Below are 112052 nucleotides of genomic sequence, written 5' to 3' on the forward strand. Positions count from 1 at the left end.
ACCCGCCGGACTGGAAGGGGCTTTATCGGCGGATTTCGCCCCGCCTGATACCGGCTTTTTCGCGGTCGTTTTTTTTGCCGGAGCTTTCTTCGCAGATTTATCTTCGGAGGACGAATCCTCAATCAGTTTAAATAACGCGATCAGTTCATCGTCAGTCAAATCGCGCCATTCTCCCGGCGGCACGCCTTTCAGGCTGATGTTCATAATACGAACACGTTCCAGCTTGGTAACCTCGTAGCCAAAGTGCTCGGCCATACGGCGAATCTGACGGTTTAGTCCCTGTACCAGTGTGATGCGAAAGACAAACGGAGCTTCTTTCTTCACTTTACATTTTTTGGTGACCGTACCGAGCATCGGCACGCCTGCGCCCAGACCGCGAATAAACTCTTCGGTAACCGGTTTGTTGACGGTCACGATGTACTCTTTTTCGTGGTCGTTACCGGCCCGGAGGATCTTATTGACCAGATCGCCGTGGTTGGTCAGTAAGATCAATCCCTGAGAGTCTTTGTCCAGGCGGCCAATAGGGAAGACGCGCTTGCTGTGGTTAACGAAATCAACGATGTTGTCGCGCTCTCCATCTTCCGTAGTGCTAACGATACCGACAGGCTTGTTCAGTGCAATCAGCACCAGATCGTCTTCGTTACGCGGTTCAATAAGCTGACCGTTCACTTTCACCACATCGCCGGCAAAGACCTGATCGCCCACCGAGGCACGCTTGCCGTTAATAAAAACATTTCCCTGTTCGATGTAACGATCGGCATCGCGGCGAGAACAGATACCGCTCTCGCCAATGTATTTGTTAAGACGAATGGATGAGTTAGTCAGCATAGTTCCCCCGTAAAAAAGCGGACTATACCTTACCCGCGTGAGGTTGCGAAGCCCGGACGGGGCAGATATTGCCCCGAACGAGAATTACTGCGCGCCAGCGACCTGGCCTGCCTGCATGGTCTGTTGCACCGATTTCTCGCCTGCCGTCACTGTCAGCGCACCATTAGCAGACGATTTCAGTGATTGTGCCGCCGACAGACTGCCCTGTAATTTCAGCTGGAGATTGCCGTTACCCTGCAGTGGCACCTGTGGCCAGCCCCAGTCATGTAACACATTCACGGGCACCTGACGGCCACTCAGGGTCAACGATAGCGTACGTTGCGGTTGCTGGCTGACCGTGGCCAGGCCCTCCAGCATACCTTCATGGCTGAAAGCACTCATCTCCGTCACGTTGATGCTATTATCCCCGGCGTTGAGCGCCAGCGAGGGATGGCGCAGGTCGACACGGTTAAACGTGGCTTCGGCGGCATTGACGCTCAGATCGCCTGACCAGATTCCCCACTGATGTTGACGAGCCATCAGCAGATGGTTGCCCGTACCGTCCAGTGACGTCATCTGGAACGGGAAGTCCGGATTGATATCGATAATCAGGTTGCGGTTAGCGCTGAATTTGGTCACCTCAACGCTCGCAAGCCAGGAGGGCAGAGGTTGCATCCAGTGATCACGCCAGTTCAGCGGCAGGGTATATTCCAGCCCGGCGATGACCAGCTCATCCAGCGTCAGTTTTTTGTCGCTGCGCGTCCAGTTTCCCTGCGCCCGCACCAGGCCGTTGACCCAGCGAGAGCTGAACTGCGTGAGCGCCACGCCCTGCGCGGTGAAGTCCATATTGGCAATCGGATCGTTCAACTGCATGCTGCCATTCACAAAACTGCTGGCATTCATCGACAGTGAGCCGTTATCACTTTCCCAGTCGCCGTGACTGACGCTCAGATCTTTTAGGGTCAGGTCGAGATCGGTGACAGCCCAGTCTTGCCCTTCAAGGCGCGCATCGGTCACGTCAACACGGTCAAAATGCACCGCCGGCAGTGTGCGCAGGGGCTGCATGAAATCGCTAAGGTTTTTATTACTCTGAAGACGGATGCTGTTCAGACGTAGATTGGATACCTGCCAGACGCCTTTCACATCGCGCTGCGCGCTGGCGGTGACGGATCCCAGTGCCACATCGGCGCCAAGATTACTGAAGATAAGCTGTTGTCCTTTCAGACTGCCCTGAATCAACACGTTGGCGGCGGGAATGCCCTGCAACGTTAGCGAACCAGCACTCATCTGGAAGCTGGCCTCGTTGCCGAGCACCTTACCGGCTTCCGGTTTCCACGGCATCACACCGCCGTCAACCCGTTGTGCCTGTAACGGCCATTCACCCTGGTTACGGTTTAACGCCATCTGGCTCAGTTGCAGGCGGTCAGCTTGTAATGAAAGCGGCGCGCTCTTTTCGCTGAGGTTGAGTGTTCCCTGCTCAAGACGAATGCTGGCGAAATGGAGTGGGTTACTGAACTGGATAAGCCCAAGCCCGAGATTGACGCGTTTAGCCACCAGTGTTGCGGGCTGGCCTTTACGGCCGAAGGAGACATTGTTTAACAGCAGATGGCTGGGATCGGAAAAGTCATGCTCCATCTTACTGAGCGATAGCTGATAGTCACTGTCGGCACTGACCTGACGGCCAATCCAGCCTGCGCCCCACTGGGTTTGCAACAGCACATAGACGGTGACTATCACCAGCAGCAGCAGGAGCAGCAGGGTGAGTAATACTTTGCCGAAGAACTTCATCACATCCATCCCTATGAATTCTGGTAATGGATTGTTATGCCTGATTTATCGCCGTATCTCAACCTGTCCCGGCTTCGGGCGGAATTAAACCGCCCGGATCCGGGACAGAGAAAGGTTTATTTTTCCTGCGGGAAAACCAGATTCAGAATGATGGCAGTGATACCGCCTGCGGCAATACCGGAAGAGAGCAGCGTTTTCAGCCAGTCAGGGGCAAATTGTAAAATCAGCGGCTGCTGAGAAACGCCCAGACCGACAGCTAACGACAGCGCGATAATCATAATTGCACGGCGGTTCAGCGGCTCGCGTGACACAATGCGCACGCCTGAAGCGGCAATGGTCCCGAACATCACGATGGTGGCACCGCCGAGGACGGGCTCAGGAATATGCTGCACAAAGCCACTGACCGCCGGGAACAGACCGAGTACGATCAGCATTAACGACACGACAAAGCCGACATAGCGGCTGGCCACGCCAGTTAACTGGATCACGCCGTTATTCTGCCCGAAGCACGAATTGGGGAAGGTATTAAACAATGCCGAAACAAACGAGTTAAGGCCGTTGGCCAACACGCCGCCTTTCAGACGCTTCATATACAGCGGGCCGCTGACCGGTTGTTCGGAGACATCAGAAGTGGCGGTGATATCACCGATGGTTTCCAGCGAAGTCACCATAAATACCAGCATCAGTGGGATCAGCAAGTTCCAGTCGATGCCCAACCCATAATAAAACGGAGTAGGAATGGCGATCAGCGCGGTATTTGCCGGGGTCGTGTTTTCCGGCAGCATGCCCATCGCCCAGGCCAGCAGATAACCGACTGCCATCGCAATCACCAGCGATGCGACGCGCAGATAAGCGTTACGCTGGCGATTCAGCAGAATAATCACCGCCAGCACAGCACCTGCCAGCAGCAGATTTTTCGGTGCGCCAAAGGTGTGATCGTTCATCGCGGCAAACCCCCCACCGATGGAGGTCAGACCGACCTGGATCAACGACAGGCCGATAATCATCACGACAATACCGGAAACCAGCGGAGTAATAACACGACGCGCCAGATGCAGTACGCGTGACAGTGCCATCTCGGTGCAGGAGGCCAGCATCAGCGTGCCGAACAGGGCGGCCATCATCGTTGGGACGTCAGTGCCGCCGTTTTTCAATGCCAGACCACCCATAATCAGTGGTGTAACAAAGTTGAAGCTGGTGCCCTGAATCGACAACAGACCGGAACCCACCGGTCCCCAGGTTTTGATTTGCAGGATGGATGCCACGCCGGAAGCAAAGAGGGACATACTGATAATATGTTGCGTATCTTGCGCAGGCAGGCCAAGTGCCTGGCAAATCAGCAGTGCCGGCGTAATCACGGCAACAAACATCGCCAGCAGATGCTGACAGGCTGCAAACAGGGTTTGCGGTAACGGCGGACGATCTTCAAGGCGGTAAATCAGTTCGCTTTTGCCGGTAGCAACAGGGCTACGGTCGGCGGCAGCATCTTGGGTTTCAACGGACATCTTCAGGCTTCCCGGGGCAATAAAGTGGCGATTTTAATCTTCTTTTGCGTAAAAGCAATCGTTTGCCAACGCAGCGATCAGGTATCGAAAACATTCATGATCAGGCGTTGGTATAGCGTTCGGTTTCCGGTAGCCAGCGTTCAATCAGGGCGACCGCCTGCTCCGGATAGTGCTGGTGAATATGGCGTGCCACGCGCTGTACCTCGGGGATCATCGCCTGGTCACGCAGCAGGTCGGCCACTTTAAACTCGGCGTTACCGGTTTGACGCGTCCCGAGGAGCTCACCGGGGCCGCGAATTTCGAGATCGCACTGGGCAATGACAAACCCATCGTTGCTGTCGCGTAACACCTGTAAGCGCTTTTGAGCGGTTTTACTTAATGGGGCTTTGTACAGCAGTACACAATGAGAGGCGACAGCACCACGGCCTACGCGCCCGCGTAACTGGTGAAGCTGTGCAAGACCCAGGCGTTCAGGATTTTCAATAATCATCAGGCTGGCATTGGGAACGTCCACCCCAACCTCAATCACGGTAGTCGCAATCAGCAGGTGGATCTCACCCTGTTTAAACGCCAGCATGACGGCCTGTTTGTCCTGTGACTTCATACGGCCATGCACCAGCCCGATGTTCAGCTCAGGTAAGGCCAGCTTCAGTTCTTCCCAGGTGGCCTCGGCCGCCTGCGCTTCCAGCAACTCAGATTCTTCAATCAGCGTACAGACCCAGTAGGCCTGGCGACCTTCGCTGCCGCAGGCGCCTTTCACTCGCGCAATGATATCGGCACGGCGCGTGTCCGGGATGGCGACCGTTGTCACCGGCGTTCTGCCTGGCGGCAGTTCGTCAATGGTAGAGGTATCCAGATCGGCATAGGCGGTCATCGCCAGCGTTCGGGGGATGGGGGTGGCTGTCATGATCAACTGATGCGGATGGAAGCCCTGCTCCTCACCTTTTTCCCACAGCGCCAGACGCTGGTGGACGCCAAAGCGATGTTGTTCATCGATAATCACCAGCGCAAGGCCGTTAAACTGTACCTGTTCCTGGAAGATGGCGTGGGTACCGACAACCATTGACACCTGACCGCTGGCAATGGCTTCCTGTTGTGCGATGCGCGCCTTACCTTTCTGCTTTCCTGCCAGCCAACCCACTTCCAGCCCCAGTGGCGCAAACCACTGACGGAAATTATTCGCGTGCTGTTCGGCTAATAGCTCGGTCGGTGCCATCAGCGCCACCTGCTTGCCGTAAGCAATCACATTCAACGCAGCCAGTGCGGCGACCAGCGTTTTACCTGAGCCAACATCGCCCTGTACCAGGCGCATCATTGGATAATCGTGGGCAAGGTCAGTTTCGATCTCGCGTACCACCCGTGCCTGTGCATTGGTGGGTTTGAAAGGCAGCGCCGCCAGCAGTTTTTCACTCAGATTGTGGCGGGTTTCCATCGGCAGCGCATGATAACGCTGCGCTCCGGCACGCACCGCCAGCATGCTGAGGTTATGCGCCAGCAGTTCTTCCATAATCAAACGTCGCTGGGCCGGATGGGTACCGCTGTCGAGATCGGTCAGCGCCATATCGGGCGGCGGACGGTGCAGGGTACGTAACGCATTGGGCAGGCTGATTAACCCCCGGCTCAGTTCTGGCGGCAGCAGCTCAGCAATCGCACAGGTGTCCAGCAGAGTTAATGCCTGATCGGTCAGGTTACGTAGCGTTGCCTGCCGTATACCTTCGGTGGTGGAGTAAACCGGTGTCAGCGTTTCCTGAAGCTCAGTGACACTCTGATCGCCCTGCACCTTATATTCGGGATGGATGATTTCGGCGCCGCGTTGACCCCGTTTGATCTCACCGTAAGCGGTGACGCGCCGTCCGGTCGCGAGGCTGTTTTTCATTCCTGCATTGAAGTTAAAAAAGCGCAGGGTAAGCACACCACTGCCATCGCTGATCTGACAGGTCAGCATTCGACGGCGGCCAAATGAGATATCGCTATGCAGGACTTCACCTTCGACCGTGGCATAAATCCCCGGCAGCAGGTCGTTAATCGCATACAGTTGGGTGCGATCTTCATAGCGCATTGGCAGGTGTAACAGCAAGTCCTGCACGGTCAGCAGGCCCAGTTTGGCCAGTTTCGCCGTCTGGCTGGCACCCACGCCTGATAGCGTGTTAAGCGGCACTGCATCCAGCAGGCGGCCCTGCATTATTTACGCGCCCGGGACTGCATGGTAGCCCACCATTCCGGGTCGGCAACGACCTCACCCCGATCGTTGATTTCCGGATAGGGCAGCCCTTTATGCTTTGCCACGCGGGCCAGCACCGGATAGCCACCTTCAAACAGCAGCCGCTGCTGTTCACTGAATTCCAGCGTGCTCTCTGCGCGCAGATACATCCCGGCGTTTTGCCGCTGGCGCTGGGCTTCATAGAGGATCAATGCAGAGGCAACGGACACATTCAGTGACTGCACCATCCCAATCATCGGAATGATGATGTCCTGATCGGCGAGATCGAGTGCTTCCTGAGTGATGCCTGTTTTTTCCTGACCCATCAGAATGCAGGTCGGGCGGGTATAGTCGATTTCACGAAAATCGACGGCTTTATCGGAAAGGTTGGTTGCCAGAATCTGCATGTTCTGGTCTTTCAGATGGGTGACGGCGTCGGCGATGGTGCGGTGGGTTTTAACCTGCACCCAGCTGTTGCTCCCCGCGGCGGAAGAGACCATGGTGCGCATACGGCTACCCGGCCACACCGCGTGGACTTCATGTACGCCAACGGCATCAGCAGTACGGATTACCGCCGAAACGTTATGAGGTTTATGCACCTGCTCCATACACACTGTCAGATCGTGCTGACGGGCGGCAAGCATTGCGCGGATGCGGGCATAACGTTGAGCATTCATGCGAAGTAGACTCCCTAAAAATAAGTCATTCCGTCAGACCGGCGATCGGGGAGCAGGAAAAGACGGAGGTTTGCTCCGTCATTCCCTTAATTGCGGTTGCGGTGCACCTTGATCACATCCGGCATCACGCGAATTTTACGCATGATATTCGCCAGATGAACACGATCGCGCGCCGTCAGACGGATAAAGGCGCTGTACACACGACCATCTTTCTCTTCGGTGTTCAGGCTCTGAATATTGGAAGCGGCGGTATTGATCGCCGCAGTCAGATTGGCCAGTGCGCCCTGGTGGTTAAACATATCCACTTTAATTTCAGCCACAAACTCCTGCTCGGTGACCTTGTCCCACTCGACCGCCATGTATTTTTCGGGCTCTTTCTGATAGCCACGGATATTACGGCAGGATTCATGGTGCACGACCAAACCTTTGCCTGGACTGACGTGAGCAACAATCGGGTCGCCGGGGATCGGACGGCAGCACTTGGCAAACGTGATCAAAACACCGTCAGCCCCTTTGATCGGCAGCTTGCTACGCGTACCGCTGGTTGTTGATGTGCTGGTGGCCGGAGCATTTTGGTCGCTCTGTTGCAGGTTTTTCGCCACGACCACACTCATTGCGTTACCCAGACCGATTTCAGCCAGCAGGTCGTCAAGTGACGCCATCTTCATGCGCTCCAGCTCATGCTGGACGTTAGCTTCAGGGATCTCTGCCAGTTTACGGCTGCCACCCAGCGCATGATTAAGCAGACGACGGCCGAGGCTGACGGAGTCATCACGCTTAAGGTTTTTCAGCAACTGACGGATTTTGGCGCGTGCTTTGGAGCTGACGACAAAGTTCAGCCAGGCGGCGTTCGGACGGGCGCCTGGTGCAGTAATGATTTCCACGGTCTGGCCGCTGGTCAGCGACTGCGACAGGGGGTAAGGCTGGCGGTCTACGCGTGCACCGACGCAGGCATGGCCAATGTCGGTGTGAACGGCGTAGGCAAAGTCAACCGGTGTGGCACCCGCCGGCAATTCGACAATACGCCCTTCTGGGGTGAAAACGTAAATCTCATCCGGGAACAGATCGGATTTCACGCTCTCGATAAATTCAAAGGAGCTACCGGCACTTTGTTGCAGTTCCAGCAGGCTCTGCAACCAACGCTGTGCGCGGATTTGTGCGGTAGTGCTGCTTTCGCCCTGTTCTTTATAAGCCCAGTGCGCCGCGACCCCCATCTCTGCCATCTGATCCATATCTTCAGTACGGATCTGCACTTCAACCGGGACGCCGTGAGGACCGATCATTGAGGTGTGCAGGGATTGATAGCCGTTGGCTTTAGGAATGGCGATGTAGTCTTTTACCCGGCCTGGGCGCGGTTTATATAAACTGTGCATCTGGCCCAGCACGCGGTAGCAGGTATCCACATCACGCACGATCACCCGGAAAGCGTAGATATCCATAATCGAATGGAACCGTTGCTCTTTCAGGTGCATTTTGCAGTAGATAGAATAGAGATGCTTTTCGCGACCGCTGACGCGGCGGGTAATTCCCGCTTCTTCGAGGCGGCCGTCAATTTCAGAGAGGATTTTCTGAATCATCTCTTTACGGTTGCCACGTGCGGCTTTCACCACCTCTTTAATCACGCGATAGCGGTTCGGATACAGGGCTTCGAAGCCCAGTTCTTCCAGCTCGGTTTTCAGGTGGTGTATACCCAGGCGGTGTGCCAGTGGGCTATAAATTTCGAGTGTTTCTTGCGCAATACGGCGTTTTTTATCCGGACGCAGCGCACCCAGGGTGCGCATATTATGCGTGCGGTCGGCCAGCTTGATCAAAATGACGCGGATATCTTGCACCATCGCCATGATCATCTTGCGGAAGTTTTCAGCCTGCGCTTCTTTTTTGTCGCGGAACTTCAGTTTATCGAGCTTAGAAACCCCTTCTACCAGTTCAGCAACGGTCTGACCGAACAGCTGTTCCATATCCTGGTAAGTGGCGGGGGTGTCTTCGATAACATCGTGCAGAAGTGCGGCCATCAGTGTTTCATGGTCGAGCTTCATTTCAGCGAGGATGCAGGCTACGGCGACCGGGTGGGTGATATAAGGCTCACCGCTGGAGCGTGTCTGTCCCTCGTGAGCATCACGTGCGACAAGATAAGCTTGCTTGAGGCGCTTAATTTGCTCCTCAGGCAAGTATTTTTCAATCAGCTGATTGAGGCTTTCAAACAGATACAAGGCGGGCCTTCAAAGCGAATTAACGACGACCTTCAGCGATAGCGGTAACAGCCTGCAATTCAGCGGCTTCCTGCTCTTGCTGCTCCTGGCGATCGCGAACGTCGAGGATCTGATTCGTGATCAGGCCTTCTTCGATTTCGCGCAGCGCGATAACGGTAGATTTGTCGTTCTCTTCAGGAACCAGTGGGTCTTTACCACCAATCTGCATCTGACGTGCGCGACGTGCTGCTACCAGAACCAGGTCAAAACGGTTACCAATTTTTTCTACTGCGTCCTGTACGGTTACGCGTGCCATAAGTGTGATACTCCACGGGTGGTGACGAAATGACTGGGCATCATACTGAGTTGTCCTCAGTCTGCCAATAGTTTGCTGATTAAAGCATCATGACGGGCTTTTTGACGAGCCATACGCAGACGCTCTGCACGAATAATGTTTTTCAAATCGGACAAGGCCAGATCGAAATCATCATTCACGATCAGGTAATCGTACTCTGCGTAATGGCTCATTTCGGCAACAGCCTGCGCCATACGCTTGGTAATCACTTCTTCGCTGTCCTGGCCGCGGCCACGCAGGCGGCGGTCCAGTTCGTCTTTCGACGGTGGCAGCACAAAAATGCTGCGGGCTGCCGGCATTTTCTCGCGAATCTGTTTTGCACCCTGCCAGTCAATATCAAGAAACACATCAACGCCAGTCGACAACACTTGTTCAATCGCTTTACGCGATGTTCCATAGTAATTGCCGAACACTTCAGCATGTTCGAGGAACGCATCTTCGCTGATCATGGTGCGGAATTCGTCGTGATTGACGAAGTAATAGTGCTCACCGTGATTTTCACCCGGCCGTACCCCACGTGTGGTGTGGGAAACAGATACCTGAGTATCGTACAGCGGTTGCGTTTTCAACAACGCCTGAATCAGACTGGATTTACCCGCGCCGCTGGGGGCGGAAACAATAAAAAGTGTACCTTGAGCCATGATTATTCTTGATATGCCAATAAAGCGGAGTCTACTTCCTGCACAGTATACACAGGTGCAGCGCGTGATGCAGCGTTTAGGCCCTGTAATACGCCTTTTTCTGTCGAAATGGACAATGTTTCTCAAGTTTTTTGTCGTGTGATGTGCCCTGCAGCAGAAACCCCTGAAGCCAGCTTCCATCATTCTGCTTTCCCCCTCGCCAGTTCCCCTTTGCTGCGTTTTACTGCCGGGTATTCATTGAATGCGCAGGAGAAGCAGGGATGCACTATCTCATTTTACTGGTCTGGCTTTTTAGCCTCGGGGTTTCGGCAATGTGTCCGGTTTGGGCGCCCACACGCGCTGAGGAGGAGATCGCGGGTCTTGAAGCCCAACTCATTCAGTGGGATGACCTCTACCATCGTCAGGGGAAAAGCGTGGTGACCGATGAGCACTATGATGCTCTGCGCAGTAAGTTACAGCAGTGGCAACGTTGTTTTCATCCCACTCTCGAGCCTCACCCGCCAGTGCTGAAGACCGATGGCAAGGTGTCACATCCTGTCGCCCATGTCGGGGTCCGAAAACTGTCCCGTAAGGATGATGTAGCCCACTGGATGATGAACAGGCGAGAGCTCTGGGTACAACCGAAGATTGATGGAGTGGCTGTTACGCTGATCTATCGTCAGGGAAAACTGGTAAAGATGATCAGTCGTGGTAACGGCCTGTCAGGCGAAGACTGGACGACAAAAGCTGCGTTGATTAGCGATATTCCCCTTACGATTCCGTTGTTGTCCAGGCAGCAGATTTTTCAGGGCGAATTGTATCTCAAGATGACCGATCACCAGCAGGCTACTGATGGGGGAAAAAATGCCCGTTCAATTGTTGCCGGTGCATTAATGGCGAAAACACCTGCCGAAGTGCTGCCGCATATCGGTCTGTTTGTCTGGGCATGGCCAGACGGACCGGAAAACTTAACACAGCGCCTGTTGGCTCTGCGTCAGGCGGGTTTTCCCGATGTCAGTGAATGGACGCACAGAGTGACTGGCGCAGACGAAGTCGAAAGCTGGCGTGAGCGCTGGTTCCATCAGCCGTTGTCCTTTGTTACCGATGGTGTTGTGGTACATAGCCTCCCATCGGAACAGGGATGGAACTGGATCCCTGGCCAGGGGAACTGGGCGGTGGCCTGGAAATATCCCCCACCGCAAGCGACCAGCGAAGTCCGTTCCGTGGCGTTTTCTGTTGGCCGTACGGGAAAAACGAATGTGGTGCTTATTCTGCAACCAGTACAGCTGGATGACAAACGCATCAGTCGGGTGAATGTTGGCTCAGTGTCACGCTGGCGGAAATGGAATGTGATCGCCGGAGACCACGTCAGTATTGATCTTGCGGGTCAGGGGATCCCGCGTCTGAATGAGGTACTGTGGCGGGTGGCGCAGCGAGATTATCCTCAGTTTCCCGATGCGGCATCTTTCAGTCATCTTAGTTGCCTTCATCTGACACCAGAATGTCGGCAGCAGTTCCTGGCACGGCTGGAGTGGCTGAGCAGTAAGTCTGCGCTTAACCTGACGGGTATGGGGCGCCAGAACTGGCAGCAGTTGCTTCAGTCGGGCTATCTGACACACTTGTTTTCATGGCTGGCACTGTCGCAGGAACAGTTAAAGGTTGTTCCTGGAATCGGAGAGGCGAGATCACATCTTTTCTGGCAGCAATTTCGCTTAAGTCGACAGCGGCCTTTCAAGCGTTGGGTCAGGGCATTAGGTGTTCCGATCCCTGAGAAGGCCATGAATGCACTGGTGGATGATAGCTGGTCGCAGCTATTGTCACGCACGGTAGAGGAGTGGCAGACGTTACCCGGTATTGGTGACGGGCTGGCGCAAAAGATTATCAATTTCCTGCAACATCAGGAGGTGCGGCAGCTTATCCATTGGTTGGAGGAGCCGGCCGCCCTGGCTGTATCATCAGATTAATGGTCATCGTGCGGGTAATTGAATACAGGCAAGCCCAGTTTGAAACGAAGCGCCAACAAACGAGCGATGAATCCGGCTAGCAGCGTAATGATAATGACAGTTTCCGTGGGCAGCGCGGTTTTTAGCAAAAGAATATAGACCCAGCCCGAGGCGAAGGCGATGCCAGCATAAAGCTCTTTCTGGAAAACCAGGGGGATCTGGTTGCAGAACATATCGCGGAGAACACCGCCAAACACACCCGTCACAACTGCGCTGATGGCTGCAATAATTCCAGCGTGCCCCATATCCAGCGCTACCTGCGCACCAATGATGGAAAAGACCACCAGGCCTAATGCATCAAGGACAAGAAAAACCTTACGAAGGTGGGGCATGAGGGGGGCTGCCAGCGTAGTGATGACGGCGGCGGCAGCAACAATCATGATGTATTCAGGATGTTTCACCCAACCGAGTGGGTAATGTCCTAGCAGCATATCGCGGACTGAACCCCCGCCAATCGCGGTGACAGACGCGATGATGATCACACCGAACATATCCATCTTGCGACGGCCAGCCGCCAGTGCGCCTGTCATGGCTTCCGCTGTAATACCGATGATATAAAGGACCGTGAGTAACATTGCCATCTCCTTAAAACCTGGCGGCAATCCTAAGGGGTTAGCGTCAAAACGGCGACTGAAATTTTCACAGGGGAAGCCTTGTCGTATGAGGCGGCTCAACGGGGGGCCACTAACGATGAATGCCGTAGCAAAACAATAAATGCGTGGAGATGAAATAGGAATGAGTGTAAATGGATGTTTTCAGAATGGAGTCTGTCTGATTTTATTGATTATTATTGTTTGATAAATAAGTCTCTCTGTGTTTGGTTTTACAGTTATATTTTATGATTTTTTTGTTCTAAAGTGTTCAGATTTTATTTATAAATATCCAGCTGGTTATAATTATCATCATTAATTTATGTTTTTTTTATTACAGGTAAGTCAATGCTTTGCTTTTATATGGTGCAAATTGCTTGCCATTCCGTACTGAGCGCATTTAAGATGTTTTGTGAAATTGTTAATGAACGGAATGTTTATTCAGGGCTGTGATGATAATCTACATGGAGGGAGTATGTCTAACCGGCACACAATAGCAATCTCTGATGACCACCCACATATCATATATTCGATAAAGATGCTGTTCGAAAATAGCGATTTGTTCGTTGTTTCAAACGAAACAATATGTGGGAAAAACTTATTGTCAGGTCTGGCTTCTAAACAAACGGACATAGTTATTACTGATTTTTCATTGAGTTCAGACCGTTCGACGATGGATGGGTTTGCCAAGCTTCGTGCTCTAAAAGGGCGGTTTCCTGATGTGAAGGTTGTCCTGCTTACCTCACAAAGTAATACAGCCATTCTGAGAAGTGCATGCGATTATGGCGTTAAGTCAATCGTTAGTAAATCTGACCCTGTAGAGGAAACGGTAATGGCTTGCCAACACGTCATGACCCAGCAAGGGTATTTCTTCTCTTCATCATGTAGCCATGTTAAGAATTATCTAGTAAAAGGAAAGGAAAAAGGAAGCCCTCTTACTCCTAAAGAGTTAGAGGTGATTAGACTATTCTCTTCTGGATACACGTTGTCAGAAATTGCAGTGCGCCAAAACAGAACCATCAGCACAATTTCCACTCAAAAGTATAATGCGATGCGTAGGCTGGGTGTCTCCTCTAACATTGAGCTGATACGCTATGCATACGCAAAAGGGTTAATCTAGTTTTTTGGTATCGTAAGGTAAAAATAGTATTTAGTTGGAAGGTTATTTCCATTTTTTCAGTTGTAGCGATTATTTCTAATGCGGTTGTTCTTATTTTTGGTAGCGACACCAAGACGAAAATGCCCCAGGTGATTAACTGTCATCACGAGGGGCATCATTGGGGCAGTATTACCCATGTGGGGCAAGTGGTATCTGTCGGACATTCAGTCCTTCTGTTCTGCAAGAGAACAGCACGCTCGAATCGTGAGAGACCAGGGCAAAGCCTGGTCTCTCGATGTGGGAAGCGTTATTTCCCGTCAGCAGCCTGTCTGACGACTTACAATTTTTCCCAGGCTTTTTTCAGTCCGGTTTCTTCATCGGGGTCGGCTCCCTGTGCCGAGGTTGCTTCTTCTTCCGTCAGCGATTCGCTATCAAAAGAGGGCATCGTTTCCTCAATCATCTGTTCATCAAATGCCGGATTCAGTGCCGGAGAAAGCGGAGAACTCATCAGGCTGTCTGGCATCGCAATATGTGGAACGGGCGCATCCTCAACAAATTGTGCCTCGTCTTCCTTCACTGTTCTGCTCAGGCCGACAATGATCAGGCCACACAGCGCAAAGAAGGCATAAAGCGTATTGCCCCCCAGAGGCTCCATTAGCAGGCCTACGACCAGTGGACCAATACTGGCGCCGACACCAAAGGCCATCAGCAGGCACGCTGCCAGTGAGACGCGTCTTTCCGGCTCAACCAGGTCATTCGCCAGAGCGACAGCCAGAGGATATAGCGAAAACTGCAGCATACTGACGATAAAACCCAGCCCCAGCAGCAGCGAGAAACTGATGTGTGGCAGGACTGCCAGGGGTAGCGCTGCAACAATCAGCACAATGGCATTTAGTCGCATCAGCAGGGTGCGGTTATAGCGATCAGACAACCAGCTGAGAGGAAACTGTGCGACCAGCCCGGCAAAAATAGCGATGGCCATAAACAGACCGGTTTGGCCTGTTGTCAGATCTTGCTGACTGGCATAAACCGGTGCCAGTCCATAAAAAGAGCCGACCAGCATGCCAATAGCGAGGGTGGTTGCGAGTACTTTAGGGATAGCACCGATAAAATACCGCAACTCCATCGGGGCTGGGGAAAGCTGGCGGGCGTGTGTCCGCGTGGTCAAGGCAATTGGCACCAGACAGAGTGAGAAACAGAGGGCGATTAACAGCAACGTGCTCAGACCCAGATCGGTTTGCAGCATCAGCACCACCTGCCCGAGCGACATGCCGAGGTAGGTCGCCACCATATAGCAGCCAAAGACTTTGCCACGCTGTTCAGATTCTGACTGGTCGTTAAGCCAGCTTTCCAGCACCATATATTGGCACATCATGCACAGACCGATGATCAACCGCAGCCCGACCCAGACCGGGATAAACCCGGTTAGCCCGTGGCACAGCACGGCCGCGGTAATAATACCGGCGCAGGAAACATAGGTACGAATATGGCCGACGCGGGCGATGAGAAAATGACCCACTTTGCCGCCGATCACCAGGCCGATGTAGTTCGCTGCAATAATGGCCCCGATCAGACCGCCGGAGACATGGGCCGATGTCAGACGCAGGGAAACATAGGTCGTCAGCAACCCGGAACCGAGCAGCATTAACAGCGTAGTGGTATAAAGCGGGAAAAACACGCCTAACGTCTTGTTCACTCTGCCTCCTGGGGAATATTGAACCGGTCCGTTGAGCGCCGTACGCCCCTAACACCGTGCGGGTGCCTTGTGATACTAGCAGTTTCAATCCTGAGGGCAAATCGGGCGGGTGAGGAAAGGGAACCAGTAGCGCAGAGGCTACTGGCTGGGATCAGTTCTTTTTCACAAACTCAGACTTCAATTTCATCGGGCCAAAGCCATCGATTTTGCAGTCAATATTGTGGTCACCTTCTACCAGGCGAATGCTTTTTACTTTGGTGCCAATCTTCAGCGGTGTTGAACTGCCTTTGACTTTAAGGTCTTTAATCACCGTGACGCTATCGCCATCTGCCAGCAGGTTGCCGTTGGCATCTTTAACAATCAGGGTGTCATCAGTCGCGGCGTCAGCGCCATCAGCCCACACGTGGCCACATTCCGGGCAGTTGAGCATCACGCCATCTTGCCAGCTATATTCTGAGTGACATTTTGGGCAAGGAGGTAACGTTTCCATGATAATCCTTAAGTAAATCCATAATAAAGTAAGGGGATAGTTTACCTTGTCGGAGACGTTCTTCCTATTGCTGTTTGGCCGAGGATTTTGATACCTGCACAGTATCTCGCAGAGAACGCAGCGGCTGCTGACCTGATACTCGATGCGTCAGATATTGTGGTTCTGAATAATATTCACTGTAAAATCGCTATGAAAGGAATCAATGTTTAACTTTAATCGCTGTCTAAAGGCCAGATGGATATAGTGATCATCGGGGAAATAAGTCTGCACAGCGAACAGGATTTCAGTTTTCACTGGATCTATCGTGAGCCGCTGTTGCTGGCGGCGGGAAAACAGCATAAAAAAGCCCTGTAAACAGGGCTTTTTTACACAGTGAGCATCGCATTACTCGATGTTCTGAATCTGTTCTCTCATCTGCTCAATCAGCACTTTCAGCTCAATGGCAGAAGCGGTGATATCAGCATTAATGGATTTTGATCCCAGTGTGTTCGACTCACGGTTGAACTCCTGCATCATAAAGTCGAGGCGGCGGCCGACCGCTTCCTTCTTCTTCAGGATGTTATAGGTTTCTTTCACATGGGCTTCCAGACGGTCCAGCTCTTCCGCGACGTCCACACGCTGCGCCAGCATTACCAGCTCTTGCTCCAGGCGATTATTTTCCAGCTGTACCTGCGCCTCTTCCAGGCGGGTAACCAGTCGTTCACGTTGCCATTTGAGTACTTCTGGCATATGCGTACGGACTTTGATCACTTCCGCGCTCACCCCTTCCAGACGCTGTTCAATCAGCGCTTTCAGAGCCGTGCCTTCGCTTTCACGCGCAATAATAAATTCGTCGATGGCAGCATCCAGCGCCTTCAGCAACTGGGCAGAAATCGCATCCAGATCCTGCTCTTCGGCTGACATCACGCCAGGCCAGCGCAGGATATCGACCGGATTGATTTCACCCTCGTCGCTCTGCATTTTGACCCAGTTGGCAGCCTGCACCAGCTGGATGGCCAGTTTTTCATTCAGTACCAGCGAACTTTGGGCACGCGGGTCAGCGTCGAAACGCAGGTTAACTTCGATTTTCCCACGGGTTAGACGATTACGAATGCGTTCACGAATTACCGGTTCCAGGCCACGAAACTGCTCTGGCAGACGAATATAGGTTTCAAGATAGCGCTGGTTGACGGAACGCAGCTCCCAGGCTGCGCTGCCCCATTCGCCTTTCGTTTCGCGTCGGGCATAAGCTGTCATGCTGCGGATCATTTTGCGTACCGTTATTAGGAAAAGATGCAGCGATTATAGCGATGCTGACGATGCCTTAACAGGCATTCGGTCAAATGGCCGTGTTTTGGCTGACGTTTTGTTGCCAGAAGCTTAAGATGCCGAAATAAGAAACATCACTCACTTCAGGAGCCACTATGATGCCGCGCGTATTCACATTTTCCCTTCTGGTACTGGCGCTGTCAGGCTGCACGACACCGTCACGGCCAGCCAGCCAGATGACCGCCCCGATCTGTACCGTGGGCGACGCCCTGACGCAAACTACCCTCTACTTCGGTCTGAATCGCCCGCAGGGTGCCGTTATCACCGAGGCAGAATGGCAGACGTTTGTTGATTCAGAAGTCACACCTCGCTTCAAAGCAGGGTTGACGGTCTTTGCGGCAAAAGGGCAGTGGCTGGGAAATGATGGAAAACTGGCGCGGGAAAACAGCAAGGCGCTGCTGCTGATCCATGCTCCGGATAAAGCCAGTGAACAGGGGATTGAGGCACTGCGTGCTATTTATAAACAGCGCTTTGCCCAAGATTCAGTGATGCGGGTGGATGCGGCGGCCTGTGTGGCGTTCTGACCTGTCTTTTAATCAAGAACACCCGGCGCGAATGCGCCGGGTGTAGAGATTACAGCACCAACCCGGCAAAGGCTGCAGAGAGCAAGCTGACCAGCGTGGAGCCGTAAATCAGCTTCAGGCCGTAGCGTGAAACCACATTCCCCTGTTGCTCATTCAACCCTTTTATCGCCCCGGCGACGATGCCGATAGAGGCAAAGTTCGCGAAGGAGACCAGGAACACCGACAGAATACCCAGTCCGCGCGGCGACAATTCTGCGGCGATTTTCTTCAGCTCAATCATGGCCACAAACTCGTTCGTTACCAGCTTTGTCGCCATAATACTGGCAGCCGGCAGAGCATCTGCGGTCGGGATGCCAATCAGCCACGCAAATGGCCAGAACACATAGCCAAGGATCTGCTGGAAGCTAATGCCGAAAACGGCTGAGAAAACGGCATTCACCGCTGCAATTAAGGCGATAAAGCCAATCAGCATGGCCAGAATTATCATCGCCACTTTAAAGCCAGCCAGAATGTATTCACCCAGCATTTCAAAGAAGCTCTGATCTTCGTGCAGCTTTTCCAGACGAATCTCCGGCTCATCGCCCACCGGTGTCGGGTTGATAATCGACAGGATGATAAAGGTACTGAACATGTTAAGGATCAGCGCCGCCACAACATAGCGTGGCTCAATCATCGACATATAGGCGCCAACAATCGACAGCGACACGGTGGACATCGCGGCCGCTGCCATTGAGTAGAGGCGACGTGGTGAAATCTCTGCCAGGATACCTTTATAGGCGATAAAGTTTTCCGACTGGCCGAGGATCAGCGTGCTGACGGCATTAAATGACTCCAGCTTACCCATACCGTTAACTTTAGAGAGAACGGTGCCAACGCCCCTGATCAACAGCGGCAGAATTTTAAGGTGCTGCAAAATCCCGATCAGGGCAGAGATAAAGACAATTGGGCAGAGCACGCCGAGGAAGATAAACGCCAGCCCCTGTGAACTCATCCCGCCGAAGACAAAATCGGTTCCCTGCGCTGCGTATTTCAGCAGAACCTCAAAGAAGCCTGAAAAGACGGTAACAACGGTCAGCCCACCAGAAGCGTGCAGGAAGAACCAGGCGAGGGCAGCTTCAATGACAACCAGTTGCAACAGCACGCGTGGGCGAATTTTTTTCCGGTCATTACTGAACAGTAACGCCAGGCAGCAGATAATGGCCAGGGCCAGAATAAAATGAAAAACAGAGGTCATACGCAGGTCCGGCATGAGGAATGATTGATGATGAGAGGCATTTAGCCATATTTCAGTTTGATTTACATCCAGCCGGGCGCTATCTGGCTGTTTTAGCGTTTAAATAGTCGTTATTTTCATAACAAACTGCGTTCAGTTTCGCCTGCGATAGGCAATCCATGGCGAAATCCGTATAATGCGCAGCCAATTATGTTTAGCTAGCCGGAGAGAAATTATGCGTCCATCAGGCCGTAGCGCACAACAGGTGCGCCCCGTCACCCTGACCCGTCATTACACCAAACATGCAGAAGGCTCTGTGCTGGTTGAATTCGGTGATACCAAAGTTCTGTGTACCGCCACCATTGATGAAGGCGTACCACGTTTTCTGAAAGGTCAGGGCCAGGGTTGGGTCACCGCCGAATACGGCATGCTGCCACGTGCCACCCACAGCCGTAATGCGCGTGAAGCGGCTAAAGGGAAGCAGGGCGGTCGTACCCTGGAAATCCAGCGTTTAATCGCCCGCTCGCTGCGTGCGGCAATTGATCTGAAGGCGCTGGGTGAATTCACCATTACCCTGGACTGTGACGTGTTACAGGCCGACGGTGGCACCCGTACTGCCTCCATCACCGGAGCTTGCGTGGCACTGGCTGATGCGCTGAACCATCTCGTCTCTATCGGTAAGCTGAAGACTAACCCGATGAAAGGCATGGTCGCCGCGATCTCTGTTGGCATCGTCAAGGGCGAAGCGCTGTGCGATCTGGAGTACGTTGAGGACTCTGCCGCCGAAACCGACATGAATGTGGTGATGACGGAAGACGGTCGCATGATTGAAGTGCAGGGCACCGCAGAAGGTGAACCGTTCACTCATGACGAACTGCTGAAGCTGTTGGAGCTGGCACGAGGCGGTATCGATACTCTGGTTGCAGCGCAAAAAGCGGCGCTGGCCAACTGATTTTTTCAGGCGACGATGAAGTCGCCTTTTTTATGCCCCCTATTTGAGGAAAACGACATGAAAGCCTGGCAGCGCCAATTTATCGAATTCGCCATCAACAAGCAGGTGCTGAAGTTTGGTGAGTTCACGCTGAAATCAGGGCGCAAAAGCCCTTATTTCTTTAACGCCGGTCTGTTCAATACCGGGCGTGATCTTGCCCTGCTGGGCCGTTTCTATGCCCAGGCACTGGTGGATTCGGGTATCGATTTCGATCTGGTCTTTGGCCCAGCCTATAAAGGCATCCCGATTGCGACCACGACGGTGGTAGCTCTGGCCGATCATCACGACCGTGATGTTCCTTACTGTTTTAACCGCAAAGAAGCCAAAACCCATGGCGAAGGTGGCACGCTGGTGGGCAGCCCGTTGCAGGGTAAAATCATGCTGGTGGATGATGTGATCACTGCAGGCACGGCTATTCGCGAATCGATGGAAATTATCGCGGCGCATCAGGCGACGCTGGCTGGCGTATTGATTTCCCTCGACCGTCAGGAACGCGGACGTGGCGAAATCTCAGCGATTCAGGAAGTGGAACGTGATTATGGATGTCAGGTGATTTCGATCATCACGCTAAAAGAACTGATTGCTTACTTGGAAGAACAGCCAGAAATGGCCGATCATCTGATTGCTGTACGTGCTTATCGCAGCGAGTTTGGTATCTGACAGGATGTCGTTGTGCGGGCCGACCCTCTTTCTGGTCGACCCGCAACATTACACGAGTTGTGCGGCCAGTAGTGGCCAGCGTACGTCGAAGTCGACGGTAGGGCGATAGCGGAATTCGGAACGAACAAACCGTGACAGCAATCCCTCGCAAAATGCCAGTAGCTGGCTGGCCAGCAGCGTTTCATCGGTAATAAACCCTTCACCTTCACGCATTTTCTTCTCACGCATCACCTGGCGCAGCTGCACCTCAATACGTTCAAAAAGCTGGTTTATACGCCCCTGTAAGCGATCCTGTTCGAACATCAGCGCATGGCCGGTCAGAATGCGCGTTAAACCCGGATTACGCTCACCAAAGCCCAGAATTAACTGAGTGATCATACGTAGGCGCGGAAGCGTCTCTTTTTCATCTTTCAGAATCAGATTGATGCGCGTAATCAGGCTGTCTTCAATAAATTCGATCAGGCTGTCAAACATCTTGGTTTTGCTGGGAAAATGCCGGTAAAGCGCTGCTTCAGAAACCCCTACATTCGCCGCCAGTTTGGCGGTGGTGATGCGCTGGCTGCCATCACCAGACTCCAGCATTTGCGCCAGCGCCTGTAGAATTTCTTCGCGGCGATTCCTTTTCGCACTCTTCTTTTCTACCATGTCTTAAAAGACCCCTGAAAACATCACCATAAAACGGGCAAAGGCCCACACAACGTCCGTGAACGCGTGGTCACGGCGAGTCAATTCAGATTATCGTTGTGCGGCCCGTGGAGAATTACTGGCGACCAGAATGGCCGAAACCACCTTCACCACGCACGCTGGTGTCAAAGTCGTTGACCAGATTGAACTCGGCCTGGACGACAGGCACGAAAACCATCTGCGCAATACGTTCGCCGGGTTCGATAGTAAAGGAGTCTTGCCCACGGTTCCAGACGGAAACCATCAGTTGACCCTGATAATCGGAATCGATCAAACCGACCAGGTTACCCAGAACGACGCCATGCTTATGCCCCAGCCCGGAACGCGGCAGGATCACGGCAGCCAGCTGTGGGTCAGCAATATGAATCGCTAAACCCGTTGGCACCAGCGTTGTTACACCAGGCTCAAGCACAAAGGCTTCATCCAGGCAGGCACGCAAATCAAGCCCGGCAGAACCTGACGTGGCGTAGGTTGGCAGGGGGAAGTCGGTGCCGACTCGCGCATCAAGAATCTTAACGTCGATTTTTTTCATCATAAAGGCTGACAATCTCGTCTAATAGCTGTTGGCCAAGGAGTGTCTTATCGCAGAGCGGTAAGGCTTTATCTCCCTCCTGCCAAAAAAGGTGAAGAGCATTGGTATCACTGTTGAAACCCTGCCCGGTTTTGGCTACATCATTGGCGCAGATCAAGTCCAGATTCTTGCGCGTCCGTTTTTGTTGTGCGTATTCTTCCACATTCTGGGTTTCAGCGGCAAATCCTACAACATACGGTCTGTCGTGCGGCATCGCTGCAACACCTGCCACAATATCGGGATTTTTTATCATTCGCAGGGTGATTTCTTCGCCCTGTTTTTTGATTTTTTCTTCCGCCACTGCCGCCGCCCTGTAGTCGGCTACTGCCGCACAACCAATAAAGATCTGTTGAGCGGCTGCCTGCGCCATCACTGCCTGCTGCATGTCCAGCGCCGAAGTGACATCAATACGATTAACGCCTGCCGGTGTCGGCAACGTAACCGGGCCCGCCACCAGCGTGACGCTGGCACCGCGTTGCGCCGCCGCCGCCGCAATAGCAAACCCCATCTTTCCTGAGCTGTGATTGCTGATAAAACGCACCGGATCGAGTGCTTCCCGGGTCGGGCCGGCGGTGATCATAATATTGAGATGTTGCAGATCGTTGACGGGAGCAGCCCAGTTTATCGCCAGGTCAACAATTGCCAGCGGGTCGAGCATACGCCCTGGGCCGATATCGCCACAGGCCTGGCTGCCGCTGTCAGGGCCCCAAACCAGCACTCCGCGTTGTGCCAGCAGTTGTACATTATGCTGGGTAGGCAGTGCGCGGTACATCTGCTGGTTCATTGCCGGGACAATTGCCACCGGTGCTGCCGTTGCGAGGCAAAGGGTCGTCACCAGGTCGTTCGCCATACCCGCGGCAACACGAGCGATCAGGTCCGCAGTTGCAGGGGCAAGGATGACCAGATCTGCCCATTTCCCCAATTCAATATGACCCATAGCGGCCTCAGCAGCCGGGTCGAGTAAATCGTCGGAAACCGGATAGCCAGATACAGCCTGCAAACTGAGTGGGGTGATAAAGGCTTTCGCTGCGTGAGTCATGACGACACGTACTTCTGCGCCACGGTCGCGTAACCTGCGTACCAGTTCAGGGGTTTTATAGGCAGCGATACCCCCACTGACGCCAAGAACAATACGTTTTCCGGTTAATCCCATCATGTTGCTGTTCGCCTTCTGTTTAGCCTGCCCGGTGCTCTCGCGCCGTAATCTGATTATTTTATCACACTCCGGCGGGCGGGTTAGCACCACACATTTTTTGCGAGCTGGCGCGTAAAGTCAGCACATCGCAATAGGAAACTACTGTATATAATGCCATGCTTTTTTATCTTCAGGAAGGAGAAACGGCAGATGGATGAGAACTGGATGGGGTTACCCCCGCGTGAAAAATTGTTGAAATGTGGCGCACAAACGCTGAGTGATGTTGAACTGCTGGCTATTTTCCTGCGCATCGGAACGCGTGGGGTCCACGTAATGACGCTGGCGCAGCGGTTGCTTGACGTATTTGGCTCGTTACACCAATTGATGACGGCACCCGCCGAAGATTTTCAGGCGATTCACGGTATCGGCATGGCAAAATATGCGCAACTCAATGCGGTGGCCGAACTCGCCCGGCGCTGCTTTACCTGCCAGCAGGCATTGGAAAACCGTGTTGTCAGCAGTGCTGAACAGATGCTGGATTTTCTTAACAGCTCACTGGCGCACCGGGAAAGGGAGATTTTCCAGGTGGTCTTTTTTGATAATCAGCATCGGGTCATTCATACCAGTGAAATGTTCAGTGGCACGCTCAACAGCGTTGAAGTGCACCCCCGTGAGATTATACGCGAAGCGCTAAAACGCAATGCAGCGGCGGTCATTCTGGCGCATAATCACCCATCCGGGCTGGCAGAACCCAGCCGCGCCGATCGTGATATAACGCAGCAAATTGTGCGTGCCTGTACCCTGATGAATATCCGGGTACTTGACCATATGGTGATCGGGCGGGGTGAGTATGTGTCTTTTGCTGAGCGGGGATGGCTATAATGAGTGGGCTGTTATTTAACCGTTTTACGATTTAGTTCAGGAATTACAGTGCATAAACCGGATGCTTCCTGTACAAAAAAGACAAATGTACGCGATCCTTAGGGATCTTTATCTGTTCGGGACTTGAGCGGTCGCGCTTCAGGGCGTATACTACGCCACCTTTGAGAATCTCGGGTTTGGCGTTTGAGCCTACTCAGCGGGTTCACATAGAACTCGCCTGGATGGGCTATAAGCCTGACGAGGCGGCCAGAACCTTATTTTTAAAGCTCGAGCTGATTTGATTTTTGGAGAATAGACATGTCACGAGTCTGCCAAGTAACTGGCAAGCGTCCGGTAACGGGTAACAACCGTTCCCACGCAATGAACGCGACGAAACGCCGTTTCCTGCCGAACCTGCACTCTCATCGTTTTTGGATTGAGAGCGAAAAGCGCTTCGTTACACTGCGCGTATCTGCCAATGGCATGCGCGTAATTGATAAAAAGGGTATTGATACGGTCTTGGCCGATCTCCGTGCCCGCGGTGAGAAGTACTAAGGTAAGGAACTGAAACATGGCTAAAGGTATTCGTGAGAAGATCAAGCTGGTTTCTTCTGCTGGTACAGGTCACTTCTATACCACCACGAAGAACAAACGTACTAAGCCGGAAAAATTGGAACTGAAGAAATTCGATCCAGTTGTCCGCCAGCACGTGATCTATAAAGAAGCTAAGATTAAGTAATTAATCTCAGTGGATGAAAAACCCGGCCCCGGCCGGGTTTTTTTGTTTCTGGGGTTTTCTGTATAGTACGCTGCAGTGTGAAAAATTGGCCAGGCGCTACGGAGGCGAGGCAATGCCAGAGTTACCAGAGGTCGAAACCAGTCGACGCGGGATCGAGCCACATCTTGTTGGAGCAACGATTCTGCATGCAGTGGTGCGTAATGCACGCCTTCGCTGGCCTGTTTCGCAAGAAATCCATGCTCTGAGTGACCAGCCCGTTCTGAGCGTCCAGCGCCGTGCTAAATATCTGCTGCTGGAACTGCCCACAGGCTGGATCATTGTGCATCTTGGAATGTCGGGCAGCCTGCGCGTATTGCCGGAAGACCTGCCTGCGGCAAAGCACGATCATGTTGATCTTGTCATGAGCAACGGTAAGGTTCTGCGTTATACCGATCCACGCCGCTTTGGTGCCTGGTTGTGGTGTCCTGACCTTGCCGCCAGCTCTGTGCTGTCGCATCTGGGGCCAGAGCCGCTTAGCGAGGATTTTTCAGCCGCATATCTGTTTGAAAAATCACGGGGTAAGCGTACAGCGGTCAAACCCTGGCTGATGGATAACAAAGTGGTGGTGGGCGTGGGAAATATCTACGCAAGTGAATCGCTGTTTGTGGCGGGGATCTTACCCGATCGTCCTGCAATGGACTTAACTGAAGCCGACACCGGGCTGCTGGTTGCCACCATCAAAGCGGTCCTGCTGCGTTCTATTGAGCAAGGTGGTACTACCTTACGCGACTTTCTACAAAGTGACGGTAAGCCCGGGTATTTTGCGCAGGAACTGCAGGTTTATGGCCGTGCGGGTGAACCTTGCCGACAGTGCGGCATGCCAATCGAGAGCAGTAAGCACGGGCAGCGCAGCACCTTTTTCTGCCGTCACTGCCAGCAGTAAGCCGCTCTTGCTCAGAGTTTCGCTTTCAGTGCCTCATACACCGGGGCAGGCAGGAACGCCTGGACTTCCCCTCCGTGGCGCGCCACCTCTTTCATCAGGGATGAAGAGATAAAGGACCAGGCTTCGGAAGGCATCAAAAATACGCTTTCCAGCGTGGGCATCAGGTGACGGTTCATATGCGCCAGTTGCAGTTCGTATTCAAAATCAGACACCGCCCGCAGGCCACGTACCAGCACATTGGCCTGCTGCGCTTTGGCAAAGTTAGCCATCAAGTCACTGAATCCCACCACTTCAACATTCGGCAGATGTGCCACCACTTCGCTTGCCAGCGCGACGCGTTCCTCCAGTGAGAACATAGGCTTCTTACTCGGGCTTGCCGCCACCGCCAGTATGATGTGATCAAACATCAGCGCGGCGCGGGTCACGATATCGAGGTGCCCGTTGGTCATTGGATCAAAGGTACCGGGGTAGATGGCTTTGGTGCTCATAGTCTGCCGTTCCTGGATGCGTGATTAAGAGCCCAGAGGGCCGTGTATTTATTGAAAGTATATTGTGCATTGACCACGGCCAGCAGCCAGCCCTGTTTACCATCAAGAAAACCCGCACGCAGTACCAGTGTCTTCAGAAAAGCGCCGATGGTATGGCCAAAAATAGCCGCGATACCGCAGCGTTTGCCTTGCTGATGGCGTTGTTTCGCCCAGGCTTCCGCATAGGCGAATTGTTTCCACTGGAATGCAGAGAAGTCCCGACAGGTCAGATGCAGCAGATCGCCGCGTAACGGTGTGGCTTTCGTTTGCGCCGTTTCCAGCGATTCATGTACCTGGTTATCGTTGTATTGATATTGACGGGGGTACAGGCGGGTGACTCGGTCAGGATACCAACCACTGTGACGCATAAAACGCCCCAGGAACAGGTTGCGCCGTGCAATGCTGTACACTGTGGAAGATGGCGGCTGTTCCAGCACCTTTTCAATGGTTTGTTTTAGTTCAGGAGTGACGCGCTCATCGCTGTCGATCATCAAAATCATCGGATGGCTGGCATAGCTCTGTGCCAGCTGGCGCTGTTTACCATATCCATGCCACTCCTCAGAGTGAAAGACCTTTGCGCCATGGCGGTTCGCAATGTCCGGGGTACCATCGCTGCTACCTGAGTCGAGCAGGATGATCTCATCTGCCCAACTGATTGACTCAAGACATTCTGGCAGCAGGTCTGCCGCATCTTTGGCAATAATCACTACCGACAGTGTCTGGCGTGAACGCATTTAATGATTCCGCTGTGGCAGATGAGGTTCAAGTAAATGTAGCAGACGTTGTAATGCACCCTGATTCTGGTGGAGCACATCAACGGCATGACGGCCGTAGTAAAGGCGGTAATCTTCATCCGTCAGCAGGGTACCAATCTCTTTATCCAGCGAGTCGGCATCGGTCACGGTGATCATGCCATCGGCCTGCTGCAGGCGTGCACAGATATCTTTAAAGTTAAAGATATGTGGCCCCATCAACACCGGAATGGCATGCGCAGCCGGTTCCAGCGGATTGTGGCCACCACGCTCAACCAGACTGCCACCGACAAAGGCGAGGTCGGCAATACCGTACAAAAGCATCAGTTCGCCCATCGTATCGCCAATGACGACCTGAGTACTGCCAGAGGGGATTTCACCGCTGCTGCGTAAGGTATAGCTGAACCCGGCTTTTTGGGTCAGTGCGCGTGCGGTATCGAAACGTTCCGGATGGCGTGGCACCAAAATCAGCAGCAGATTGGGGAAGCGTTCCAGTAGCTTACGATGCGCTTCCAGAATGATGCTCTCTTCGCCTTCATGGGTACTGGTCGCAATCCAGACCGGACGACGTGGTGCCCACTGACGGCGCAAGGTGATGGCACGTGCTGCCAACTCTGGTGTGACAGAAATATCAAATTTCAGGCTACCGGTAACCGAAAGCTGTGAGCGCTTGACGCCCAGACCGATAAAACGCTCGCCATCTTCCTGATTCTGCGCGGCAATCAGTGTGATGCGTTGTAGCAGGCGTTTCATGAATTTGCCGATCTTTGCATAACCCTTTGCTGAACGTTCCGACAGGCGCGCATTGGCGATGACCAGAGGGATTTTACGGGCATGCAGTTGAGTGATCATATTGGGCCATAGTTCGGTTTCCATAATGATCACCAGTCGCGGCCGAACGGTATCGAAGAAGCGATTCATTGCGCCTGGCAGGTCGTAGGGCAGGTAAACGTGATGAACATCTTTGCCAAATGCCGAGCTGGCGCGCTCCGATCCCGTCGGGGTCATGGTGGTGACGACAATCGGCAGGTCGGGATAGCGATGGCGCAACGCACGAACCAGAGGGATCGCCGCCAGTGTCTCACCGACCGATACGGAGTGCAGCAGAATACCCTCTGGCTTCACTTTCCCCGTGCAAAATCCATAACGTTCAGCCCAGCGTTTACGGTAGGCAGGAGCCTTTCGACCACGTAGCCAGAGGCGCAGCCAGATGAGAGGCTGAATGAGATACAGCAAGGCGGTATAAATGGTAATCATCACATTGTTTTCAGTTGAACAGAGACATATGCCCAGGGATAGCCGAAAAAAGAGAAACAATGCGGCATGTTAGCAGATAAGTGAGGCCTGCTCACACTACTTCATTGTAGGGAGCCTGCTGTCGTTAGCAGGCTTAACTTTTACGGAGGTTTTTGCGCCATAGCAGCAGGCGAGTCAGCCACAGGAGCAGTTGGTACCACTGCTTAATACCGCGTGCATTGCGTAGCATGCGGAGATGAGTCTGTGTACGCCAGATGTCGGCAATCATTGCCTGTTTTGCGGCCTGGTTTGGTTCACGCCGGATGGCATGACAAACACTTAGCGCTTCCCGGGTTATCTGCCAATGTAGAGGCCGATAAATTTTGACTTTGTCCTGATAGCGCTGATTAATTTTTTCCAGCAGATGGCAAATTTTCAAATAATGGCGTTGGTATATGACACCGGCTCTGCCAGTACGTCGGCGGTTGCTGACCGATTGCTGATGAATCAGATATCGGTACAGTGTCTTCTCGGTATAGCGCACGCGGCTTGCGTTCAACATAAATTCAGTCGTCCAGGGAATATCCTGGTGATGCAGTCCGGGGACAAACTGCAATCCGATTTGCCTGATTAATGATGATCGGTATATCCCTAGCCATACCACGTGAAGATAGCGGCGGGTTTTTAAAGCCCGGTTTAGCCACTCGCCACCATCCATGACATGGGTTGAGCGCCGCCGGTTCAGTGGGATAACGACCCGGCCTGTATCGGTAGGCGAGCTGACACGACAGGCATTGCACTGCACGGCATCAAGATCGTCAGAGAGTGCCAGCCTCATCAGGGTGCTGTAAAGTTCAGGGTCAAGAATATCGTCAGCGTCGGGAAAGGTGACATATTTTCCCTTCGCTATTTGCAACCCGGCGTTGCGAGCTCGTGAAACGCCGCCATTAGCTTGATGTATGACGTAGATATTCTCTGCTTGCATGGCATAAGCCTGTGCGCGAGCTCCTGAACCATCGGTCGAGCCATCATTCACCAAAATAATTTCCAGATCCTGCAATGTTTGCCCGAGCAATGAGGTCATAAAGGGATCAAATAACGGCCCCGCATTGTAGAGGGGAATAACAACGCTCAGCAATGGAGCGGTAGGCATAAGCAGAGTCCTTTCATTATAAAAACCTCATTCCGCTGAAATTTCAATTAGTTAGTAAATGCTAAATGATTTAGTGGATTTTTTTTAGCTTTAAGTGTGCAATTCATCACGTAATGTTGTCAGAGCAGGTCAGGGAGTCGTGGTTTCATCGGCAAAAGGTAGCCGACCCCACAGGTAAGGATGTGGGAGGAGATCGTTTCTAACGGAAGAGGAAGGGTTTCAGGCGAGTGACGTCCTGCAGGACAGAACTCCATAGACTTATGCACACAGTTTGTTAGCAGGTTGGTAATGAAGAATATTTTAATTATACGCCGTGACAATATTGGCGATCTGGTTTGTACCACCCCTTTGATTGAAGGGGTTAAAACGGCATATCCTGATGCGAATGTTTATTTGCTAATCAACACTGTCAGCCATGATGTGGTCAAAAACAATCCTTACATTAAGCATGTTTTTATTTACCGCAAGGCGAAACACAGAACTCAAAATGAGACGAAATTCGGTATTTATGTCGATCGGATAAAAATAATCTTACAGCTTCGCCGTATTTCGTTTGATGCGGTCATCCTGGCAAACCCAAGACCTTGTAAATACAGTCTGAGAATGGCAAAAATGATCGGGGCTAAAAATATCATTGGTGCGGCGAGCGGCGACCGTTCTATTACCATTCCCTTTAGTCGAGGAGACTTTCGTGGTAAGCATCAGGTTGAGCGTACCTTCAGTTATTTATCGGCCATAACCGACAAGCCAATCACTCTCCCTCCCGTTCGTATCTGGGTGACAGAGCAGGAGCGCAAACATGCCGCAGAGCGTCTGTATAATCTGCAGGCAGATAACGCCATCGGGCTGGCCGTGCATATCAGTAGCCGCAGTGAAAAACGCCGCTGGCCGCTTGAGCGCTATGTTGCCATTATTCAGCGATATTTACAGGAATATCAAGGAAGTGTACTGATTTTCTGGTCACCGCAGGGAACGCTGGCACCCGATGATATTGGCGATCGGCATCGCGCCGAACAGGTGAAAGCCGCCTGTAACAGTGACAGAGTCTCTCTGTTTCCTACAGGATCAATACGGGAACTGGTAGCTGCTTATGAACGATGCGAACATATTCTGTGCAGCGATGGCGGGCAGATGCATCTGGCGTCAGCCATGAACAAAAAACAGGTGGTTTTTTTTGGCGATACCAGCGTGGAGGAGTGGCATCCATGGTCGGGTGAATATAAAATTCTGCAAACGGAATCGGGTGATTGTATTGATGTTCCCGTCGAGGAAGTTTGGAAAAATATTCAGGCGCAGCATTAAAAAGACCGCGCACTGAATTAATCTATCATGCGAACGATGCTTATTATCTTTGTAATGATAAGTATCGGTCAATAATAATGTCGTAACTGAATTTATGGTACATTTCTTCACATACAAGTGGGGGGGAATCCCATGCCTGACGCATTTTTTCTGCCAGAGAAGCGCTGGTTAACTCTGCCAGGAACGGTTGAAGCTCCCCTGTCATAATTTCAGATGCTCCCCCCGGGCAGGCGGTACTGACCACTGGCGTGTGGCAGATCAGAGCTTCAATAAGCACAGAAGGTAAGCCTTCGCTGTCGGAACTCAGAGCAACCATTTTGGCTCCTTTGATCACCGGGAGAGGATTTTTGATAAACCCGGCGAAAATCACTTTATCCTGTAAGTTTAGCGTCAGAACCTTATGCTGAATGATGCGAGTAACGGCCTCTTCTCCTTGCCCCACAATCACCAGCTTGCAGGGTAAATTGGCAAGCGAGAAGGCTTCTAATAAGCGGTCATGGCGTTTCACCTCATGAAAACGGCCAACATGCGCAATATAGTTTTCCCGGGCGTAAGGATTACTCTGCGCTGCGCGGGCGGTGATGTCCCCCAGATGGAACGGATTGTAAATCGTCATGACGGTCTGTGGCTTCAGGCCCACATTGCGGAGTAAATCCTCCCCTACAGCCTCTGACACGGAGATAATATTGCGGTTTTTATAAACTTTTTTTATTTTTCTGGCTTTCAGCCAGCGGCTGAAACCGGTTTTATTGCCCAGGTACGATCGGGAGAACATGCCATGAACACAGAACCACAGATTGCAAGTGCTGAGTAAGCTGGAACGCACCACAATACGATCGGTCTTGTGCAGGCTGCTGACAACTAGTGTGGGTTTACCGTACTGGCGGAAAAGTTCAGGCAATAACCGATCCACAGATGCCGCGCGCCTTTTCAGTTCACACAGTTTCCTGAATGGTCCTTTGCCGCCATTATCATGGTCGACGACATAATTTATTTCGTCGGGTATCTCATAATCAAGACGGTCACTTAATGACAGTAACGTCACCGTATGACCGCGCTCCGCGATCCCTTTTGCCAGAGTGAGAGTCACATTCTCTGCACCGCCGCCGGGCAGCCCATCGATGATAAACAAAATATGGCTTTTCATTGAGCTAATACTCTTTGATAAAGGTCGATCAGTTGTGACGAAAGGCTTGTAGGGGTACAGGGCATGATCTTTTCACGCGCTGCGCGGCCCATGGGGGATTCCAGCGCCTCGCGGGGCAGTTGCTGAACCGCCGCCGTTAATGCCGGTACATCCAGGGCATCAGCCACAAAGCCATTAACCCCTTCCGCAATGAACTCAGCGCCCCCACATGTGACACTGGTGATCACCGGCAGACCACATGCCATCGCTTCAAGAATAACATTAGGGAAAGGGTCATACAGTGTGGGTAATAGCAGGGCATCCGCTGCCTGATAGAAAGGCAAAGTGTTTTTTTGTACACCCATAAAGCGAACACGCGACAAGCAGCCTAATGAGCTGGCCAGCGCCCGGTATGCTTTCTCATTTTTATCCCGACCAATCACAATCAGATAGCTTTCAGTGGGAGCAATCGCCCGTATTGCAGCTTCCAGTCCTTTTCTTTCAAAACCCGAGCCGACAAAAATCAGACAATGTGCCTGAAGGGGGAGTTGATATTGCTCACGTAATTGGCGCTTCAGTGCAATATCCGTGGGGCAGTATGCATCGTGGTCTATGGCGTTATAGATGACGGAAATTTTTTCGGGTGCAACATGAAATTGCTCAATGATTTCTCGTTTTATCATCTCTGCATTGCAGATAACGGCTTTTAATTCGGGCGCTGAGTACATGTCTGACTCTGCCTGCATCACATAACGGTGATAAGGATTGAGAAACAGCAGCGGGTGGCGCCACGAGGGAAGTATTCGGGCCCGTTGATGCAGCCAGTTGCGATGCACGCCATCCCCTGCACGATAGATATCGCACCCGGCTATACGTTCATGGCTTTGCACCAGATCGAACTTTTCACTTAACCATACTGTTCGGGCCGCTTTCGCAAAGCCTCGTTCACGACTGATTCTCCCCAGTTTCAGGGGATTGCATAAATGGATATGCCAGTCAGGATTATTCTCACCCTGCCATTCACGGGTGATTACATTCAATTCTAGATTCTGCTTTTCAAGTGCGAGTAGTGCACGCGAGATAAAGCGTTCGGCACCGCCATCCGGACGATATTTTTGGCGTACCAGGGCCAGACGAAACGGTTTCATATTAGCAATTCCCTTATTGCATTGAGCACTACTTCGACGGGGATTAAATCAAGGTAGCGTTCATCAGTTTTGGTATCGATATCATCCGGGTCCGGCAGCGGGCCATAGTCGCCTGCCCAGAGTGTTTTTCCCTGCGCCTGCCACGGATGCCAGAGTGTCAGTTTGCTGGGGCCGAAGAGGGCAACGCAGGGTGTGTTGAGTGCGGCCGCCATATGCATGGGAACGGAGTCTACCCCGAGGAAAAGCTGCGCGTGGTCAATCAGCGCGGCTAACTGGCGCAGAGTAAGCTGCCCGGCCAGAGAAATCACCCGTTCTTCAGGGCTGCTTGCCAGGATAGTGGCGACCATTTCCTGCTCTCGCTTGTCCGGGCCTGATGTGATCACCAGCGTGTAGCCATCGGCCTGCAATGCGCTTATCGTGGCGGCCATGTTGGCCTCTGTCCAGCATTTGAAAAACCATCGTGAGGTGGGCTGAACCACAATAAATTTACCCTGGACTGCCTGCTGACGTAATAAGCCTTCAACCTTTTGCCAGTCACCGGCGTTATAGCTCATGATGACCTGCGAGGACGCGACAAGATCGCCCAGCGGTGCCAGCAGCGAAAGATTCTGTTCGACGGTATGCAACTGCTCATGTCCGGCAATGGAGACGAGCCGGGTATGGCAAAAACGCCATAGCGCACCACGGCGTTTGGGAAAGTCGAAGCCAAGCCTGATTTTTGCACTGGTCCAGCGAGCGGCAAGGGCGCTGCGCCACTGATCTGCCAGATTGATAACCACGTCATATTGGCGGTCGCGAAGCTGCTGCAAAAGCTGCCATTCATGTTTGATATGCACCGCTGCGCCCAGTTTCTTCCACTGCCGGTCGATGGTGATCAGCCGGGAAATGGCTGGGTTGGCTGAAAGCATCTCTTTGGTTTCCTGGTATAGCAGTACATCAACGTCTGCCTGCGGCCAGTTTTGCTTAAGCGTATTGATAACCGGAGTGGTCAGAAGCATATCGCCATGATGGCGCAATTTTATCACCAAAATGCGTTTTGGCAGAGGAACAAGAGCTGAATTCATGATGCTTTGCTTTCCGGGAAACGGGAGGTGAATTCTAAAGGAGCAAGGCCGGTGTGGCTAGCGTTGCTCCGTTTTCTCTGCGCAGGCGTGCTGAAGGTACATTGACTGCAAAGTCATTTGCTCTGATGAAACGGGCTGCGTAACATAAGGTTAAAAGCTTAATTCAGGTTCCCCATTCATGGCTAAACCGGCGTTTATTATTACTATTGATACCGAGGGCGATAATCTGTGGGAAAATCACGATCGCATCTCGACCCAAAATACCCATTATCTACCGCGATTTCAGGCGCTGTGCGAAAAGTATGCCTTCAAGCCGGTATATCTTACTAACTATGAGATGGCGGTAGACCCTGACTATGTTGCCTTTGCGCGCGATGTCATTGCGCGTGGGGTCGGCGAAATTGGTATGCATCTTCACGCATGGAACAGTCCACCGGTTGAATCTCTGACGGACAACGACTGGCGACATAAGCCGTATTTGATTGAATACCCTGCCGGGCAGGTCCGCAGCAAAGTGGAGTTTATGACCCGTCTGCTGGAGGATACGTTCCAGACGAAGATGCTGAGTCATCGCGCCGGGCGCTGGGCCTTTAACGAATACTATGCCGCCCTGTTGATAGAGTATGGCTACGTGGTCGATTGCTCGGTAACGCCAAAAGTTAACTGGCAGTTTTCCCCGGGTAATCCGCAGGGAAATGGCGGCACAAATTACCGTGATTTTCCTTCCCATGCTTACTTTATTGATGAGAAAAACATCGCTCGTGCGGGGCAGTCGCCCCTGTTAGAAGTGCCGATGACCATTCAGTACAAACACTCTGGGTTGATGAATTCGCTAAAAAGCGGGTATGACCGCCTGCGCGGTAAGCAGCGTTCGCCCTCGGTACACTGGTTACGTCCTTCTGGCGGCAATGTTGAGATGATGAAGCGAGTTGCTCAGCAGTCGATGGGTGAGGGGCATGACTATGTGGAATTCATGCTGCACTCGTCCGAATTTATGCCTGGAGGCAGTCCGACATTTGCCACTGAAGAGCATATTGAACACCTGTATCAGGATCTGGAACAGCTGTTTAGCTGGCTGGCAGAACGTACGGTTGGAAAAACACTTGCAGAGTATTACCGGGATAAGACAGGCACAAAATGAGAGAGTCTAAAAAAGTAAAAATCGGCCTGTGTCATTTTATTCTTGGGCTGTTTAGCCGACAATCGCGCGCCAGTGAAGAGAAGCGTCAGGCTCTGGCCAGCGAACCGTTTACGCGTATTCTGGTCTATTCGACCACGGCGCTGGGGGATTATATGTTTAACTCCCCGGCGTTACGTGCCATTCGCTTACGCTATCCGACCGCCCACATTACGCTGGTCTCACACCCTAAATACGCCAGCTTGCTTACCCGGCGGGATTATTATGATGATGTGCTGTTCTGGAATAATAAAGTTAACAGTCTCAGGGCGTTACTGAAGCAGACAAAGCCGCTCCAGCCTCAGTTAGCAGTCCTGTTACATTCCCATATGCCTTACGACATCATGAGTGCAGCGCTATCTGGCTGTCAGTTTATTGTCCGAGATAATTATGCCAAGCCAGTGGGAAAGATGGCCCATTGGTTGGTGTATGGGCTGGACCATTATGATGACCATGTGATTGCCCGAAAAATGAAGTTGGTTTCGGCCCTAGGTTGTGCAACAGATAATGTCGATATGGCCTTACCCTGTGAGTACGTGCTGGCGGAGAAGCCCGCAGGAACACGGCGCATCGGTTTTCAACTGGGGGCATCAACGCGTATTCGCTGCTGGCCGCCGGAATATTATGCACAGCTGGCTAGCCGAATGGTCGCCAGCGATGCGAACCTCGACATTGTCCTGATAGGATCGACTGAAGAAACCCATCTTGCCGAGAGTTTGCTGGCTCAGGTCGACCCGGCTGTTGCTAAGAGGATTACCAGCTACGTCGGTAAAACGACGCTGCCGCAGCTTTTGGGGGTGATTGGCTCAATGGATCTTTTGGTTACCGGGGATACCGGGCCTTTCCATCTGGCGATTGCTTTGAAAGTCGCCACATTAAGCCTGTTTGCTACAGAAGACCCCCGCCGCAGCGGTCCCTATCAGGATCGTCAGATTCATCGGCAAATTTATCGACCGCTTACAGACCCCAGAGTTACCGATAGACATGAGCCGCTGCGGGCGGTTTCAACCGACGAGGTGTTTGCGCAGGTGAGCGAAATGCTGAATAGCTAAAGAGCAGGGCCAGCATGGGGCTACGGCTGGCATTCTGTTTACGGTTGAAAACCGGTCGGGTTTTTTTCCTGCCAGTTCCAAGTATCGCGCATCATCTGATCAAGTCCGCGCTGGGCTGTCCAGCCAAGCTTATCTTTGGCTAATTGCACATCGGCCCAGCACTCAGCAATATCCCCTGCGCGACGAGGCATAATCTGATAGGGCACTTGTCGTCCCGATACTTTCTCGAACGCTTTGAGCATCTGTAATACGGAATAGCCCACTCCCGTGCCTAAATTATAGGTCGTCACGCCCTGCTGCTGGTGGATATGCTCCAGTGCTTTCAGATGGCCTTCGGCCAGATCCATCACATGAATGTAGTCACGCACGCCAGTACCATCGACGGTGGGGTAGTCATCACCAAAAATCGCCAGCTGGTGTAATTTCCCACAGGCAACCTGTGAAATATAGGGCATCAGATTGTTAGGAATGCCATTAGGATCTTCACCTATCAACCCGGACTCATGCGCACCGACAGGATTAAAATACCGCAGGATGATGATAGAAAATTCAGGACAGGCTGTGCCGAAGTCACGCAGTACTTGTTCAACCATCAGCTTGGATGTTCCGTAGGGATTGGTGGTGCCTCCGGTGCGAGATTCTTCGCGAAGTGGTATCTCTTCCGGTGCACCATAGACTGTCGCGGAGGAGCTAAAAATAAAGTTTCTCACCCGTGCGGTACGCATTTCATCCAGCAGTACCAGCGTGCCGCTGACATTGTTTTGATAGTATTCCAGCGGCTTTCTCACCGACTCACCCACGGATTTGAGCCCGGCAAAATGGATAACGGTTGAAACGGCGTGCTGTGCAAAAATGTTTTTCAGGCAATCACGGTCGTTAATATCACCCTGATAAAATGTGACCCGCTGGCCGGTAAGCTGTGCCACACGCTCTAATGCGATGGGTGAAGCATTGACCAGGTTATCCAGAACCACCACCTTCTGGTGGTGCTTGAGCAGTGTCAGTACGGTATGTGAGCCGATGTATCCAGCGCCGCCAGTAACCAGAATTGCCATGCGTAAGTCCTCAGGGTTTTTAGTGTGTGGCTGAATCAGTTGTACTCGCCACGGGATGCTTCTTTGCTTCAGAACAGAGATAGAAAGGCATAAGTAGCACTAAAATCGTGACATACCGGTGATCGATTAACAATGTATCCGTACTACCATAAATCACGGTCGGGACAATCAATAACAGTGTTGTGCTGTAAGTACCGGTGAATCTGCGTGATGCCACGGCAGTACCAATGTAAAAGGCCAGTAGCGTAATCAAACCTAGCCATCCCCTTAAGGTGATAGCTTCAAGTAAATCATTGTGATAGTGGTTTTTAATCGATCGGATAGCTTCAGGATTGCCATTTTCATGCTTGAGAATGTACTGACGCGCCAGAGTGTCACGTCGGTCGGCGCTCTCCCCTAAAGGGCTGTTGCCGGTCGCGAAAAAACCGGCTTTCCACATGCTAAAACGTGCACCGAGCGAGGTGTTATCGTTATTATTCTTATATGCCTCATATTCAGTGGCCGAGTCCGCAATTCTGTCTATGGCTTTATTGATTTTAGGCAGGCTGAAAACGGCAGCGATAATCAGGATGGCTAACAGCATTGCACTGTTTCGTTTGGTAAAAAATTTTTCTTTATAGAGCAGGGCTAAGACCAGCAAAGGATACGTCAGCAGTACCGAGCGTGTTTGCGTCAACACCAGCATGTAGCAGGTGATGGCGATAATCCCAATGACTGAAAATGGCTTCATCCAGCCACGGATTTTTAAGACACCAAACGTGGTCGCCAGGGAAAGCACAATGAATACGTAGGCTGTCATTGTTGCTACAGTATTAATTTCTAATCGGGCATAGGGGGAGCTTATTTTTATAGCAAGAATGGTTGTATAGATAAAGCCAACAGTGACCCAGAAATAAGCACCAACCCACCCTTTACTGGAAATTTTATCTCGATGGAGAATAAGGTAAAATGTCGTAATGCTTCCCACAAATAATCGCTTTGCCGTCTCAGCATAATTTTCATCGATCCTGAAAAAGGTCACCGAAGGGTAAAGCCATGTTGAAAGCGCGAGTGAAAGGCTCAGTAACAGCGTCAGTAGTACAACGGTGAAACCGGCATTCCATTTAACGGGTGTTCTTTTAATAACTAAGTCGATTAATGCGATAAAAGCAGCAAGGTACAGCGCATTTCGGCAAATTGTTGATGCTGCAAGTGTTGCTGAAAGTGAAATACAACTGAGCCATAAAACTAGAATTGTTGTTTTGGATGAATTCATTTAATTTTTTTCTGATAAGATAGGTGGTTATTTATTTTTTTCGAAAGGTTGACAGGCTCGGCAATATTTTTATTGTGATTGTGAATTTTTTCCAGGTAATAAGAATATTCTGCAGTATTAATGTTTTTTTCAATAACATCAGCACAAATGATGGGATCAACCATCTTTGGACTGACCAAGGTATCGGTAACCGGATCATAGCTAAAGTAAGGTTTTTCAACCATATATCCAGATTTTGATTCATATTCTTCTGGTGCCATGGTTGGGGTGATACCGATTCCGGTAATCCCATTTTCAATCACTTCGCACTGACCATCGATAAGAGAGTAAATACAAGGAACCCCGTGATTGATGGCATCAGCACATGATAAGCCGTACGACTCTGATATTGACATACTCATATAAAAGTCAATAGATGTATAAAAATCTGTAAGACTTTGCTGGAAGCCCATGAAATCAACATAGGGCTCGATATTCAGTTTTTTTACTAAGGCTTTGAGGGCTTCTTCATTCGTGCCTTTGCCCGCAATCTTCAGTCGAGCGTTGATCCCTCTTTGACGTAGCTCTGCCACGGCCATAATGGAAACACCAATCCCCTTAAGAGAAACTAGGCGTGAGGCGATACCCAGCGTTACCCCTGTGCGGGAAGGGGGCTTTTTATCCGGCGATGGGGTAAATACGGCTTTGGTGAGCAAGTTGGGTATGATCTCAACCGGGGCCTTCAATGCGAAGCGCTGCTGCATGATGCGTTGAGATGCCTGACTAACGGCGATGGCACCGTCAATACTGCTAAAGAAAGTCATAATTTCGTCGTTGTTTGCGTATCGCCAGGATGCGCCATGATCGTAGTAAAACGATTTATAGTTGGCTGATTTCTTGAAACGACGTGGTACAAGGTCCCAAAAAACAACGACGTCAGGCTGTTGTCTGGCAATTTTCAGAGGCAGGATGCGCTTACGCAAAAACGAAGGGTATTTCAGGGAAAGCCCGCTGAAAATGCGGTTCACAAAGACGATATCTCTGCTTTTCAGCTCTTTGCTAATTTCATCAGCCACATGCTGGCTGATGCACAGGATGCAGTCCTCACCCTGTGTTTTACTGCGCATATATTCGATGAAGACTTTTTCAGCCCCGCCCATCTTTTCCAGATTAATAACATGGACGCGTTTCATAACTTATTTTCCTGCATCAGAGAAAAAACCTCATGAGATGAGATAGATGCCATCGAGTTATCGGCAGATTTTTTGGAGATCTGATTCTTCCCATATCCGCCAATCAACCCCGGATCGGTCGGGCCGTAAAGAGTAATGTTCGGACGGTCGAGCGCGGCAGTTAAGTGACTTAACCCGGTATCCACCGACACCACGGCACGAGCGCCGGCAAGCGTGCGGGCGACCTGTTCCAGCGTCAGCTTTGGCAGCACCTCGACAAAATCGAAGCCCTCTGCCAGCCGCAACGCGCGCTGATGCTCATGCTCTGCACCCCAGGGTAATTTAATCGTTAAACCTGAAGGCTGCATTAACTCGATCAGTTCGCGCCAGTGCGCTTCCGGCCAGTGCTTATTGTCGCGCGTGGTGGCGTGCAAAAACACCAGATACTGATTCGCATCGGAGGGGAGTGCCTGAGTAAAGTGCTGGGCGATAGCGTAATCGCCGATGGTTGTCGGGAGCGCATACCCCAGGCTTTTCGCAAACAGCTCGCGGGTGCGCTGAACGGCGTGCTGCTGTTTGCTGATTTCATGGCGTTTGTCATACCACCAACTGGCAAACGGCTCACGCGCGCTGCGGCTGTCCTGCCCATGTTTAACACCTTTCGCCAGACGTGTTACCAGCGCTGCGCTCTTAATCAGCCCTTGTGCATCAATGATCGCATCGTATTCGCGCGACTGAAGTGCACGTTTAAACACCACGCGTTCTTCGCGCGCCTGGCTGCCAAACCAGTGTTTGCGCCAGCGGCGGATGGCCACCGGTAATACCCGATCCACGGCCGGGTGCCAGGAAGGGATCTGAGCAAAACCCTCTTCCACTACCCAGTCAAAGCGAATCTCAGGGATAGCGCGCATGGCATCAGTCAGAGCAGGTAATGCGTGCAGTACATCCCCCATTGAGGATGTTTTAATAATCAAAACCCGCATTCAGACTCCATGCCGTGGGCAAAGCGTTGCCAGCTCAGTCATGACCCGCTCTGGCGTAATATCAATCAGGCTTTGGTGGTAACCTTCATCGGCATCACCTTTGCGAACTTTATGGTAACCCGTAATTAAACGGATCACGCGGGCTTTGCGGGACAGTGGTGGGGTAAAGTCCGGGCTGCTTGGCCCGTAGAGGGCGACCAGCGGGCGATCCAGAGCGGCAGCAATGTGCATCAGGCCTGAATCGTTACTGACCACGGCATCACAGGCCGCCAGCAAAATGACGGCTTGTTCCAGCTGGGTTTCTCCGGCCAGGTTACGGCAGTGCTGGCGTGCATCTTCTGCCAGAGCCGCCAGAATCTGCTGCCCGGTTTCATTGTCTTTGGCGGAACCAAACAGGACCACCTGGTAGCCCTGGTCGATCAGGCGTTGTGCCAGGGTAGCGTAGTGGTAATGTGGCCAGCGCTTAGCAGGGCCAAATTCCGCGCCAGGGCAGAACCCAATCATTGGGCGCCCGGAAGCAAGACCAAAGGCGCTGACGGTCGCGTGTTTTTCCGCTTCCTGTACCGCTAACTGCGGCCATAACAGTGGCTGTGGCAGATCGTCGGCGTGGTGGATACGTGCTTTATCGTACGCCAGCGCCACATAGCGCTGGACCATCAGTGGGAATGCGGTTTTATCCAGTCGACGCAGATCGTTCAGCAGCCCGTAACGCATCTCACCGCGCCAGCCTGTGCGGCGTGGGATAGCGGCAAAAAACGGAACGAGAGCGGATTTAAACGAGTTAGGCAGCACAAAGGCGCGGTCATAGCCGCTTGCCTTCAGCATTTTTCCCAGGCGGCGGCGTTCGGCTATCTCCAGAGCACCGTGGCCCAGTGGCATCGCCAGCGCCTCATTCACTTCCGGCATCCGTGACAATAACGGACGGCACCATGCAGGTGCCATCACATCAATAACGGCATCGGGGTGCTCGGCTTTGAGGCTGCGATAGAGACTTTGCGACATCATCATATCGCCGACCCACGATGGGCCGATAACCAGAATTTTCATTCCCGAACAGTGCCTCTTACGCTTTACGATTCAGCCAGGCCATATACTCTGCCACACCTTCAGCAACCGTTTTGAAAGGCTTGTCATATCCGGCGGCACGCAGCTTGGTCTGGTCTGCCAGGGTGAATGCCTGGTAGCGGCCTTTCAGTTTTTCCGGGAACGGGATGTACTCAACTTCACCGTCTTTGTGATATTTCAGCGCCGCATCAGCGACTTCCTGGAATGATTCGGCACGGCCAGTACCGCAATTGAAGATGCCGGACACGGCATTTTCCCAGAACCACAAGTTAACCGAGGCGACGTCTTCTACATAAATGAAGTCACGCTTGAAGCTATCGCTGCCCTCAAACAGTTTCGGGTTTTCACCGTTGTTCAACTGGGTGTTGAGGTGGAAAGCTACGCTTGCCATGCTGCCTTTATGCCCTTCGCGTGGACCATAGACGTTGAAATAGCGGAAACCACAGACCTGAGACTGTGCTTCAGGCAGGATCTCGCGCACGTAGTGGTCGAACAGCATTTTGGAGTAGCCGTAAACGTTCAGTGGTTCTTCGAACTGACGTTCTTCAATAAAATCGCTATTACGGCCGCCGTAGGTGGCAGCAGAAGAGGCGTACAGGAAGGGAACCTGATGTTCCAGACACCAGTGCAGCAGCTCTTTGGAGTATTGATAGTTATTATCCATCATGTACTTGCCATCCCACTCAGTTGTGGAAGAGCATGCGCCTTCATGGAATACCGCTTCAACATCACCGAAATCTTCATCCGCCAGGATGGAGATCAAGAAGTCTTCTTTGTCCATATAGTCGGCAATGTTCAGATCGGCCAGGTTGGCGAATTTGGTGCCGTCTTTCAGATTGTCTACCACCAGAATATCGGTGTGACCCTTATCATTCAGTGCCTTGATGATGTTGCTGCCAATCATTCCAGCGCCGCCAGTGACGATAATCATGAGCTTTAACCCTAAATGGTGGGGTGGAACAGGGGGTTCCACTCGCTAATGGCCCATATCATAACATCTCATCGCGAAGTCGACAGCCAGAGGCGGGGGGGGAGAGGGCGTGTCGGGGGTGTTTTCCGTGATTTATGTGGCAAAAAGCAGATTATTCCGCGTATATGAACAGCCATGTGCTTCACTTTCAGTTATCTGTATCGCAAAAAATCTAACTGGGAGGATAAAGGTGAATCAGAAATTCTATCAGCAGATTAATGAGCAGCTTATCAGCGCTGAAAGTGAGGGACTGTTTAAACGGGAGCGGCAAATCGTCAGCGCGCAGCAGGCGGCCATTATGCTGGCTGATGGCAGTGAAGTGCTGAACTTTTGCGCCAATAACTACCTGGGGCTGGCGAATCATCCCGCTCTGATTGCTGCCGCAAAAGCAGGTATGGACAGTCATGGGTTCGGTATGGCCTCCGTGCGCTTTATTTGTGGCACCCAGGACAGCCACCGGCAGCTGGAAGGGGCGCTCGCAGAGTTTCTCGGGATGGATGATGCCATTCTCTACTCTTCCTGCTTTGATGCCAACGGCGGTCTGTTTGAAACGCTGTTGGGGCCTGAAGATGCGGTGATTTCTGATGCGTTAAATCATGCCTCGATTATTGACGGTATTCGCCTGTGTAAAGCCCGGCGTTACCGTTATGCCAATAATGATATGACTGAACTGGCAGCCTGTTTGGAGCAGGCCCGTTCTGAAGGTGCCCGCCATATTCTGATCGCCACCGATGGTGTGTTTTCTATGGATGGGGTGATCGCAAACCTGGCAGGTATTTGCGATTTGGCAGATCGTTATCAGGCGCTGGTGATGGTTGATGACTCTCATGCTGTCGGATTTGTCGGGCACCTTGGACGAGGAAGTCATGAACACTGTGGCGTGATGGGGCGGGTTGATATTATTACCGGCACGTTAGGCAAAGCACTGGGTGGGGCTTCCGGTGGGTATACCGCCGCGAAAAAAGAGGTGGTTGAATGGCTGCGGCAGCGCTCGCGGCCTTATCTGTTTTCAAACTCACTGGCACCGTCCATTGTGGCGGCTTCCCGGCAGGTACTGACGATGCTGGCTGACGGACAGGGACTGCGTCAGCGGTTGTGGGAAAACGTCAGCTATTTTCGTACAGCTTTGAGCGCAGCAGGTTTTACGCTGGCCGGGGCCGACCACGCGATTATTCCGGTGATGCTGGGCGATGCGCGGCTGGCACAGACGTTTGCCGCCCGATTACAGCAGGAGGGGATTTATGTCACGGGTTTCTGTTATCCCGTTGTGCCTAAAGGTCAGGCACGCATTCGCACGCAAATCTCTGCGGCTCATACCCCGGCTCAGTTAGAACGTGCGGTCGCAGCCTTCCGCCGGGTGGGCCAGGAACTGCGTGTGATCCCCCAGGGAGAAACACCATGAAAGCATTAGCAAAACTGCACCCCCGGCCCGGCATCTGGATGATCGACGATGCGCCAATCCCGGAACCCGGCCATAACGATGTGCTGATCAAAATCCGCAAAACGGCGATCTGTGGCACCGATGTCCATATTTACAACTGGGATGCGTGGTCGCAAAAAACCATCCCGGTACCGATGATCACCGGCCATGAGTACGTGGGAGATGTGGTGGCCATTGGGCAGGAAGTCGCAGGTTTTAGCATCGGCGATCGTGTCTCCGGCGAGGGGCACATCACCTGCGGGCATTGCCGTAACTGCCGGGGTGGACGTACGCATCTGTGTCGGAATGCCGTAGGCGTGGGTGTTAACCGTCAGGGATGTTTTGCCGAGTATCTGGTGATCCCGGCGGTCAATGCGTTCAAAATTCCCGATAATATCTCTGATGATATGGCCGCTATTTTTGACCCCTTTGGCAATGCTGTGCACACCGCACTGTCATTCGATCTGGTTGGTGAGGATGTGCTGATTACCGGTGCTGGACCGATTGGCATCATGGCTGCGGCTATCTGCCGTCATGTTGGGGCGCGTTATGTGGTGATCACTGATGTGAATGAGTACCGTCTGGCACTGGCGCGTCAGATGGGAGTTACGCGAGCGGTGAATGTCAGCGAGGAAAACCTGTCGCAGGTGATGAATGATCTGGGGATGACGGAAGGATTCGATGTTGGCCTGGAAATGTCCGGTGTTCCTGCGGCGTTCAGTTCCATGCTGGAGGTGATGAATCACGGTGGGCGTATTGCCATGTTGGGTATTCCGCCGTCGTCAATGTCTATTGACTGGAATCAGGTGATTTTCAAGGGGCTGTTTATCAAAGGGATCTATGGGCGGGAGATGTTTGAAACCTGGTACAAAATGGCGGCATTGCTACAGTCTGGCCTGGACCTGACACCCGTGATCACCCACCACTATCCTGTTGAAGACTTTCAGCAGGGATTTGATGAGATGCGTAGTGGGCACTCCGGAAAGGTGATCCTGAACTGGTCGTAACTATTTTGGTGCGGGCAGACCTCAACAGAAGGTCTGCCCCTGTATGTGACTCCAGACTTATCTACTGAACTTCACTGACAGTTTATTCTTCAAATCCTGCAATAACGGACTGTTGCTGATGCTTTCGCTCACGACTTCCAGCGCCCGCGTTGCCGGTACTGGCACCACTTTCACACGACAAATATCCCCAGGGTGGAATGGGTTACGTGGCATGGATGGCTGAGATTTGCTGTCTGGTGGCAATGGCTTATTGTTCACGCGCTGCGGTTCGTTAAGCAACTGGCTCGGGCGCACCAGGGTGATATCAGCGGGCAAAGTGGGCAGCATCTGCTGTAATACCCTGACGGTTGCCGGATGGGGATGGCCAATCGCAATCGCTGAGCCATCACGCTGGGCCAGCCGCACTGCGCGGGTAAACTGTTTACGAATATCAGCTTCATTCTGGGTATCGTCCAAAAATACCCGGCGCTTGATCACTTTCACGCTGGTACCCGCTGCGGCGCGGGTCGACTGACTGTTACCGATGGTCATGCTGTCAAGGAAGTAGAAATTATAGTGATCGAGCACCTGCATCACTTTTTGCATCCCTGGCAGGCTGGAGGTCATCGCGCTGCCCATATGGTTGTTGAGACCAACGGCAAACGGGACATCCGCAGCGGCTTCACGGATAATGCGTGCGATCTCTTCCGCCGACATATCCGGACGCAGCGTATCTTTTTCCAGCGGCTGTTTACTGAGAGGGGCCATCGGCAGGTGGATCAGTACCTCGTGGCCACGCTGGTGGGCTTTAGTGGCCATTTCGCGTGCATGGGGAGCATTAGGCAGCACGGCGACTGAAATAGCCGCAGGCATCTGCAATACCTGATTTTCCTGAGCCGGCCGATAGCCAAAGTCATCAATGACAATCGAAAGCTTACCGGCGTAGACCGGACTGGATAACAGCAGTGCGACCAGCAGGCCGCTGAGTTTTCGAGGTTGAAACAAAACTATCTTCCTAACCACGGTTGTGGATTGACTGCTCGTCCCTGACGGCGGATTTCAAAATAGAGCGACGGCGTACCGCGGCCACCGCTGGTGCCGACCAGCGCGATAGGCTGACCTGCACGCACCTGGGTTCCGACGGTGACCAGCGCACTCTGATTGTAGCCATATAAACTCATGTCGCCTTTACCGTGCTCAACCACGACCACCAGGCCGTAGCCCTGAAGCCAGTCAGCCATTAATACACGGCCATCGGCAATCGCTTTGACTTCGGTGCCTTCAGGCGCATCAATCACCAGTCCTTTCCAGCGCAACTCACCCTGCAGCTGTTCGCCAAACCGGTGTTCAATATTGCCCCGTACCGGCCAAACGGCCCGCCCTGCGGGCTGACCCAGACCGCCAGTGCGCGACATCAGTGAGCGTTCACTGTCGGTCGGTTTGTAGGTGCTGCCTTTGCTTTTCGCCTGTGCTTCTCGCTGACGAACTTTTTCTGCCTCACGGGCTTCACGCTCTGCCCGGGCTTTGGCTTCCTGCTCGGCTTTGGCGATTTTGTCGCGCAGGCGGCTTTCGTTCTGCCGTAACTCAACGAGCTGTGCCTGATCTTTCTCCAGCGAAGATTCCAGCGTTGTCAGGGTTTTCTTGCGCGCCTGGCGAGCGCCTTCAAGCTTTTGCTGCTGGCTTTGTTGCTGGTCTAACAGTGATTTTTGCTGAGCTTGTTTATCGATCAGGCTGGTTTTTTGCGCCGACAGGTCGTTGCGGGTCTGCTTCAGCGCTTCGATTGATTTTTGCCGGGCGTCGTTGAGATAACCAAAGTAGGCCAGCATACGTTCACTGCGCTGGCTCTCTTCGCCACTCAGAACAAGCTGTAATCCGTTATGCTGCCCCTGACGAAATGCCGCATCCAGCTGTTGCGCAAGGATCGCTTCCTGCTGCTTTTGCTGTTGCTGAAGTTTGCTAATCGAGGCGGTGAGGTTGGTGATGTCTTTATTGAGCGTGGTCAGGCTGCCCTGCGTTTCACGCAGTTGACGGCTGGCCTGTGCAATAATTTTTTCCTGACTTTGTAGCTGGTCGAGCAACTGATTTCGTTGCTGTTTCTGCAACTGCACGCTTTTCTCTTTAGCGGCAATATCTTGTTGAATGGTTTGCAGTTGTGATTTGTTATCTTCGGCGGCCAGCGCGGAAAAAGAGAACAACAATGCGCCGGTGCAAAGCGCACTGACGGTCAGGGCGGACAAGCTTGCGCGTAACGGCTGAACAACAGCCGATGAATGACGCGGGGTCCTTGGATGTAACACTGTCGCTTTTTCCCTCATATCCGTGGATTATTCCACGATGAACAGCAGCTTACCAGCCATCTCTGAGTGGTTTTCTATTTCTGTCAGTAACAGGCCCGACCTTCTGCCTGTGGGAATAATTGCCCAGAAGCGGCTGAAACGAGCGCATAACGCAGCGCGACAGAAATCCCCATTGCGCAACATTTCACCGCTTAACTTCGCCGCAGTGTCATCACAGGATAGCCGTTTTCACTTAAGGCAACTTTTTTTTGTAAACTGGCGCAGAAATCATAACTCTGAAGGCCTTCTCGACTGTACATGACACTCCTGGCAGGTATACTCAGAAGCCTTATTTTTAGCTTATTAACCCTTTCGGGAGTTGTTACCCCTCATGCAAGATATTATGCAGTTCGCAGGCAATCACACAATTTTAGGTCTGGCGTGGGTTGTTTTGCTGGTTCTGGTGATCGTGACCACCGTTAAGGGCATGTTCTCCAAAGTAAAAGTGATTAGTCGTGGTGAAGCAACCCGTTTAATTAACAAAGAAGAAGCCGTGGTAGTGGACGTGCGTGGGCGCGATGATTACCGCAAGGGCCATATTTCTAACGCGATGAATGTACTGGCTGCAGATATTAAAAAAAGCAGCTTCGGCGAGCTTGAAAAATATAAAGCACAGCCAGTGATCGTCGTGTGTGCAACCGGGACTTCTGCATCTGAATCAGCCACCAAGCTGAATGCAGCAGGCTTCGAGCGGGTCTACGTGCTGAAAGATGGCGTGTCCGGCTGGAGTGGCGATAACCTGCCGCTGGTTCGCGGTAAATAAACTACAGGAGTTCTGGCATGACAAACGTTGAGATCTACACCAAAGCAACCTGTCCTTTCTGCCATCGTGCTAAAGCACTGCTGAGTCAGAAAGGGGTGACTTTTAAGGAAATCCCAATTGATGGGGATGCTTCCCTGCGTGAAGAAATGATAAAACGTAGCGGCCGGACGACTGTTCCACAGATTTTTATTGGTGCACAGCACATCGGCGGCTGCGACGATCTCTTTGCACTTGAAAGTCGTGACGGCCTTAGCCCGTTGTTAAAATAAGGAAAGGCTGCGCATTATGGCGCATATTGCCTGACTATTGCTGCAGCACAGTAACGGATTATTAACCTATAGGATTACGTACCATGTCAGAACAGAACAACACCGAGATGTCTTTCCAGATCCAACGTATCTACACTAAAGATATCTCTTTTGAAGCGCCAAACGCACCGCAGGTTTTCCAGAAAGAATGGGAACCGGAAGTTAAACTGGATCTCGACACTGCCTCCAGCCAACTGGCTGACGATGTGTATGAAGTCGTGCTGCGCGTGACGGTTACCGCAACTGTTGGCGAAGATTCCGCGTTCCTGTGCGAAGTACAGCAGGCAGGTATCTTCTCTATCGGTGGTATCGAAGGAAACCAGATGGCACATTGCCTGGGTGCATACTGCCCGAACATTCTGTTCCCGTATGCGCGTGAGTGCATCACCAGCCTGGTATCACGTGGCACCTTCCCGCAGCTGAATCTTGCTCCGGTTAACTTTGACGCGCTGTTTATGAACTACCTGCAGCAGTCAGAAGGTGCAGCGCCTCAGCAGGATGCTTAATGGATAGCCCTCATGCATCCATGAGCGTAATCGGTGCCGGCTCGTACGGCACCGCTTTGGCGATTACGATGGCCCGTAACGGCCACGAAGTGGTGTTGTGGGGCCATAATCCCCAGCATCAGGCGCAGTTGCAGGCTGACCGTTGTAATACCGCTTTCCTTCCTGATGTTCCTTTCCCGGATACCCTTCGCCTCGAAACCGACCTTGCCGCAGCAATATCCGCCAGCCGCGATCTGTTGGTAGTGGTTCCCAGCCATGTGTTTGGCGATGTGCTCAAGCAGATCAAGCCACACCTGCGTGCGGATTCTCGCCTGGTCTGGGCGACGAAAGGTCTGGAGAAAGAAACCGGGCGGTTGCTGCAAGATGTGGCGCGTGAGATCCTGGGCGATACCATTCCACTGGCTGTCATTTCAGGCCCGACTTTCGCCAAAGAGCTGGCAGCAGGTCTGCCTACGGCGATTGCACTGGCGGCAACAGACGTCGTGTTTGCTGATGATTTGCAGCAGCTATTGCACTGTGGCAAAAGCTTCCGCGTATATAATAATCCTGATTTTATCGGCGTGCAGCTGGGCGGAGCCGTGAAAAACGTCATCGCTATCGGTGCTGGCATGTCGGACGGTATTGGTTTTGGTGCCAATGCGCGTACCGCGTTGATTACCCGAGGCCTTGCTGAAATGAGCCGCCTGGGTGCTGCACTGGGTGCCGATCCCACCACCTTTATGGGCATGGCCGGGCTGGGCGATCTGGTGCTGACTTGTACCGATAACCAGTCGCGTAACCGTCGTTTTGGCATGATGCTGGGGCAGGGTGCTGATGTTGAAGGTGCACAGCAAACTATCGGCCAGGTCGTGGAAGGTTTCCGCAATACCAAAGAAGTGAAGGCGTTGGCCGCGCGTTATGGCGTGGAGATGCCGATCACCGAGCAAATTTATCAGGTGCTCTATTGCGGAAAAGATGCGCGCGAGGCAGCATTAAATCTGCTCGGCCGCACAAGGAAGGACGAAAACAGCGGGAGCTGAACTGAGCGTGTTGTAGCCTGTGGCGTCTGACCGGACGCCATTTTTAATGGGGAGAGAGCCATGCCGTGTGTAGAGCCTGAACTGATCTGGGATAACATTAAAACGGAAGCGCGTGCGCTGGCCGACTGTGAACCAATGCTGGCCAGTTTTTACCACGCCACTCTACTCAAACATGACGATCTGGGTAGCGCTCTGAGCTATATGCTGGCCAATAAGCTGGCAAACCCAATCATGCCAGCGATCGCCATCCGTGAAGTCATTCAGGATGCCTATCGTCAGGACCCCTCGATGATCATCTCTGCTGCCTGTGACATTCAGGCGGTACGTCAGCGCGACCCGGCGATCGACAAGTACTCGACGCCGCTTTTGTACCTGAAAGGCTTCCATGCGTTGCAGGCTTATCGTATTGGCCACTGGTTATGGAACGAAGGTCGTCGTGCACTGGCGGTTTACCTGCAAAACGAGGTGTCTGTTTCTTTTGCTGTCGATATTCATCCGGCAGCGAAAATTGGCCGTGGCATCATGCTCGACCACGCCACCGGGATCGTTGTCGGTGAGACGGCAGTCATTGAAGATGACGTATCGATCCTGCAGTCAGTCACCCTGGGCGGTACTGGCAAAACCAGTGGTGATCGTCATCCTAAGATCCGCGAAGGCGTGATGATCGGTGCGGGTGCCAAGATCCTCGGCAATATTGAAGTCGGGCGTGGAGCAAAAATTGGGGCGGGTTCTGTGGTGTTACAGCCCGTACCGCCGCATACCACTGCCGCTGGCGTGCCGGCACGTATTGTCGGCAAGCCGGGCAGCGATAAGCCGTCGATGGATATGGATCAGCATTTCAATGGCATGGTGCCAGGCTTCGAATTCGGCGACGGGATCTGACAGCGGGTCGGGCATGCCCGACCCCTACGTACAGCCATCACATTTCGCATGCCTCGCCCGGCTTAATTCCTCAGCAGTGCCCCTGCGTAATCCAGCTGCCGCCACGCTTCATACACGACTACTGACACTGCGTTCGAGAGATTCATGCTGCGGCTATCCGGCATCATTGGGATGCGGATTTTTTGCTGCGCAGGAAGTGCATCGAGAATGGTCGCGGGCAGGCCACGTGTTTCAGGTCCAAACAGCAGGTAATCCCCCGCCTGATAGCTGACAGCGCTGTGGGCAGGTGTTCCCTTGGTCGTTAGGGCAAACATGCGCTGTGGGGCTTCTGAGGCCGCAAATGCCGCATAGCTCTCATGATGGGTAATGGCGGTGAACTCATGATAATCCAGCCCGGCACGGCGTAGCCGTTTGTCATCCCAGGCGAAACCGAGCGGACCGATTAAGTGCAGTTTAAAGCCCGTATTGGCGCACAAACGAATGATATTGCCGGTGTTCGGCGGAATTTCGGGTTCAAATAAAACGATATTTAGCATGTTACGGCCCTCAGGAACGAGGGCCGAAGGATAGCAAATTATTCACGCTGAGTGGTATACAGCGGTAGCCAGAGTGTCAGACGCAATCCACCCAACGGGCTGTCGTCAGCTTTGACCCAGCCGCGATGCTGCTGAATAGCATTATCAACAATGGCCAGGCCCAAACCTGTGCCGCCGGATTCACGATCGCGTGCTTCATCAGTTCGATAGAACGGACGGAAAATCTGTTCGCGATCTTCCTGGCTGACACCAGGCCCATCATCATCCACATGCACGGTGATACCCTGTTTATCCACGGCAAAACTGACGGAAATCTTGCTGTGTGAATAGCGAAGCGCGTTGCGAACGATATTTTCCAACGCACTTTCGAGCGCGCTGGGATTCCCGTACAGAGGCCACGGACCGGGTGGATAAGGCACCTCCAGTGTTTTCCCCATCTGTTCCGCTTCGAAGCGTGCATCTTCCAGAACATCGGACCATAAGTGGTTAGCCTTAATGGCTTCACTGACCAGCGCATTGGTATGCTGAGTGCGTGATAACACCAACAGATCGTTGATCATGCCATCCAGACGCTGTGCCTCCATCTCAATCCGTCCCAGCTCTTTGCCTTCACCATGACGACGGCGCATCAACGCGGTCGCCAGCTGCAAGCGTGTCAACGGGGTGCGTAATTCGTGAGAGATATCGGACAGCAGCCGCTGCTGAGAGTTCATCATACGTTCCAGCGCACTGACCATCTGATTAAAACTGGCACCCGCGGCCAGAAACTCTTGCGGTCCGGATTCCAGTTCAGGCCGCTGACGCAGATTGCCCGCCGCAACATCATCGGCAGCATGTTTAAGCTTACGTGCGGGTTTCGCCAGGCTCCATGCCAGCCACAACAGCAGCGGTGAACTGATCAGCATCGTGACAATCAGCAGTAACAGCGGGCGGTCAAACAGCAGATTAATAAAATCGAGCTGCGAACTGCCTGCCGGACGGATCAGATACAGCTGATAGTTATCTTCTCCGTCGCGTATGGAAAATGGCCCGACCATCTCAAGTCGGCCATATTTTTTCTTCTGCGGATGATCGGCATTATCGGACTGGCCGATAAAGTTACGGATCACTTGCATTTCGTTATGCTGAGCGCCAATCACACGCCCTTCGCTGGTGACCAGCAGCAGGCGTTGACCGGGCGGAGCCCATTTATCGATGGCGCGGAATAGTCTGCGCCACCACATTAAGTCATTGGGCGGATCCTGACTCAGCTCCGCTTCAACGTGCTGCTCAATCATAATCCCCTGCCGTTGCTCATTATCCAGCAGCGGCGTCATCTGACGGGAATCGAGCTTGGGCAGCATTAACACCAGCATCAATACCAGTGCCAGAGTCAGCCAAAAAATGGCAAAGATGCGGGTGGTCAGGCTGGATATCATGTAGCAGACACCATCAGATATCCCCGGCCACGCAGCGTTTTAAACCACGGATGGCCGTCTCTGCGCTCCGGCAGCTTACGCCGCAGGTTAGAGATATGCATATCAATTGCCCGGTCAAACGGTGTCAGTCGCTTGCCGAGAACTTCCTGGCTGAGATGTTCACGGGATACGACCTGGCCCAAATGCTGTGCCAGCAGGTAGAGCAACGTGAATTCCGTTCCTGTTAAATCCAGCGTGACCTCATCGAAACTGGCTTCCTGACGACCCGGGTTCAGGCGCAGTAAATCCACTTCCAGCGTGGGTGAGCTGTTGTCGTGCTGTTGCTGCTGTTCACTCCAGTTAGAACGACGCAAAATGGCACGAATACGGGCAACCAGTTCGCGGTCGTTAAACGGTTTCGGCAGATAGTCATCTGCGCCCAGTTCGAGACCAAGGACACGGTCCAGTTCACTACCACGTGCGGTTAACATAATGACCGGCGTCTGGTGCTGCTGACGCAGTTCTTTCAGGGTATCGATACCGTTTTTCTTCGGCATCATCACATCAAGTAATAATAGATCGACAGTGCTGTCCAGTAGCGCCAGTGCCTGTTCGCCGTCACCGGCCACCAGGACATTGAATCCTTCCATTTCAAGCAATTCTTTCAGTAGCGAAGTCAATTCGCGGTCATCGTCAACCAACAGGATCTTATTCATTTTTTATTGCCCTCCGCAGGCAAAATACCGTGAACGAATGCGCTCAATCCATGACTTTACGTAGTTTTACACCCCCTGACGCATGTTTGCAGCAGGCACCGTAGACTCATTCTCGTTGAATCGAAATACGGAAACAAACCTGGGAGTAAACGATGCGCAAAGTTACCGCCGTCGTTGTTGTTCCGGCGCTGATGTTCACTCTCTCCGCCGCATGGGCTGACAACGTCGCGACGACTGACGAGATGCATCAGGATGACGGAGCAAACCGTACACTGAGGCAGGTTCCGCAGAGTCATATGTTTGATGGCATCAACCTCACTGAACAGCAGCGTCAGCAGCTACGAGATCTGATGCAGCAGGCACGACACGATCGTTCTCCTATAAGTATTAACGATTTAGAGCGACTGCACGAACTGATTATTGCAGATAAATTTGATGAAGCGGCCTACAAGGCTCAGGCGGAAAAAATTTCACAGGCAGAGGTAGCGCGCCAAATCGAGATGGCTCGGGTTCGCAACCAGATGTATCACCTGTTAACGCCTCAGCAGCAGGACGTTTTAGAACAGAAACATCAGCAGCGCTTTGATGAAATGCGCCGGCTAACGAACATGCAGCAGGCTTCACCGCTGCAGGCAGCAAGCAGTACCGGCAGTACCCAGTAACATAGTATCCCTGTTTTTCCTTGCCATAGACGTATCCCTGTCTTCCCCCCTCATGAAGAGGGGGTTTTTTTTCAGTGACTTACGTCACTATCCTTTCTGATTCAGCTACTTATAAAAGTTTAAAGCAGTTAGAACCAGTTGCAACCATCTGGAATGTGGTCGCGATGTGGTCACTCCTGGCATCACGAAATGACCTCACCCTCAAAACTCTATTAATAAAATGGCACTGCTGCTTAGTACGCCTTTTCAATGCCGCCGCGCAATGGGTTTAACGTCACCGCGTGCTGAAGGAAATCAGGGGAAAAGTGGGCGTATATCAGGGTTTGCTGAATCCCCGCGTGTCCCAGAATATCCCTCAATGTCACTATGTTGCCACCGTTGATCATAAAGTGGCTGGCGAACGTATGCCGGAGTACATGTGTTGCCTGGCCGCGCGGCAGGTCTGGTACTACCGTCCTCAGCTTGATCCGGAAGTTTTCATAATCAACTTTAAACAGCTTGCCGGTCGCTTTAGTCTTAATGAGTTTTTCCAGATCTTCAGAAATCGGCACAACCCGATTTTTTCCGTTTTTGGTCGCAACATAACTTACCCTTTGCATGCGCACTTGCATGGCCCCCAGGTTCGAAGCCTCACTCCATCTTGCACCTGTGCTAAGGCACAGCAGTGCCACCTTTCTTTCGTCACCATTCAGAACGGCCAGCAGGCGGTTTATCTGATCGGGCATTAAGAATGTGACCTCAGGGGCAACCTGCTTGAGAACTGGCAGTTTCTCTATGGGGTTCGGCTCTTTGTATTCCCCCATCTTAATTAACGTCTTAAACAGGCCGCTCAGGCGGTACATGTCACGATTAATAGTGGAAGCCGTTATCCCTTCATTCAGCCGCGTGATGCGCATTTGCTGAAGCTGCTTTGTTGTCAGAGCATTAGCCATCGGGTTGCCCAGGTGCGCCGCTGTCTTAAGAAGATGCCTCCTTTCGATAATCCCGGTTGGGATGGTTGAGCCATAAACTTCAAACCAGTCAGACACCAGATCGGTCAGCTTGCGCCTCTCCGCCTTCGGTGCGTGCCATTCTTCCCGTTTGCTTGCGGTCGCTATAATGTGCATCTCAAAGGCTCTCGCCTCTGACTTTCTGTCAAACTTCCGGCGGATGCGTTTTCCATCGCGTCCCACCGGTCTTATGTCCACTTCGTATCGACCATCATCAAGGGTTTTAATGCTCATTTGGTGAGCCTCCTGATGGATGGTGTTGCTGCTTCTTCATTCGCTGTGGTGCCGTGGCTTAAAAGCCAGGCTGAATGTAACCCTAACCAGCCCTGTCTGTTAATTGGGGTGATTCTGTTTTCTCTGGCCCACTGTGTGAGAGAGCCGGAGCTATTTGTCCGGCTGCCTCAGAAGTTTTGCCGATCATCAGCCACAGCGTGTATTTCTGAAATCGTTCGACCTCGAGGATTCGCTCAATGATGCTGATGCCAGCAGCTTTCCACTCTGTTTCATAGTTTCTAATTGAAGAAAGGCCTAAGCCTGCTATCTGAGCAAGTTCGCTCTGTGTTAGTCCTTCCGCCTTCCTGATGGCGCGTAATTTTTCCGCATAATTCCGTTTCATACTTCTTCCCCAAAGGTTAATTGATTAGCGAGGCTGCTTGATCGCAGCTGTAGCTATATCGCCCTCAGAGATTAACTCTTCAGCACCTTTTGGTGCTATTTGACCCGCTTCTGGTGCCGTCTGGTCAGTCATAAGCCATAGCGTGTACTTCATAAATTTAGGAAGGCCTATTACCCGCTCTATGATGGTTAGCCCTACTACCTGTCCTCCAGATTCATAATTTCTTATAGAACTTAGACTTATCCCCGTTTCACTAGCCATTGCTGCTTGGGTAAGCCCCTCTGCTTTTCGGATAAGTCTCAGCTTTTTGTGATAGCTGCTTGACATGATACGGAACTCCGTATTAAATCACCTCTGAGATACGGAATCCCGTATCAAGGTTTGTAAGTAAAGCCAGCCGCCGCTAGAAGCCGTAGGAAGCAGTTAGAAGCGGTTGGAACCCAACACAGGAGATTAACACGATGAGCGAAATTAGTGGTGTTTCCGAGGTTAAGAGCCTTATCGACGCTGTTACATACCAGCGCTTCGGAGAAATGATCGGCAAGCCGACCAGCGCTATCAAAGCGATGGCTGAAAGTAACAAACTGCCGTTGATCGAATGGCGGAACCCGGAAAACCCTACAGCGCGTGCCGGGGAGAAAATGGTCTATCTCCCTGAATTTAATCGTGCAATGCGGGATGCATATTACAGCCGACCGACCGAACAACGCGATGCCTGGTTGCTTTGGTTGGGACTTAATTAAGGTGGTGATGATGGCGCATCAGCTTGTTGAAGTGCATAAGCACCTTTCTTTGTATCGTGGATTCTCTATCTCACGTGCGCCACGGTCACCATTGTTCCCGCGTCACCGCTACATCGTGACAAAGGACGGCAACTATTTTGGTCAGGACTTCGCGCAGGCTGAGGCGATAAATATCATCGACCAGCTGTGTGCTGACCAGGAAAAGTGGCTCATTAAATTAACCGGGTTTATTCCTACTTCGGAAATTACAAATGTCACGACCACTGACGAGTGACGATATTATTTTTATTGTTTCATTGTGCGCAGTCGCTTACGGCGTAATTGAAAGTATCCAGTTAATGATCCGTGATTACTGCCGCAGGGCAAAAATGAAACGCACAGCAAAATAATCAAATTACGGAAATAGAATCATGCGCGAACAATACCGGACACTGGCGGATAACCTGCTAAATGCATTCCACCATAAAATTATGAATTTAAAAGCGGCTACGGCTATTGCGCCACATGTGCGTGAAACGTCTACCGCAGATCATGCATTTCGTCTGAGCGTAGGTCTTGAGGGTTTGCAGACAGTGGCGAACGCCGCTGGAGACAATGAGGCCTATGAAGAAGTTGAACGGCTGATCTCTAAAGTCAGCTGCGGTAACTACCCCATTCCGGGTAGCTGGTAATACTCCGGCGCTCAGCGCCGGGCCTATCCGAGGCATCATTCACAAGTGGTGCGCCTGATGGGAATTTAAAGGGGGAGGTTAAGTGAATACATATCTGTTCTTTGAGCGAATCCGGGGCAAGGGCCATGCAAGGGGCATGGCGCGTACTGAATTTGGTCGCGAGTTACAACGCAGTGTTAGAGAGGGGGAGGCTCGGAAAAAGCGGCAAAATAAAGCTTGGCAAGATGCGCTTCAAAATCTTCACTGTCATCCTTGATGTCAGCTGGTCGGCGGTCATAGAGGCTTAAAATTCTTTGTAGGTCGTTACTGGTTTGAGTTCTCTGATCAACTGACAAAGTTTTAAAAATGGTAAAGGTGAAATGACTAAGGGCGTGATGCTCTGCTCTGTAAGTGCGAATGTCAGCTTCAAGGTTCTCAATGCGAGCAAGTAGCTGTTTAGATTCGTGACTCATAGGTTGTCCTTCTGTGAGTGGTTGACAGGCCTGTATCCCTTCCACGGTAAGACAGGCTTGGAAAAAATATCACAGAACCATGTGCCGGACATGGTTAAAAATCGGCACTTATCCGAGGCATCATTCACGAGTGGTGCGCCTGATAAGCAACGATTAGAGGTGATGGTTATGCGGATTATTGCGGGAGGTATTGGGGCGGTTAACCCACACGCCGCGATAGCACGGCCTCACCTTGAGGCGTTTCACAAGAAAGTTGATGAAATGCGTGGCGGGAGCAAGATGGCACTGGCATTTAATAAGCTGAATATGGCAGAACGCAAAGTTGTTTTTGTGCTGGGTAACTCCCTTGCAACCCGTTCACCGCAGGTGATGGAAAAACTATCCGAAAAGCACGTTTCTTTAAATTATGACCAGCTAACGGCAAAAGAAAAATTAACCGTTATACGAGGTATGAAAGAAATAAAGAAACTGGCTAATAAAATTCCTTACAGCCCACCGGGTGAAGAGGAAGCCTTAAAAAATCCCCGGAACGTAACTTCAGCATCGCTGGAAGATTATCGCGCCGATGATGCCGAAATACCGCGCAGCAATGTAAATAACGCCGCCGGATTCTGATTTAAACCACAGCTGTGAAAACAGGCGCTTTATTTGCGTCGGGATTCTTATTGTCCATTTTCAGGAGACTACACATGAAAAATCTAGAAAGCCGTTTGATAGAAGCCAATGCAGAAGCTGCTATGGCTGCGCTGTTCACGAAGGCCAATGCCGAAGGTCAGAAGGCAAAAGTCCTCTCTGTTTCAATCCGCCTGAACGCCCTGGCTATCCATATCGCTAAAAAAGAACTTCCTATGTCAGACGTCGTTGCGCTGCTGATGAAAGAAGCCCTGCGTTTTGAGGGTGAGGCGGAGGCACTGCACTGATGGCTGACGCAATGGATTTAGAGCAGGAGCGCCAGGCGGAAACGCTGGCGCGTCAAATCAACAATGCGCGGCAGCTGCCGACGCAGCCCAGCGCGTTTTTCTGCGAAGAGTGCGGGGAGCCAATTCCTGAGGTTCGTCGCGCTGCCATTTTCGGCGTCACTACCTGCGTTTTCTGCCAGTCGCTTATTGAGCGCCGTGCAGCCCACCTAAAAGGCAGTAACCAATGAATAAAACCATTTTGAAATGGGTAGGTAGCAAGGTCAAAGTGATGACCGAGCTAAAAAAACATCTGCCAGCCGGTGATCGCCTTGTTGAGCCGTTTGCCGGTTCATGTGCAGTAATGATGAACACCGATTATCCGGCGTACCTCGTTGCGGATATCAACGCTGATCTGATTAACATGTATGTCCAGATTAAGCAGCATGAAAACGTCTTCATCGCGCTGGCCGCGAAGGTGTTTGCGCAGAATAAAACAGCCGAGTGTTACAAGGCTATCCGCGCCGAGTTCAATAACGAGCCAGCACTCACACTGCTGTATCGCGCTGTCTACTTCCTGTATCTGAACCGCCACGGTTATCGTGGTGTTTGCCGCTACAACCTCAGCGGTGGCTACAACACTCCGTTCGAACAAATCGCGAAACCATATTTTCCTGAAAACGAGATCCGCGCATTTGCTGAAAAGGCTGGCCGGGCTACGTTCGTTTGTGCCGGTTTCGCCGAAACCCTCGCTTTGGTCCGGGCCGGTGACGTGATCTACAGCGATTCACCATATGACGGCACTTTCTCCCAGTACCACACAGAGCGTTTTGGCCGCCCTGAACAGATTGAGCTTGCTGCGCATCTTGAACAGCTGCGTAGCCAGGGCTATCCGGTTGTGGTTTCGAATAGCGACACAGAGTTTACCCGCGAGGCGTATGCAGGTTTCAGCCTGAATAGCATTACCACGTTTCGCAGTGTTGGCGTTGCCGCCGGTGCCGGGAAGAAAGCGGCTGAGATATTGGCCGTAAGTCCTGGTGGGAAGATTTGCGATGCTTGCGGGCGTGCTGGCGGTGGTTTTTGCCCCGACTGCGGGCCGTGCTGCGGTGATGCAACCTATAACGCGATATTCGGGGTGCGGACGAGTGCCTGATCACACTCGCGGACGAGTAGCTCCATCCCCCCCACCTCCGTTCCCCGGTATGCTGCCAGAGCCTGCCGGGGCTTTCGCATGGAACGCACCGCGCCAATATAATTTTGAAGAGCTTGATCGCTCACCTTCCGTAATTCGTTACCGTAATCTGGACGGCGAAAAGCGCAGCATTTCCCTTTTTGATTATGACGGACAGAAAAAAACTGGGGATTCGGAGGTCCGTTTACTGCGCCGCCGTCTGGATTCGTTGCCGCAGTATATCCGCCGTTACTACGACCAGAAATTAAGCAACGTAGAGAAAAATCAGGGGAATAAGAAAGCGTCCAGCTGGTTGAAAAATACCTTTGGGCGCTTTGTTCTTCCTCGCATTGATGGCGTTAACGAAAAATACCTGCCGTTAGATACGCTGCCTATGAACCTCATGCATCTGCGTGATGATCTGCGCCGCATTCCGTGGGCGGGTAAGCGTGAACTGAAGAAACTGGCTTACCGCCTGGCTGACTGTCTTACTGCTGAATTTATGCGTGAGTCTGATCATCAGCTGTCACGACATGGTGATTACGAATTCGCGATCATCTCAGGTTATGGCCGGGCTGGTTGGCTTATTACCCATCTGAACATGACGGCTCCGGGCTGGCGTGCGTACTGCAAAGAGGAGCTGACGGCAGACGATGCATTGCGCTGTGTTGCCCGTATTGAGTCGTCAGCGTGGTGGCTGCGCCGCCTGCGCCGTTTGCATGACCAGTGGCGTGAGCATCTGATGATCGCAGCTGGCTACGTCCATAAAAAAGCAAAACCCTATTGCAGTGAGCCTTGTCTGAAGGAATGGCAGGCGCAGAAGAAAGCTAACCGCGAATACATCAACGCGATGGAGCTTGAGGATAAAGAAACCGGGGAACGGATATCGCTGGCTGACAAAGTTAATGGCAGCGTTGCTAATAAAAATATTCGTCGCGCTGAGCTGATGGCGCGTATGCGTGGGTTTGAAGACCTGGCGAAAGCTGACGGGCTGGTCGGGGAGTTCTATACCCTGACGGCCCCGTCAAAGTTCCATGCTATGCAGCAAAGCGGGCGACGGAATAATAAATACAACGGTGCGAGCCCTCGCGAAACGCAGCGTTATCTTTGCAACGTCTGGTCAAAAGTCCGCGCTAAATGGAAGCGTGAAGGTATTCGCACATTCGGTTTTCGTGTCACTGAACCTCACCATGATGGGACTCCGCACTGGCATGCGCTGCTGTTCTTCCGCCCGGAAGATGTGGATTATGCGCGTGCTATTTTCCGCAAATATGCGCTGAAAGTTGATGGTCATGAAAAGGGAGCTGAGGAAAATCGATTTATGTCTGTTCCGATCGACGAGGCTTTCGGATCGGCTACGGGCTATATCGCAAAATACATCTCTAAAAATATCGATGCGCATGGGATGGAAGACGAAACGGATGATGAAACCGGGGAACTTCTGACGGAGATGTCTGCACGCGTCAGCGCGTGGGCCTCGCGCTGGAACATCCGACAGTTCCAGCAGATCGGCGGTGCGCCGGTCACCGTTTACCGTGAGCTTGGCCGCTTGCGTGATCGCGACCTTTGGCTTTTCCCTGAAATAGTCCCCGCACAGGTTGCCGCCGGTGAATATGACTGGGCGGGTTATGTCACCGCTCAGGGTGGTCCTCTGGTTCCTCGCGATCTTCTCCGCGTGCGCCTCAATTATGAAGTGACTGAAAACGGTAATGACTACGGTGATGACGTCAGTCATGTAACGGGTGTTTACTCACCGTTTGATCCGGCATCGTCGGTGATTTTTACCCGTACCAACAGTTATCAGATAGTCCCGAAGGCGAAAGAAGAGGCCGTTGAGGCTGTTGCCGTGGGTGTTGACCTGGCTTTGTCAGGCGGCCCCGCCGCCCCTTGGAGTTCTGTCAATAACTGTACGCGGGAGCCGCGAAAGCTGAAAAAAATGGCCGTATCGAGCACGGTCAGAGGTGACCATGTGGTACCGCCAGCGGTGGTTACCGACGTCAATATTTGGGACGGCATTGATTTTGACAAAATGACACGTAAGCAACGCCGGGCGTTCAATGAAAATCTTGTGTCGCTGAGTAAAAAGCCTCGTTCGGCTGTTCAGGGCGTTGCTTCAGTCCCCCCGGGACGTGCGGCGGCGCTGGCGGATTTTGCTAAAAGTTGTGGTCTGAACATCACTGAGCTTGAGGCAACTAAGCTGGCGGCCGGTGAGATTTTAACGCTGAACGGTAAGCGCTGGCGGGCCCAGGCAGACGGCGCTATCAGAGATGCTGGCCGCAGTGATGAAGAGATTAAGAGCAGTTTAATGAGTCGTGTTTATAAGCTGGCGAATTCAGCAAGGCAGCAGGGCGGCCAAAAATGACCATGCTGGCCAGTTGTCCGGTGGTCAGAAATGACCGTACTGCAGTTATTTTTTAGGGGGGTGAATCATGGGTTATTTAGGGAGTAAGGCGGCCAGCGGCGCTTATCAGAAAATAATATCACTGATGCCGGTGCACGATACCTACGTTGAGACTCATTTAGGTGGTGGTGCCATTATGCTGAGGAAGCCGCCCGCAGCGCTTAACATTGGTTTTGATATTGACGTCATTACGATAGAGGCTTTTTGCCAGGGTAATCCTGATTTTCTTGATGGCCTGGCTGATGATCTTATGATTTCCGTGTCAGATGCGGTTACGGAATTAAATCAACTGGCTTATGGGGAGTTGGGGAAGGTGCTGATTTATGCAGACCCGCCATATCTTGCGGAGACGCGCACCAGTAACGCAAAGTATCGAAACGAATATACGCGGGCTGACCATGTGCAACTGCTGCAATGCCTGCGCCGAGTGCCAGCGAATGTTATGTTATCGGGATATCCTTCCGCGCTTTACGATGAAATGTTACCTGATTGGCATACAACAGAATTTCAGGTGATGACACGCGGTGGTGTCCGAACTGAAAAGCTTTGGATGAACTACGACCCCGCAGTTGTGCCGTTATTTTCTTCCGCTTTCGCGGGTGATGACTATGAAGACCGGAGGCGCATCAAGCGCAAAGCTGCACGGTGGCGTGAGAAGTTCAGGCTGTTGGCGCCGGGGGAAAGGCTTGCGGTATTGGCGGCATTGTCGGAGGTCGAATTAAACGGATAATTCCTAAAGTGGCGACGTTTTGCCGCCTCGTCTGTTGTTTTCTTGACCTGTCCACGCTTCGCAGATATACAGAAATCGAGTTCAACCCGCTTGGAGCGGACCCGATGAAAGTTTACGATACCAATTATCCCCCTGATACTTTTGGCCGCATTAAGATGGGGATGATCAAAGAGATGTACCTCAGCTATAACGGATATTCGAAGCCTGTAGGCGGTGACAGCCTGCGTATCAGCTGCACATATCAGGGTGTTGTAAGGGATGTGATCACAGTGAAAATCGTATCAGCTGCGGATAGCTCTGATGCACCGGAAACGGTGCTTATCAGGGTTGAGGGGCGTTTGGCTGATATGGGTAAGCTGACGGGCTGCGATAATGGCTGGTTCCATCGCGATCACCTTCCGCGCCTGCAAAGCTGATGAGTTGGCGCCAGTGGCTGTGCTGGCGCTTGCTTAACGTGTGTACCCCATATTTATCAAAAAATACCGCTTCAGATCGTAGCCCTCTTCTGCGTACTCCTTCCATGATGGTTGGTAATAACTGATCCACTCGTTCGCCTCGCGGCGTGTGAAGTGGTGGTTAACTTTTTCCAGTTCTTTCACGAAATCGGACGTGTTAACCACCTGTCCTCTGGTGGAATCTCTTTTGATGCTGTTCAAAAATGCTGATTTTATTTCGTAATTTCTTGCCATAGGTCAACCATATTTAACTGTATACATATACAGTATTTCATATTTTGGCATAAATCAATTTTCAATAATTCATTGAATAATAATGAATATTATTCCTTCTGGATTTTTCTTGATAAGAATTATCTTAAAAAATATGGGTTTTGCTGCTATATCTCTGAGAAATTATTTGAGGTAGGAATTGTTACTTATGAAGGATGTTTTGCAGGGTATTGCTGATCGTATAAGTGGGCCGCTTTACGGTTATGTTTCAGTGTCTTTAGTTCTCTTTAACTGGAGGTGGTTAGCTCTTCTTTTTATGAGTAAGTATCCTGTTGAAGTGAGGATTACCGTTATTGAACAATATTTTAATTGGTGGGTGGGGCTTGCTGCTCCACTTGCTTCTGGTGTTGCCGCTGCATTACTAACGCCATTTTTCCATGTTGTTTTGGCGTCAGTCCATCGCAAAGCGACGAAACTGGGATTATCCGTAAAAACCAAAATGGCGAAAGACAAGGCTAAGGCTGACCAGGAAATAGCGCGAGAGAATGCAAAGAGCACATACGCGCAAAATATCGCAAATGAAATCGAAATCCTCAGGCAGAAAAGGGTTCAAAGTTTTGCGGTAAGAGTTGAGACCAATATTAAAAACATGCGGAAGGATGCACACATGTTGAGGGTGCATCATCATGATAATGTGAACAAATTTAAATCTCTGAATGGTGAGGTTTCGACAGCTATATACATGCTTGAAACCATTCATAAAGCCGCAGAGTCTTACCAGACAAGTCTCCCGAAGGATGAGCACATAGAAGAGTTAATCGCGGGAAGGGGAGATTTTATAAAACTTTGGCATATGAATTATGGAAGTGGCACACAGTTGCCACCATTTTTACAGCTTAATACAGAAGGTTTTGAACCAAATACGACGATTCCTCCAGAATGAAAATGGGTGCAATAAACCGCACCGTTTTGCACAATTTTTTTGTGGTCACGATTGCCAGCCAGCACCAGCACTGGCGCGGGATCGGCCAGGCTGCAAAGGTGCAAAAAAAGGCACCCTTTTTATGCGCGGGCGAGGCGGGGGAGCAGTCGCGCGCAAAGGGGGTATGGAGGGGGTATTATTCAGAATGCGAAAATTGCCCGAAAATCGGGCCGTATCGTGTTTTTCAGGGGTGAGGCCGTGTCATTGTGTGAGAAACGGCAAAGCCCCGCAGCGTGGCGCTGAAGGGCTTAGATTCGAGAGGAGTGAAGCGGGTGAATGTGACCGTGCCAGCTGGCTGGCCGTGATTTATTTGCTGGTCTCTGCCAGCGCGTAGGGTTTGAAGTCGAATACATCCACACCCAGCCAATCATTCAGATCTTTCAGCACTTCCATCACTGGATAGAGTTCGTTAATAGCGAACACCTTCGCGGCTTTCTCAATATCACCGAGGCCGCCCGTATTGTTAGGCATGACACCCATAAGCTGTGGCGGGACGCGGTGAATTGCCAGCATGTCATCGCGGGTCGCATCCTTGATGCCGGTGAATTCATCCTTTGCCGCTATCTGGCTGAACGGCATGATTTGCAGGCCGTCCTTTTTCCCGCCTGCTGCGTAGACGAAAAGGTTTTTAAAAGCGCCACCGCCTCTAGCGTCGGTTAAAGACTTCTTCAGTTTTTCCACGTCCGCACTGTTGGCCACGGGATCGGTGAGGTACACGATAACCCCGGCGTGACTGCCGTTGATGTAATAGTTGCGGCGAAATAACGTGGCTTCACCGTTCAACAGAATGGATTGCATTGCCGACATATATTCAGGGGTTCCGTAAATCTCTTGGTGAATGCTGGGGCTGCGCAGGTGGTAAACGTTACCCGGCGGAAAGGCATAATCCTCTTCGTAGTAGGTGACAAACCAGTACTGATCGAGGTCTTCCCCGCGCCGAGTATATTTCGCCAAGCTGTGCTTTAGCTTCAACGGCTGGCCCAGTCGGTTTTTCCTCAGTTCCAGATACGCATTGCCAAACACCAGGTAGTCCATGATGAAGGCGCTCGCATCTTGCCGGGAAAGCAGCGGGTGCGGTTTAAAACAGGACATAATGACATTACGTTTGAATATCAGCGGTGACTGGTGGTGTACTGCGCCTTCAACCATCCTCGCCAGACCGTATGTGCTGATCGGGGGTTCGTACCAGCGCCCATTTTTGGCGCACTCCATGCAGTCCTGTAAGTCACGCTGATCCATGATCGACGTCGGTTCTCCGAAACTGAATGACTGGATTTCATCAATCGGCTGCTGAATGGAATCGCCAGCTGGTAGGGCTTCAGGCGTCGTTGCGTTGCTGAACGTTCTGTTTTTTTTAGTGCGGCGGCTCATTCTTAGAATTCCTCAACGAAGCTGTCACTACCGCTGCCGGCATCATTGCCCAGCGGTTCATTTTGTAATGCGTGCATAGTTGCCCAGGCCAGATCACCGTGGTTGCTGCCGCGCTTGCGATCAGATGCGTAGGTGATGGTGCCGCCCTTCGGGGTAATAAGTTTTCTGATCGTCATGAAGCTGCTGACGACATCCATCATTCCCGCGTCATATTCAAATCGCCCAGCGCGGATGACCATTTGCGCCTTGAGAACCAACTGTCGCTTAACGGCTGGGGTGTAGATGTGCATCTGAGCCGCCGGGAAGAATTTCACCACCAGTTCATAAACTGCTGCCCCGATACTGTTCCCGTCGATATCGATATGCTGTACGTCATAAATTGTTGTCAGCCGTTTGATAAACGCTGCCTGTTCTTCAAATTCCATGCCGCGCAGCTGGTGACGCTCAATTACGCGGAATTTACCGCCCGGAACCAGTGGCGGGGCAAGCACGACAAGGCCGCCGCTGTCGCCTTTACCGCTGCTGCCGTTGGGATCATAACCAATCCAGACCTTACGGTTACCAAGGGGGCGGGGCGCATAGGGATTCCAGTCGGGCCAGATACCGCTGTAACCGTCCACGCCGCAGTTAATCAGCTCGTTATAATTGAATGCCCGCTCTCCTTGTTTAACGAAGATGCAGCGATACAGGTTGTCGAATTCGTCCGGGCTGTTTTCGTTCTGGATCTCCTCCAGGTCGATTAGCGGGAAGCCATGATCGATAACGTCCTGAACCGTGACAATCTGCCGCCAGATATTGTCTGCGCACAGCTGGCCGTCTTTCAGTGCCTTGTGACTGAGATCCAGCTCAGCTCGTTCTTTTTTGCCTCTTCCTTTGTTGAACAGATTTCCCGTCCAAAATTCATAGGCTTCATGTTCCTCGCTCGACGGAGTGGAAAAATAGGTGCGTCGGAGACCAACATGCGTCGCCATCCCGGCGGCGACTTTTCGCAGGTTGAGGAAGTTGGCTACCCAAAACGCCTCATCAAAATAGAGGTCGCCGGTATAGGACTGCGCAGTTGCTGCTGACGTGCCGAGGAAGTACAGCGTTGCACCGTTCGACAGGATTATTTCGTCACCACCTTTCAACTCAATTCCGATGCTGCGTGCCAAGAAAATAATAAATTTCTTGAACTGGAAAGCCTGTGCGCGTGAAGCCGAAAGGAATATCTGGTTGGTTCCTGTCTCCAGCGCCCTCAGTAGTGCCTCACGTGCAAAGTACCAGCTGGCACCAATCTGACGAGATTTCAGGATGAAACGGTTACGCCGGTTGCGCTGTTTGTACCAACGCTTCTGATGCTCAAAAAGCGACTCCAGCACCAGGGCGCGAAGCTCTGCGATCTGTTCCGCGCTGAAATGGTTTTTCGGTGTCTTCTCTTTCTTCTCCTGATCCTTCTCTTTGCGTTCGTCACGCGCCAGCCGCGCAAGCTGGCGGCCAAGCACGTCCAGTGTTTTGAAATCGTGGGCGCTCAGATCTTCTTTTGCCATCAGTCGCAGATAACGCACGTCGGTACGCTCAAGCGCCCGTTGTATCGGCGTGGTTGCGTCCCACGCGTCACGGCGACGCCAGGAATAAATGGTATTAGCACTCAACCCCAGTCGCTGAGCGATTTGGGGGATACTGTAGGCCTGCCAGTAAAGGCTTTTGGCCTCGTCGCGGGGATCGGTGACTGTTTTCATGGGTACAGGCTATCGCGCCCGCGAAGGCTGGAATATCAGCCGAGATTGTCGCTGAACGCTGACAATTCCCATGTGTGGCGCGGTTTGCCTGCGGGAAAGAAGATAGGGGCCACAGCAGTTAAAACCCTTTCCCGGAGTTGAGAATGGCAAAGACAAAAAAAGTGCGCATTGCCGTAGAAGGCGCAACCACTGACGGCCGCAATGTGGAACGTTTGCACATTGAGCAGGCAGCTAAAAATTACAGTCCTGAAAAGTACGGTGCCCGCGTCAATCTGGAGCACTTCAAAAGCTTACTGCCGGACTCCGCGTTTCGTTGCTATGGCGATGTGACAGCAGTATCCGCAGAAGAAATCGCTGATGGACCGCTCAAAGGCAAACTGGCGCTGTATGCGGAAATTGACCCTACCCCCGAACTGATTGCTCTGAACCAGTCCCGCCAGAAGGTTTATACCAGCGCGGAGTTTCATCCTTCATTTTCTGACACCGGCGAAGCCTACCTGATGGGTATCGCGCTCACTGACAGCCCGGCAAGCCTGGGGACTGAAATTCTGAAATTCAGCGCCGGTGAATGGGTGCGCCCGCTGCTGTCACGTAAGACTGATCCGGCCTGTTTCTTTGCTGAAGGTCATGAAGCGCAAATGGAATTTGAAGCTGACGTGCCAGCTGCGGAAACCGGCAATAAGTTTTTCAGCACCATCAAAGCCCTGCTTTCGAAAGGTCAGCGCCAATTTTCCGCAGAAGCTTCTGAGATCCGTGACGCGGTTGAGCTGGTCGCGAAGTCGCAGGCGGATACCCTGGACAAGGTGCAGGCGTTAAGTCAGGGCCAGGTCGCGTTATCCGACATCCCAAAAGAGGTGGAAGACCTTCGGAAAGAACTGGTTGAGCTGAAAGAAATGCTGGCATCGCAGGACAACAGCTACAACCAGCGTCCCTCATCGAAGGGCGGCAACGGTGATTCATCGCTGCTGGCTGACTGCTGAGAAGTTAACCCCCAACCGTTTTAAGGAAAGTAAGACATGAAAACGACTACCCGCATTGAGTGGGATAAATACACCACTCAACAGGCAAAGCTTAACAGTATCCCGGTGGCGCACGTTGGCACCCATTTCAGCATTGCGCCATCAGTTGCGCAGACGCTGGAAAACAAAACTCAGCAGTCGAGCGAATTCCTGAAAAAAATCAACGTTTACGCTGTTGATGAGCAGGAGGACGAGAAAATCGGGCTGGGTATTTCTGGGCCTGTTGCGAGCACGAATAGCGGCACTACCGTACGCCGTGAGCCGCGTCCGGCACATTCTCTGGACAGCAATAAGTACCGCTGCGAGCAGACGAATTTTGATACCTACATCACCTATAAGCAGCTTGATCAGTGGTCGAAATTCCCGGACTTCCAGCAGCGTGTATCTAATCAGATCATCCTTCGCCGCGCACTGGATCGCATCATGATCGGTTTTAACGGTACTACTCATGCTGAAAAATCTGACCTGGCCGTTAATCCTCTTTTGCAGGATGTAAATATCGGCTGGCTTCAGCAATTCCGCACAAATGCACCTCAGCGAGTGATGAAAAACATCACCCTGACCAGCCGCGATGAAGATAACAAAATCATTGCGAAAGGTGATTACGGGAATGCCGACTCACTGGTTAAGGATGCGGTAAATAACCTGCTGGACGAATGGTATAAGGATTCCACTGACCTGGTTGTGATCTGTGGTCGTGACATTATCGGCGGCCGAGAGCACGCGGTACTTAACAGCCTGAGCCAGACCAATCCTAACAGCGAAACGCTGGCGGGGCAGTTGCTGTTATCCAGCAATAAAATTGGCGGCCTCAGTTCCTACATCGCACCGTATTTCCCTGGTGGCGCAATGCTGGTGACGTCCTTTAAAAACCTGTCTTTGTACTACATGGAAGATAAGCATCGCCGCATGTTGAAAGATGAGCCTGAATACAATCGTGTGAGCACCTATGAATCCTCAAACGATGCCTATGTCGTTGAAGATTATGGTTTCGGCTGCCTGATTGAAGGGATCACCTTCGCAGAAGCAGCAGGCGAATAAATCACAGACCATGCCGGGGCCATCGTCCCGGCTGACAGGGGGAATCATGCTGACACCGGCAAAAAGACATTTTCAAAATGTCATGGCGCAAAACCGTGGCAACGGAGTGACAACGTTCGCTGATATGACGGCGTATGAGCAGATTTTGCATCGCCTGCGCATCGATATGAATCGCCTCAAAGGCATTCAGCGTAAGGAAACTAAGGCAGAAGAAAAGCAAAAGCTGTTACCCGATTATCAGGGCTGGATTGATGGCACGTTGGCGGCTGACAGCGGCCAGGCTGATGAAGTGCTGACGCGTGTGATGCTCTGGCATATCGATGCCGGGAATATCGCGGAAGCGCTACGCATCGGGGAGTACGTGATCCGCCATCAGCTGGCGATGCCTGACCTGTTCCAGCGTACCGCAGCGGTGACGCTGATTGATGAAATCTGCGATCCGGTGCTTGCTGCTTTCAAAGCACAGGCAAATGTCGCCACCGTCAGCGTTGATTTGCTGAAGGCGCTGGACGGGCTGACAACCGGGCAGGACGTGCCAGAGCAGGTTCGCGCCAAACTGTGGAAAGCCATCGGGTACACGTTGCGCACCGCGCCAGAAACCCAGCCAGAAGCGCTGGAATATCTGCAAAAAGCCATCGGTGAATTCAGTGACATTGGCGTGAAGCGTGACATTGAGCAACTGGAGCGCCTTCTGAAAAAGACCGCGCTGATTGAGGCCGCTGGCGCGGGAAGCGATGGCGATTCAGGGCAGAAAACTGAAATTCCAACGTCAGCAGTGACTGCGGTCACCGTAATCGATGGTGATCAGACTGCGAATACTCTTGTGCCGGTCGTTGATGTGATCGCGGTTCCTGAAGTGAGCACCGAAACGGCACCGGAACCGGAGGTAAAGCCAGCGGTAAAACGTGGTCGCCCGGCTGGGGTTAAAAAACCAGCCGCAGCGAAGAATAAGACGGCAGCCGCAGGAAAGAAGGCAGCGGCTGCTAAGTAAAGAATGTGCCCCCGCGCACCAGGCGGCACGGCGGAAGTTTTCAGCATTGCTGTATCTCTTCACGCCGTCCACCGCCTGACCTTTTGAGAGTGAAAGCATGAGTCTGGTAGCCAGCAAAGCAATAAACCCCCTTGAGGGGGATGCACCGGATATCAATGACGGCGGAGCCAGCGTAACAAGTGGCCCTTTCTGGCCTGAAATCCGCCTGGTGGATGTTCGTCGTGATATGCGTCTTAACGGGCTGGTTACCACTGACCGGCTGAAGCATTCGACCACTGAGTCTGTACTGAATATTAACCGTCAGCTGGCTGAGTGGCGGATAGGGCAGCAGGCTGAAGGCTATGCGTCACTTGATGCTGTGCCATCTGATGAAATTAATGACACGACAGAACTGGTATTCCTTTATCGCCGTGCTGTGTTCTGCGCAGCGAAAGCGTTGCTGACTGAGGGTTATCGCGATGTTGACACCACCGGGCAGGGGGAGAAACACGCTGCGGCACTCACTTCGCAGATAGACACGCTCTGGCGGGATTCTAACTTTGCTGTCCGGGACATTCTTGGCATCAGCCGCGGGCTGGCGGAGCTGGTCTGATGATTGTGAAAGCGTTGCAGGGCGACACGCTCGACCTTGTATGTCAGCGCCACTACGGCAGCACGCGGGCGGTGACGGAGGCTGTGTTGGCCGCTAATCCCGGTCTGTGTGAGAAAAGTCCGTTTATGACGGCAGGGCAGGAAATTACGCTGCCGGATATTGCTCCGGCGGCACAGGCGGAGATGGTGCAGCTATGGGACTGAATATGGACAGGGTGGTTTCTTTCCTCGCTTACCTGCCGTCAGCCTTTCTGACTACCCTGGGGCTTTTCTCCCTGACGCAATGGGCAACGCTGATCGGCATCGTGCTGGGAATACTGACATACCGGCTGAACAAGCGACATAAGCAGCGCGTTGAACAGGAAGAGGAAAAACGCACTGCCATCATGAACCGGCTGGCCGATAAGGCGGGCAGCCACAACATGAATGAAGTGGTCGGGGCGTTTCAGGAAATGGCCCGGACGGAAAAAAGAGGGCGTGCGTGATGGGTATTCGAAAGAAAGCGCTGATGTGCGCTGTCACGGTGATTATCGGGATTGTCGGTGTGGAGTATGCCGGGGTAGTTAGAACCAGCCCACAGGGGCTGGAGCTTATCGGCGATGCCGAATCTTGCCGCCGCGATCCCTATGTTTGCCCGGCTGACAAGCTGACCGCCGGGATTGGTTCAACAACTGGCATCCGCGCCGGCCATGTGTACAGCGATAACGAAATCGCCGCGATGTGGGTTGAGGATATCAAGCGTGCTGAGCGCTGCATTGACCGGAATTTTAACGGTCGTCTGCTGACTCAGGGGCAGTTTGACGCGATGACGTCGGCGGCGTTCAACATGGGCTGCCTCAATCTGATGTGGTTTACCGACCGACTGGGCGTAAAGCAGCGCACAACCCTGTGGCGCTATGCGCAGGAAAAGCGCTGGCCGGAGATGTGCAACCGGCTGACTGACTTCGTTAATGCCGCAGGCCGCAAGCTACCGGGGCTTGTTAAACGTCGTGAAGCTGAGCGGCTGATGTGTCTGACACCGGAGGAGTGATGATTATTTCCCGGATCTTCTGTGCCGTGGCGGCAGTTCTGACCGTGCTGGCCATCTTCTTCGGTGTGTATTTCAGGCAGTCAGCGCAGTTGGCCAGGGCGGAAGTAAAGCAGGTCGCTGGTCAGCTGGACAGTGCGAATGCGGTGATCGGCAACGTCCAGTTAGCCATGAAAATTTTCAGCGTGATAACGGCGGAACGGGTAAATGAAAAAGAACGCGATCGGCAAAAAGGGGAGTTGCGCCGGGCAGCATTACGGGCGGAATTACAGGGTGATCGCTGTGCCTTTGAGCCTGTGCCTGTTGCTGCTGAACGCAGGTTGCTCGACCGTGCGGGCGGTATACGTCCCCGCGCAGTGCCTGCCCATTCCGGCGGAGCTGCTTCAGGCAACGCCAGTGCCTTACCCGCACCTTAGCGGATCACGGATGTTGTACGGTGAGGCGCTGGAGTGGACGGACGCGTTACTTGATGCGCTCGACAGCGCCAATAAAGACAAAGCCGCTGCGCTGAAAATTGAGCAGCAGCGGGAGGAGGCTGAACATGCTGAAAAGTGAATTGCTTCGTGCTGCCATCGTCGCGCACAACCCCTTTTTTAAGCAGGAGCCTGATCGCCTGGAAGTGTATGTCACGAAGGGCAATATTCTGGCTTCTGGTACTCCGTCACCATCGTTCGCTTACAAATATGAGCTGAACGTGCTGGCGATGGACTACCCAGGCGATCTTGATGACCTTGCCATTCCGTTGTTGCAGTGGGCGCTTGAGTATCAATCCGAGCTGTTGTTTAACCCGGCCCGCCGTGAGAACGGCATCAGCTTTGATGCGGAAATCCTGAATAACGGCACCGCCGATATTCTTTTTGTTATCAACGCTGCTGAAAACGTGATCGTCACCAGAGATGAAAACGGGAAATTAGCAACGGTGCATCGTACAGAGCCTAAGCGAACCGATGACATGATCGGTGACTGGAAAACCCTGCTTGCCGTTAATCAGCACGGCACACCGCAGACCCTGCGGGATGGTGAGTAATGACCCGTGAGCTGATGTTTCACGAACTGGACGCCATTATCGGGCAGGTGTTGGGCGTCACGAAACCCACCACGCGCCGCAGCATGGCCCGCAGGGTGGCAACAGATATCCGCCGCAGCCAGCAAAAGCGCATCGGCCAGCAGAAAAGCCCGGACGGCACAGCTTACCCGGCCCGCAAGAAAAAGAAGCTACGCACCCAGGGCGGTATCAGTTTTCTGCATAACGGGCAGGTGCGCCGGTTGCGGAACTGGCGCAGCAGCAAAGGGCGCTACGGTGATCGCATGATCACCGGCTTTGATGAGGATAAGGGCGGTATTCGCTCTTTCATCCGGGCTGATATTGAGCGTTATCTCAGCATTGACCTGTCACGCAAAACGGACGTGAAAGAGAAGAAAGACCCGATGTTTAGACGGCTGCGGGGTTCCCGCTTCCTGAAGGCGACGGCATACCCGGATGCTGCGGTTGTCGGATTCCAGGGCCGGGCGGGCCGGATTGCCGCCGTCCATCAGTACGGGCTGACGGATAAAGTGGCGCACCGCGCCAGCGCGAAATACCCGGCGCGTCCGTTGCTGGGGCTGACCCCTGCTGAAGTCGACAGTATCACTGATGCGATCATGGGCGTGATTGAAGGAGCAGGGCAATGACACAGGCTGAATCGGCACGACTGCTGCAAAACCTGATCCGTGTCGGAATTGTGATCCAGGTGGACTATTTGGAATACGTGGCGCGGGTGCAGGTCGGAGGGAATACAACTGACTGGATAAGGTGGGGTGCACAGCGTGCCGGTGATGCACAGACGTGGTGGGCGCCAGCGGTGGGGGAACAGGTTGTAATCCTGTCCCCTGGGGGGGATCTCGAAAATGCCTTCATCGCCTTCAGTCTTTACGGTGCTGATGCGCTGCCGCCGGATACAAGCCAGACCTCACATGTCACACGCTACCCGGACGGGGCAAAAGTAAGTTATGACCCGGCCAGCGGGATGAGGAGTGTCACCGGTATTAAAAATGCGCTGGTCGATGCCAGCGGAGCGATGACCCTGAACCTGTCACAACTGATTATTAATGCTGATGTGGTGATAAACGGAACGGTCACCCAGGGGGGCGGGAATATGTCGTCTAACGGCGTTGTGGTTCATACCCATGTTCACAGCGGTGTTCAATCGGGACCCAGTAAAACCGGAGGCCCGCAGTGAGTGAATGGAAAGGTATGAACAGTGCGAACGGCGCAGCGGTTGAGGGTGATGACCATCTTAAGCAGTCGATTGCAGACATCTTGCTTACGCCGTCCGGCAGCCGTCTGATGCGTCGTGATTATGGCTCTGCAATCTTCTCTCTGATTGACCAGCCTGATAACGACGTGACCCGGCTGAGGCTGATCTCTGCTGCTGTTATCGCGCTGTGGAAGTGGGAGCCGCGTATCACGCCGACAAACGTCACTTTTGAGAGTGCCGGGCATGGCAGGCGGACTATGACAATCACAGCGCAGCGCAGCGATTCGCTGGGTGCCATCACAACGGATATCACGCTATGAGTGGAGTTATTGACCTTTCGCAGCTGCCAGCGCCGGAAATCGTTGAGAGCCTGGATTTTGAAGTAATCCTTGCCGCACGTAAGGCGGCGCTGATCGCGCTTTACCCGGCTGATGAACAGGCCGCAATAGCGCAGACGCTGGAGCTGGAGTCTGAGCCGATGCTGAAACATCTACAGGAAAGTGCTTATCGTGAGCTGCTTTTACGCCAGCGCGTTAATGAAGCAGCGCAGGCGCTCATGGTCGCCTATTCACGCGGTGCTGACCTTGACCAGCTGGCCGCAAATAACAACGTTAAACGACTGACGGTGAACGCTGCGGATACCGCGGCAATTCCGTCGGTCGCCGCAGTGATGGAGAGCGATGAGGATTTACGTAGCCGCATTCCAGCGGCATTCGAAGGCTTATCTGTGGCCGGGCCGACAGCCGCATATGAGTATCACGCCAAAAGTGCTGACGGGCGTGTTGCTGATGCGCGTGCTATCAGCCCGTCACCGGCTGAAGTGGTGGTGACTGTCCTCAGCCGTGAAGGCGATGGCACAGCAGCTGCGGATCTGATCGGCGTTGTCTCGTCAGCGCTAAATGATGAGAGCGTGCGCCCGGTTGCTGATCGGGTAAGCGTCAAATCGGCAGAAATCATCAGCTATGCAATTGAGGCAAAGATTTTTCTGTTGCCCGGCCCGGAAGCTGAGCCAGTTCTCGCCGCAGCCCGCGCTAACCTCAATGCCTACGCGTTGCGGCAGTCACGTATTGGACGTGATATCAACCTGTCCGCCATTTATGCCGCCCTGCATGTGGAAGGGGTGCAGCGTGTAGAGCTGGTATCACCGGGTTCTAATGTGGTGCTCGACAACACTCAGGCGGCTTACTGCACCGGCGCGGTGGTGACCAATGGTGGGACCGATGAATAGCATGTTGCCGCCGTCTGCAACCGACCTTGAGCGCAGACTCGCAGCGGCCTGTAGTGATATGGCAAACCTCAGCGTACCGCTGCGGGATCTGCTTAACCCTGATACCTGCCCTGTGCGTCTGCTGCCCTATCTTGCATGGTCCTGGTCTGTTGATCGCTGGGATGAAAGCTGGACGGAAAGCGTTAAGCGCAAGGTGGTGAAGGATGCTTTTTATATCCATCAGCACAAGGGAACCACAACCGCAATCCGCCGTGTTGTTGAGCCGTTCGGTTTTCTGCTGCGCATAACTGAATGGTGGAAGAACGATGAAACCCCCGGCACGTTTCGACTGGATATCGGCGTACAGGACCAGGGTATCAGTGAAGAAACCTATCAGGAGCTTGAGCGGCTGATCAGTGATGCAAAACCTGTAAGCCGTCATCTGGTGGGTATGTCGATTAATTTGCAGTCCAGCGGCAGTGTGCCGGTTGCGGCGGCCTGTTATTCCGGGGATGAGCTGACCGTTTATCCGTATATCAGCGAAGTTATCACCGTTAGCGGCGGCACCTATGGCGCCAGCGCGGTTCACATTATTGACAGCGTGAGAGTAAACGCATGACAACAAAATACTATGCAATTCTGACCACCCTGGGCGCGGGGAAGCTGGCAAACGCCGCCGCGCTGGGTACGAAATTACAGATTACCCATATGGCGCTGGGTGACGGTGGTGGCGTGCTGCCATCGCCGAACGCCAGTCAGACCGCACTAATTGGTGAAAAGCGACGCGCCCCGCTTAACTCACTCAGTGTCGACGCTGCGAACAGCAGTCAGATTATTGCTGAGCAGGTGATCCCTGAAGACGAGGGCGGTTGGTGGATTCGTGAGATTGGCCTGTTTGATGCTGATGGTGTGCTGATTGCCGTAGCGAACTGCGCTGAGACGTATAAGCCGCTACTTCAGGAGGGCAGCGGGCGCACGCAGACCGTGCGTATGATCCTGATCGTAAACAGCACTGATGCTGTGACGCTGAAGATTGACCCGTCCGTGGTGCTTGCTACGCGTAAATATGTTGATGATTCCGCTGCTGCTATCAAAGTTTATGTGGATGCGCAGAAGGCAAGCCCGGCGTTTACCGGAAAGCCAACGGCACCGACTGCGGCGAAGGCTGACAACAGCACGCAGTTAGCGACAACGGCATTTGTTAAAAGCGTGACAGCTGACTATGCAACGACGGTAAGCCCCTCACTGAGCGGCACCCCAACGGCACCAACGGCCCAGGCGGGTAATAACTCGCAGCAGCTGGCAAACACCGCTTTTGTACAGACAGCAATTGCGGCACTGGTGTCCGGTTCGCCTGCGGCGCTGGATACGCTGAAAGAGCTTGCGGATGCACTCGGTGGTGATGCGCATTTCTCAACGACGGTACTGAGTGCTTTGGCCGGGAAAATGGATATCACAAAAAACGGTGCTGATATTAATAACGTGGCTCAGTTTCTTGTAAACCTCGGCCTGGGAGATGCTGCAAAAAGAAGTGTTGGCTCAGGGGCAGGTCAGGTCCCGGATATGAGTTCATTTTCCAGCAGTATGAGTCCGACGCTTGGCGCGCAGTCTCTGCCGAGTGGTATGAAATTTCAGTACGGAACATTTAGCGTAAGCGCTTCGAGTGCATCAACGACAACGGTCACGTTCAAAGAGGCATTTATTAATACATGTATCATGATCATACCCGTTTCATACGGAGGTTCTAATAATCAGATCGGTTTCGAGGCTGGTAGCTTGACGAATGTCAGTGGCTTAATCACAAAAGGAACTGGCGATACCTCCGCTAGATCAGGCATTTATCTTGCAATAGGTTACTAATATGACGAGCAAAATTTATTTCAGCCCAAAAACGCTTGGTTTTTATAATGAGTCGAATAAGTCAGAATCTGAGGTTGTAGGGACCTGGCCGCCGGACTTAGTGGAAATAACATTAGAAAAAAGGGAAGAGTTGCTGTCAGCCAGCGGGCTAGGCTACTCAATATCTGCTGATACAGGCGGGAATCCAATTCTTATTCCACCTCCTGCACGTACCCAGGATGATTTAATTGCTGAAACGAAAGCAAAACGCGACGAACTCAGGGCTAATGCTGATTATGCGATTGCCCCTTTAGCGGATGCCGTTGACTTGGGGGAAGAGACTGAAGAAGAGATCGTATTGCTGAAGAAATGGAGGCAGTATCGTATTGCTCTGAACCGTCTGGAACTGTCTGTTGCACCAGAAATAACATGGCCGAAAATACCAGAATAACAAAGGGAGCCGGTTGGCTCCCTTTGTTTTATACAAGTGACAAAATATCGTCGAGTGTAATTCCCGCCAGCTTCTCTCGGATATCCTCACTGACTTTTTTCAGACTGAGGGTAAACTCAATCTTCTGTGCTTTACCGTCACTCATAAATTCCGTTTTGTTTGTCGTAATCCCGGCAATAACAAACATGCCGTAGATAAAACCGGTGCCTTCAATAAGCGGCCAGGGCTTGCCACCGTAAGCCATCGTTCGCAGTGCCTCCAGCGACATATCGCCCCCGGTCACTTCCGGGTACAGCGTGCCGGTCAGGGTAATGTTGTCTTCGCCTGTACCGATGTACTGCCATTTTGCAGACTTCCCTATCCGGTCATTCTTCACATGTCGCCAGGCGGTTTCCTGCTGGAATGACTGATAGGGGATGGTATCAAGCATAAAAATGAACATACCGTAAGCCATCATCATGGGGTGTTACTCCCTGTCTCTGAGTTGTGAGCGTTTACGTGTTTCGGATTCGCGCATCGCACTTCTTAATTCGTCTCTGACCATTCGAGCGATCTCTTTAGCGTCATGCCTTTCTGCACCGTTAAAGTGGATAGTCAGGTAAATATCGCCCACTCCTTTATCGAGCATGGCCGGATCTGGCCGTGCTGTAGCGGTTACCGGAACAGGAACGCCGGGCAGATTTGACCGTGCTGGCCATCCCGTCACATTGCTGGCAAAACCAGAAACAGCGTTGCCGAGTCGGCTGGTGAGTGACTGCGCCTGACTGTGTGCAGCTGCTATCCGGGGTTCTGCATACGAGCCGATCACAGGCATCACCGGCGGGTGCTTTTTGAAGACAATCTCGCCCAGCTTTTCAATCGCTGCGGGCTGTGGCATTTCGCCCGGGCCCGACCCGGCATTTTCTTTCTTACCTTTTCTGTCTTTTTTGGACAGATTCGGGCCGCTTAATTCGGCAGTGGGTACAGGGGCAACCACAGGCGGAGGCGTCGTTGTTTTTGGAGCTGCGGGTTTAGGTGCATTGTCGCCAGCGGCTTTGATTGCAGGAGCTGAAGGTTTCCACTCCTGCGCGATCATTTTTTTCTGTTTGCTGTCCCACACGTAAACGACGGGTTTTTTCGCCTGAGGGGCTACGGCATCCATCGTACCGGCCACTTCTTTCGCCGCGTTAGCCGCTTCAGGAATCGCACCCAGTTTTTTCAGCAGCCAGCCGATGCCCTCAGCCACTTTCAGAATAACGCTGACAACGCCGGAGATTGCTTTTCCAACGATTTCACCGAATGCCCGGCCAGCTTCAGTACATTCACGTAGCGTCTCAGCGGATGCGTTTACAGGCTCAAACAATTGCTTAAACCAGTTCCACACCCGACTGATCGCGTTGCCGATGCCGTCGAAAATAGGCGCCAGCGGAGCAAACGCCTGTTTAACGGGAGCGATAGCGCTGATAAGGCCTGACCAGAATCCGCTGAAGAAAGATTTAATGGGTTCCCAGTAACGCCAGATCATCAGTGCCGCACCGGCCAGCGCTGCAACAAGTAGGCCAATCGGGCTGAGCAACACGGACAGGCCGCCGCCCAGCACCGTCAAAACGGTGCGCCCCACGCTGAGGAGCGTGCCAAAACCACCTGTTGCTAATGATCGCAGGCCGTTGCCGAGCGCTGCCAGGGCGGTACGCGGTGACGTAAACAGGGTGGTAAGTGCTGAGCCGGTTGAGCTTCCCATGCGGGAAACCATACCGATGCCATTACGGCCAGTTGCAAGGATGCTGCTGCCGAGGTTGCTGGCCGCTGAGCCAGCGGAGCGGAAGATAGGTAACCAATCTTTGACGCTGCGCCCGGTGCTACTGAGTAGCGGGCCGAGGTTCTTCAGTTTTGACGCCATGCCGCCCACAGAAGGGAGCAGGCCGCCGAAGCCCCGCCCACCGGTCAGCATCGACAGGCTGAGACGCACGGCGGCCATCGGTAGCAGGATACTGGCAACGGCCAGCGCCAGTGAACCAAGCACGGCAAGGGCAACGCCCACGGCTACGGCGACTTTCAGCAGCGTGGCAACCAGGGCGGGATTTGCTTCAGCCCATGCACGGAAGCGCTGGATCATCTTCGTTGCATAACCCATGACTTCCATCGCCGGGCCGCGAAGGGTTTCACCCAGGCTGCTGAATGAGTTTTGCATCGCTGCTTTAGTGGTCATCCACTTCGCGTCTACGGAGTCCAGGTTGATATCTGACTCGCGTTTCATTGAGCCTTTAGCGGCTTCCCCGTTCACCAGTTTCAACTGGCGGTACAATTCAGGCAGGTTGTTTGCCAGCTTCTGCGCGGAGCCGCCAAACTCTTTGCCGAAAATCTGCGTTAGAACGGAGGACTGATCGGACGCGGGTAATTTCTTGACCTGTTCCAGCACTGTCAGGATCGTGCCCATCGCATCAACGGGCATACGCTTCTGAATCTTCTCAGCGCTCAGACCAATAGCGTCAAGCCCCTGCATAAAGTTATCGCTCTGCTGCGTAGCGATAGACAGTTCGCGAACCATCGCATGTGTTGAGCTGGCGGCAATTTCCGGCGCAGCGCCCAGCGTCAGAAAGGTGGATGCCAGCGCGGAGGCTTTGCGGTAGTCGAGCTTGTCGGCATCGCCCCCGATGCGTTGCAGGACGTCGATAATGTCCGAACCTTTCGATTTGGCGTTGTCGTCCAGGTAGTTCAGGACGTCACCAAGCTTCTCAATTTCCTGGGTGGGTATGCTGTACAGGCCTGCAATTTTCCCCAGGCTTTCCGATAGCTCGCTTGCCGGGAGTTCAAAAGCGGTGGATGCCATCGCGGCGGTATTGGCAAACGCCAGTAAATCGGCTTTCTGCTTTTCCCACGGATCGTCACCATTGGCCGCGCCCATGCGTGCGCCACCTTCAACCAGGGCGGCATAGTCTTTCGCGCCATTCTCCATCGGCAGGCGTTCGCTGGCTTCTTTAATGGCCTTCTGCATCTCATAAAATTGCGCGGTACGATTGCCGTTATCATCGCGCATCCCGTTAACCTGTTTTGCCACACCCTTCATTGAGTTTTCAAAGCTGGCATAACTCGTAATCAGGCCCACTACCGGGGCGGCGATGGCTGCACCGGTAGCCATCATGCGCACCCCGCCGCCCTCGAGTTTTTCCCGGGTTTCTTTCGCGTGTTGATACTGCTGCTGCGCCCGGGTGACGGCAACTAATCTGCGCTGCTGTTCGGATAACTGTCGGTTATAGGCCTGCGTTCGGCGCGTGATCTGGTCTGTTGCGGTGCTGCCTCCCTTTAGCAAAACACCGTGTTGCATCAGTGATGAACGGAGGCTGCTAAGTTTGGCTTTTTCTTCATTGTGGGCGCGGGATAGCTGGCGCACTGCGTCAGACTGGCTTTTGAGTGCCGCTGTCTGTGCGTCGGTACGCTGTTTAGCCGGGCCGAATGATGCGCGGAGTTCTTCTGATTTCTTGCGGGCTTCAGCCAGCTGACGTGCAGTGGTTTCCGATGCTTTCGACAACCGGTCAAAACTGGCTGCGTTGCGCTCCATCCCCTTCATGCTGGTCTGAGTGGCTTTAATCTGTGACGCCAGAGAGGCGGCGCTTTTTTGCGCCGCGCTCACTGGACGGGAGAGGTTGTTGATAGCGCTGAAGGCTACCCTGATGCTTAAATTGCGATCTGTCATTCTTCCTGTCCATTACGGGCCAACGCACGCTTATGCCAGGTAAGAAATTCTCCCACTGGCATCGTGTCGTAGGTTGACGGCTGCCAGTGGAAAATTACGGCGATATCTGCGATTAGTTCGTCAGTATCAACCGTCGGACAGCGGATTACGCTTCTGGCGTTGCTGTCTCGTTCGGTTCCGATTGCGGTGCCAAAAAATCAGCGATACCCGCCGCGAACTGCGCAAAATCAGACGGGTGAAGCGCGGAGATTTCCACTTCAGTCAGTGCCGGGCTGGTGACACGTGGCAGCAGTTTGATCAGGGAGTCAACATCGCTGGTCATGACGTCATACAGCTTCAGGCCTCGCAGTGAGCCGGTCTGCTTCATAGCGTCAGTGATCGTGACCTCTTTGATAGTGCCTGTGCCGCGAGTAATAGGAGCGAACAGTGGAATAGATTTTGCCATGATAAAAATCTCTTAAGTGCCGGGCGCGGTATTGCCCCCGGCGGGGTTGTTTGCTGGCTGGTTACAGGCCGATGTTTTTGCGATGTTCTTCCAGCTTGTCTACGCCATCGACTTTCCAGACCATGTTGAGCGCATCCAGCTCAAAGGCTTCTTCGTTGTTGATTGTGATTTTGACGTATGTGTTTTTCAGCGTGTATTTATGCGAGGTGTTATCACCCTGTTTCGCGCTGCCCCAGTCCATTTCCTGCACACGTCCCCGCGTCTGAATTTCGCAGGGAATGGACAGGCCGGTTGTATCGTCAAGGTATGAACCGGCAAAGCGCAGCTGCACGCCGTCAATCGTTGCGCCGTAAGTTTTTAGCAGACGTGCATCCAGACCCCCGAGTGTGATTTCCATATCAGCGGCCCCGGCTTCAAATCCGAGATGAATGGACACGCCCATTGGCATTCCGGCACCCTGGTAATCTTCGGTCTTGCGGGACAGCTTTGGCGTGGTGATCTCTTCAGCAATGCCGAGGAAGCTGTCGCCGTTAACGAAGGTATTCCAGGAAAAAAGTTTGCTTGGTAATCCCATGATTTTTTTCCTCAGGCCTGGGCGAACGTTGCGATGTACTCATCCGTGAATTCCTGAATTAACTCCAGGTGTTCCAGCGGCGGCACGGGCGTGTATTTATAGCGAATGGTGGCTTTACCATCGCGCAGGGCTTCGGGGGTGTTATCCCCGGCGTAATCAAACCAGCACTCGAAGCCCAGCAGGCGGTTGGCCGTCACCAGCGCCGCGCCTTTCCGGTTGATGCCATCCACAATGTCCTTAATCAGCGACGGCGTGAGCGGCTTATCAATGTACGGGAAGTGCGCTTCAGCGATGGTGTCTGCAAGGATTTGCGCTGTGCGGGTATAGCTTTCGAAGAAGTAGGTTTCAGCGTCACAGGTACGCGATCCCCAGAAGCGGAAGCCGTTACGCTTAATCAGCGTGGTGATGCCTTTGCTGTTGAGATCGTCAGCGTCGGTATCGTCACCCTGGAGCGTCCAGTAAACGTCTGCGGAGATACCCAGGACGTTTGATACAGGCACGTTCGACAGGACTTTATGCCAGCCCTGTTCGGCATCGATTTTCGCACGAAGGCCGATGGCGTAGGCCGCAGCTGGAATGGTTTCATTCGCAGCGGTCAGGCTGTTATAGGCGATGAAGTCAGGGTAAATCACCATGATTTCACGTTCGCTGAAGTCTTCGCGGTACGTTTTTGCCTCTGCGATGGTTTTACAACCGTTCGCGCCGACGTAAGCGAAAGCCCGCAGCTTTTCAGCGATAACGGCCAGCTGGAGCGCCACGACTTTTGTATCGAGTCCCGGTACTGCAAGCACGCGGGGGTGCTCACCGGTGCGCGGTTCTGCGGTCAGTAGTGCAAACATGCCGGTATAACGACCATCTGCACCGACGCCGCCAATAGCCAGCTGATCCTGCGTAGGGGCAGTTTCACCTTCAGAAGGAATAACCTTTGATGCATCCGCAACGCGGACCACAACCGTTTTCGGGCTGGCCTGGTCAGAGATGGCTTTCAGGGTGGTGTAGAGCGTGCCGCTTTTCCCGGCTTTACCGAGATAATCCCGGACACGCGTCAGTAATACTGGCGTGTTTAGCGGGAAGGTAACGGCGTCAGCATCGTCAGCGGTACAGACCACGCCGATAACGGCGGTATCAATATCGCGGATCATTGTGCTGAGGTCGGTAGTTTCTTTGACCCGGACGCCGTGGTGGTAATTTTCACTCATGCTTTGTTGCCTCTGGTTGATGCGTGCAATACATCATCGTGAAGCGGGGCAACCTTTTCACGCTGTGGCGATTGTCGCTGGCGGCTGACAACCTGCGCCAGCTGACTGAAGTCCTCACGCGGGCGAGGATGCAGGCAGGGGGATTTATGCTGAACATATTTGATGACGATTTATCACCACAGCCAGCATTTGAGCTGATGGTAAAAGGCGAGGTGCTGACAAGTCTGGATGATCGGTTGATGTCGCTGACGCTGACGGATAACCGCGGCTTTGAAGCGGACAGGCTGGAGCTGACGATTGATGATACTGACGGGATGGTTGTCATGCCGCCGAGAGGTGCGGAAATCGCTGTTGCTATCGGCTGGGCTAATAAGCCTCTGGTTGATAAAGGTGTGTATACGGTGGATGAAATTACCCACCAGGGGCCGCCTGACCGTCTGGTGATCACCGCCCGAAGTGCGGATTTTCGTGAGGACTTCAACGTTAAGCGGGAATACAGCTGGCATAACATCACCGTGGGGGCGGTGGTTTCCGCTATTGCCGGTCGCTATGACCTGATCCCTGCGGTCAGTGCGTCACTGAAGGATGTGGAGATAGACCACGCTGACCAGACCAGTGAATCCGATATCAGCTTCCTGACGCGCATGGCTGAAATGATCGGCGCTGTTGCAACGATTAAAAATGGCCGGTTACTGTTTATCGTGCCGGGGATGGGAGTTTCACAAAGTGGCCGCGTGCTGCCGTCGGTAATGATTACCCGCGCCAGCGGGGACGGGCATTCATTCCGGGTTGCTGATCGCGATGCGTACACAGGCGTTCAGGCTTACTGGCTTGATCTGAACTTCGGTAAGAAAAAGCCCACCGCCGTAAAGCGCCGGAAAAAAACAAAGCCAGTGACCGTTACGCCTGCTTCAAGCAAGAAAGAAGGCGATTACGTCGAAGGCGCTGAAGGTAACGTATTTGTCATACGCAAAACGTTTAAGACTGAGCGGGCTGCCCGGCGTGCGGCGGCGGCCAAATGGGCTGAGCTTCAGCGCGGCGCAGCTGAATTTAGCATTACTCTGGCACGCGGCCGCGAGGATTTGTACCCAGAGTTGCACGCGAACGTGAGTGGCTTTAAACCAATGATCGATGCGGCAGACTGGGTGATTAACCGGGTGACTCATACCATTGACGATAACGGATTTATGACCGGGCTTGAGCTGGAGGTGCGGATCACTGGCTGGGAAGGTGCTGAAGAAACAAGCGAAACGGAATAGATTATTTTTCGGAGTTATCCTAAAATGCTGGCGAGTTTAATCAGATAGTGGTGAGGTTTTATGTTCACCTGCCCGAAATGCAACGCCAGCGCCAAAACCCGTACCAGCGTAAGAATCAGCGAGATGACTCGCCGCAGTTACCACCAGTGCAATAACCTTGCCTGCGGTGCCGCGTTTACTACTCTGGATTCCGTAGAGCATTTTCTGAACCAGGTCAGCCCGGTAGCCGCGCACAGCGTGCCGAAAGATATTTTTCCCGGCTCCCACTATGGGGATGACCAGTTAGCCTTATCACTCTGAAGAAAACAGAAACCCCGCAATGCGGGGTTTTTTATTGCCGACGATTAGCAGGAGGAAGCATGTCTTTATTGGCCCAAATGTATGAACCTGAGCGCAGGAGCTTTATTGAAAAACATAATTTCTACAGCCAGCAGTGCAAGACACGGCTAGTTGCTCAGTTCAGTGATATTGATGGCGAGGCTGATCAGTACTTTAAAGAACATGCTGAGTCCTTGCAGCCTGCCTTTGCAAATAATGAGGACGTGGATTGGGGGAGTTTCTGGGATCAGGTGCGTGAGGAAGCGTACTCTCATTACTCTATGCTGGAAGATATGAAAAAAATCACTCTCCTTTCCGTTACGGCAGCGATTTATCACAACTGGGACAAGGAGTTCCGAGGATGGTTAGTGAAAGAAATGAGGTTTAGCTTCTCGGAAGATAGTACTGCACAGATTTGGAAGGCCAGCATAGCCAAACTATGTGAATTTATGGCGAGTAATGGTTGGGATGTTGGATGCTCTAGCCCTATGAAAAAAATTATTGTCATGCATCATCTTGTAAATGCTTATAAACATGGAAGCGGGCCTTCATTTGAGAAAATCTGTGACCATCATCAAGAGTATCTTGACGAGCACGTTGTCGAGGCTTCACTTAATGGGCGACGTTATAAAGCGAAATATGATGACATAAGGGTCAAAGAGAGCCAGTTCGATGATTTTTCTGATGCAATCACAGCCTTTTGGCAGTCGGTGCCAGCCAGAATTGAATGGCTACAAGAGAATGAATAAGCCCGCATTGAGCGGGCCTGATTTTATTGATGTGGTCAATGTGTGGACATTGAGTGAAACAAATCCTTTTGTTTCATTGGTTTATTGTCAATTAAATGACATATCCCTGTCTTCCCCCGCCATGATGGCGGGGTTTTTTTTGCCCAAAACTCAGTATACTTAGCACTCCGACGTCACGGGGTATTCCATGAATGCAAATTACGCCCGGCTGGTGAATGCCGCTGCCCTTGCAGCGACGGTGCTGGCCTCGATGCTGTTAATTATCAAGATTTTTGCATGGTGGTATACGGGCTCAGTGAGCGTACTGGCGGCGCTGGTGGATTCTCTGGTGGATATTGCCGCTTCGCTGACCAACCTGTTTGTGGTGCGCTACTCACTGCAACCGGCTGATGCTGAACATACCTTCGGTCATGGCAAGGCGGAGTCCCTTGCAGCACTGGCGCAGAGTATGTTTATCTCCGGTTCTGCACTGTTTTTATTCCTCACTGGCTTACAACACCTTGCGTCTCCTGCACCGATGAAAGCCCCGCTGGTGGGGATGGTCGTCACGGTGATTGCACTGGTGGCAACGCTCGTGCTGGTCACATTCCAGCGTTGGGTGGTTCGGCGTACCCGCAGTCAGGCTATTCGCGCTGATATGCTGCACTATCAATCTGACGTTGTGATGAACGGTGCCATCTTGCTGGCCCTGGCCCTCAGCTGGTACGGCTTTCATCGTGCCGATGCGCTGTTTGCGTTAGGGATTGGCGTGTGGATTCTGTACAGTGCTTTGCGTATGGGTTATGAGGCCGTTCAGGCCCTGCTCGACCGCGCCCTGCCCGTTGAGGAGCATCAGGCGATTATAGACATCATTGCGGCCTGGCCCGGTGTTCAGGGGGCGCATGACATTCGCACGCGCCAGTCCGGGCCGACGCGTTTTATTCAACTGCATCTGGAAATGGACGACCACCTTCCGCTGTACCAGGCTCATCAGATTGCGGAGCAGGTTGAACAGGCGCTGCTGCATCAGTTTCCGGGTTCCGATGTGATTATTCATCAGGACCCGTGTTCTGTGATACCCGACAGGCCGCAGGGCAAATTTGAGCTGTAAAGCGTTTTTAAATGAAATGGTTAGCGTTTACACTACTTAAAACGTGATACACCGCAAAAAAAATAGCCGAAAGTTGCCTGACCTGAATCAATTCAGCTTGAAGTGTTTGATATACTATTGCCAATAATTGAGCCGGTTATCTCGTATGTATGTTTTTAATCCCGCTCCGGCGTCCAGAATTCATCATTTGCATCATCAAGTTCAGAGGTTGTCATGATCAAAAAAATCGGTGTACTGACAAGCGGCGGCGACGCCCCAGGTATGAATGCTGCGATCCGGGGTGTTGTTCGCGCCGCGCTCAGTGAAGGATTGGAAGTTTGTGGCATTTATGACGGCTACCTCGGCCTGTATGAAGATCGCATGGTCAATCTCGACCGCTACAGCGTGTCAGATATGATTAATCGCGGCGGCACCTTCCTCGGGTCTGCGCGTTTTCCTGAATTCCGTAATGACGATGTGCGCACTGTTGCCATCGAAAATATGAAAAAGCGCGGTATTGATGCGCTGGTGGTGATTGGCGGTGACGGGTCCTATATGGGCGCCAAGCGTCTGACCGAGATGGGCTTCCCGTGTATTGGCCTGCCAGGCACCATTGATAACGATGTAGCGGGAACGGATTACACGATTGGCTATTTCACCGCGCTGGAAACCGTTGTCGAAGCGATTGACCGCCTGCGTGACACCTCATCATCACATCAGCGTATTTCTATCGTGGAAGTGATGGGCCGTTACTGTGGTGACCTGACGCTGGCTGCGGCGATTGCCGGTGGTTGTGAGTTTATCGTTCTGCCGGAAATCCCTTACACCCGTGAAGAGCTGGTGAGCGAAATCAAAGCGGGCATTGCCAAAGGCAAAAAACACGCCATCGTGGCCATCACTGAGCACATCTGCGATATCGACGATCTGGCAAAATACATCGAAGAAGAAACCAAACGTGAGACGCGTGCAACGGTGCTGGGCCACATTCAGCGCGGTGGGGCGCCGGTAGCCTATGACCGCATTTTGGCTTCACGTATGGGGGCTTACTCTATTGAGCTTCTGTTACAGGGCTACGGCGGTCGCTGCGTGGGTATTCAAAACGAGAAGATGGTGCACCATGACATCATTGACGCGATTGAAAACATGAAGCGTCCGTTTAAAGGCGACTGGCTGGATACCGCTAAAAAACTTTACTGATGAAAAACAAGGCGCTGCTGGTCAGCGCCTTTATTATGCAAATCGTTATTCCATATAGTTATTACAGCTAATTTTTAATTCTTTAATTCACTCTACACTTTGTGTCACGCTCCTTATCAGATAAACCTTTGGGAGTACGTGCAATGAAGAAGTGGAGTGTAGGAATTACCCTGTTACTGGCCTCAACCAGCGTGCTGGCCAAGGATATCCAGCTGTTGAACGTGTCTTATGACCCAACGCGTGAGCTGTACGAGCAGTACAACAAAGCGTTTAGCGCGCATTACAAACAGGAAACGGGCGATAATGTCGTCATCCGCCAGTCTCACGGTGGTTCAGGTAAACAGGCAACTTCGGTCATCAATGGCATCAAAGCCGATGTAGTGACGCTGGCGCTGGCCTCCGATGTGGATGCGATTGCCGAGCGCGGCCGTATTGATAAGAACTGGATCAAGCGCCTGCCAGATAACTCCGCTCCTTATACCTCCACCATCGTATTCCTCGTTCGCAAAGGTAACCCGAAACAAATTCATGACTGGCAGGATTTAACCAAACCTGGCGTGTCTGTTATCACCCCGAACCCGAAAACCTCTGGTGGTGCACGCTGGAACTATCTGGCGGCCTGGGGCTGGGCACTGGACCAGAACAAAGGTGACCAGGCTAAAGCTCAGGAATACGTGAAGGCCCTGTTTAAAAACGTTGAAGTGCAGGATTCTGGCGCACGTGGCGCCACCAATACCTTCGTTGAACGTGGCATTGGCGATGTGCTGATTGCATGGGAAAACGAAGCCTATCTGGCGGTGAACAAATTGGGCAAAGATCAGTTTGAAATCATCACGCCAAGCGAATCGATCCTCGCAGAACCGACTGTTTCCGTGGTCGACAAAGTGGTGGACGAGCGTGATACCCGTAAAGTCGCTGACGAGTATTTGAAATATCTGTATTCCACCGAAGGGCAGGATATTGCCGCTCAGAACTTCTATCGTCCGCGTGATGCTGCAGTCGCGAAGAAATATGCCAGCACCTTCCAGCCGGTGAAACTGTTTACTATCGATAATAAGTTCGGTGGCTGGACGCAGGCGCAGAAAACCCACTTCGCGGAAGGGGGGACTTACGACCAGGTGATGAAGCGCTAATTCGCGTAACCCTGAATTGTTCCGAAGGGCCGACATTTGTCGGCCCTTTTTCGTTATTTGATTTAAGTATTTATCAGGCAGCCTGGTTTCCAAAAAAGTACCGTGAAGTGATGATTTCGCATGATATTTCACGCAGCTTAGATTACATTGTGAACAACAATTGGGTAGAGGTTTGGAAAAGATGCTGGAACGAAGGCGGGTTGTTATCACGCTGGTCACTATAGTGGTATTGGTAACCGTCGGTTGTGCTTATATTGCATTGAATTACTTAAAAAAGTCTGACCAGTTATGGAAAATAGTCAGCCAGCAATGTGTACCAGGCCAGGAGCAAAAAAACAATCCGTCCCCCTGCCGTCAGGTCAATATTCAGGACGGGTATGTGGTATTAAAAGACAGGAACGGTGCGCTGCAATTTTTGCTGATGCCGGTAGCGAAAATAACGGGAGTGGAGAGCCCGAGTTTACTTAATCCCTCTACGCCTAATTATCTGGCGGAAGCCTGGCGTGCACGTCATTTTATGGAAGAGAAACGCGGTGCGGTTATAGATGATCGGATTTATTCACTGGCGGTTAATTCGCGCTGGGGACGTACCCAAAATCAGTTACACATTCATATCTCTTGCCTGCGCCCGGATATTCGTCACCAGTTAGATGCGCTCAGTACGCGGCTGAATGATCGCTGGCAAAACCAGCGTCTTGGCAGCCATGAGTATCTGGTCAGAGTGATCAGTCGTGATGAGTTTAAACGCACCAGCCCGTTTATTCGTATGGCAAATGAGTTGCCAGGTGCGCGTGAAAACATGGGCAGTTATGGTATTGCCATTGCCGCTTTGGGTGATGGCAGACGAGTGTTGATGGTGGTGAAGCGTAATCTGCTGCTGCTTAATCGCGCCTCTGCTGAGGAATTACAGGACCATCGCTGCGCATTATTGAACTCGACATCGGGTAGTGAGTTTTGAGAGGAGCCGGTAAAATCGGCTCCTTTTGACACTATACCGCTTCGTTTTTTTGCACCGGTTCCGGATCATTTTTATAACGGGCGGTGGCAATCCATGCCGCGCAGAACAGCGTCAGGCGTGCAAAGAAATAGAAGAATGCCATCAGTCCTAACACCGACCCAAAGGCCGCACCGGATGGCGAAGAGGCCAGTTTCGGTAGCGTCAGCGTCATAATAAATTTAATCACTTCAAACCCTATTGCGGCCAGCAATGTGCCACGAAACAGGGCTTTTTTACGCGGCTTATGGCGCGGCAGGATCCAAAAAATCCACAGAAACAGCAAATAGTTAGCGAAAATGGAAATCGACAGGGCAATCAACGTCATGGCCGGTCGCAGCCATTCAATCCCCTCCAGACCCAGGGCACGTACGATAGCGGCCTGTGCTGCACCGGCAATCGACGTCAGTGATAGTGTGATAATCAGTGCCAGCACCAGTCCGGTCAGCGAAATAAAATCGCGCGAATATTTAAACCAGATTTTTTCCTGATCCTGCGGCGTACGCTCCCAAACATCGCGTGACTGAGCGCGTATCGCTTCGCGCAGATTGCCCATCCAGCTAATCCCGGAATACAGTGCCACCAGCAGGCCCGTCAGGCCAACGGTGGTTCGTTGCTGAATAGCGGTGTTCACCGTGCTCTTTAGCGTGGCGGCCAGTGATGGATCGCTGATATTACTGACGATCGTATTGATCAACCTGGCGAGCAGATCAGGGTTAGAAGCCAGCACAAAACCGACGCCGGCGAAAGAGACCATCAGGATCGGGATCAGTGAGAGAAAAGAGAAGTAGGTGATCGCAGCGCCAAACTGGCTGCCAAGACGATCGTTAAAGCGCTCACCGGCGCGGATAAAATGCGCCACTGCTGGAATAGCACGGAACCACTCAACCAGTCGCGATACCCGCGTCAGGGATTTATCTACCGTATGATTGCCGGTTTTCAGGTTGATAAGCGGCTTCTCTGCGGACTGCTCTTCGGGTCGGGTCGTACGTTGTGGTTTCTCTGCCATGAATCCTTCTTTATCCTGGTTTGACGGTAAGACTGCCGCTAATTATAGCCTGCTGGTCAGGTGACGTAACGCGTAAGGGCCTGACTGAGCCATTCAATAAACACTCGCACCCTGCGTGCCAGGTTTCGGCGGTGGGGGTAGAGCAGGGAGACGGGCATGGCGCGTGCCGGGAACTGTGGCAGGATTTCGACCAGTTTTTTCTCTTTCAACGCCTGCAATACCCCTGCCCGTGGGACCTGGATAATCCCCAGGCCGGCGATACAGGCGGCGCGGTAAGTTTCAGTACTGTTGACAGTCATCACGCCGCCGGTCTTAATCAGCCGGGCCGTTTTCCCATCGTAATATTCAAACCCTTCAGGCTGGCTCCCCAGATGCTGGCTGTAATGCACCATGGCATGTTGAGAGAGGGCTTCCAGCGTATGCGGTGTGCCAAAGCGCGCCAGATAGCCCGGGCTGGCACAGTTGATCAACGGTAGATGGCCGAGCTGACGCGCAATCAGCCCGGAATCCTCCAGTACGCCAACGCGCACTACGCAGTCGAAGCCCTCGCGAATCACATCCACTCGCCGATCGCTGCTGCTCAGCTCCAGCTCAATTCCCGGGTAATGTTGTAAAAAATCCGGCAGCAGCGGGATCAGGTAGTTACTGGCCAGGCTTACCGGCATATCGACCCGCAGTCGTCCGCTCAGGGTCGCGGGGTCGTGCTGAAACAGCGAGTCCATCTCATCCAGCGTGGCCAGCACATCACGGCAGCGCTCGAAGTAAACCTGCCCATCCTGAGTCAGCTGCACCCGGCGTGTGGTACGGTGCAGCAGACGTGAACCGAGACTGTTTTCCAGCGCCAGGATCTGGCGCGACAGGCTACCCTTTGGCAGGCCCAGGCTCTCCGCTGCTTTGGTAAAACTCTGCATTTCCGCCACTCTGACAAACACCTGCATTGCGTGAATTTTATCCATTGCTGAGCTCATTGTTGTTATTAATGGAACAGTGAAGCGTATTTGAAGACATTTATAGTTCAGCTGGCAGGTAATATCCTCTTTTTTGTCCACAGCCCACTCCCTGGAGAAAAAAATGAGCCAGAAAATAGCACTGATTACCGGCGGAAGCCGTGGTTTAGGCCAGAATGCAGCCCTGAAACTCGCCGCAAAGGGCGTTGATGTGATTTTGACGTACCGTAGCCAGCAGCAGGAAGCGGAAGCCGTTGTGGCCCGCATTCAGGCGCTCGGGGCCCGTGCGGTGGCACTTCCACTGGATGTGGCGGACAGCCAGAGCTTCAGCGCATTTGCCGCTGAGGTTGCCCAACAGCTCAAAACGGTATGGCAGCGTGAAACCTTTGATTATTTATTAAACAATGCCGGTACGGGTTTGTACGTCCCTTTCACTGACACCACGGAAGCGCAGTTTGATCATCTGGTGAATGTCCATTTTAAGGGGCCGTTTTTCCTGACGCAGATCCTGTTGCCGCTGATGGCTGACGGTGGGCGCATCCTGAATGTCTCCAGCGGTCTGGCACGCTTCAGCCTGCCGGGCTCCAGCGCTTATGCGGCGGTGAAAGGGGCAATGGAGGTGCTGACGCGTTATCAGGCCAAAGAACTGGGCGTGCGCGGTATTGCGGTAAATATTCTGGCACCTGGCGCGATTGAAACGGACTTCGGTGGCGGAAAAGTCCGTGATGATGCGGCAATGAATGCGTTTGTCGCCTCACAGACTGCGCTGGGACGCGTTGGGCTGCCAGATGATATCGGCCATGCGGTTGCCGCGTTGTTCAGCGAAGAGTGCCGCTGGGTGAACGGTCAGCGTATCGAGGCTTCGGGCGGAATGTTCCTGTAATTCTGGGGGCAGGCGGACCGAAACAGAAGGTCCGCCTCTACGGGGAAAGGATTATACCCGGACCGTGCCGTCAATCACGGTGACGGTCTGACCGCCAATCCAGATGCCGTCAGCCGCATAGCGCACGCTGAGGCGCCCGGCCCGCTGCATCGCGCTTCCCTGGCGTACACGGTAATCCAACTCGACGCCACGTGCCTGGAAGTAACGCGCCAGGCACGCGTTGGCGCTGCCGGTGACCGGGTCTTCGGTTAGCGAGCCCTGCTCAATCAGCAGGCCGCGCACTTCGTATTGCTCTTGCCCACCGGGCAAGGGGCCAAACGGCATCACGCCATCGACCCGGGCTTTCTGCACCAGGCGAGAAAACTCCACCACGTCTGGCTTCAGCGCCAGTACGGCATCGGCTGACGTCATGGGCACCAGCAGCCAGCGAATCCCCATATCGGCAATCATCACTGGCAGTTCTGTTTCCAGGTGGTCGCTGTTGAGCGCGCTGCTGATTGGCGCATCGCTGAAGGGCGTGAGGATCGCTTCCGGGGCAGCAAAAGCCAGCGCGCCGTCGTCACTAATTTTGACCCGCACCAGTCCCAGCCCACACTCCTGCACAATCTGGCCAGGGTGGTGAAGTGTGATGCCCGCCTCCAGTAGCGCATGTGCCGTGCCCAGCGTGGGATGGCCTGCAAACGGGAATTCGGTATCCGGGGTGAAAATACGCACCCGGTAGTCGGCCGTCGGATCGGTGGGGGGCAGGACAAACGTGGTTTCCGACAGGTTGGTCCAGCGGGCGATTGACTGCATCTGCTCATCACTCAGACCACTGGCATCCATAATTACCGCAAGCGGGTTGCCGTTGTACGGGGTGGAAGTAAATACATCGACCTGTTTAAAAGGGCGTAATTGCGTCATAGCTCTTCCTGTCAGCGTGAAGGTTCCGTTGGTTGACGATCCGCCTGGCGGTTGTCAGTACCGACTATTATGGGTATTAATAAACCACAGAGGTTAAAAAAGTGATGATTTTATGCTGAAAATACTGGGACGTGCCTCATCTATCAATGTCAGAAAAGTGCTTTGGCTGTGCGATGAGCTGGAGATCGATTTTCACCGAGAAGAGTGGGGCGATGGTTTTAAGTCACCGCAGGAGGCAGAATTTAAGGCGATGAACCCCAATGCGCTGATCCCGGTGATTCAGGACAGTGAGTTTATTCTCTGGGAGTCAAACACCATCATTCGCTATCTGGCGAACGCTTACGGTGGTGAAGCGCTGTATCCCACGGCACCACAGGCCCGTGCCCGTGTCGATCAGTGGATTGACTGGCAGGCGACGGAACTGAATACCGCCTGGCGCTATGCCTTTATGTCACTGGTGCGTCACTCACCGGCGCACCAGGACCCGCGTCTGCTGGCTGCCGCATCAAAAGGCTGGGCTTACACGATGGGGATTCTCAACCAGCAGTTGGAGCGCACGGGTGCGTATGTGGCCGGGCAGACATTCTCACTGGCTGATATTCCGATAGGCCTGTCCGTGAACCGTTGGTATGAGACACCGCTCGATCACGCTAATCTGCCTGCGGTGCGTGCCTATTATGAGCGCCTGACGGCGCGTAAGGGTTATGCCACCTGGGGCCGTAACGGCACGCCATAACCCGTCCGGGTCGACTTTTTTGCGGTCGACCCGCAGTGGCGTCACACCACGCCGTTACATCCCCGCCGCAATGCCACTCATTTCACACGCCAGCGCGCCCGTACGTTTCAGCGCCCAGGTATAGCGTTCGTCAAAGGGATAACAACAGGAGAGGCGCAGTGCATTGTTGCAGCGTTCGGAGAGGGTGTAGAGCGCTCCCGGCGTCAGGCAAATCTTCTCCTGCAACAGACGATGGAACAGTTCCACGCTATCGACGTTACCCGGCAGCTCAACCCAGAAGACAAAGCCACCGCTCGGGCGCGTGGCCCGCGTTCCCTGAGGAAAATGGCGGGCGATAATACCGCGGGCCTCTTCCAGCTGCGCGGCGTAACGACGGCGCAGTGAGCGCAGATGATGGTCGTAGCCACCTGACTCGAGAAAATGCCCCAGCGCTTCCGACAGCAGGCGAGACTCTGCCAGTGAAGAGACGGCTTTCAGCCGCGCCAGCTGCTGGCTGAAACGCCCGGCGGCTATCCAGCCAAGGTGGAAGTCGGGGGCAACCGTTTTGGTAAAACTGGTGCAGTACATCACCCAGCCGCCGTCATCGAAGGCTTTTACTGCGGGCGTCAGCGGCCAGCAGAATTGCAGTTCAGTGTACAGCCCGTCTTCCAGCAGCGGCACCTGATAGTGATTGACCAGCCGCGCCAGCCGTTTTTTGCCATCCAGCGTCATGCTACTGCCTAACGGGTTCTGCGCATTTGGCATGGCGATCAGCGCCTGGATACGTTTTTCCTGTAACAACAGCTCCAGCGCATCCAGCGACAACCCGTACTGTGGGTCCGTTGGGATTTCCACCACTTTCAGACCGAGGCTGGCCAGCAGCGGGAACAGATAGAAATAGGTGGGTGTTTCCACGCCGACGCAGTCGCCAGGCTGTGTGACGGCACGCAGCCCGAGTTGCAGCGCTTCCATACAGCCATGCGTCAGGGTGATGTCTTCTGCGCTAAGGGTGATGCCCAGTTCCATTGAGCGGCGTGCGATTTCACGTCTCAGACGCAGACTGCCGGGGGGGAGCGCATAGCGGCCAATGAGTTCGGGCTCCCTGCGCAGAAGCGAGGCAATAATGCGGCTGATTTTCCCTGTCGGGAAAAAATCCCCGCTCTGGGGACAGGCCAGCGAGATATTGGTGTAGTCACTGTGGTTCTGTGCGGCGAACACTGCATCAATCAGATCGAGTTTTTCGCTGCTGGGGGAACGTACGCTGGTGCGCTGAAAAGAGGGCCGGGCCAGCGAAGGCAGCGTGTCGCGCACGTAGTAACCCGACTGCGGGCGAGCTTCAATCAGCCCGCGATCTTCCAGGATGCCATAGGCGGTGAGCACGGTGTTGACGCTGACCTGATGGTTGCTGGCACAGCGGCGAATCGCGGGCAGGCGGCTGCCGGGCATAAAGGTGCCCTGATGGATTGCCTCTGCCAGCGTTTCTGCCAGCTGATGGTACAACGTGATCGGCGGTTCGACGATGGACACAATGTGCTCCTCAACCTGTGGGTACAGTGACTATGTTCGGGGTATTGTACTCATAACAATAACGGGTTTCTGCATCTGTTACCATTGCTGGCGGCTGATTACACTGAGGATCTCACTTGGAATGCAGGACAGAAATCATGCTTGATCCCTCTTTTATCAGCTACGTCACGGTGATGTCGATCACCCCAGGCCCGAACAATCTGATGCTGGCCACGTCAGGCGTGAACTTTGGCATACGCCGTACACTGCCGATGGTCAGCGGCATTCTGGTCGGCTGCGGATTACAGACGGCGCTTGCGGGGGCGATGCTTGAGGTATTACTGCAATGGATGGGCGCGATACGTCTGCCGTTGACTCTGCTCGGCTGTACCTACCTGCTGTGGCTGTCGTGGAAGATCTTCCGCTCTGGTGCGCCGGAGTTACGTGAGAAAGCGCGGCCAATGACGTTTGTCGGTGGGGCATTGTTCCAGGCCGTGAATCCTAAAGCCTGGCTGATGGCGATCAACGTGGCGCTGATGTACACCGTGAACAGTACGATTCTGACGGTGATGCTGAGTTTTATGGCGCTGAACCTGCCGTGCATTCTGATCTGGGCAATGATGGGCGATCGGCTGGGAAAACATCTGCAGGTGGCATGGAAACTTCAGCTGTTTAACGGCGTGATGGCGCTGTCATTGCTGGTCACAACGGTGTGGATGCTGGTGGAGGCATTCCAGCTGTCATAACGACAAGGGGCGGTGGGCCAGGCATGCCAGGCCCCTGCAAGGGATCGTAAAAGCGCGGCAGGCCTGACGAGGTGCAGGGATCGCAAAACGCTGTAGGGGCGCAGCGTGCCGCGCCCCTACAGCGACTACTTGCCGACCACCGAATCCTCGACAACCACAGGTTCGTCATTCGCGGCCGGATTCATTGGGGTGTAATCCAGCTGCAGAATACGGCTGGTTTCGGCCAGTTCACGCTCAGTGGCTGCCACATTGCCATTCAGTTTCTGACCGTAGAAAGGAATGATCGCCTTCAGCTTGCTCTGCCATTCCGGCGATGCCATCTGGTCTTTGAACACTTTGCTCATCAGGTCCAGCATGATCGGTGCCGCCGTAGAGGCACCTGGAGAGGCACCCAGCAGTGCCGAAATCGTGCCATCCTGCGAGGTGACCACTTCCGTTCCCAGCTTCAGCACGCCGCCTTTGTTGGCATCCTTCTGAATGATCTGCACGCGCTGGCCGGCTTTCACCAGGCGCCAGTCGGCTTTTTGGGCGTCCGGGAAATATTCGCGTACGGCATTGATGCGGTCATCTTCGTTCAGCATCACCTGACCGACCAGATATTTCACCAGGTCAAAGTTATCCAGGCCAACGCGTACCATCGGCATCAGGTTGGATGGCGTGATGGAACCGAACATATCCCACAGTGAACCCTGTTTCAGGAACTTGGTGGAGAACGTGGCGAACGGCCCGAACAACAGCACTTGCTTGCCATCCAGCGTGCGTGAGTCAAGATGCGGTACAGACATCGGCGGGGCACCCACCGACGCTTTGCCATACACCTTAGACTGATGACGCTTCACCACTTCCGGGTTATCGGTCACGAGGAACTCACCACCGACCGGGAAGCCGGCATAGTTTTTCGCTTCCGGAATACCGGACTCCTGCAACAGCGTCAGCGCTGCCCCACCGGCACCGATAAACACGTATTTTGCCCTGATGATTGTTTTCTCATCGTTGTTCTTCAGGTCGGATACGGTGATGCTCCAGGAACCATCGTCATTGCGTTTAATCGCACGCACTTCATGGCTGGTCTGACGTTCAAAGTTTTTGCTCTGCTGTAGCGATGCCACCAGCTGGCGGGTGATTTCACCGAAATTCACATCGGTTCCGGTCGGAATGCGGGTCGCCGCGACTTTCTGCGCGCTGTCACGACCTTCCATCACCAGTGGCACCCACTCTTTAATCTGATCCGGGTCTTCAGAGAACTCCATCCCGCGAAACAGGGTGCTCTGTTGCAAGGCGGCAAAACGCTTTTTCAGGAAATCGACGTTCTCTTCGCCCCAGACGAAACTCATATGCGAGACGCTGGTGACAAAGCTGCGAGGATCGCGCAGGACATTACGCTGCACCTGGTGTGCCCAGAAGCGACGGGAAACCTGGAAGGCTTCGTTAATTTCCACCGCTTTTTTGATATCGACAGAACCGTCTGCGTTCTCTGGGGTGTAGTTCAGCTCCATCAGAGCGGAATGGCCGGTACCGGCATTATTCCAGCCGTTTGAGCTCTCTTCGGCTACACCATCCAGACGCTCTACCATGCCGATGCGCCATTCTGGCTCCAGCTCTTGCAGGTAGGTACCGAGTGTTGCGCTCATCACGCCACCCCCGATCAGTAATACATCGACGTGCTTCTCTACTGCCAGTTTGCGCATGAGACGACATCTCCGTGTTGAAGGAAATCAACATGTTAAGTAGAGAAGCAGTGGCAGGCCTTCTGGAACCCGTCTGACTGCTTCGCCCTTTCTGGATTGCTGACAGCGAAAATCCACATGAATTCAAAGTGTTTAATCGCTGTTCAAAAGCGTCAGAAATATAGCATTGTTACGGGGTAATTAAAAAAGTGTTTAAAGATTAAAAATGAGAATGATGAGCGTTAAAAAATAAGCAACATTGATACGGGCCGTTGAACGGCCCGCCAGGGCGAAGGATATCCCACAGGATAATGAGGGGTAACTATTTGAACAGAATGAAGTTAGGGGCGAGGAGCACTGTCCGGCAATTTACGCAGGGCGATCGCCAGTCGGTTGTAAGCATTCATTAAACCAATGGTGATCGTGAGGTCGGTGATCTCTTTGTCACTAAATTCCGCTTGCACCTGAGCAAAAACCGCGTCCGGCGCGTGGGTCTGTGCAATCAGCGTCAATGATTCTGCCCAGGCCAGCGCCGCCTGTTCACGTGGGGAGAACCAGTTACCCGCTTCGCGCCAGACTTTGGTGAGCACAATTTTGTCCCAGGGCAGGCCCGCTTTATGTAACGCTTTGGTGTGCATGTCGATACAGTAAGCACAGCCGTTGATCTCAGAGACGCGCAGGAAGGCCAGCTCAATAATATCGTGTGGCAAACCGCTTTGCGTGACATAGCCTGAGACACCTGCCAGTGCTTTCATACCCGCGGGTGAAGTGGTGTAGAAGTTGATACGTTCGCTCATTGCCTTGTCCTTTTATCTGGGTAGGGCGCTATTCTCATCTGTTTTATGGGCGGCTAAAAGTGCCAGGAATTCATAAAAATAATGGTCCATCCGTTCCCGATATTCTGCTGCGGCGCGATACGGGCCACTCGCTGAGTGAGCAGATCCGTCAGGGGATCACGCAGGCGATTGATGAAGGGCGTCTGAAGCCCGGATCGCGCGTCCCCTCCTGCCGCGATCTGGCCGCACAGCTTGGTGTGGCACGTGGCACGGTACGCACAGCGTATGACATGCTGGTCGACGGTCAGCGGCTGGTGGCGAAAGGATCGGCGGGCACCTGGGTGAGCGAGGTTCACCACTCACCGGGAAAAAGTCTGCTGTCGGATACGGCAGTGATGGCACCGCTGGCGTCGGTTATCCACGCTTTTGATCGTCCGCCGCTGACGTTTCAGATGGGCGTGCCTGCCAACGATGCCTTTCCTGCCAAGGTCTGGTCGCGCATTCTCACGCGTCATGCCCGGGAAATGGTGAGTAAACCGATCGGCTATTCCGATCCGCGTGGCAGCCTGGCACTGCGGGAACAACTGGTCAGCTATCTGTCGATGGCTCGCGGCATACGTTGTCAGGCTTCGCAGGTGATGATCACCAATGGTTATGCCGGGGCGCTGGGACTGATCTGCCTGGCGCTGGGTTTGCGTGGCAAGTCGGTATGGACAGAAGACCCCGGTTATCTGCTGGCCCGTAAAGCGCTAACGCTTGCAGGTGTCGAAGCCGTTCCCGTTGCCGTGGATGAGCAAGGACTGTGCGTGGAGGAAGGAATACGGCTGGCGGCAGATGCCGCTGCGGTGCTGGTCACGCCGGGTCAGCAGGCCCCGTTAGGTATGACGCTGTCGTTGGAACGGCGAGCGGCGCTGCTGGCGTGGGCGGAACGCCAGACAAGCTGGATTATTGAAGATGACTATCTCGGTGAGTTGCAGCTGGAAGGGCGGGCGGCCCCGGCCCTGGCTGCGCTGGATGGTGGGCGCGTGCTGCATATTGGTACTTTCAGTAAAAACATCAGCCCGTCGCTGCGTCTGGGCTATCTGGTTGTTCCGGCATCACAGGCGGCACATTTTGCTGAGGCAGCTGCGTTGCTGGCACCCGCCTCGTCCTTTGTGCTGCACAACGCGGTGGCTGAATTTCTGCACGAAGGCCACTTTATGCGTCATTTACGCCGGATGAAGCGGCTGTACAACGAACGGCTGGTGGCGCTGCTGGCAGCACTGCAACCGCTGTTCCCGCAGGCAACGCGTGCGGCACTGGCGGTGATCATTACGCTGCCAGAGGGATGCCAGGATACGCGCATCGCGCAGGAAGCACTGGCGTTTGGCATGGCGCCAACACCGCTGTCGGTGTGGTATCAGGATGAGGGGCGTCGTCGTTATGGGCTGGTACTGAGTGTGACGAATATGCCACGTGAAGGGTTTGAGGCGTGTGCGCAGCAGCTGAAAGCGCTGGTCGGGACATTCGGTTAAATCCTGCCCCGGGGAGGGGCAGGAGGCATCATCAGGCTTTTTTCGCTGCAGCAGCAGCTTTAACGATCACCGCGAAAGCATCCGCTTTCAGTGATGCGCCGCCCACGAGGGCACCGTCGATGTCTGGCTGAGCAAACAGCTCTGCCGCATTTTTATCGTTCACAGAACCGCCGTATTGAATGATGACCTGAGCGGCCACCGCAGCATCTTTCTTCGCAATATGGTCACGAATGAATTTGTGAACGGCCTGAGCCTGAGCAGGGGTGGCAGATTTGCCGGTACCGATAGCCCATACAGGTTCGTAAGCGACAACCACGCCGTTGAACGCGTCAGCGCCCAGGGTGTTCAGCACGGCATCGATCTGACGTGCGCACACTTCTTCGGTTTTGCCCGCTTCGTTTTCTGCATCAGTTTCGCCGATGCACAGTACAGGGATCAGACCGGCTGCTTTCAGCACAGCGAATTTTTTCGCGATCAGCTCATCGCTCTCAGCGTGATAAGTACGACGCTCAGAGTGGCCGATGATGATGTATTGCGCGCCCAGATCTTTCAGCATGTCGGCAGAGACTTCACCGGTGAAAGCGCCAGACAGGTTAACGTCAACGTTCTGCGCACCCAGTGCGATATGGCTACCGGAAATGGCATGTTTCGCCTGATCCAGATACATAACAGGCGGAGCAATCGCCACACCACAACCATCAACACCGCTCAACTCGGTACGCAGACCGGCGATCAGCTCGTTGACCATGTGTTTGTTGCCGTTCAGTTTCCAGTTACCCATAACTAATGGATGTCGCATTGTATCCTCCACGCTTAGAGAGTATTAAAGCTGCCAGCAGGCAGCATTGTCTGCCAGACAGTATAGAGATCAAACATCGGAAAGGCTTTGCTTTTCGTCATCCTTTGGGCCTGTCGTCTCAGGGTGTGCTCAAGGCCAGTTTTAACGGTTCCACCGCAAAGGTTAATCCTTTATCGCCGTTATCGGCCACGATATAGCGCAGTGCCCCTTCGGTCTGTTGGTAAAAGCGAGAGCCTTTGCCTTTGGTCACCAGCGCCTCGGCACGTTTCTGGCTTTGGGCTTCACTCAGCATCGGTTCGAAGTAATGAATCAGCGCTGCGATGTACGCCAGCGCTTTATCGCGTGAGGCTTTCTGTTCCGGGCCGGGAATGGGCAACCAGGTGATCTGCAACGTTTTGATTTTTCCCGTGCCTTGTTCCAGTGCAGTCGACGAATAAAGATTTTCGTTGATCTTGCTGGCAGCACGCGTCAGATTGCTTTTATCATTCCTGCTGTCAATGGCGCGATATTCACTTAACGGTAACGTTTTATTGGCAGCATTATACTTTTCGCGAAACTGGCCGATAGTCATATCAAAGGTGGGGGCGCCGGCCTGTAAGTAGGGCGCGCCAGGCAAATGCTCAGTCCGATCCTGCGGGTCCGGATCGGCGTGTGCCGCAGCGATCGTCATTGCGGATAGCAGTGCAACTGCTGCCAAAATCGCGTTCTTCATTTCAATGACCCTAACCAGTAAACTCAGCCCAAGATTAAAACGGACAATGACCGGCAAAGTCAAAGGGCACCCGGACTCTGAGATAAAAATAATGACGTTACAGCAATGGTGTTTCTCTTTTCGTGGTCGCCTGGGACGGCGCGACTTCTGGATCTGGCAGGTGGCCTGGCTGCTGATGCTGGTGCTGCTCTTTACGCTGGCAGGCAATGGTCTGTTGGATACGCAGACGGCCGCTTTCTGCGTGGTGGCCCTGCTGTGGCCCACCAGCGCTGTCATGGTAAAACGACTGCACGACCGTAACAAAGGCGGCCAGTGGGCGCTGCTGTTTATCGTCGCCTGGATGCTGATGGCCGGGCACTGGGCGATATTGCCGGCAGATGCGCAGTGGCTGGTGGGCCGTTTTATTCCCACATTGATCATGGTCGGTATGGTGGTTGAACTGGGCGGTTTTGCGGGTACACCGGGTGATAACCGGTTTGGCAAAGCGACGCAGCCTGTGGTGTATCTGCGCCGCCGCTCACCGGATTACCAGTAATGTTCGCTGGTGATATGCCCGGGTTTGCGCTTGAGATGTTTACGCATGCCGCGGGTTTCTTTTAAAACTTGCTGGGTATCGCGCACCATTTGCGGGTTGCCGCACAGCATGACATGGCTTTGTTCGGCATCGATGCTCAGCCCGGTCACCGCTTCCAGCTGGCCACTCTCTATCAGCGCGGGCACTCTGCCCGTCAGTGAGCCCGGGCTCTCTTCGCGACTGACCACGGTTTGAATCTGGAGTTTCCCAACGTAACGCTGCTGTAATGCCTGCATCACTGGCAGATAACTCAGATCCTGTGCATAACGTGCGGCATGGACCAGTACGATATTTTTGAAGCGCTCCAGCCCTTTTCCTTCCTGTAAAATCGACAGATACGGCCCGATGGCGGTGCCGGTTGCCAGCATCCACAGCGTTTCGCACTCAGGGATTTCATCCAGTACAAAGAAGCCCTGAGCATCCTGGGTAATCATCACCTCATCGCCGGGTTTCAACGCATGCAGTCGTGGGCTTAGTTTCCCTTCCGGCACGGTGACCAGGTAGAACTCCAGATTTTCATTGCTGGGCGCATTCACAAAGGAATAGGCGCGCACCACACGTTCACCGTCAATTTCCAGTGCCAGCTTGGCATATTGCCCGGCGGTAAACGGGTCGATGGGAGCGGTCACCGTCAGACTGAACAGGCTGTCAGTCCAGTCGGTGACATGTTTAACGCGGGCGTTGACCCATACGGCCATAAAAAAACTCCTTCATTCGCTTGCGACATAAGTGACGTCTCTGCGGCTATCTTCGCCAGCCATCGGTTTTTTTTCCACCCGACGGCCCGGGTGAAAGCTCATATCGACAAAGTATGAGCACTATTTAAACGTAGCGTAAAAAATGTTTTACAGACACGCCTGCTTTTACTGACAGTGGCGCCAGCGTTATTTACCGCGACCCCCTCGCTTTGCTACGCATTCCTGATATTTTCAGCGCCATTGTGCCGGTATGACTGGCCACCCTTGCTGGTTGGGTGAGTTTCCGCTTTTTATAAGAGTCGTAACTTAATGAAAAAAATAGAAAATGGCCATTTGCTGGTGATGCTGATGGCGTTGCTGGCGGTGGGACAGATGGCGCAGACGATCTATGTTCCGGCGATGTCGACCATTGCTGATGTCTTCCATGTACGCGATGGTGCGGTACAACGGGTGATGGCTGCCTATCTGATGGCCTACGGTGCCTCGCAGCTGTTTTACGGCCCGCTGTCTGACAGTATCGGGCGTCGCCCGGTGATCCTGATGGGAATGGCGGTGTTTATTGCCGGATCGCTCACCGCACTGTTGGCAGGCAGTCTGAATGGCCTGGTGCTGGGGGCTGCTATTCAGGGAATGGGCACGGGTGTTGCCGGGGTGATGGCGCGCACAATGCCGCGTGATCTCTACGCCGGTAGTGCGCTGCGTCAGGCCAACAGCCTGCTTAACATGGGAATTTTGGTCAGTCCGTTGATTGCTCCCGTGATTGGTGCCGGGCTGACACACCTGTTTGGCTGGCGCGCTTGTTTCGCTTTTTTACTGCTGTTGTGCCTGATTGTTGCTGGCGTGATGCTGCGTTGGCTGCCGGAAACGCGTCCCGCAGGACAGCAGACACGCCCGCTGTTCTCCCGTTACCGTCCACTGCTGGCCGACAGCAGTTTTGTCCGTTATCTGGTGATTCTGATCGGTGCGCTGTCTGGGATTGCGGTGTTTGAGGCCAGCTGTGGCGTGCTGATGGGAGGTGTACTGGGTATGAGCAGCCTCGCCGTCAGCGTGTTGTTTATATTGCCCCTGCCTGCGGCCTTCTTTGGTGCCTGGTTTGCCGGGCGCAGTGAGAAACCCTTCACCACGGTGATGTGGTATGCGGTGAACAGCTGCCTGCTGGCGGGCGTGATGATGTGGATCCCCGGCTGGCTGGGCGTGATGAATCTGTGGACGCTGATTGTGCCGGCATCGCTGTTCTTTTTCGGTGCCGGGATGCTGTTTCCGCTGGCAACGACGGGTGCAATGGAGCCCTGGCCGTATATGGCGGGCACCGCCGGAGCGCTGGTGGGGGGATTACAGAATCTTGGTTCTGGGCTGGTCGCGTGGCTGTCTGCGCTGTTGCCGCAAACCGGTCAGTTCAGTCTGGGGATGCTGATGTTTGCCACTGCGCTGCTGATCCTGCTGTGCTGGCTGCCGCTGTCAAAACATCCACAGCCGCACGCGGTGTAAGGCTGTCATTTACCCGCTTTGGTACCGGGCGAGGCGTGGGTACAGACCGACCACATGGGTAACACTTTAGACTGACCACATGGGTAACAGTTATAAACGGCATAGCGGAGGAGACTCACTATGCCCTGGACTGAGACTGTTACCATGCAACGCCTCGATTTTATCCGTGCCTGCCTCGCAGGCACACACTCTGTCGCTTCACTTTGCCGCCAGTTCGGCATCAGCCGCAAAACCGGCTACAAATGGATTGAACGCTTTGACCCCGGCGACCTTCGCTCCCTTGAAAACCTCTCCCGGGCGCGCCTCACCTCATCCTGCGTTATCCCTCCCGGCATGGCACAGTGCCTGATATCCCTGCGCCGCGCCCACCCGGACTGGGGACCAAAAAAACTGCGCCACTGGCTGATTAACACGGGCCATCCCGGCCACGTTCCTGCCGCCAGCACCATCGGCAGCCTGCTTGACCGCGAAGGGCTGGTCACGCCCCGTAAAGTCCGCCGCCGCACGCCCGGTAACGCCGCCGGTCTGACGGATATCTGCCGCGTTAATCAGGTCTGGAGCGCAGACTTCAAGGGCTGGTTCCGTCTGCGTGACCGCAGCCTCTGTCGGCCCTTCACCCTGACGGATAACCTCAGCCGCTACCTGCTGGCGTGTGAAGCAGGCACCCGTGAAACCGGGGCGTTCGTCCGCCAGAATCTTGAGCGGGCCTTCCGGGAATACGGGCTGCCGGACGTGATACGCACGGACAACGGGCATCCCTTCGCCGGTACGGGCATTGCCGGCCTGAGCCGGCTCAGCGTCTGGCTGATAAAGCTGGGCATCCTGCCGGAACGGATCAGGAAAGGGCATCCGGAAGAGAACGGACGGCATGAGCGGATGCACCGTTCACTGAAGGGTGCGCTGGCGTGCGGCAACATCTTCACGACGCAGGCAGAGCAGCAGGCGTGGTTCGACGCATACCGGCGAGAGTTCAACGCAGAACGGCCGCACGAGGCGCACGGAGGAAAAACGCCGTCGACGGTATGGACACCGTCAGCACGGAGGTGGGACGGGGAGGTACCGGAGGTGAAATACCCGGAGGGCTCAAGGCTGCTGCGGGTTCAGGCAAAGGGAGGGATAAAGCTGGATGAATGGATGTTCCTGAGCGAAGCGCTGAGGGGAGAATACGTGAGGCTGGTCGAAGTGGATGACGGCGTGGATGTCATCCTCTTCGACCGGCTGATACTGGCTTACTATGAACGGGCAGAAAAGCGTATTATCAGGGTCGACCCGGCATAAAAGTGTTACCTGTGTGCCCGGTCTGATCTGTTACCTATGTACCCGGTCCTACACGTGCCTCGCCCCTACGGTCTCAGAGGCCGTGTAGGGACCCCTAGGGTCTCAGAAGCCGTGTAGGGGTCGGGCATGCCCGACCCGCATTGACACCTACTGAGACGGTAGACGATCACAAAATATACGGGTGCAGGCTTTCGTCTTTCAGATCGAGGTAATGGATCGACTGAATACGGCGGATGGTGCGGGATTTACCACGTATCAGCAGCGTTTCAGTGGTCGCCATATTGCCCTGACGGGTGATGCCTTTTAACAGGTCGCCGCTGGTAATGCCGGTCGCGGAGAAAACCACGTTGTCGTTGCGCGCCATCTCTTCCAGCTTCAGCACCTGTCCGGCAGCAATCCCCATTTCCGCACAGCGTGACAGCTCCTGTTCGCCCAACTGACGGTTCTCAGGGGTATCACCCTTAACGTCATGACGTGCCAGCAGACGAGCCTGCATATCGCCATCCAGCGCACGGATCACCGCTGCGGAGACTACGCCTTCCGGTGCGCCACCGATGCCGTACATCACGTCGACTTCGCTGTCCGGCATGCAGGTCAGGATCGACGCGGCAACATCACCGTCCGGGAACGTAAATACGCGTACGCCAAGCTGTTGCAGGCTGGCAATCACCGCATCGTGGCGTGGTTTCGCCAGCAGGGTCACGGTCAGTTCTGTCAGGGATTTATTCAGGGCACGGGCAACGCGTTGCAGGTTCTCTTCCAGCGGCAGGTTAAGGTCAATAGCGCCTTTAGCCCCAGGACCGACCACCAGCTTCTCCATATACATATCCGGTGCGTGCAGGAAGGTGCCTTTGTCCCCGACGGCCATGACCGCCAGTGCATTGGCCTGCCCCAGTGCGGTCATGCGCGTACCTTCAATGGGATCGACGGCAATATCCACCGCATCACCGTTGCCTGTCCCGACTTTCTCGCCGATATACAGCATCGGCGCTTCATCAATTTCCCCTTCGCCAATCACGATCTGACCGTCGATATCCACTTTGTTGAGCATGATGCGCATTGCATGTACGGCTGCACCGTCTGCCGCATTTTTATCGCCACGCCCCAGCCACTTATAGCCAGCCAGTGCCGCTGCTTCTGTTACGCGGGAAAATTCAATCGCCAGTTCTCGTTTCATGACATGCCTTTAAGGAAACTAATGAGGCGGGAAGTTTATCACAGGGAGCGGAGCGGGGAAGGGAGATACCCGTGGTCAGGCGACCACGGGCAGGAGATGATTACTTGTCGTCAGCGTCTTCCCATGCCTGCGCACGGGCGACGGCTTTCTTCCATCCTGCGTACAGCACGTTGCGCTGGGTGGTTTCGATGCTTGGGCGGAATTCGCGCTCGATGACGGACTTGGCGCGCACTTCATCCAGATCTTTCCAGAAGCCCACTGCCAGACCGGCAAGGTAAGCAGAACCCAGCGCAGTCACTTCACGCACTTCAGGACGCTCAACGCGCGCACCGAGGATATCGGACTGGAACTGCATCAGGAAGTTGTTCGCCACGGCACCACCGTCAACGCGCAGTGATTGCAGACGGGTGTTGGCATCGTTCTGCATCGCTTCCAGCACGTCACGCGTCTGATAAGCAATGGACTCCAGCGTGGCGCGAATGATGTGGTTAGCATTGGCACCACGCGTCAGGCCGAAGATAGCGCCTCGGGCATACGGGTCCCAGTAGGGGGCACCCAAACCGGTGAATGCAGGCACCATATACACGCCGTTGGTGTCTTTGACTTTGGTGGCGAAATATTCGGAGTCAGTAGAGTCACTGATCAGCTTCATTTCGTCACGCAGCCACTGAATGGATGCACCGCCGATAAACACCGCACCTTCCAGCGCATAGTTCACTTCGCCACGTGGGCCGCAGGCGATGGTGGTCAGCAGGCCGTGTGTTGAGGTCACCGCTTCTGTACCGGTGTTCATCAACATAAAGCAGCCCGTGCCATAGGTATTTTTCGCCATACCCGGCTGGACGCACAGCTGGCCATACAGCGCCGCCTGCTGGTCACCCGCAATACCGGCGATTGGAATACGCGTTCCGCCTTTACCACCGATGTTAGTCTGGCCGTAAATCTCTGACGAGGATTTCACTTCCGGCAACATTTCACGCGGGATATCGAGAATGTCCAGCATGCGCTGATCCCACTCCAGCTTGTGAATATTGAACATCATGGTACGGGAGGCGTTGGTGTAGTCGGTGATATGAACCCGTCCCTGCGTCATTTTCCACACCAGCCAGGAGTCGACGGTGCCGAACAGCAGTTCGCCACGGCGTGCACGCTCGCGGGAGCCTTCCACGTGGTCGAGGATCCACTTCACTTTGGTGCCGGAGAAGTACGGGTTAATCACCAGACCCGTGGTATGACGGATGTACTCTTCCAGGCCTTCTTTTTTCAGCTTCGAGCAGTAGTCGGCGGTACGCGGGTCCTGCCAGACGATGGCGTTGTAAATCGGCTTGCCGGTTTCTTTGTCCCACACAATGGTGGTTTCACGCTGATTGGTGATACCAATCGCGGCAATTTCGTCAGAGTTAATGTCCGCATGCGCCAGGACTTCGACCAGGGTGGAGCTCTGTGACGCCCAGATATCCATCGGGTCATGCTCAACCCAACCCGCTTTCGGGTAGATTTGCTGGAATTCACGCTGTGATACCGCAACGATATTGGAGTCATGATCCAGAATAACGGCGCGGGAGCTGGTGGTTCCCTGGTCGAGTGCGACAATGTATTTTTTTTCTACGGTCATAATAGGTTCCTGATGGTGTAAGCAATGAGCAGGATTACGCTTTACGCTGTGCAGCGCGCGGTGCTGATTTTTCCTGTTTCTCCACAACCTTACCCGGAAGGTTGTTGGCAATCAGGGCGCGGTAGCCAAAGGCACCGAGGCTTGCACCGATCAGTGGGCCAAAGATCGGAACAAGGAAATACGGAATATCACGGGCGCCGGTGAAGGCAACATTACCCCAGCCAGCCACCCAGGCGAACAGCTTAGGTCCGAAATCACGTGCCGGGTTCAGTGCAAAGCCGGTCAGTGGGCCCATTGCGGCGCCGATGATGGCGATAAGGAAACCAATTAGCAGCGGTGCCATCGGGCCACGCGGCAGGCCGTTACCGTCATCGGTCAGTGCCATAATCAATGCCATCATGATAGCGGTAATGACCATTTCAACCAGGAATGCCTGGCCTACGCTGATGTGCGGGTTAGGGTACGTGGAGAAGATGCCCGCGAGGTCGAGGCTCTCGACGCTGCCACGTACCATGTGATGTGTCTGTTCGTAATCGAGGAAGAGATTGTGATACAGGCCGTACACCAGCGCTGCGGAGCAGAATGCACCCGCTACCTGTGCGATCGTATAGGGCAGCACTTTACGCCCTTCGAAATTGGCGAACAGCCACAGAGCGACGCTGACGGCGGGGTTCAGGTGAGCGCCTGAAATACCGGCGGTCAGATAGACGGCCATCGCAACGGCCAGGCCCCAGACAATACTGATTTCCCAGAGGCCGAAACTGGCTCCGGCAACTTTCATTGCGGCCACGCAGCCAGCACCGAAAAAGATGATCGTGGCAGTGCCGAGAAACTCGGCGATGCACTGCCCCTTAAGTGTACTTGTTGTCTGACTCATGATGAATTCCTGAAGGCGAGGTTAATGGTTTAGCTTCTTAGTTTTGCTTCATCCGTGAATCACCCAAATCTTATGTAGGGCTGTTGTGAATTTATCGTTAACGAGCACAAACGAGAAATAGCGAAATCAAAAATTGTGTTCTGTGTCATAAAAATGAGCGTTTTCGCGTATTTTTGCTTTCCAAAAACGACCTGGTGCGCGTTTGATCGCGTGTGAAATGCGCAATTATTTAACGCTGACCTTACATCAGGAGGGGGAAGATGTTAATGAGACCAGGTATAGACTGAAAATTGTTACAGACTACGCCCTGTAAGGGTTCGCTGCTGGACTTGAGCTGTCGCTCTACTTACAATCGGAGAATCGTTGTTATCCGCGGAATGCCGGTTCATTCCTCACCCCTGCGGCTAGCATCATCAACGCCCTGCGATTAGGAGAGGTTATAGACATGTCATTTGAAGTATTCGAGAAACTGGAAGCGAAAGTGCAGCAGGCGATTGATACCATCACGCTGTTGCAGATGGAAATCGAAGAGCTTAAAGAACAAAACGGTAATTTGAACCAGCAGGTTCAGCAGGCAGCAGGCAGCAGTGATGCGCTGGTGCGTGAAAATCAGCAGTTAAAAGAAGAGCAGCATGTCTGGCAGGATCGTCTGCGGGCTTTGCTGGGAAAAATGGAAGAGGTGTAATGCTGCACCTGGCGTAAAAGCAGGAAGCAAGCAGAAAACGGGTGCCCTGGGGCACCCATTTTATATGTTCGTCTTTATTCGATGTCGAGCGCGTCTTCGGACAGGATCATTCCCGTGTTGTCTGCGTACAGATGATCGCCGGAGAAGAACGTGACGCCACCAAAGTTCACCCGCACGTCGCTTTCACCAATGCCTTCACCTGCAGCCCCGGCAGGAATAGCCGCGATGGCCTGAATGCCGATATCCAGTTCTTCCAGATCATCCACCTGGCGAACAGAACCATACACCACAATGCCTTCCCACTCATTTTGCTGAGCCAGCGTTGCGAGCGCGGCGTCCACCAGCGCACGGCGTACTGAACCACCACCATCAACCAGCAGAACACGACCACGGCCGTTTTCCTCCAGCAAATCATAGAGCAGCCCGTTATCTTCGAAACATTTTACCGTGGTGATTTGCCCGCCAAACGAGGTGCGACCACCAAAGTTTGAGAAAAGCGGTTCAACGACATTCACATCTTCATGGTAGATGTCGCACAGTTCTGAAGTATCGTATTTCATAGGGGTTTCGTCTGTTTGCCGCAGGAGGGCTAAGTATATCGCTTAAAGGCCACTGTTGGCAAAATCATCAATTGTTAAAAATTGCGATGGGTCAAGCACATCGCGTTTAGCTGAACACTAAGCCGATGGCAAACAGGATATTGATCAGCAGGGCTGCTTTAACGGTTTTTTCCAGCATGGGTCGCATCGCCAGTGCACTGGTTTCTCGCAAAATGAAACGTCCCTGCTGCCACAACAGAGGTGCCGCGAGCAGGAATAACCAACCCACCGGACGCAGGCTGACCAGCGCACTGTAGAGAGCAAAGCAGGCCAGTGCGGTGGTTAACAG

The 112052-nt window shown here is 53.2% G+C and carries 123 protein-coding genes (2 of these 123 running past the window's edge); 63 read left to right on the top strand and 60 right to left on the bottom strand.

Translation table 11 applies throughout. From position 1 onward, the window contains the following. The 8 genes from rluF to gmk form a co-directional block, all read right to left on the bottom strand. Positions 1 to 828, bottom strand: partial view of a 23S rRNA pseudouridine(2604) synthase RluF gene (gene rluF / locus FVB43_RS22215; protein ID WP_133846468.1) — the 5' portion only. 45 nt of this gene lie to the left of the window's left edge; 828 of the gene's 873 nt are visible here — the first part of the coding sequence; the start codon lies at positions 826 to 828; the stop codon falls past the left edge of the window. Between the two features lie 84 nt (positions 829 to 912). Next, positions 913 to 2595, bottom strand: a complete 1683-nt coding sequence (locus FVB43_RS22220) for an AsmA family protein (RefSeq protein WP_159338302.1) — start codon at positions 2593 to 2595, stop codon at positions 913 to 915. A gap of 116 nt (positions 2596 to 2711) precedes the next feature. After that, positions 2712 to 4100 carry a nucleobase:cation symporter-2 family protein gene (locus FVB43_RS22225; protein WP_159338303.1) on the bottom strand — a complete coding sequence of 463 codons (1389 nt, stop codon included), beginning with the start codon at positions 4098 to 4100 and terminating at the stop codon, positions 2712 to 2714. Between the two features lie 100 nt (positions 4101 to 4200). Next, positions 4201 to 6282, bottom strand: a complete 2082-nt coding sequence (gene recG, locus FVB43_RS22230) for an ATP-dependent DNA helicase RecG (protein WP_167864793.1) — start codon at positions 6280 to 6282, stop codon at positions 4201 to 4203. Then, entirely contained in the window at positions 6282 to 6977 is a 696-nt protein-coding gene (gene trmH / locus FVB43_RS22235) for a tRNA (guanosine(18)-2'-O)-methyltransferase TrmH (RefSeq protein ID WP_133846464.1), read from the bottom strand. The genes recG and trmH overlap by 1 nt, the downstream gene beginning before the upstream one ends. A gap of 86 nt (positions 6978 to 7063) precedes the next feature. Continuing rightward, positions 7064 to 9187, bottom strand: coding sequence for a bifunctional GTP diphosphokinase/guanosine-3',5'-bis pyrophosphate 3'-pyrophosphohydrolase (spoT, locus tag FVB43_RS22240; protein WP_133846463.1), 2124 nt, complete (start codon positions 9185 to 9187; stop codon positions 7064 to 7066). 19 nt (positions 9188 to 9206) lie between these two features. Continuing rightward, complete coding sequence (gene rpoZ / locus FVB43_RS22245; RefSeq protein ID WP_133846462.1) at positions 9207 to 9482, bottom strand: DNA-directed RNA polymerase subunit omega; 276 nt, start codon at positions 9480 to 9482, stop codon at positions 9207 to 9209. A gap of 56 nt (positions 9483 to 9538) precedes the next feature. Beyond that, positions 9539 to 10162 carry a guanylate kinase gene (gene gmk / locus FVB43_RS22250; RefSeq protein WP_133846461.1) on the bottom strand — a complete coding sequence of 208 codons (624 nt, stop codon included), beginning with the start codon at positions 10160 to 10162 and terminating at the stop codon, positions 9539 to 9541. 260 nt (positions 10163 to 10422) lie between these two features. Between gmk and ligB the strand changes: the two genes are divergently transcribed. Next, on the top strand, positions 10423 to 12105 hold the full coding sequence (ligB, locus tag FVB43_RS22255; protein WP_133846460.1) for an NAD-dependent DNA ligase LigB: 1683 nt from the start codon (positions 10423 to 10425) through the stop codon (positions 12103 to 12105). On the opposite strand, the gene FVB43_RS22260 is transcribed toward ligB, so the two are convergent. Then, positions 12102 to 12719: a trimeric intracellular cation channel family protein gene (locus tag FVB43_RS22260; RefSeq protein ID WP_133846459.1), complete on the bottom strand. Its 618-nt coding sequence runs from the start codon at positions 12717 to 12719 to the stop codon at positions 12102 to 12104. The two genes, ligB and FVB43_RS22260, sit on opposite strands and share 4 nt — an antisense overlap. Positions 12720 to 13209: 490 nt before the next feature. Here FVB43_RS22260 and FVB43_RS22265 point away from each other — a divergent pair, with 490 nt between their 5' ends. Further along, positions 13210 to 13854: a response regulator gene (locus tag FVB43_RS22265; protein ID WP_133846458.1), complete on the top strand. Its 645-nt coding sequence runs from the start codon at positions 13210 to 13212 to the stop codon at positions 13852 to 13854. 316 nt (positions 13855 to 14170) lie between these two features. On the opposite strand, the gene FVB43_RS22270 is transcribed toward FVB43_RS22265, so the two are convergent. From FVB43_RS22270 to FVB43_RS22280, 3 genes are all read right to left on the bottom strand, one after another. Continuing rightward, positions 14171 to 15529, bottom strand: a complete 1359-nt coding sequence (locus FVB43_RS22270) for an MFS transporter (RefSeq protein ID WP_133846457.1) — start codon at positions 15527 to 15529, stop codon at positions 14171 to 14173. 151 nt (positions 15530 to 15680) lie between these two features. Then, positions 15681 to 16019 (bottom strand): zinc ribbon domain-containing protein YjdM, encoded by a 339-nt coding sequence (locus FVB43_RS22275; RefSeq protein ID WP_133846456.1) that lies wholly within the window; start codon positions 16017 to 16019, stop codon positions 15681 to 15683. A 384-nt stretch (positions 16020 to 16403) separates the two neighbouring features. Next, complete coding sequence (locus tag FVB43_RS22280; RefSeq protein WP_133846455.1) at positions 16404 to 17267, bottom strand: YicC/YloC family endoribonuclease; 864 nt, start codon at positions 17265 to 17267, stop codon at positions 16404 to 16406. A 155-nt stretch (positions 17268 to 17422) separates the two neighbouring features. Between FVB43_RS22280 and FVB43_RS22285 the strand changes: the two genes are divergently transcribed. After that, entirely contained in the window at positions 17423 to 17851 is a 429-nt protein-coding gene (locus FVB43_RS22285; protein ID WP_133846454.1) for a DUF3574 domain-containing protein, read from the top strand. 49 nt (positions 17852 to 17900) lie between these two features. Here FVB43_RS22285 and FVB43_RS22290 read toward each other — a convergent pair whose 3' ends face one another. Beyond that, positions 17901 to 19085: a NupC/NupG family nucleoside CNT transporter gene (locus FVB43_RS22290; protein WP_133846453.1), complete on the bottom strand. Its 1185-nt coding sequence runs from the start codon at positions 19083 to 19085 to the stop codon at positions 17901 to 17903. Positions 19086 to 19299: 214 nt separating this feature from the next. Between FVB43_RS22290 and rph the strand changes: the two genes are divergently transcribed. Both rph and pyrE read left to right on the top strand, forming a co-directional pair. Beyond that, positions 19300 to 20016 carry a ribonuclease PH gene (gene rph / locus FVB43_RS22295; protein WP_133846452.1) on the top strand — a complete coding sequence of 239 codons (717 nt, stop codon included), beginning with the start codon at positions 19300 to 19302 and terminating at the stop codon, positions 20014 to 20016. 57 nt (positions 20017 to 20073) lie between these two features. After that, positions 20074 to 20715 carry an orotate phosphoribosyltransferase gene (gene pyrE, locus FVB43_RS22300; protein ID WP_133846451.1) on the top strand — a complete coding sequence of 214 codons (642 nt, stop codon included), beginning with the start codon at positions 20074 to 20076 and terminating at the stop codon, positions 20713 to 20715. A 48-nt stretch (positions 20716 to 20763) separates the two neighbouring features. Here pyrE and slmA read toward each other — a convergent pair whose 3' ends face one another. From slmA to coaBC, 3 genes are all read right to left on the bottom strand, one after another. Next, positions 20764 to 21360, bottom strand: coding sequence for a nucleoid occlusion factor SlmA (gene slmA, locus FVB43_RS22305; protein WP_133846450.1), 597 nt, complete (start codon positions 21358 to 21360; stop codon positions 20764 to 20766). A 115-nt stretch (positions 21361 to 21475) separates the two neighbouring features. Next, on the bottom strand, positions 21476 to 21934 hold the full coding sequence (gene dut, locus FVB43_RS22310) for a dUTP diphosphatase (protein WP_133846449.1): 459 nt from the start codon (positions 21932 to 21934) through the stop codon (positions 21476 to 21478). Beyond that, the gene (gene coaBC, locus FVB43_RS22315) at positions 21912 to 23126 is read right to left on the bottom strand and encodes a bifunctional phosphopantothenoylcysteine decarboxylase/phosphopantothenate--cysteine ligase CoaBC (protein ID WP_133846448.1); all 1215 of its coding nucleotides are present in this window, start codon (positions 23124 to 23126) and stop codon (positions 21912 to 21914) included. Before coaBC ends, dut begins: the two co-directional genes overlap by 23 nt. A gap of 189 nt (positions 23127 to 23315) precedes the next feature. Here coaBC and radC point away from each other — a divergent pair, with 189 nt between their 5' ends. The 4 genes from radC to mutM all read left to right on the top strand — a co-directional run bounded on the left by radC (position 23316) and on the right by mutM (position 25627). Further along, positions 23316 to 23987 carry a RadC family protein gene (radC, locus tag FVB43_RS22320; RefSeq protein ID WP_133846447.1) on the top strand — a complete coding sequence of 224 codons (672 nt, stop codon included), beginning with the start codon at positions 23316 to 23318 and terminating at the stop codon, positions 23985 to 23987. Between the two features lie 297 nt (positions 23988 to 24284). Then, the gene (rpmB, locus tag FVB43_RS22325) at positions 24285 to 24521 is read left to right on the top strand and encodes a 50S ribosomal protein L28 (RefSeq protein WP_062746922.1); all 237 of its coding nucleotides are present in this window, start codon (positions 24285 to 24287) and stop codon (positions 24519 to 24521) included. A 16-nt stretch (positions 24522 to 24537) separates the two neighbouring features. Further along, on the top strand, positions 24538 to 24705 hold the full coding sequence (rpmG, locus tag FVB43_RS22330; protein WP_001051798.1) for a 50S ribosomal protein L33: 168 nt from the start codon (positions 24538 to 24540) through the stop codon (positions 24703 to 24705). A 112-nt stretch (positions 24706 to 24817) separates the two neighbouring features. Next, positions 24818 to 25627 (top strand): bifunctional DNA-formamidopyrimidine glycosylase/DNA-(apurinic or apyrimidinic site) lyase, encoded by an 810-nt coding sequence (gene mutM / locus FVB43_RS22335; RefSeq protein ID WP_133846446.1) that lies wholly within the window; start codon positions 24818 to 24820, stop codon positions 25625 to 25627. A gap of 11 nt (positions 25628 to 25638) precedes the next feature. Here mutM and coaD read toward each other — a convergent pair whose 3' ends face one another. The 4 genes from coaD to FVB43_RS22355 all read right to left on the bottom strand — a co-directional run bounded on the left by coaD (position 25639) and on the right by FVB43_RS22355 (position 29295). Continuing rightward, on the bottom strand, positions 25639 to 26115 hold the full coding sequence (coaD, locus tag FVB43_RS22340) for a pantetheine-phosphate adenylyltransferase (protein WP_133846445.1): 477 nt from the start codon (positions 26113 to 26115) through the stop codon (positions 25639 to 25641). After that, positions 26112 to 26888, bottom strand: coding sequence for a glycosyltransferase family 2 protein (locus FVB43_RS22345; RefSeq protein ID WP_167864794.1), 777 nt, complete (start codon positions 26886 to 26888; stop codon positions 26112 to 26114). The genes coaD and FVB43_RS22345 overlap by 4 nt, the downstream gene beginning before the upstream one ends. Continuing rightward, a complete protein-coding gene (gene waaA / locus FVB43_RS22350; RefSeq protein ID WP_167864843.1) occupies positions 26889 to 28163 on the bottom strand; it encodes a lipid IV(A) 3-deoxy-D-manno-octulosonic acid transferase in 1275 nt (424 codons plus the stop codon). A gap of 133 nt (positions 28164 to 28296) precedes the next feature. Next, positions 28297 to 29295 carry a glycosyltransferase gene (locus FVB43_RS22355; protein ID WP_167864795.1) on the bottom strand — a complete coding sequence of 333 codons (999 nt, stop codon included), beginning with the start codon at positions 29293 to 29295 and terminating at the stop codon, positions 28297 to 28299. A 288-nt stretch (positions 29296 to 29583) separates the two neighbouring features. Between FVB43_RS22355 and FVB43_RS22360 the strand changes: the two genes are divergently transcribed. Beyond that, the gene (locus FVB43_RS22360; protein ID WP_167864796.1) at positions 29584 to 30597 is read left to right on the top strand and encodes a glycosyltransferase family 9 protein; all 1014 of its coding nucleotides are present in this window, start codon (positions 29584 to 29586) and stop codon (positions 30595 to 30597) included. 43 nt (positions 30598 to 30640) lie between these two features. Here FVB43_RS22360 and FVB43_RS22365 read toward each other — a convergent pair whose 3' ends face one another. The 3 genes from FVB43_RS22365 to rfaQ are packed head-to-tail and all read right to left on the bottom strand — an operon-like array spanning position 30641 to position 33935. Further along, on the bottom strand, positions 30641 to 31744 hold the full coding sequence (locus tag FVB43_RS22365) for a glycosyltransferase (protein WP_167864797.1): 1104 nt from the start codon (positions 31742 to 31744) through the stop codon (positions 30641 to 30643). Further along, positions 31741 to 32871, bottom strand: coding sequence for a glycosyltransferase family 4 protein (locus tag FVB43_RS22370; RefSeq protein WP_167864798.1), 1131 nt, complete (start codon positions 32869 to 32871; stop codon positions 31741 to 31743). The genes FVB43_RS22365 and FVB43_RS22370 overlap by 4 nt, the downstream gene beginning before the upstream one ends. Then, positions 32868 to 33935, bottom strand: coding sequence for a putative lipopolysaccharide heptosyltransferase III (rfaQ, locus tag FVB43_RS22375; RefSeq protein ID WP_167864799.1), 1068 nt, complete (start codon positions 33933 to 33935; stop codon positions 32868 to 32870). Before rfaQ ends, FVB43_RS22370 begins: the two co-directional genes overlap by 4 nt. Positions 33936 to 34113: 178 nt before the next feature. On the opposite strand from rfaQ, the gene FVB43_RS22380 reads away from it, so the two are divergent. Both FVB43_RS22380 and FVB43_RS22385 read left to right on the top strand, forming a co-directional pair. After that, positions 34114 to 35076: a polysaccharide deacetylase family protein gene (locus tag FVB43_RS22380; RefSeq protein ID WP_167864800.1), complete on the top strand. Its 963-nt coding sequence runs from the start codon at positions 34114 to 34116 to the stop codon at positions 35074 to 35076. Continuing rightward, positions 35073 to 36164 carry a glycosyltransferase family 9 protein gene (locus FVB43_RS22385; protein ID WP_167864801.1) on the top strand — a complete coding sequence of 364 codons (1092 nt, stop codon included), beginning with the start codon at positions 35073 to 35075 and terminating at the stop codon, positions 36162 to 36164. Before FVB43_RS22380 ends, FVB43_RS22385 begins: the two co-directional genes overlap by 4 nt. Positions 36165 to 36202: 38 nt before the next feature. On the opposite strand, the gene galE is transcribed toward FVB43_RS22385, so the two are convergent. From galE to rfaD, 6 genes are read right to left on the bottom strand one after another with little or no spacing between them, the layout of a single operon-like run. Continuing rightward, positions 36203 to 37219 (bottom strand): UDP-glucose 4-epimerase GalE, encoded by a 1017-nt coding sequence (gene galE, locus FVB43_RS22390; protein ID WP_167864802.1) that lies wholly within the window; start codon positions 37217 to 37219, stop codon positions 36203 to 36205. A 19-nt stretch (positions 37220 to 37238) separates the two neighbouring features. After that, entirely contained in the window at positions 37239 to 38474 is a 1236-nt protein-coding gene (locus FVB43_RS22395) for an O-antigen ligase family protein (RefSeq protein ID WP_167864803.1), read from the bottom strand. After that, positions 38471 to 39646 (bottom strand): glycosyltransferase, encoded by a 1176-nt coding sequence (locus FVB43_RS22400; RefSeq protein WP_167864804.1) that lies wholly within the window; start codon positions 39644 to 39646, stop codon positions 38471 to 38473. The genes FVB43_RS22395 and FVB43_RS22400 overlap by 4 nt, the downstream gene beginning before the upstream one ends. After that, positions 39643 to 40608: a lipopolysaccharide heptosyltransferase RfaC gene (gene rfaC, locus FVB43_RS22405; protein WP_167864805.1), complete on the bottom strand. Its 966-nt coding sequence runs from the start codon at positions 40606 to 40608 to the stop codon at positions 39643 to 39645. The genes FVB43_RS22400 and rfaC overlap by 4 nt, the downstream gene beginning before the upstream one ends. Then, the gene (rfaF, locus tag FVB43_RS22410) at positions 40609 to 41655 is read right to left on the bottom strand and encodes an ADP-heptose--LPS heptosyltransferase RfaF (protein ID WP_159338317.1); all 1047 of its coding nucleotides are present in this window, start codon (positions 41653 to 41655) and stop codon (positions 40609 to 40611) included. A gap of 16 nt (positions 41656 to 41671) precedes the next feature. Then, positions 41672 to 42604: an ADP-glyceromanno-heptose 6-epimerase gene (gene rfaD / locus FVB43_RS22415; protein WP_167864806.1), complete on the bottom strand. Its 933-nt coding sequence runs from the start codon at positions 42602 to 42604 to the stop codon at positions 41672 to 41674. A 229-nt stretch (positions 42605 to 42833) separates the two neighbouring features. Between rfaD and FVB43_RS22420 the strand changes: the two genes are divergently transcribed. Next, positions 42834 to 44045, top strand: coding sequence for a glycine C-acetyltransferase (locus tag FVB43_RS22420; protein ID WP_159338318.1), 1212 nt, complete (start codon positions 42834 to 42836; stop codon positions 44043 to 44045). After that, the gene (gene tdh / locus FVB43_RS22425; protein ID WP_167864807.1) at positions 44042 to 45070 is read left to right on the top strand and encodes an L-threonine 3-dehydrogenase; all 1029 of its coding nucleotides are present in this window, start codon (positions 44042 to 44044) and stop codon (positions 45068 to 45070) included. Before FVB43_RS22420 ends, tdh begins: the two co-directional genes overlap by 4 nt. 57 nt (positions 45071 to 45127) lie before the next feature. Here tdh and FVB43_RS22430 read toward each other — a convergent pair whose 3' ends face one another. Both FVB43_RS22430 and envC read right to left on the bottom strand, forming a co-directional pair. Continuing rightward, entirely contained in the window at positions 45128 to 46054 is a 927-nt protein-coding gene (locus FVB43_RS22430) for a divergent polysaccharide deacetylase family protein (RefSeq protein WP_167864808.1), read from the bottom strand. 2 nt (positions 46055 to 46056) lie between these two features. Continuing rightward, positions 46057 to 47364 carry a murein hydrolase activator EnvC gene (gene envC / locus FVB43_RS22435; RefSeq protein WP_167864809.1) on the bottom strand — a complete coding sequence of 436 codons (1308 nt, stop codon included), beginning with the start codon at positions 47362 to 47364 and terminating at the stop codon, positions 46057 to 46059. A gap of 352 nt (positions 47365 to 47716) precedes the next feature. Here envC and FVB43_RS22440 point away from each other — a divergent pair, with 352 nt between their 5' ends. From FVB43_RS22440 to cysE, 5 genes are all read left to right on the top strand, one after another. Next, entirely contained in the window at positions 47717 to 48148 is a 432-nt protein-coding gene (locus tag FVB43_RS22440; RefSeq protein WP_133846427.1) for a rhodanese-like domain-containing protein, read from the top strand. Positions 48149 to 48165: 17 nt separating this feature from the next. Then, positions 48166 to 48417 carry a glutaredoxin 3 gene (grxC, locus tag FVB43_RS22445; RefSeq protein ID WP_133846426.1) on the top strand — a complete coding sequence of 84 codons (252 nt, stop codon included), beginning with the start codon at positions 48166 to 48168 and terminating at the stop codon, positions 48415 to 48417. An 83-nt stretch (positions 48418 to 48500) separates the two neighbouring features. Next, positions 48501 to 48962: a protein-export chaperone SecB gene (gene secB / locus FVB43_RS22450; protein WP_133846425.1), complete on the top strand. Its 462-nt coding sequence runs from the start codon at positions 48501 to 48503 to the stop codon at positions 48960 to 48962. Then, a complete protein-coding gene (gene gpsA / locus FVB43_RS22455) occupies positions 48962 to 49981 on the top strand; it encodes an NAD(P)H-dependent glycerol-3-phosphate dehydrogenase (protein WP_133846424.1) in 1020 nt (339 codons plus the stop codon). Before secB ends, gpsA begins: the two co-directional genes overlap by 1 nt. Before the next feature lie 60 nt (positions 49982 to 50041). Beyond that, entirely contained in the window at positions 50042 to 50863 is an 822-nt protein-coding gene (gene cysE, locus FVB43_RS22460; RefSeq protein WP_133846423.1) for a serine O-acetyltransferase, read from the top strand. Positions 50864 to 50925: 62 nt separating this feature from the next. Here the strand turns inward: cysE and trmL are convergent, their stop codons facing one another. The 3 genes from trmL to cpxR are packed head-to-tail and all read right to left on the bottom strand — an operon-like array spanning position 50926 to position 53512. Then, positions 50926 to 51399: a tRNA (uridine(34)/cytosine(34)/5-carboxymethylaminomethyluridine(34)-2'-O)-methyltransferase TrmL gene (gene trmL / locus FVB43_RS22465; protein WP_133846422.1), complete on the bottom strand. Its 474-nt coding sequence runs from the start codon at positions 51397 to 51399 to the stop codon at positions 50926 to 50928. A gap of 38 nt (positions 51400 to 51437) precedes the next feature. After that, the gene (gene cpxA / locus FVB43_RS22470; protein WP_133846421.1) at positions 51438 to 52817 is read right to left on the bottom strand and encodes an envelope stress sensor histidine kinase CpxA; all 1380 of its coding nucleotides are present in this window, start codon (positions 52815 to 52817) and stop codon (positions 51438 to 51440) included. Beyond that, positions 52814 to 53512, bottom strand: coding sequence for an envelope stress response regulator transcription factor CpxR (gene cpxR / locus FVB43_RS22475; protein WP_133846420.1), 699 nt, complete (start codon positions 53510 to 53512; stop codon positions 52814 to 52816). The genes cpxA and cpxR overlap by 4 nt, the downstream gene beginning before the upstream one ends. Before the next feature lie 152 nt (positions 53513 to 53664). On the opposite strand from cpxR, the gene cpxP reads away from it, so the two are divergent. After that, positions 53665 to 54174, top strand: a complete 510-nt coding sequence (gene cpxP / locus FVB43_RS22480; protein ID WP_133846419.1) for a cell-envelope stress modulator CpxP — start codon at positions 53665 to 53667, stop codon at positions 54172 to 54174. Positions 54175 to 54407: 233 nt separating this feature from the next. Here the strand turns inward: cpxP and FVB43_RS22485 are convergent, their stop codons facing one another. The 3 genes from FVB43_RS22485 to FVB43_RS22495 all read right to left on the bottom strand — a co-directional run bounded on the left by FVB43_RS22485 (position 54408) and on the right by FVB43_RS22495 (position 56106). After that, entirely contained in the window at positions 54408 to 55397 is a 990-nt protein-coding gene (locus FVB43_RS22485) for a phage integrase (protein ID WP_167864810.1), read from the bottom strand. An 82-nt stretch (positions 55398 to 55479) separates the two neighbouring features. Then, positions 55480 to 55779, bottom strand: coding sequence for a helix-turn-helix domain-containing protein (locus FVB43_RS22490; protein ID WP_133846417.1), 300 nt, complete (start codon positions 55777 to 55779; stop codon positions 55480 to 55482). Positions 55780 to 55803: 24 nt separating this feature from the next. Continuing rightward, positions 55804 to 56106 (bottom strand): helix-turn-helix domain-containing protein, encoded by a 303-nt coding sequence (locus FVB43_RS22495; protein WP_133846416.1) that lies wholly within the window; start codon positions 56104 to 56106, stop codon positions 55804 to 55806. Between the two features lie 134 nt (positions 56107 to 56240). On the opposite strand from FVB43_RS22495, the gene FVB43_RS22500 reads away from it, so the two are divergent. The 3 genes from FVB43_RS22500 (at position 56241) to FVB43_RS22510 (ending at position 57193) form a co-directional block, all read left to right on the top strand. Beyond that, positions 56241 to 56522: a Cox family DNA-binding protein gene (locus tag FVB43_RS22500; RefSeq protein WP_167864811.1), complete on the top strand. Its 282-nt coding sequence runs from the start codon at positions 56241 to 56243 to the stop codon at positions 56520 to 56522. A gap of 7 nt (positions 56523 to 56529) precedes the next feature. Beyond that, a complete protein-coding gene (locus FVB43_RS22505) occupies positions 56530 to 56796 on the top strand; it encodes a hypothetical protein (protein ID WP_133846414.1) in 267 nt (88 codons plus the stop codon). A 136-nt stretch (positions 56797 to 56932) separates the two neighbouring features. Next, complete coding sequence (locus tag FVB43_RS22510; RefSeq protein ID WP_133846413.1) at positions 56933 to 57193, top strand: hypothetical protein; 261 nt, start codon at positions 56933 to 56935, stop codon at positions 57191 to 57193. Between the two features lie 176 nt (positions 57194 to 57369). Here FVB43_RS22510 and FVB43_RS22515 read toward each other — a convergent pair whose 3' ends face one another. After that, entirely contained in the window at positions 57370 to 57645 is a 276-nt protein-coding gene (locus tag FVB43_RS22515; protein WP_133846412.1) for a hypothetical protein, read from the bottom strand. A 57-nt stretch (positions 57646 to 57702) separates the two neighbouring features. On the opposite strand from FVB43_RS22515, the gene FVB43_RS22520 reads away from it, so the two are divergent. The 8 genes from FVB43_RS22520 (at position 57703) to FVB43_RS22555 (ending at position 64454) form a co-directional block, all read left to right on the top strand. Then, a complete protein-coding gene (locus tag FVB43_RS22520; RefSeq protein ID WP_133846411.1) occupies positions 57703 to 58260 on the top strand; it encodes a hypothetical protein in 558 nt (185 codons plus the stop codon). 74 nt (positions 58261 to 58334) lie between these two features. Then, positions 58335 to 58565, top strand: a complete 231-nt coding sequence (locus tag FVB43_RS22525) for a DUF2732 family protein (protein ID WP_167864812.1) — start codon at positions 58335 to 58337, stop codon at positions 58563 to 58565. Continuing rightward, entirely contained in the window at positions 58565 to 58792 is a 228-nt protein-coding gene (locus FVB43_RS22530) for a TraR/DksA family transcriptional regulator (protein ID WP_133846409.1), read from the top strand. The genes FVB43_RS22525 and FVB43_RS22530 overlap by 1 nt, the downstream gene beginning before the upstream one ends. After that, positions 58789 to 59694, top strand: coding sequence for a Dam family site-specific DNA-(adenine-N6)-methyltransferase (locus tag FVB43_RS22535; RefSeq protein ID WP_133846408.1), 906 nt, complete (start codon positions 58789 to 58791; stop codon positions 59692 to 59694). The genes FVB43_RS22530 and FVB43_RS22535 overlap by 4 nt, the downstream gene beginning before the upstream one ends. A gap of 49 nt (positions 59695 to 59743) precedes the next feature. Beyond that, positions 59744 to 62074, top strand: a complete 2331-nt coding sequence (locus FVB43_RS22540) for a replication endonuclease (protein ID WP_167864813.1) — start codon at positions 59744 to 59746, stop codon at positions 62072 to 62074. A gap of 67 nt (positions 62075 to 62141) precedes the next feature. Continuing rightward, a complete protein-coding gene (locus tag FVB43_RS22545; RefSeq protein ID WP_197931317.1) occupies positions 62142 to 62843 on the top strand; it encodes a DNA adenine methylase in 702 nt (233 codons plus the stop codon). Positions 62844 to 62851: 8 nt separating this feature from the next. Continuing rightward, the gene (locus tag FVB43_RS22550; protein ID WP_167864814.1) at positions 62852 to 63259 is read left to right on the top strand and encodes a hypothetical protein; all 408 of its coding nucleotides are present in this window, start codon (positions 62852 to 62854) and stop codon (positions 63257 to 63259) included. Positions 63260 to 63719: 460 nt separating this feature from the next. Further along, the gene (locus FVB43_RS22555) at positions 63720 to 64454 is read left to right on the top strand and encodes a hypothetical protein (protein ID WP_167864815.1); all 735 of its coding nucleotides are present in this window, start codon (positions 63720 to 63722) and stop codon (positions 64452 to 64454) included. 345 nt (positions 64455 to 64799) lie between these two features. Here the strand turns inward: FVB43_RS22555 and FVB43_RS22560 are convergent, their stop codons facing one another. Further along, a complete protein-coding gene (locus FVB43_RS22560) occupies positions 64800 to 65864 on the bottom strand; it encodes a phage portal protein (RefSeq protein ID WP_133846401.1) in 1065 nt (354 codons plus the stop codon). Between the two features lie 2 nt (positions 65865 to 65866). Beyond that, positions 65867 to 67582 carry a terminase large subunit domain-containing protein gene (locus tag FVB43_RS22565; protein ID WP_167864816.1) on the bottom strand — a complete coding sequence of 572 codons (1716 nt, stop codon included), beginning with the start codon at positions 67580 to 67582 and terminating at the stop codon, positions 65867 to 65869. Positions 67583 to 67725: 143 nt separating this feature from the next. Between FVB43_RS22565 and FVB43_RS22570 the strand changes: the two genes are divergently transcribed. The 17 genes from FVB43_RS22570 to FVB43_RS22645 all read left to right on the top strand — a co-directional run bounded on the left by FVB43_RS22570 (position 67726) and on the right by FVB43_RS22645 (position 77985). After that, positions 67726 to 68562, top strand: coding sequence for a GPO family capsid scaffolding protein (locus FVB43_RS22570; RefSeq protein WP_133846399.1), 837 nt, complete (start codon positions 67726 to 67728; stop codon positions 68560 to 68562). 36 nt (positions 68563 to 68598) lie between these two features. Next, a complete protein-coding gene (locus tag FVB43_RS22575; RefSeq protein ID WP_133846398.1) occupies positions 68599 to 69642 on the top strand; it encodes a phage major capsid protein, P2 family in 1044 nt (347 codons plus the stop codon). Between the two features lie 46 nt (positions 69643 to 69688). Beyond that, complete coding sequence (gene gpM, locus FVB43_RS22580; RefSeq protein ID WP_133846397.1) at positions 69689 to 70633, top strand: phage terminase small subunit; 945 nt, start codon at positions 69689 to 69691, stop codon at positions 70631 to 70633. 97 nt (positions 70634 to 70730) lie between these two features. After that, a complete protein-coding gene (locus tag FVB43_RS22585) occupies positions 70731 to 71225 on the top strand; it encodes a head completion/stabilization protein (RefSeq protein ID WP_133846396.1) in 495 nt (164 codons plus the stop codon). Beyond that, positions 71225 to 71428: a tail protein X gene (locus tag FVB43_RS22590; RefSeq protein ID WP_133846395.1), complete on the top strand. Its 204-nt coding sequence runs from the start codon at positions 71225 to 71227 to the stop codon at positions 71426 to 71428. The genes FVB43_RS22585 and FVB43_RS22590 overlap by 1 nt, the downstream gene beginning before the upstream one ends. Continuing rightward, positions 71419 to 71709 carry an HP1 family phage holin gene (locus FVB43_RS22595; protein WP_167864817.1) on the top strand — a complete coding sequence of 97 codons (291 nt, stop codon included), beginning with the start codon at positions 71419 to 71421 and terminating at the stop codon, positions 71707 to 71709. Before FVB43_RS22590 ends, FVB43_RS22595 begins: the two co-directional genes overlap by 10 nt. Continuing rightward, the gene (locus FVB43_RS22600) at positions 71709 to 72254 is read left to right on the top strand and encodes a lysozyme (protein WP_167864845.1); all 546 of its coding nucleotides are present in this window, start codon (positions 71709 to 71711) and stop codon (positions 72252 to 72254) included. The genes FVB43_RS22595 and FVB43_RS22600 overlap by 1 nt, the downstream gene beginning before the upstream one ends. Continuing rightward, positions 72254 to 72667 (top strand): hypothetical protein, encoded by a 414-nt coding sequence (locus FVB43_RS22605; RefSeq protein WP_167864818.1) that lies wholly within the window; start codon positions 72254 to 72256, stop codon positions 72665 to 72667. The genes FVB43_RS22600 and FVB43_RS22605 overlap by 1 nt, the downstream gene beginning before the upstream one ends. Beyond that, entirely contained in the window at positions 72582 to 72806 is a 225-nt protein-coding gene (gene lysC, locus FVB43_RS24920; RefSeq protein ID WP_422718038.1) for an Rz1-like lysis system protein LysC, read from the top strand. Before FVB43_RS22605 ends, lysC begins: the two co-directional genes overlap by 86 nt. Continuing rightward, the gene (locus tag FVB43_RS22610; RefSeq protein ID WP_167864819.1) at positions 72793 to 73278 is read left to right on the top strand and encodes a phage tail protein; all 486 of its coding nucleotides are present in this window, start codon (positions 72793 to 72795) and stop codon (positions 73276 to 73278) included. Before lysC ends, FVB43_RS22610 begins: the two co-directional genes overlap by 14 nt. Then, positions 73278 to 73922, top strand: coding sequence for a phage virion morphogenesis protein (locus FVB43_RS22615; protein WP_167864820.1), 645 nt, complete (start codon positions 73278 to 73280; stop codon positions 73920 to 73922). The genes FVB43_RS22610 and FVB43_RS22615 overlap by 1 nt, the downstream gene beginning before the upstream one ends. Continuing rightward, on the top strand, positions 73919 to 74470 hold the full coding sequence (locus tag FVB43_RS22620) for a phage baseplate assembly protein V (protein WP_133846391.1): 552 nt from the start codon (positions 73919 to 73921) through the stop codon (positions 74468 to 74470). The genes FVB43_RS22615 and FVB43_RS22620 overlap by 4 nt, the downstream gene beginning before the upstream one ends. Next, a complete protein-coding gene (locus FVB43_RS22625; RefSeq protein ID WP_227535353.1) occupies positions 74467 to 74808 on the top strand; it encodes a GPW/gp25 family protein in 342 nt (113 codons plus the stop codon). The genes FVB43_RS22620 and FVB43_RS22625 overlap by 4 nt, the downstream gene beginning before the upstream one ends. Beyond that, entirely contained in the window at positions 74805 to 75716 is a 912-nt protein-coding gene (locus FVB43_RS22630; RefSeq protein WP_167864821.1) for a baseplate assembly protein, read from the top strand. The genes FVB43_RS22625 and FVB43_RS22630 overlap by 4 nt, the downstream gene beginning before the upstream one ends. After that, entirely contained in the window at positions 75709 to 76314 is a 606-nt protein-coding gene (locus FVB43_RS22635) for a phage tail protein I (protein WP_167864822.1), read from the top strand. The genes FVB43_RS22630 and FVB43_RS22635 overlap by 8 nt, the downstream gene beginning before the upstream one ends. Beyond that, on the top strand, positions 76311 to 77555 hold the full coding sequence (locus tag FVB43_RS22640; protein WP_167864823.1) for a phage tail protein: 1245 nt from the start codon (positions 76311 to 76313) through the stop codon (positions 77553 to 77555). Before FVB43_RS22635 ends, FVB43_RS22640 begins: the two co-directional genes overlap by 4 nt. Before the next feature lies 1 nt (position 77556). Beyond that, positions 77557 to 77985: a tail fiber assembly protein gene (locus tag FVB43_RS22645; RefSeq protein WP_167864824.1), complete on the top strand. Its 429-nt coding sequence runs from the start codon at positions 77557 to 77559 to the stop codon at positions 77983 to 77985. A 28-nt stretch (positions 77986 to 78013) separates the two neighbouring features. On the opposite strand, the gene FVB43_RS22650 is transcribed toward FVB43_RS22645, so the two are convergent. The 6 genes from FVB43_RS22650 to FVB43_RS22675 form a co-directional block, all read right to left on the bottom strand. Next, positions 78014 to 78445, bottom strand: coding sequence for a phage tail protein (locus tag FVB43_RS22650; protein ID WP_133846387.1), 432 nt, complete (start codon positions 78443 to 78445; stop codon positions 78014 to 78016). 6 nt (positions 78446 to 78451) lie between these two features. Beyond that, positions 78452 to 81658 carry a phage tail tape measure protein gene (locus FVB43_RS22655; RefSeq protein WP_167864825.1) on the bottom strand — a complete coding sequence of 1069 codons (3207 nt, stop codon included), beginning with the start codon at positions 81656 to 81658 and terminating at the stop codon, positions 78452 to 78454. Further along, a complete protein-coding gene (locus FVB43_RS24925; protein WP_320443530.1) occupies positions 81655 to 81720 on the bottom strand; it encodes a hypothetical protein in 66 nt (21 codons plus the stop codon). The genes FVB43_RS22655 and FVB43_RS24925 overlap by 4 nt, the downstream gene beginning before the upstream one ends. 83 nt (positions 81721 to 81803) lie before the next feature. Continuing rightward, positions 81804 to 82103: a phage tail assembly protein gene (locus FVB43_RS22665; protein WP_167864826.1), complete on the bottom strand. Its 300-nt coding sequence runs from the start codon at positions 82101 to 82103 to the stop codon at positions 81804 to 81806. Between the two features lie 61 nt (positions 82104 to 82164). After that, positions 82165 to 82677 carry a phage major tail tube protein gene (locus FVB43_RS22670; RefSeq protein ID WP_167864827.1) on the bottom strand — a complete coding sequence of 171 codons (513 nt, stop codon included), beginning with the start codon at positions 82675 to 82677 and terminating at the stop codon, positions 82165 to 82167. Between the two features lie 11 nt (positions 82678 to 82688). Then, positions 82689 to 83876, bottom strand: coding sequence for a phage tail sheath subtilisin-like domain-containing protein (locus FVB43_RS22675; RefSeq protein ID WP_167864828.1), 1188 nt, complete (start codon positions 83874 to 83876; stop codon positions 82689 to 82691). Between the two features lie 146 nt (positions 83877 to 84022). On the opposite strand from FVB43_RS22675, the gene FVB43_RS22680 reads away from it, so the two are divergent. The 7 genes from FVB43_RS22680 (at position 84023) to FVB43_RS22710 (ending at position 90559) form a co-directional block, all read left to right on the top strand. Further along, the gene (locus FVB43_RS22680) at positions 84023 to 85135 is read left to right on the top strand and encodes a phage late control D family protein (protein ID WP_197931319.1); all 1113 of its coding nucleotides are present in this window, start codon (positions 84023 to 84025) and stop codon (positions 85133 to 85135) included. A 60-nt stretch (positions 85136 to 85195) separates the two neighbouring features. After that, positions 85196 to 85435 carry an ogr/Delta-like zinc finger family protein gene (locus FVB43_RS22685; protein ID WP_133624021.1) on the top strand — a complete coding sequence of 80 codons (240 nt, stop codon included), beginning with the start codon at positions 85196 to 85198 and terminating at the stop codon, positions 85433 to 85435. 59 nt (positions 85436 to 85494) lie between these two features. Next, positions 85495 to 86202, top strand: coding sequence for a hypothetical protein (locus FVB43_RS22690; RefSeq protein WP_133846382.1), 708 nt, complete (start codon positions 85495 to 85497; stop codon positions 86200 to 86202). Positions 86203 to 86389: 187 nt separating this feature from the next. Next, on the top strand, positions 86390 to 87292 hold the full coding sequence (gene fieF / locus FVB43_RS22695) for a CDF family cation-efflux transporter FieF (RefSeq protein ID WP_133846381.1): 903 nt from the start codon (positions 86390 to 86392) through the stop codon (positions 87290 to 87292). Positions 87293 to 87505: 213 nt separating this feature from the next. Then, the gene (gene pfkA, locus FVB43_RS22700) at positions 87506 to 88468 is read left to right on the top strand and encodes a 6-phosphofructokinase (RefSeq protein WP_062746860.1); all 963 of its coding nucleotides are present in this window, start codon (positions 87506 to 87508) and stop codon (positions 88466 to 88468) included. 143 nt (positions 88469 to 88611) lie between these two features. Beyond that, positions 88612 to 89601, top strand: a complete 990-nt coding sequence (locus FVB43_RS22705) for a sulfate ABC transporter substrate-binding protein (protein ID WP_133846379.1) — start codon at positions 88612 to 88614, stop codon at positions 89599 to 89601. A 181-nt stretch (positions 89602 to 89782) separates the two neighbouring features. Further along, positions 89783 to 90559, top strand: coding sequence for a CDP-diacylglycerol diphosphatase (locus FVB43_RS22710; RefSeq protein ID WP_167864829.1), 777 nt, complete (start codon positions 89783 to 89785; stop codon positions 90557 to 90559). A gap of 31 nt (positions 90560 to 90590) precedes the next feature. On the opposite strand, the gene yhjD is transcribed toward FVB43_RS22710, so the two are convergent. After that, positions 90591 to 91604 (bottom strand): inner membrane protein YhjD, encoded by a 1014-nt coding sequence (gene yhjD / locus FVB43_RS22715; RefSeq protein ID WP_133846377.1) that lies wholly within the window; start codon positions 91602 to 91604, stop codon positions 90591 to 90593. Between the two features lie 56 nt (positions 91605 to 91660). Next, positions 91661 to 92560, bottom strand: coding sequence for a LysR family transcriptional regulator (locus FVB43_RS22720; protein ID WP_133846376.1), 900 nt, complete (start codon positions 92558 to 92560; stop codon positions 91661 to 91663). A 115-nt stretch (positions 92561 to 92675) separates the two neighbouring features. Between FVB43_RS22720 and FVB43_RS22725 the strand changes: the two genes are divergently transcribed. Further along, complete coding sequence (locus tag FVB43_RS22725; RefSeq protein ID WP_133846375.1) at positions 92676 to 93434, top strand: SDR family NAD(P)-dependent oxidoreductase; 759 nt, start codon at positions 92676 to 92678, stop codon at positions 93432 to 93434. A gap of 51 nt (positions 93435 to 93485) precedes the next feature. Here FVB43_RS22725 and FVB43_RS22730 read toward each other — a convergent pair whose 3' ends face one another. Further along, positions 93486 to 94337, bottom strand: coding sequence for a PhzF family phenazine biosynthesis protein (locus FVB43_RS22730; RefSeq protein WP_167864830.1), 852 nt, complete (start codon positions 94335 to 94337; stop codon positions 93486 to 93488). A 112-nt stretch (positions 94338 to 94449) separates the two neighbouring features. Between FVB43_RS22730 and FVB43_RS22735 the strand changes: the two genes are divergently transcribed. Beyond that, positions 94450 to 95073, top strand: coding sequence for a glutathione S-transferase family protein (locus FVB43_RS22735; RefSeq protein ID WP_167864831.1), 624 nt, complete (start codon positions 94450 to 94452; stop codon positions 95071 to 95073). 54 nt (positions 95074 to 95127) lie between these two features. Here the strand turns inward: FVB43_RS22735 and FVB43_RS22740 are convergent, their stop codons facing one another. Next, on the bottom strand, positions 95128 to 96579 hold the full coding sequence (locus FVB43_RS22740) for an aminotransferase-like domain-containing protein (RefSeq protein WP_133846372.1): 1452 nt from the start codon (positions 96577 to 96579) through the stop codon (positions 95128 to 95130). Positions 96580 to 96716: 137 nt separating this feature from the next. Here FVB43_RS22740 and FVB43_RS22745 point away from each other — a divergent pair, with 137 nt between their 5' ends. After that, on the top strand, positions 96717 to 97304 hold the full coding sequence (locus FVB43_RS22745) for a LysE family translocator (RefSeq protein WP_133846371.1): 588 nt from the start codon (positions 96717 to 96719) through the stop codon (positions 97302 to 97304). A gap of 125 nt (positions 97305 to 97429) precedes the next feature. Here the strand turns inward: FVB43_RS22745 and mqo are convergent, their stop codons facing one another. Together mqo and FVB43_RS22755 are read right to left on the bottom strand one after the other, a co-directional pair. Beyond that, positions 97430 to 98992: a malate dehydrogenase (quinone) gene (gene mqo, locus FVB43_RS22750; RefSeq protein WP_167864832.1), complete on the bottom strand. Its 1563-nt coding sequence runs from the start codon at positions 98990 to 98992 to the stop codon at positions 97430 to 97432. Between the two features lie 320 nt (positions 98993 to 99312). Continuing rightward, positions 99313 to 99768 carry a carboxymuconolactone decarboxylase family protein gene (locus FVB43_RS22755; RefSeq protein ID WP_133846369.1) on the bottom strand — a complete coding sequence of 152 codons (456 nt, stop codon included), beginning with the start codon at positions 99766 to 99768 and terminating at the stop codon, positions 99313 to 99315. Between the two features lie 59 nt (positions 99769 to 99827). Here FVB43_RS22755 and pdxR point away from each other — a divergent pair, with 59 nt between their 5' ends. Continuing rightward, the gene (gene pdxR, locus FVB43_RS22760) at positions 99828 to 101261 is read left to right on the top strand and encodes a MocR-like pyridoxine biosynthesis transcription factor PdxR (RefSeq protein WP_167864833.1); all 1434 of its coding nucleotides are present in this window, start codon (positions 99828 to 99830) and stop codon (positions 101259 to 101261) included. Positions 101262 to 101292: 31 nt separating this feature from the next. Here the strand turns inward: pdxR and tpiA are convergent, their stop codons facing one another. After that, positions 101293 to 102060, bottom strand: coding sequence for a triose-phosphate isomerase (tpiA, locus tag FVB43_RS22765; protein WP_133846367.1), 768 nt, complete (start codon positions 102058 to 102060; stop codon positions 101293 to 101295). Between the two features lie 118 nt (positions 102061 to 102178). Beyond that, the gene (locus FVB43_RS22770) at positions 102179 to 102772 is read right to left on the bottom strand and encodes a YiiQ family protein (RefSeq protein ID WP_133846366.1); all 594 of its coding nucleotides are present in this window, start codon (positions 102770 to 102772) and stop codon (positions 102179 to 102181) included. 91 nt (positions 102773 to 102863) lie between these two features. Here FVB43_RS22770 and FVB43_RS22775 point away from each other — a divergent pair, with 91 nt between their 5' ends. Continuing rightward, entirely contained in the window at positions 102864 to 103307 is a 444-nt protein-coding gene (locus FVB43_RS22775) for a DUF805 domain-containing protein (protein WP_133846365.1), read from the top strand. Here the strand turns inward: FVB43_RS22775 and fpr are convergent. Further along, positions 103298 to 104044 (bottom strand): ferredoxin--NADP(+) reductase, encoded by a 747-nt coding sequence (fpr, locus tag FVB43_RS22780; RefSeq protein ID WP_133846364.1) that lies wholly within the window; start codon positions 104042 to 104044, stop codon positions 103298 to 103300. The genes FVB43_RS22775 and fpr overlap by 10 nt on opposite strands. A 309-nt stretch (positions 104045 to 104353) precedes the next feature. On the opposite strand from fpr, the gene emrD reads away from it, so the two are divergent. Beyond that, a complete protein-coding gene (gene emrD / locus FVB43_RS22785; protein WP_133846363.1) occupies positions 104354 to 105532 on the top strand; it encodes a multidrug efflux MFS transporter EmrD in 1179 nt (392 codons plus the stop codon). 120 nt (positions 105533 to 105652) lie between these two features. Then, the gene (locus FVB43_RS22790) at positions 105653 to 106810 is read left to right on the top strand and encodes an integrase core domain-containing protein (protein WP_167864349.1); all 1158 of its coding nucleotides are present in this window, start codon (positions 105653 to 105655) and stop codon (positions 106808 to 106810) included. A gap of 166 nt (positions 106811 to 106976) precedes the next feature. On the opposite strand, the gene glpX is transcribed toward FVB43_RS22790, so the two are convergent. The 3 genes from glpX to FVB43_RS22805 all read right to left on the bottom strand — a co-directional run bounded on the left by glpX (position 106977) and on the right by FVB43_RS22805 (position 110479). Continuing rightward, positions 106977 to 107987, bottom strand: coding sequence for a class II fructose-bisphosphatase (gene glpX / locus FVB43_RS22795; protein ID WP_133846362.1), 1011 nt, complete (start codon positions 107985 to 107987; stop codon positions 106977 to 106979). A 100-nt stretch (positions 107988 to 108087) separates the two neighbouring features. After that, complete coding sequence (glpK, locus tag FVB43_RS22800) at positions 108088 to 109602, bottom strand: glycerol kinase GlpK (RefSeq protein ID WP_167864834.1); 1515 nt, start codon at positions 109600 to 109602, stop codon at positions 108088 to 108090. Positions 109603 to 109636: 34 nt separating this feature from the next. Beyond that, positions 109637 to 110479, bottom strand: coding sequence for an MIP/aquaporin family protein (locus tag FVB43_RS22805; protein ID WP_167864835.1), 843 nt, complete (start codon positions 110477 to 110479; stop codon positions 109637 to 109639). A gap of 445 nt (positions 110480 to 110924) precedes the next feature. Between FVB43_RS22805 and zapB the strand changes: the two genes are divergently transcribed. Continuing rightward, positions 110925 to 111164 carry a cell division protein ZapB gene (zapB, locus tag FVB43_RS22810; RefSeq protein WP_133846359.1) on the top strand — a complete coding sequence of 80 codons (240 nt, stop codon included), beginning with the start codon at positions 110925 to 110927 and terminating at the stop codon, positions 111162 to 111164. A 74-nt stretch (positions 111165 to 111238) separates the two neighbouring features. Here zapB and rraA read toward each other — a convergent pair whose 3' ends face one another. Beyond that, positions 111239 to 111724, bottom strand: coding sequence for a ribonuclease E activity regulator RraA (gene rraA, locus FVB43_RS22815; RefSeq protein ID WP_133846358.1), 486 nt, complete (start codon positions 111722 to 111724; stop codon positions 111239 to 111241). Positions 111725 to 111830: 106 nt separating this feature from the next. Beyond that, positions 111831 to 112052: the end of a 1,4-dihydroxy-2-naphthoate polyprenyltransferase gene (locus FVB43_RS22820; protein ID WP_133846357.1), read on the bottom strand. Its footprint extends 705 nt past the window's final position; the window shows 222 of its 927 coding nt (coding positions 706-927); its start codon lies beyond the right edge, outside the window — the gene reads right to left on this strand; its stop codon occupies positions 111831 to 111833.

It is taken from the genome of Erwinia rhapontici, assembly GCF_012271765.1.
Taxonomy (GTDB): domain Bacteria; phylum Pseudomonadota; class Gammaproteobacteria; order Enterobacterales; family Enterobacteriaceae; genus Erwinia; species Erwinia rhapontici.

Bases quoted from the DNA above. Each gene is read 5' to 3' on its own strand.
- FVB43_RS22725 (WP_133846375.1), top strand. From the start codon at position 92,676: ATGAGCCAGAAAATAGCACTGATTACCGGCGGAAGCCGTGGTTTAGGC.
- galE (WP_167864802.1), bottom strand. From the start codon at position 37,219: ATGGCAATTCTGGTTACTGGCGGCGCTGGATACATCGGCTCACATACC.
- FVB43_RS22505 (WP_133846414.1), top strand. From the start codon at position 56,530: ATGATGGCGCATCAGCTTGTTGAAGTGCATAAGCACCTTTCTTTGTAT.
- FVB43_RS22605 (WP_167864818.1), top strand. From the start codon at position 72,254: ATGATTATTTCCCGGATCTTCTGTGCCGTGGCGGCAGTTCTGACCGTG.
- rraA (WP_133846358.1), bottom strand. From the start codon at position 111,724: ATGAAATACGATACTTCAGAACTGTGCGACATCTACCATGAAGATGTG.
- FVB43_RS22515 (WP_133846412.1), bottom strand. From the start codon at position 57,645: ATGAGTCACGAATCTAAACAGCTACTTGCTCGCATTGAGAACCTTGAA.
- FVB43_RS22500 (WP_167864811.1), top strand. From the start codon at position 56,241: ATGAGCGAAATTAGTGGTGTTTCCGAGGTTAAGAGCCTTATCGACGCT.
- FVB43_RS22650 (WP_133846387.1), bottom strand. From the start codon at position 78,445: ATGATGATGGCTTACGGTATGTTCATTTTTATGCTTGATACCATCCCC.
- gpsA (WP_133846424.1), top strand. From the start codon at position 48,962: ATGGATAGCCCTCATGCATCCATGAGCGTAATCGGTGCCGGCTCGTAC.
- pyrE (WP_133846451.1), top strand. From the start codon at position 20,074: ATGAAAGCCTGGCAGCGCCAATTTATCGAATTCGCCATCAACAAGCAG.
- FVB43_RS22260 (WP_133846459.1), bottom strand. From the start codon at position 12,719: ATGTTACTCACGGTCCTTTATATCATCGGTATTACAGCGGAAGCCATG.
- envC (WP_167864809.1), bottom strand. From the start codon at position 47,364: ATGAGGGAAAAAGCGACAGTGTTACATCCAAGGACCCCGCGTCATTCA.
- FVB43_RS22365 (WP_167864797.1), bottom strand. From the start codon at position 31,744: ATGAAAAGCCATATTTTGTTTATCATCGATGGGCTGCCCGGCGGCGGT.
- FVB43_RS22610 (WP_167864819.1), top strand. From the start codon at position 72,793: ATGCTGAAAAGTGAATTGCTTCGTGCTGCCATCGTCGCGCACAACCCC.
- coaD (WP_133846445.1), bottom strand. From the start codon at position 26,115: ATGAGCACCAAAGCCATCTACCCCGGTACCTTTGATCCAATGACCAAC.
- FVB43_RS22220 (WP_159338302.1), bottom strand. From the start codon at position 2,595: ATGAAGTTCTTCGGCAAAGTATTACTCACCCTGCTGCTCCTGCTGCTG.
- zapB (WP_133846359.1), top strand. From the start codon at position 110,925: ATGTCATTTGAAGTATTCGAGAAACTGGAAGCGAAAGTGCAGCAGGCG.
- recG (WP_167864793.1), bottom strand. From the start codon at position 6,282: ATGCAGGGCCGCCTGCTGGATGCAGTGCCGCTTAACACGCTATCAGGC.
- FVB43_RS22720 (WP_133846376.1), bottom strand. From the start codon at position 92,560: ATGGATAAAATTCACGCAATGCAGGTGTTTGTCAGAGTGGCGGAAATG.
- FVB43_RS22730 (WP_167864830.1), bottom strand. From the start codon at position 94,337: ATGACGCAATTACGCCCTTTTAAACAGGTCGATGTATTTACTTCCACC.
- FVB43_RS22620 (WP_133846391.1), top strand. From the start codon at position 73,919: ATGACACAGGCTGAATCGGCACGACTGCTGCAAAACCTGATCCGTGTC.
- tpiA (WP_133846367.1), bottom strand. From the start codon at position 102,060: ATGCGACATCCATTAGTTATGGGTAACTGGAAACTGAACGGCAACAAA.
- rfaC (WP_167864805.1), bottom strand. From the start codon at position 40,608: ATGCGGGTTTTGATTATTAAAACATCCTCAATGGGGGATGTACTGCAC.
- FVB43_RS22710 (WP_167864829.1), top strand. From the start codon at position 89,783: ATGCTGGAACGAAGGCGGGTTGTTATCACGCTGGTCACTATAGTGGTA.
- trmL (WP_133846422.1), bottom strand. From the start codon at position 51,399: ATGCTAAATATCGTTTTATTTGAACCCGAAATTCCGCCGAACACCGGC.
- rfaQ (WP_167864799.1), bottom strand. From the start codon at position 33,935: ATGAATTCAGCTCTTGTTCCTCTGCCAAAACGCATTTTGGTGATAAAA.
- rph (WP_133846452.1), top strand. From the start codon at position 19,300: ATGCGTCCATCAGGCCGTAGCGCACAACAGGTGCGCCCCGTCACCCTG.
- FVB43_RS22805 (WP_167864835.1), bottom strand. From the start codon at position 110,479: ATGAGTCAGACAACAAGTACACTTAAGGGGCAGTGCATCGCCGAGTTT.
- FVB43_RS22600 (WP_167864845.1), top strand. From the start codon at position 71,709: ATGGGTATTCGAAAGAAAGCGCTGATGTGCGCTGTCACGGTGATTATC.
- tdh (WP_167864807.1), top strand. From the start codon at position 44,042: ATGAAAGCATTAGCAAAACTGCACCCCCGGCCCGGCATCTGGATGATC.
- FVB43_RS22225 (WP_159338303.1), bottom strand. From the start codon at position 4,100: ATGTCCGTTGAAACCCAAGATGCTGCCGCCGACCGTAGCCCTGTTGCT.
- FVB43_RS22755 (WP_133846369.1), bottom strand. From the start codon at position 99,768: ATGAGCGAACGTATCAACTTCTACACCACTTCACCCGCGGGTATGAAA.
- mutM (WP_133846446.1), top strand. From the start codon at position 24,818: ATGCCAGAGTTACCAGAGGTCGAAACCAGTCGACGCGGGATCGAGCCA.
- waaA (WP_167864843.1), bottom strand. From the start codon at position 28,163: ATGATTACCATTTATACCGCCTTGCTGTATCTCATTCAGCCTCTCATC.
- FVB43_RS22705 (WP_133846379.1), top strand. From the start codon at position 88,612: ATGAAGAAGTGGAGTGTAGGAATTACCCTGTTACTGGCCTCAACCAGC.
- FVB43_RS22575 (WP_133846398.1), top strand. From the start codon at position 68,599: ATGAAAACGACTACCCGCATTGAGTGGGATAAATACACCACTCAACAG.
- trmH (WP_133846464.1), bottom strand. From the start codon at position 6,977: ATGAATGCTCAACGTTATGCCCGCATCCGCGCAATGCTTGCCGCCCGT.
- FVB43_RS22545 (WP_197931317.1), top strand. From the start codon at position 62,142: ATGGGTTATTTAGGGAGTAAGGCGGCCAGCGGCGCTTATCAGAAAATA.
- FVB43_RS22615 (WP_167864820.1), top strand. From the start codon at position 73,278: ATGACCCGTGAGCTGATGTTTCACGAACTGGACGCCATTATCGGGCAG.
- fpr (WP_133846364.1), bottom strand. From the start codon at position 104,044: ATGGCCGTATGGGTCAACGCCCGCGTTAAACATGTCACCGACTGGACT.
- FVB43_RS22535 (WP_133846408.1), top strand. From the start codon at position 58,789: ATGAATAAAACCATTTTGAAATGGGTAGGTAGCAAGGTCAAAGTGATG.
- FVB43_RS22570 (WP_133846399.1), top strand. From the start codon at position 67,726: ATGGCAAAGACAAAAAAAGTGCGCATTGCCGTAGAAGGCGCAACCACT.
- FVB43_RS22380 (WP_167864800.1), top strand. From the start codon at position 34,114: ATGGCTAAACCGGCGTTTATTATTACTATTGATACCGAGGGCGATAAT.
- secB (WP_133846425.1), top strand. From the start codon at position 48,501: ATGTCAGAACAGAACAACACCGAGATGTCTTTCCAGATCCAACGTATC.
- FVB43_RS22355 (WP_167864795.1), bottom strand. From the start codon at position 29,295: ATGCCTACCGCTCCATTGCTGAGCGTTGTTATTCCCCTCTACAATGCG.
- FVB43_RS22370 (WP_167864798.1), bottom strand. From the start codon at position 32,871: ATGAAACCGTTTCGTCTGGCCCTGGTACGCCAAAAATATCGTCCGGAT.
- grxC (WP_133846426.1), top strand. From the start codon at position 48,166: ATGACAAACGTTGAGATCTACACCAAAGCAACCTGTCCTTTCTGCCAT.
- glpK (WP_167864834.1), bottom strand. From the start codon at position 109,602: ATGACCGTAGAAAAAAAATACATTGTCGCACTCGACCAGGGAACCACC.
- rfaD (WP_167864806.1), bottom strand. From the start codon at position 42,604: ATGATTATCGTCACTGGCGGCGCTGGAATGATTGGCAGCAACATCATC.
- FVB43_RS22790 (WP_167864349.1), top strand. From the start codon at position 105,653: ATGCCCTGGACTGAGACTGTTACCATGCAACGCCTCGATTTTATCCGT.
- FVB43_RS22675 (WP_167864828.1), bottom strand. From the start codon at position 83,876: ATGAGTGAAAATTACCACCACGGCGTCCGGGTCAAAGAAACTACCGAC.
- cpxP (WP_133846419.1), top strand. From the start codon at position 53,665: ATGCGCAAAGTTACCGCCGTCGTTGTTGTTCCGGCGCTGATGTTCACT.
- FVB43_RS22640 (WP_167864823.1), top strand. From the start codon at position 76,311: ATGACAACAAAATACTATGCAATTCTGACCACCCTGGGCGCGGGGAAG.
- FVB43_RS22775 (WP_133846365.1), top strand. From the start codon at position 102,864: ATGACGTTACAGCAATGGTGTTTCTCTTTTCGTGGTCGCCTGGGACGG.
- FVB43_RS22395 (WP_167864803.1), bottom strand. From the start codon at position 38,474: ATGAATTCATCCAAAACAACAATTCTAGTTTTATGGCTCAGTTGTATT.
- cpxR (WP_133846420.1), bottom strand. From the start codon at position 53,512: ATGAATAAGATCCTGTTGGTTGACGATGACCGCGAATTGACTTCGCTA.
- FVB43_RS22385 (WP_167864801.1), top strand. From the start codon at position 35,073: ATGAGAGAGTCTAAAAAAGTAAAAATCGGCCTGTGTCATTTTATTCTT.
- gmk (WP_133846461.1), bottom strand. From the start codon at position 10,162: ATGGCTCAAGGTACACTTTTTATTGTTTCCGCCCCCAGCGGCGCGGGT.
- FVB43_RS22555 (WP_167864815.1), top strand. From the start codon at position 63,720: ATGAAGGATGTTTTGCAGGGTATTGCTGATCGTATAAGTGGGCCGCTT.
- FVB43_RS22770 (WP_133846366.1), bottom strand. From the start codon at position 102,772: ATGAAGAACGCGATTTTGGCAGCAGTTGCACTGCTATCCGCAATGACG.
- FVB43_RS22485 (WP_167864810.1), bottom strand. From the start codon at position 55,397: ATGAGCATTAAAACCCTTGATGATGGTCGATACGAAGTGGACATAAGA.
- FVB43_RS22560 (WP_133846401.1), bottom strand. From the start codon at position 65,864: ATGAGCCGCCGCACTAAAAAAAACAGAACGTTCAGCAACGCAACGACG.
- FVB43_RS22665 (WP_167864826.1), bottom strand. From the start codon at position 82,103: ATGGCAAAATCTATTCCACTGTTCGCTCCTATTACTCGCGGCACAGGC.
- cpxA (WP_133846421.1), bottom strand. From the start codon at position 52,817: ATGATATCCAGCCTGACCACCCGCATCTTTGCCATTTTTTGGCTGACT.
- rfaF (WP_159338317.1), bottom strand. From the start codon at position 41,655: ATGAAAATTCTGGTTATCGGCCCATCGTGGGTCGGCGATATGATGATG.
- glpX (WP_133846362.1), bottom strand. From the start codon at position 107,987: ATGAAACGAGAACTGGCGATTGAATTTTCCCGCGTAACAGAAGCAGCG.
- emrD (WP_133846363.1), top strand. From the start codon at position 104,354: ATGAAAAAAATAGAAAATGGCCATTTGCTGGTGATGCTGATGGCGTTG.
- FVB43_RS22645 (WP_167864824.1), top strand. From the start codon at position 77,557: ATGACGAGCAAAATTTATTTCAGCCCAAAAACGCTTGGTTTTTATAAT.
- FVB43_RS22655 (WP_167864825.1), bottom strand. From the start codon at position 81,658: ATGACAGATCGCAATTTAAGCATCAGGGTAGCCTTCAGCGCTATCAAC.
- FVB43_RS22345 (WP_167864794.1), bottom strand. From the start codon at position 26,888: ATGCGTTCACGCCAGACACTGTCGGTAGTGATTATTGCCAAAGATGCG.
- rpmB (WP_062746922.1), top strand. From the start codon at position 24,285: ATGTCACGAGTCTGCCAAGTAACTGGCAAGCGTCCGGTAACGGGTAAC.
- cysE (WP_133846423.1), top strand. From the start codon at position 50,042: ATGCCGTGTGTAGAGCCTGAACTGATCTGGGATAACATTAAAACGGAA.
- FVB43_RS22290 (WP_133846453.1), bottom strand. From the start codon at position 19,085: ATGACCTCTGTTTTTCATTTTATTCTGGCCCTGGCCATTATCTGCTGC.
- yhjD (WP_133846377.1), bottom strand. From the start codon at position 91,604: ATGGCAGAGAAACCACAACGTACGACCCGACCCGAAGAGCAGTCCGCA.
- mqo (WP_167864832.1), bottom strand. From the start codon at position 98,992: ATGCGCAAACTGGCAGTAGAGAAGCACGTCGATGTATTACTGATCGGG.
- FVB43_RS22440 (WP_133846427.1), top strand. From the start codon at position 47,717: ATGCAAGATATTATGCAGTTCGCAGGCAATCACACAATTTTAGGTCTG.
- gpM (WP_133846397.1), top strand. From the start codon at position 69,689: ATGCTGACACCGGCAAAAAGACATTTTCAAAATGTCATGGCGCAAAAC.
- dut (WP_133846449.1), bottom strand. From the start codon at position 21,934: ATGATGAAAAAAATCGACGTTAAGATTCTTGATGCGCGAGTCGGCACC.
- slmA (WP_133846450.1), bottom strand. From the start codon at position 21,360: ATGGTAGAAAAGAAGAGTGCGAAAAGGAATCGCCGCGAAGAAATTCTA.
- FVB43_RS22590 (WP_133846395.1), top strand. From the start codon at position 71,225: ATGATTGTGAAAGCGTTGCAGGGCGACACGCTCGACCTTGTATGTCAG.
- FVB43_RS22275 (WP_133846456.1), bottom strand. From the start codon at position 16,019: ATGGAAACGTTACCTCCTTGCCCAAAATGTCACTCAGAATATAGCTGG.
- FVB43_RS22360 (WP_167864796.1), top strand. From the start codon at position 29,584: ATGAAGAATATTTTAATTATACGCCGTGACAATATTGGCGATCTGGTT.
- coaBC (WP_133846448.1), bottom strand. From the start codon at position 23,126: ATGATGGGATTAACCGGAAAACGTATTGTTCTTGGCGTCAGTGGGGGT.
- FVB43_RS22540 (WP_167864813.1), top strand. From the start codon at position 59,744: ATGCTGCCAGAGCCTGCCGGGGCTTTCGCATGGAACGCACCGCGCCAA.
- rpoZ (WP_133846462.1), bottom strand. From the start codon at position 9,482: ATGGCACGCGTAACCGTACAGGACGCAGTAGAAAAAATTGGTAACCGT.
- FVB43_RS22510 (WP_133846413.1), top strand. From the start codon at position 56,933: ATGCGCGAACAATACCGGACACTGGCGGATAACCTGCTAAATGCATTC.
- FVB43_RS22490 (WP_133846417.1), bottom strand. From the start codon at position 55,779: ATGAAACGGAATTATGCGGAAAAATTACGCGCCATCAGGAAGGCGGAA.
- rpmG (WP_001051798.1), top strand. From the start codon at position 24,538: ATGGCTAAAGGTATTCGTGAGAAGATCAAGCTGGTTTCTTCTGCTGGT.
- FVB43_RS22735 (WP_167864831.1), top strand. From the start codon at position 94,450: ATGCTGAAAATACTGGGACGTGCCTCATCTATCAATGTCAGAAAAGTG.
- FVB43_RS22690 (WP_133846382.1), top strand. From the start codon at position 85,495: ATGTCTTTATTGGCCCAAATGTATGAACCTGAGCGCAGGAGCTTTATT.
- FVB43_RS22525 (WP_167864812.1), top strand. From the start codon at position 58,335: ATGAAAAATCTAGAAAGCCGTTTGATAGAAGCCAATGCAGAAGCTGCT.
- FVB43_RS22265 (WP_133846458.1), top strand. From the start codon at position 13,210: ATGTCTAACCGGCACACAATAGCAATCTCTGATGACCACCCACATATC.
- FVB43_RS22630 (WP_167864821.1), top strand. From the start codon at position 74,805: ATGAGTGGAGTTATTGACCTTTCGCAGCTGCCAGCGCCGGAAATCGTT.
- FVB43_RS22585 (WP_133846396.1), top strand. From the start codon at position 70,731: ATGAGTCTGGTAGCCAGCAAAGCAATAAACCCCCTTGAGGGGGATGCA.
- FVB43_RS22495 (WP_133846416.1), bottom strand. From the start codon at position 56,106: ATGTCAAGCAGCTATCACAAAAAGCTGAGACTTATCCGAAAAGCAGAG.
- FVB43_RS22745 (WP_133846371.1), top strand. From the start codon at position 96,717: ATGCTTGATCCCTCTTTTATCAGCTACGTCACGGTGATGTCGATCACC.
- FVB43_RS22595 (WP_167864817.1), top strand. From the start codon at position 71,419: ATGGGACTGAATATGGACAGGGTGGTTTCTTTCCTCGCTTACCTGCCG.
- FVB43_RS22685 (WP_133624021.1), top strand. From the start codon at position 85,196: ATGTTCACCTGCCCGAAATGCAACGCCAGCGCCAAAACCCGTACCAGC.
- FVB43_RS22670 (WP_167864827.1), bottom strand. From the start codon at position 82,677: ATGGGATTACCAAGCAAACTTTTTTCCTGGAATACCTTCGTTAACGGC.
- FVB43_RS22530 (WP_133846409.1), top strand. From the start codon at position 58,565: ATGGCTGACGCAATGGATTTAGAGCAGGAGCGCCAGGCGGAAACGCTG.
- FVB43_RS22680 (WP_197931319.1), top strand. From the start codon at position 84,023: ATGCTGAACATATTTGATGACGATTTATCACCACAGCCAGCATTTGAG.
- pfkA (WP_062746860.1), top strand. From the start codon at position 87,506: ATGATCAAAAAAATCGGTGTACTGACAAGCGGCGGCGACGCCCCAGGT.
- fieF (WP_133846381.1), top strand. From the start codon at position 86,390: ATGAATGCAAATTACGCCCGGCTGGTGAATGCCGCTGCCCTTGCAGCG.
- radC (WP_133846447.1), top strand. From the start codon at position 23,316: ATGGATGAGAACTGGATGGGGTTACCCCCGCGTGAAAAATTGTTGAAA.
- ligB (WP_133846460.1), top strand. From the start codon at position 10,423: ATGCACTATCTCATTTTACTGGTCTGGCTTTTTAGCCTCGGGGTTTCG.
- FVB43_RS22565 (WP_167864816.1), bottom strand. From the start codon at position 67,582: ATGAAAACAGTCACCGATCCCCGCGACGAGGCCAAAAGCCTTTACTGG.
- FVB43_RS22285 (WP_133846454.1), top strand. From the start codon at position 17,423: ATGATGCCGCGCGTATTCACATTTTCCCTTCTGGTACTGGCGCTGTCA.
- FVB43_RS22635 (WP_167864822.1), top strand. From the start codon at position 75,709: ATGAATAGCATGTTGCCGCCGTCTGCAACCGACCTTGAGCGCAGACTC.
- FVB43_RS22280 (WP_133846455.1), bottom strand. From the start codon at position 17,267: ATGATCCGCAGCATGACAGCTTATGCCCGACGCGAAACGAAAGGCGAA.
- FVB43_RS22400 (WP_167864804.1), bottom strand. From the start codon at position 39,646: ATGAAACGCGTCCATGTTATTAATCTGGAAAAGATGGGCGGGGCTGAA.